The sequence below is a fragment of the Craterilacuibacter sinensis genome (genome assembly GCF_009831765.1).
GTDB classification, from domain to species: domain Bacteria; phylum Pseudomonadota; class Gammaproteobacteria; order Burkholderiales; family Chromobacteriaceae; genus Craterilacuibacter; species Craterilacuibacter sinensis.
Window position 1 is genome coordinate 1 of record NZ_WSSB01000001.1, and the last position, 112,388, is coordinate 112,388.

At 60.3% G+C, this 112,388-nt stretch carries 106 protein-coding genes, 4 tRNA genes, 1 rRNA gene and 1 riboswitch; of the genes, 66 read left to right on the forward strand and 45 right to left on the reverse strand.

Annotated elements, in window-relative coordinates:
* The first annotated feature begins 120 nt into the window (after positions 1–120).
* A 5S ribosomal RNA gene (gene rrf / locus GQF02_RS00005) occupies positions 121–235 on the forward strand.
* A gap of 55 nt (positions 236–290) precedes the next feature.
* On the opposite strand, the gene GQF02_RS00010 is transcribed toward rrf, so the two are convergent.
* Genes GQF02_RS00010 through GQF02_RS00025 form a run of 4 tightly spaced genes read right to left on the reverse strand, consistent with a single transcriptional unit; the run spans position 291 to position 3,511 of the window.
* Positions 291–983, reverse strand: coding sequence for a phosphate ABC transporter ATP-binding protein (locus GQF02_RS00010; protein ID WP_160794020.1), 693 nt, complete (start codon positions 981–983; stop codon positions 291–293).
* Complete coding sequence (locus tag GQF02_RS00015) at positions 980–1,846, reverse strand: PstA family ABC transporter permease (protein ID WP_160794022.1); 867 nt, start codon at positions 1,844–1,846, stop codon at positions 980–982. Before GQF02_RS00015 ends, GQF02_RS00010 begins: the two co-directional genes overlap by 4 nt.
* Complete coding sequence (locus tag GQF02_RS00020; RefSeq protein WP_124734640.1) at positions 1,824–2,678, reverse strand: ABC transporter permease subunit; 855 nt, start codon at positions 2,676–2,678, stop codon at positions 1,824–1,826. Before GQF02_RS00020 ends, GQF02_RS00015 begins: the two co-directional genes overlap by 23 nt.
* Positions 2,678–3,511: a phosphate ABC transporter substrate-binding protein gene (locus GQF02_RS00025; RefSeq protein ID WP_160794024.1), complete on the reverse strand. Its 834-nt coding sequence runs from the start codon at positions 3,509–3,511 to the stop codon at positions 2,678–2,680. The genes GQF02_RS00020 and GQF02_RS00025 overlap by 1 nt, the downstream gene beginning before the upstream one ends.
* Before the next feature lie 419 nt (positions 3,512–3,930).
* On the opposite strand from GQF02_RS00025, the gene GQF02_RS00030 reads away from it, so the two are divergent.
* On the forward strand, positions 3,931–5,370 hold the full coding sequence (locus GQF02_RS00030; protein ID WP_160794026.1) for a hypothetical protein: 1,440 nt from the start codon (positions 3,931–3,933) through the stop codon (positions 5,368–5,370).
* Between the two features lie 168 nt (positions 5,371–5,538).
* On the forward strand, positions 5,539–7,857 hold the full coding sequence (locus GQF02_RS00035) for a diguanylate cyclase domain-containing protein (protein WP_124734643.1): 2,319 nt from the start codon (positions 5,539–5,541) through the stop codon (positions 7,855–7,857).
* Here the strand turns inward: GQF02_RS00035 and GQF02_RS00040 are convergent.
* From GQF02_RS00040 to GQF02_RS00070, 7 genes are all read right to left on the reverse strand, one after another.
* Positions 7,854–9,143 (reverse strand): NAD(P)/FAD-dependent oxidoreductase, encoded by a 1,290-nt coding sequence (locus GQF02_RS00040; protein WP_160794028.1) that lies wholly within the window; start codon positions 9,141–9,143, stop codon positions 7,854–7,856. The two genes, GQF02_RS00035 and GQF02_RS00040, sit on opposite strands and share 4 nt — an antisense overlap.
* Positions 9,144–9,224: 81 nt before the next feature.
* Entirely contained in the window at positions 9,225–10,685 is a 1,461-nt protein-coding gene (gene gabD, locus GQF02_RS00045) for an NADP-dependent succinate-semialdehyde dehydrogenase (protein ID WP_160794030.1), read from the reverse strand.
* Positions 10,686–10,732: 47 nt separating this feature from the next.
* Positions 10,733–12,001, reverse strand: a complete 1,269-nt coding sequence (gene gabT, locus GQF02_RS00050; protein WP_124734646.1) for a 4-aminobutyrate--2-oxoglutarate transaminase — start codon at positions 11,999–12,001, stop codon at positions 10,733–10,735.
* Between the two features lie 277 nt (positions 12,002–12,278).
* On the reverse strand, positions 12,279–13,580 hold the full coding sequence (locus GQF02_RS00055) for a TolC family outer membrane protein (protein WP_160794032.1): 1,302 nt from the start codon (positions 13,578–13,580) through the stop codon (positions 12,279–12,281).
* 69 nt (positions 13,581–13,649) lie between these two features.
* Positions 13,650–16,700, reverse strand: coding sequence for an efflux RND transporter permease subunit (locus GQF02_RS00060; protein WP_124734648.1), 3,051 nt, complete (start codon positions 16,698–16,700; stop codon positions 13,650–13,652).
* A gap of 12 nt (positions 16,701–16,712) precedes the next feature.
* Positions 16,713–17,780 carry an efflux RND transporter periplasmic adaptor subunit gene (locus tag GQF02_RS00065; RefSeq protein ID WP_160794034.1) on the reverse strand — a complete coding sequence of 356 codons (1,068 nt, stop codon included), beginning with the start codon at positions 17,778–17,780 and terminating at the stop codon, positions 16,713–16,715.
* A gap of 30 nt (positions 17,781–17,810) precedes the next feature.
* The gene (locus GQF02_RS00070; protein ID WP_124734650.1) at positions 17,811–18,452 is read right to left on the reverse strand and encodes a TetR/AcrR family transcriptional regulator; all 642 of its coding nucleotides are present in this window, start codon (positions 18,450–18,452) and stop codon (positions 17,811–17,813) included.
* A gap of 135 nt (positions 18,453–18,587) precedes the next feature.
* On the opposite strand from GQF02_RS00070, the gene argB reads away from it, so the two are divergent.
* Both argB and GQF02_RS00080 read left to right on the forward strand, forming a co-directional pair.
* The gene (gene argB / locus GQF02_RS00075; RefSeq protein ID WP_124734651.1) at positions 18,588–19,472 is read left to right on the forward strand and encodes an acetylglutamate kinase; all 885 of its coding nucleotides are present in this window, start codon (positions 18,588–18,590) and stop codon (positions 19,470–19,472) included.
* Positions 19,473–19,551: 79 nt separating this feature from the next.
* A complete protein-coding gene (locus GQF02_RS00080) occupies positions 19,552–20,001 on the forward strand; it encodes a CBS domain-containing protein (RefSeq protein WP_124734652.1) in 450 nt (149 codons plus the stop codon).
* Between the two features lie 52 nt (positions 20,002–20,053).
* On the opposite strand, the gene GQF02_RS00085 is transcribed toward GQF02_RS00080, so the two are convergent.
* A complete protein-coding gene (locus GQF02_RS00085) occupies positions 20,054–20,824 on the reverse strand; it encodes an IclR family transcriptional regulator (RefSeq protein WP_160794036.1) in 771 nt (256 codons plus the stop codon).
* A gap of 137 nt (positions 20,825–20,961) precedes the next feature.
* On the opposite strand from GQF02_RS00085, the gene GQF02_RS00090 reads away from it, so the two are divergent.
* From GQF02_RS00090 to GQF02_RS00130, 9 genes are all read left to right on the forward strand, one after another.
* Positions 20,962–22,149, forward strand: coding sequence for an acyl-CoA dehydrogenase (locus GQF02_RS00090; RefSeq protein WP_160794038.1), 1,188 nt, complete (start codon positions 20,962–20,964; stop codon positions 22,147–22,149).
* 112 nt (positions 22,150–22,261) lie between these two features.
* Positions 22,262–23,452, forward strand: coding sequence for a CaiB/BaiF CoA transferase family protein (locus tag GQF02_RS00095; RefSeq protein ID WP_160794040.1), 1,191 nt, complete (start codon positions 22,262–22,264; stop codon positions 23,450–23,452).
* A gap of 104 nt (positions 23,453–23,556) precedes the next feature.
* Positions 23,557–25,176: an electron transfer flavoprotein-ubiquinone oxidoreductase gene (locus GQF02_RS00100; protein ID WP_160794587.1), complete on the forward strand. Its 1,620-nt coding sequence runs from the start codon at positions 23,557–23,559 to the stop codon at positions 25,174–25,176.
* A gap of 292 nt (positions 25,177–25,468) precedes the next feature.
* Positions 25,469–26,050, forward strand: coding sequence for a hypothetical protein (locus tag GQF02_RS00105; RefSeq protein WP_160794042.1), 582 nt, complete (start codon positions 25,469–25,471; stop codon positions 26,048–26,050).
* Between the two features lie 25 nt (positions 26,051–26,075).
* Positions 26,076–26,417, forward strand: a complete 342-nt coding sequence (locus tag GQF02_RS00110; protein WP_220789252.1) for a DUF4870 family protein — start codon at positions 26,076–26,078, stop codon at positions 26,415–26,417.
* Positions 26,418–26,528: 111 nt separating this feature from the next.
* Complete coding sequence (locus GQF02_RS00115; RefSeq protein WP_160794044.1) at positions 26,529–26,741, forward strand: DUF3820 family protein; 213 nt, start codon at positions 26,529–26,531, stop codon at positions 26,739–26,741.
* A 2-nt stretch (positions 26,742–26,743) separates the two neighbouring features.
* Positions 26,744–27,685 carry a ribosome biogenesis GTPase YlqF gene (gene ylqF, locus GQF02_RS00120; RefSeq protein WP_124734659.1) on the forward strand — a complete coding sequence of 314 codons (942 nt, stop codon included), beginning with the start codon at positions 26,744–26,746 and terminating at the stop codon, positions 27,683–27,685.
* A gap of 4 nt (positions 27,686–27,689) precedes the next feature.
* A complete protein-coding gene (locus GQF02_RS00125; RefSeq protein ID WP_160794046.1) occupies positions 27,690–28,151 on the forward strand; it encodes a DUF3592 domain-containing protein in 462 nt (153 codons plus the stop codon).
* Positions 28,152–28,360: 209 nt separating this feature from the next.
* Positions 28,361–29,686 carry a M20/M25/M40 family metallo-hydrolase gene (locus tag GQF02_RS00130; RefSeq protein ID WP_160794048.1) on the forward strand — a complete coding sequence of 442 codons (1,326 nt, stop codon included), beginning with the start codon at positions 28,361–28,363 and terminating at the stop codon, positions 29,684–29,686.
* A gap of 57 nt (positions 29,687–29,743) precedes the next feature.
* Here the strand turns inward: GQF02_RS00130 and pdxR are convergent, their stop codons facing one another.
* Positions 29,744–31,198, reverse strand: coding sequence for a MocR-like pyridoxine biosynthesis transcription factor PdxR (pdxR, locus tag GQF02_RS00135; RefSeq protein WP_160794050.1), 1,455 nt, complete (start codon positions 31,196–31,198; stop codon positions 29,744–29,746).
* 70 nt (positions 31,199–31,268) lie between these two features.
* Here pdxR and GQF02_RS00140 point away from each other — a divergent pair, with 70 nt between their 5' ends.
* Genes GQF02_RS00140 through GQF02_RS00150 form a run of 3 tightly spaced genes read left to right on the forward strand, consistent with a single transcriptional unit; the run spans position 31,269 to position 33,001 of the window.
* Complete coding sequence (locus GQF02_RS00140) at positions 31,269–31,898, forward strand: FMN-binding negative transcriptional regulator (RefSeq protein WP_160794052.1); 630 nt, start codon at positions 31,269–31,271, stop codon at positions 31,896–31,898.
* A gap of 13 nt (positions 31,899–31,911) precedes the next feature.
* The gene (locus GQF02_RS00145; protein ID WP_160794054.1) at positions 31,912–32,298 is read left to right on the forward strand and encodes a rhodanese-like domain-containing protein; all 387 of its coding nucleotides are present in this window, start codon (positions 31,912–31,914) and stop codon (positions 32,296–32,298) included.
* 1 nt (position 32,299) lies between these two features.
* Positions 32,300–33,001, forward strand: coding sequence for a GNAT family N-acetyltransferase (locus tag GQF02_RS00150; protein WP_220789253.1), 702 nt, complete (start codon positions 32,300–32,302; stop codon positions 32,999–33,001).
* Between the two features lie 21 nt (positions 33,002–33,022).
* Here GQF02_RS00150 and GQF02_RS00155 read toward each other — a convergent pair whose 3' ends face one another.
* From GQF02_RS00155 to smc, 8 genes are all read right to left on the reverse strand, one after another.
* Entirely contained in the window at positions 33,023–33,793 is a 771-nt protein-coding gene (locus GQF02_RS00155) for an alpha/beta fold hydrolase (RefSeq protein ID WP_160794058.1), read from the reverse strand.
* Positions 33,794–33,916: 123 nt separating this feature from the next.
* Positions 33,917–34,459 (reverse strand): hypoxanthine-guanine phosphoribosyltransferase, encoded by a 543-nt coding sequence (locus GQF02_RS00160; protein ID WP_124734667.1) that lies wholly within the window; start codon positions 34,457–34,459, stop codon positions 33,917–33,919.
* A gap of 73 nt (positions 34,460–34,532) precedes the next feature.
* On the reverse strand, positions 34,533–35,402 hold the full coding sequence (gene galU, locus GQF02_RS00165) for a UTP--glucose-1-phosphate uridylyltransferase GalU (protein WP_160794060.1): 870 nt from the start codon (positions 35,400–35,402) through the stop codon (positions 34,533–34,535).
* Between the two features lie 98 nt (positions 35,403–35,500).
* A complete protein-coding gene (gene ligA, locus GQF02_RS00170; RefSeq protein ID WP_220789254.1) occupies positions 35,501–37,966 on the reverse strand; it encodes an NAD-dependent DNA ligase LigA in 2,466 nt (821 codons plus the stop codon).
* Between the two features lie 76 nt (positions 37,967–38,042).
* Positions 38,043–39,209, reverse strand: a complete 1,167-nt coding sequence (locus tag GQF02_RS00175; protein ID WP_160794064.1) for a cell division protein ZipA C-terminal FtsZ-binding domain-containing protein — start codon at positions 39,207–39,209, stop codon at positions 38,043–38,045.
* Between the two features lie 154 nt (positions 39,210–39,363).
* Positions 39,364–40,080, reverse strand: coding sequence for an energy transducer TonB (locus GQF02_RS00180; protein WP_220789255.1), 717 nt, complete (start codon positions 40,078–40,080; stop codon positions 39,364–39,366).
* The gene (locus GQF02_RS00185; RefSeq protein ID WP_160794066.1) at positions 40,074–41,453 is read right to left on the reverse strand and encodes an MFS transporter; all 1,380 of its coding nucleotides are present in this window, start codon (positions 41,451–41,453) and stop codon (positions 40,074–40,076) included. Before GQF02_RS00185 ends, GQF02_RS00180 begins: the two co-directional genes overlap by 7 nt.
* Positions 41,454–41,661: 208 nt before the next feature.
* Complete coding sequence (smc, locus tag GQF02_RS00190) at positions 41,662–45,369, reverse strand: chromosome segregation protein SMC (RefSeq protein ID WP_456236731.1); 3,708 nt, start codon at positions 45,367–45,369, stop codon at positions 41,662–41,664.
* Positions 45,370–45,389: 20 nt separating this feature from the next.
* Between smc and GQF02_RS00195 the strand changes: the two genes are divergently transcribed.
* From GQF02_RS00195 to GQF02_RS00255, 13 genes are all read left to right on the forward strand, one after another.
* Positions 45,390–45,950: a YqgE/AlgH family protein gene (locus tag GQF02_RS00195; protein ID WP_160794070.1), complete on the forward strand. Its 561-nt coding sequence runs from the start codon at positions 45,390–45,392 to the stop codon at positions 45,948–45,950.
* Complete coding sequence (gene ruvX / locus GQF02_RS00200; protein ID WP_124734674.1) at positions 45,943–46,380, forward strand: Holliday junction resolvase RuvX; 438 nt, start codon at positions 45,943–45,945, stop codon at positions 46,378–46,380. Before GQF02_RS00195 ends, ruvX begins: the two co-directional genes overlap by 8 nt.
* A 171-nt stretch (positions 46,381–46,551) precedes the next feature.
* Positions 46,552–47,283, forward strand: coding sequence for an S-methyl-5'-thioinosine phosphorylase (locus GQF02_RS00205; protein WP_160794072.1), 732 nt, complete (start codon positions 46,552–46,554; stop codon positions 47,281–47,283).
* 109 nt (positions 47,284–47,392) lie between these two features.
* Positions 47,393–48,580 (forward strand): flagellin lysine-N-methylase, encoded by a 1,188-nt coding sequence (gene fliB / locus GQF02_RS00210; protein ID WP_160794074.1) that lies wholly within the window; start codon positions 47,393–47,395, stop codon positions 48,578–48,580.
* A 194-nt stretch (positions 48,581–48,774) separates the two neighbouring features.
* Positions 48,775–50,247 (forward strand): flagellin N-terminal helical domain-containing protein, encoded by a 1,473-nt coding sequence (locus GQF02_RS16130; protein WP_160794076.1) that lies wholly within the window; start codon positions 48,775–48,777, stop codon positions 50,245–50,247.
* An 84-nt stretch (positions 50,248–50,331) separates the two neighbouring features.
* A complete protein-coding gene (locus GQF02_RS00220; protein ID WP_160794078.1) occupies positions 50,332–50,742 on the forward strand; it encodes a flagellar protein FlaG in 411 nt (136 codons plus the stop codon).
* 242 nt (positions 50,743–50,984) lie between these two features.
* Positions 50,985–52,961, forward strand: a complete 1,977-nt coding sequence (fliD, locus tag GQF02_RS00225; protein ID WP_160794080.1) for a flagellar filament capping protein FliD — start codon at positions 50,985–50,987, stop codon at positions 52,959–52,961.
* Positions 52,962–52,983: 22 nt separating this feature from the next.
* Positions 52,984–53,418 carry a flagellar export chaperone FliS gene (gene fliS / locus GQF02_RS00230; RefSeq protein ID WP_220789256.1) on the forward strand — a complete coding sequence of 145 codons (435 nt, stop codon included), beginning with the start codon at positions 52,984–52,986 and terminating at the stop codon, positions 53,416–53,418.
* Positions 53,405–53,731: a flagellar protein FliT gene (locus GQF02_RS00235; protein ID WP_160794082.1), complete on the forward strand. Its 327-nt coding sequence runs from the start codon at positions 53,405–53,407 to the stop codon at positions 53,729–53,731. The genes fliS and GQF02_RS00235 overlap by 14 nt, the downstream gene beginning before the upstream one ends.
* Positions 53,732–53,763: 32 nt before the next feature.
* Complete coding sequence (locus tag GQF02_RS00240; protein ID WP_160794084.1) at positions 53,764–54,144, forward strand: DUF2802 domain-containing protein; 381 nt, start codon at positions 53,764–53,766, stop codon at positions 54,142–54,144.
* Entirely contained in the window at positions 54,141–55,136 is a 996-nt protein-coding gene (locus tag GQF02_RS00245) for a flagellar hook-length control protein FliK (protein ID WP_160794086.1), read from the forward strand. Before GQF02_RS00240 ends, GQF02_RS00245 begins: the two co-directional genes overlap by 4 nt.
* Positions 55,137–55,271: 135 nt before the next feature.
* Positions 55,272–55,568, forward strand: coding sequence for an EscU/YscU/HrcU family type III secretion system export apparatus switch protein (locus GQF02_RS00250; protein ID WP_160794088.1), 297 nt, complete (start codon positions 55,272–55,274; stop codon positions 55,566–55,568).
* A gap of 27 nt (positions 55,569–55,595) precedes the next feature.
* Entirely contained in the window at positions 55,596–56,453 is an 858-nt protein-coding gene (locus GQF02_RS00255; protein WP_160794090.1) for an NAD(P)-dependent oxidoreductase, read from the forward strand.
* A 44-nt stretch (positions 56,454–56,497) separates the two neighbouring features.
* Here the strand turns inward: GQF02_RS00255 and GQF02_RS00260 are convergent, their stop codons facing one another.
* Complete coding sequence (locus tag GQF02_RS00260; RefSeq protein WP_160794092.1) at positions 56,498–57,364, reverse strand: YicC/YloC family endoribonuclease; 867 nt, start codon at positions 57,362–57,364, stop codon at positions 56,498–56,500.
* Between the two features lie 84 nt (positions 57,365–57,448).
* Here GQF02_RS00260 and GQF02_RS00265 point away from each other — a divergent pair, with 84 nt between their 5' ends.
* The 11 genes from GQF02_RS00265 (at position 57,449) to recG (ending at position 68,039) form a co-directional block, all read left to right on the forward strand.
* Entirely contained in the window at positions 57,449–58,390 is a 942-nt protein-coding gene (locus GQF02_RS00265) for a serine/threonine protein kinase (protein WP_124734689.1), read from the forward strand.
* A complete protein-coding gene (locus tag GQF02_RS00270; RefSeq protein WP_160794094.1) occupies positions 58,387–59,235 on the forward strand; it encodes a PP2C family protein-serine/threonine phosphatase in 849 nt (282 codons plus the stop codon). Before GQF02_RS00265 ends, GQF02_RS00270 begins: the two co-directional genes overlap by 4 nt.
* Positions 59,236–59,320: 85 nt before the next feature.
* Positions 59,321–60,037 carry a ribonuclease PH gene (rph, locus tag GQF02_RS00275; protein ID WP_160794096.1) on the forward strand — a complete coding sequence of 239 codons (717 nt, stop codon included), beginning with the start codon at positions 59,321–59,323 and terminating at the stop codon, positions 60,035–60,037.
* On the forward strand, positions 60,034–61,029 hold the full coding sequence (gene dusA, locus GQF02_RS00280; RefSeq protein WP_328698580.1) for a tRNA dihydrouridine(20/20a) synthase DusA: 996 nt from the start codon (positions 60,034–60,036) through the stop codon (positions 61,027–61,029). The genes rph and dusA overlap by 4 nt, the downstream gene beginning before the upstream one ends.
* Before the next feature lie 90 nt (positions 61,030–61,119).
* Positions 61,120–62,190: an ABC transporter substrate-binding protein gene (locus GQF02_RS00285; RefSeq protein ID WP_235930006.1), complete on the forward strand. Its 1,071-nt coding sequence runs from the start codon at positions 61,120–61,122 to the stop codon at positions 62,188–62,190.
* Positions 62,191–62,290: 100 nt separating this feature from the next.
* The gene (gene rdgB, locus GQF02_RS00290) at positions 62,291–62,884 is read left to right on the forward strand and encodes an RdgB/HAM1 family non-canonical purine NTP pyrophosphatase (RefSeq protein ID WP_160794100.1); all 594 of its coding nucleotides are present in this window, start codon (positions 62,291–62,293) and stop codon (positions 62,882–62,884) included.
* The gene (hemW, locus tag GQF02_RS00295; protein ID WP_160794102.1) at positions 62,881–64,068 is read left to right on the forward strand and encodes a radical SAM family heme chaperone HemW; all 1,188 of its coding nucleotides are present in this window, start codon (positions 62,881–62,883) and stop codon (positions 64,066–64,068) included. The genes rdgB and hemW overlap by 4 nt, the downstream gene beginning before the upstream one ends.
* Positions 64,069–64,072: 4 nt before the next feature.
* Positions 64,073–64,459: a RidA family protein gene (locus tag GQF02_RS00300; RefSeq protein ID WP_124734695.1), complete on the forward strand. Its 387-nt coding sequence runs from the start codon at positions 64,073–64,075 to the stop codon at positions 64,457–64,459.
* 111 nt (positions 64,460–64,570) lie between these two features.
* Positions 64,571–65,410: a PhzF family phenazine biosynthesis protein gene (locus tag GQF02_RS00305; protein WP_160794104.1), complete on the forward strand. Its 840-nt coding sequence runs from the start codon at positions 64,571–64,573 to the stop codon at positions 65,408–65,410.
* A gap of 67 nt (positions 65,411–65,477) precedes the next feature.
* Entirely contained in the window at positions 65,478–65,909 is a 432-nt protein-coding gene (locus GQF02_RS00310) for a DUF2147 domain-containing protein (protein WP_160794106.1), read from the forward strand.
* 81 nt (positions 65,910–65,990) lie between these two features.
* Positions 65,991–68,039, forward strand: a complete 2,049-nt coding sequence (recG, locus tag GQF02_RS00315) for an ATP-dependent DNA helicase RecG (protein WP_160794108.1) — start codon at positions 65,991–65,993, stop codon at positions 68,037–68,039.
* Positions 68,040–68,245: 206 nt separating this feature from the next.
* Here recG and GQF02_RS00320 read toward each other — a convergent pair whose 3' ends face one another.
* The 6 genes from GQF02_RS00320 to pstS all read right to left on the reverse strand — a co-directional run bounded on the left by GQF02_RS00320 (position 68,246) and on the right by pstS (position 75,484).
* A complete protein-coding gene (locus GQF02_RS00320; RefSeq protein WP_124734699.1) occupies positions 68,246–69,709 on the reverse strand; it encodes an inorganic phosphate transporter in 1,464 nt (487 codons plus the stop codon).
* A gap of 215 nt (positions 69,710–69,924) precedes the next feature.
* Positions 69,925–71,499 (reverse strand): inorganic phosphate transporter, encoded by a 1,575-nt coding sequence (locus GQF02_RS00325; protein WP_160794110.1) that lies wholly within the window; start codon positions 71,497–71,499, stop codon positions 69,925–69,927.
* Positions 71,500–71,705: 206 nt separating this feature from the next.
* A complete protein-coding gene (pstB, locus tag GQF02_RS00330; RefSeq protein WP_160794112.1) occupies positions 71,706–72,470 on the reverse strand; it encodes a phosphate ABC transporter ATP-binding protein PstB in 765 nt (254 codons plus the stop codon).
* Between the two features lie 9 nt (positions 72,471–72,479).
* Positions 72,480–73,316, reverse strand: coding sequence for a phosphate ABC transporter permease PstA (pstA, locus tag GQF02_RS00335; protein WP_160794595.1), 837 nt, complete (start codon positions 73,314–73,316; stop codon positions 72,480–72,482).
* Positions 73,317–73,399: 83 nt separating this feature from the next.
* The gene (gene pstC, locus GQF02_RS00340) at positions 73,400–74,362 is read right to left on the reverse strand and encodes a phosphate ABC transporter permease subunit PstC (protein ID WP_160794114.1); all 963 of its coding nucleotides are present in this window, start codon (positions 74,360–74,362) and stop codon (positions 73,400–73,402) included.
* Between the two features lie 84 nt (positions 74,363–74,446).
* Positions 74,447–75,484, reverse strand: coding sequence for a phosphate ABC transporter substrate-binding protein PstS (pstS, locus tag GQF02_RS00345; protein ID WP_160794116.1), 1,038 nt, complete (start codon positions 75,482–75,484; stop codon positions 74,447–74,449).
* A gap of 162 nt (positions 75,485–75,646) precedes the next feature.
* On the opposite strand from pstS, the gene tpiA reads away from it, so the two are divergent.
* From tpiA to GQF02_RS00435, 18 genes are all read left to right on the forward strand, one after another.
* Positions 75,647–76,387 carry a triose-phosphate isomerase gene (gene tpiA / locus GQF02_RS00350; RefSeq protein ID WP_124734704.1) on the forward strand — a complete coding sequence of 247 codons (741 nt, stop codon included), beginning with the start codon at positions 75,647–75,649 and terminating at the stop codon, positions 76,385–76,387.
* A gap of 5 nt (positions 76,388–76,392) precedes the next feature.
* Positions 76,393–76,743, forward strand: a complete 351-nt coding sequence (secG, locus tag GQF02_RS00355) for a preprotein translocase subunit SecG (RefSeq protein ID WP_124734705.1) — start codon at positions 76,393–76,395, stop codon at positions 76,741–76,743.
* A 17-nt stretch (positions 76,744–76,760) separates the two neighbouring features.
* Positions 76,761–76,846 (forward strand) — tRNA-Leu (locus GQF02_RS00360).
* A gap of 96 nt (positions 76,847–76,942) precedes the next feature.
* The gene (locus tag GQF02_RS00365) at positions 76,943–77,299 is read left to right on the forward strand and encodes an NADH-quinone oxidoreductase subunit A (RefSeq protein WP_124734706.1); all 357 of its coding nucleotides are present in this window, start codon (positions 76,943–76,945) and stop codon (positions 77,297–77,299) included.
* Positions 77,290–77,766: a NuoB/complex I 20 kDa subunit family protein gene (locus tag GQF02_RS00370; protein ID WP_124734707.1), complete on the forward strand. Its 477-nt coding sequence runs from the start codon at positions 77,290–77,292 to the stop codon at positions 77,764–77,766. Before GQF02_RS00365 ends, GQF02_RS00370 begins: the two co-directional genes overlap by 10 nt.
* 10 nt (positions 77,767–77,776) lie before the next feature.
* Complete coding sequence (locus GQF02_RS00375; RefSeq protein ID WP_124734708.1) at positions 77,777–78,370, forward strand: NADH-quinone oxidoreductase subunit C; 594 nt, start codon at positions 77,777–77,779, stop codon at positions 78,368–78,370.
* Positions 78,363–79,616: an NADH-quinone oxidoreductase subunit D gene (locus tag GQF02_RS00380; protein ID WP_124734709.1), complete on the forward strand. Its 1,254-nt coding sequence runs from the start codon at positions 78,363–78,365 to the stop codon at positions 79,614–79,616. Before GQF02_RS00375 ends, GQF02_RS00380 begins: the two co-directional genes overlap by 8 nt.
* On the forward strand, positions 79,616–80,116 hold the full coding sequence (gene nuoE / locus GQF02_RS00385) for an NADH-quinone oxidoreductase subunit NuoE (protein WP_124734710.1): 501 nt from the start codon (positions 79,616–79,618) through the stop codon (positions 80,114–80,116). The genes GQF02_RS00380 and nuoE overlap by 1 nt, the downstream gene beginning before the upstream one ends.
* A complete protein-coding gene (gene nuoF / locus GQF02_RS00390) occupies positions 80,116–81,411 on the forward strand; it encodes an NADH-quinone oxidoreductase subunit NuoF (RefSeq protein WP_124734711.1) in 1,296 nt (431 codons plus the stop codon). The genes nuoE and nuoF overlap by 1 nt, the downstream gene beginning before the upstream one ends.
* A gap of 3 nt (positions 81,412–81,414) precedes the next feature.
* On the forward strand, positions 81,415–83,742 hold the full coding sequence (gene nuoG / locus GQF02_RS00395) for an NADH-quinone oxidoreductase subunit NuoG (RefSeq protein WP_160794118.1): 2,328 nt from the start codon (positions 81,415–81,417) through the stop codon (positions 83,740–83,742).
* Between the two features lie 3 nt (positions 83,743–83,745).
* Complete coding sequence (gene nuoH / locus GQF02_RS00400) at positions 83,746–84,792, forward strand: NADH-quinone oxidoreductase subunit NuoH (RefSeq protein ID WP_124734713.1); 1,047 nt, start codon at positions 83,746–83,748, stop codon at positions 84,790–84,792.
* A 22-nt stretch (positions 84,793–84,814) separates the two neighbouring features.
* Positions 84,815–85,294: an NADH-quinone oxidoreductase subunit NuoI gene (gene nuoI / locus GQF02_RS00405; protein ID WP_124734714.1), complete on the forward strand. Its 480-nt coding sequence runs from the start codon at positions 84,815–84,817 to the stop codon at positions 85,292–85,294.
* 9 nt (positions 85,295–85,303) lie between these two features.
* Positions 85,304–85,942 carry an NADH-quinone oxidoreductase subunit J gene (locus GQF02_RS00410; RefSeq protein ID WP_124734715.1) on the forward strand — a complete coding sequence of 213 codons (639 nt, stop codon included), beginning with the start codon at positions 85,304–85,306 and terminating at the stop codon, positions 85,940–85,942.
* 22 nt (positions 85,943–85,964) lie between these two features.
* Positions 85,965–86,270, forward strand: a complete 306-nt coding sequence (gene nuoK / locus GQF02_RS00415; RefSeq protein ID WP_124734716.1) for an NADH-quinone oxidoreductase subunit NuoK — start codon at positions 85,965–85,967, stop codon at positions 86,268–86,270.
* Between the two features lie 29 nt (positions 86,271–86,299).
* Positions 86,300–88,345 (forward strand): NADH-quinone oxidoreductase subunit L, encoded by a 2,046-nt coding sequence (gene nuoL, locus GQF02_RS00420; RefSeq protein ID WP_160794120.1) that lies wholly within the window; start codon positions 86,300–86,302, stop codon positions 88,343–88,345.
* A 39-nt stretch (positions 88,346–88,384) separates the two neighbouring features.
* Positions 88,385–89,881, forward strand: a complete 1,497-nt coding sequence (locus GQF02_RS00425; RefSeq protein WP_124734718.1) for an NADH-quinone oxidoreductase subunit M — start codon at positions 88,385–88,387, stop codon at positions 89,879–89,881.
* Between the two features lie 18 nt (positions 89,882–89,899).
* Entirely contained in the window at positions 89,900–91,384 is a 1,485-nt protein-coding gene (gene nuoN / locus GQF02_RS00430; protein WP_160794122.1) for an NADH-quinone oxidoreductase subunit NuoN, read from the forward strand.
* Positions 91,385–91,464: 80 nt separating this feature from the next.
* Entirely contained in the window at positions 91,465–91,761 is a 297-nt protein-coding gene (locus GQF02_RS00435; RefSeq protein ID WP_160794124.1) for a DUF2818 family protein, read from the forward strand.
* 178 nt (positions 91,762–91,939) lie between these two features.
* Here GQF02_RS00435 and GQF02_RS00440 read toward each other — a convergent pair whose 3' ends face one another.
* Complete coding sequence (locus tag GQF02_RS00440; RefSeq protein ID WP_160794126.1) at positions 91,940–92,812, reverse strand: lipid A biosynthesis lauroyl acyltransferase; 873 nt, start codon at positions 92,810–92,812, stop codon at positions 91,940–91,942.
* A complete protein-coding gene (locus GQF02_RS00445; RefSeq protein WP_160794128.1) occupies positions 92,809–93,702 on the reverse strand; it encodes a lysophospholipid acyltransferase family protein in 894 nt (297 codons plus the stop codon). The genes GQF02_RS00440 and GQF02_RS00445 overlap by 4 nt, the downstream gene beginning before the upstream one ends.
* A gap of 72 nt (positions 93,703–93,774) precedes the next feature.
* Between GQF02_RS00445 and metK the strand changes: the two genes are divergently transcribed.
* The 4 genes from metK to GQF02_RS00465 all read left to right on the forward strand — a co-directional run bounded on the left by metK (position 93,775) and on the right by GQF02_RS00465 (position 98,087).
* A complete protein-coding gene (gene metK, locus GQF02_RS00450; RefSeq protein ID WP_160794130.1) occupies positions 93,775–94,944 on the forward strand; it encodes a methionine adenosyltransferase in 1,170 nt (389 codons plus the stop codon).
* A 114-nt stretch (positions 94,945–95,058) separates the two neighbouring features.
* A riboswitch (S-adenosyl-L-homocysteine riboswitch) is annotated at positions 95,059–95,123 on the forward strand.
* Positions 95,124–95,192: 69 nt separating this feature from the next.
* Positions 95,193–96,593, forward strand: a complete 1,401-nt coding sequence (ahcY, locus tag GQF02_RS00455; RefSeq protein ID WP_124734724.1) for an adenosylhomocysteinase — start codon at positions 95,193–95,195, stop codon at positions 96,591–96,593.
* A 71-nt stretch (positions 96,594–96,664) separates the two neighbouring features.
* A complete protein-coding gene (gene metF / locus GQF02_RS00460; protein WP_124734725.1) occupies positions 96,665–97,495 on the forward strand; it encodes a methylenetetrahydrofolate reductase [NAD(P)H] in 831 nt (276 codons plus the stop codon).
* 145 nt (positions 97,496–97,640) lie between these two features.
* Positions 97,641–98,087 (forward strand): type IV secretion protein Rhs, encoded by a 447-nt coding sequence (locus GQF02_RS00465; protein WP_160794132.1) that lies wholly within the window; start codon positions 97,641–97,643, stop codon positions 98,085–98,087.
* 23 nt (positions 98,088–98,110) lie between these two features.
* On the opposite strand, the gene plsY is transcribed toward GQF02_RS00465, so the two are convergent.
* Positions 98,111–98,740, reverse strand: a complete 630-nt coding sequence (gene plsY, locus GQF02_RS00470; protein WP_124734727.1) for a glycerol-3-phosphate 1-O-acyltransferase PlsY — start codon at positions 98,738–98,740, stop codon at positions 98,111–98,113.
* Positions 98,741–98,811: 71 nt separating this feature from the next.
* Between plsY and folB the strand changes: the two genes are divergently transcribed.
* Positions 98,812–99,171 (forward strand): dihydroneopterin aldolase, encoded by a 360-nt coding sequence (folB, locus tag GQF02_RS00475; RefSeq protein WP_124734728.1) that lies wholly within the window; start codon positions 98,812–98,814, stop codon positions 99,169–99,171.
* Positions 99,172–99,202: 31 nt separating this feature from the next.
* Here the strand turns inward: folB and GQF02_RS00480 are convergent, their stop codons facing one another.
* The 9 genes from GQF02_RS00480 to mutY form a co-directional block, all read right to left on the reverse strand.
* Positions 99,203–99,589, reverse strand: a complete 387-nt coding sequence (locus GQF02_RS00480; protein ID WP_160794134.1) for a group II truncated hemoglobin — start codon at positions 99,587–99,589, stop codon at positions 99,203–99,205.
* Position 99,590: 1 nt separating this feature from the next.
* Entirely contained in the window at positions 99,591–100,790 is a 1,200-nt protein-coding gene (gene purT, locus GQF02_RS00485; protein WP_328698581.1) for a formate-dependent phosphoribosylglycinamide formyltransferase, read from the reverse strand.
* Between the two features lie 68 nt (positions 100,791–100,858).
* A complete protein-coding gene (locus tag GQF02_RS00490) occupies positions 100,859–101,734 on the reverse strand; it encodes a CheR family methyltransferase (protein ID WP_160794138.1) in 876 nt (291 codons plus the stop codon).
* Positions 101,735–101,799: 65 nt separating this feature from the next.
* Entirely contained in the window at positions 101,800–102,150 is a 351-nt protein-coding gene (erpA, locus tag GQF02_RS00495) for an iron-sulfur cluster insertion protein ErpA (RefSeq protein ID WP_124734732.1), read from the reverse strand.
* Between the two features lie 90 nt (positions 102,151–102,240).
* The gene (argC, locus tag GQF02_RS00500) at positions 102,241–103,269 is read right to left on the reverse strand and encodes an N-acetyl-gamma-glutamyl-phosphate reductase (protein ID WP_160794140.1); all 1,029 of its coding nucleotides are present in this window, start codon (positions 103,267–103,269) and stop codon (positions 102,241–102,243) included.
* Between the two features lie 126 nt (positions 103,270–103,395).
* Complete coding sequence (rpsI, locus tag GQF02_RS00505) at positions 103,396–103,788, reverse strand: 30S ribosomal protein S9 (RefSeq protein WP_124734734.1); 393 nt, start codon at positions 103,786–103,788, stop codon at positions 103,396–103,398.
* A 10-nt stretch (positions 103,789–103,798) separates the two neighbouring features.
* Positions 103,799–104,233 carry a 50S ribosomal protein L13 gene (rplM, locus tag GQF02_RS00510; RefSeq protein WP_124734735.1) on the reverse strand — a complete coding sequence of 145 codons (435 nt, stop codon included), beginning with the start codon at positions 104,231–104,233 and terminating at the stop codon, positions 103,799–103,801.
* 366 nt (positions 104,234–104,599) lie between these two features.
* Positions 104,600–106,801, reverse strand: a complete 2,202-nt coding sequence (locus GQF02_RS00515) for a RelA/SpoT family protein (RefSeq protein WP_160794142.1) — start codon at positions 106,799–106,801, stop codon at positions 104,600–104,602.
* A gap of 20 nt (positions 106,802–106,821) precedes the next feature.
* Positions 106,822–107,889 (reverse strand): A/G-specific adenine glycosylase, encoded by a 1,068-nt coding sequence (gene mutY / locus GQF02_RS00520; RefSeq protein WP_220789257.1) that lies wholly within the window; start codon positions 107,887–107,889, stop codon positions 106,822–106,824.
* Positions 107,890–107,997: 108 nt separating this feature from the next.
* Between mutY and GQF02_RS00525 the strand changes: the two genes are divergently transcribed.
* Positions 107,998–109,338: a THUMP domain-containing class I SAM-dependent RNA methyltransferase gene (locus GQF02_RS00525; RefSeq protein WP_160794144.1), complete on the forward strand. Its 1,341-nt coding sequence runs from the start codon at positions 107,998–108,000 to the stop codon at positions 109,336–109,338.
* 82 nt (positions 109,339–109,420) lie between these two features.
* On the forward strand, positions 109,421–110,023 hold the full coding sequence (locus tag GQF02_RS00530) for a MarC family protein (protein WP_124734738.1): 603 nt from the start codon (positions 109,421–109,423) through the stop codon (positions 110,021–110,023).
* 77 nt (positions 110,024–110,100) lie between these two features.
* Here GQF02_RS00530 and GQF02_RS00535 read toward each other — a convergent pair.
* The 5 genes from GQF02_RS00535 to GQF02_RS00555 all read right to left on the reverse strand — a co-directional run bounded on the left by GQF02_RS00535 (position 110,101) and on the right by GQF02_RS00555 (position 112,324).
* Positions 110,101–110,176, reverse strand: a tRNA-Phe gene (locus GQF02_RS00535).
* Positions 110,172–110,241: transfer RNA gene (locus GQF02_RS00540), tRNA-Phe, on the reverse strand. Before GQF02_RS00540 ends, GQF02_RS00535 begins: the two co-directional genes overlap by 5 nt.
* Before the next feature lie 23 nt (positions 110,242–110,264).
* Positions 110,265–110,340, reverse strand: a tRNA-Phe gene (locus tag GQF02_RS00545).
* Positions 110,341–110,452: 112 nt separating this feature from the next.
* Positions 110,453–111,523 carry a 4-hydroxyphenylpyruvate dioxygenase gene (gene hppD, locus GQF02_RS00550; protein WP_124734739.1) on the reverse strand — a complete coding sequence of 357 codons (1,071 nt, stop codon included), beginning with the start codon at positions 111,521–111,523 and terminating at the stop codon, positions 110,453–110,455.
* A 21-nt stretch (positions 111,524–111,544) separates the two neighbouring features.
* Entirely contained in the window at positions 111,545–112,324 is a 780-nt protein-coding gene (locus GQF02_RS00555) for a phenylalanine 4-monooxygenase (RefSeq protein ID WP_160794146.1), read from the reverse strand.
* Positions 112,325–112,388: the final 64 nt, after the last annotated feature.

Consider the following 112,388-nt stretch of genomic DNA (forward strand, 5'->3'; position numbering starts at 1 on the left):
AGTAGGACACCGCCAGACGCCCCATAGAAAACCCCAGCTCAATGAGCTGGGGTTTTTGCATTAAGGTGAAATACCCAGAATTCGCCGCGTTGCCTGAGGCAGCGCAAGCAGCCGTTTATTTCTGGTAGCCATAGCGAGATGGTCCCACGCCTTCCCATCCCGAACAGGACCGTGAAACATCTTAGCGCCGATGATAGTGTGGCATTCGCCATGTGAAAGTAGGACACTGCCAGAAGCCCATATCAAAAAGCCCGACTCGATGAGTCGGGCTTTTTGCATTTCAGCGCCGGTCAGCTATCGACGAGTGAGCCATCACGGAAGACGATAATCTTGTCTGCCAACCGCTTGGCCTGTACCGGGTTATGGCTGACCATCACCAGCGTATAACGGCATTTAAGTGAGGTGATCAGCGCTTCTATATCGCTGCTGGCCTGGGTGTCCAGCGAGACGGTAGGCTCGTCCAAGAGCAGGATTTCCGGTTGCAGGATAAGCGCACGCGCAAGGCACAAGCGTTGCTGCTGGCCACCGGAAAGCGAGGCGGCCGGCGCATCCAGCCGCATGCAGACTTCGTCCCAGAGTTGTGCTTCGCGTAGCGCCGCCTCGATGCGTTGTGCCAGTTCGGCGCGTGGCGGATTTTTCACCAGTTGCACAGGCAGGCGCAGGTTGTGTCCGATGGAGCCGGGCAGCAGATTCGGGTGCTGGAATACCATGCCGACGCGGCGACGCAGCCAGACGGGATCGGTGCCGTGATGGTAGGGGTGGATGGTCTGGCCGGAGAGGGATAGCGTCAGCTCGCCGCTGACGCGTGCACCCGCCGTGTCATCATGCAGGCGGTTGAGTACGCGCAGAAAGCTGGTCTTGCCCGAGCCTGACGGGCCGAGCAGGACCGATAGCTTGTTTCCTGGCAGTTCAAGCGAAATATTGGACAGCAATTGTCGCTTGCCGATGGCCAGCGAGAGTTGATGGCAGCGGATAGCGCTCATGATAAGGATCTTTTCTGGAGTTGGCGCGCAGTCGCAAACAGCAGTGCAGACAGGCTCATCAGCAGCAGGGCAGCGGCAAAAGCACGTGCCAGCTGCGCTTCATCGCGGTATTCGGCGGCGGTGACCATGATAAAGAAGGGCAGTGCTTCGAACTTGTCGAACAGGCTGCCGGGCAGGCCGGTTTCGGCGACCACGCCAGTCAGCAGGATGACGGCAACATCCTCCAGCGCCCGCCCTATCGCCAGAATGCAGCCCGAGAGTATGCCGGGGCTGGCGGCAGGCAGGTAGACATGGAGGATGGCTTGCGATTGGCTAAGACCGAGCGCCTGAGCGCTGAGCCTGAGTTCTGCCGGCAACTGGTGCAGGCTGACCCGGGTAGCCTGCACCAGATAAGGCAGCACCAGCAGGGCGACACAGCATGCGGCCAGCAGGAGTGAAGTATTGGCTTCGGGCAGGATATTGCGTAGCAGCAGGATCAGCATGAAACCGGTCAGCCCCATCACAATGGAGGGCATGCCGGCTAGCAGATCGACCAGCGTATATGCCAGCCGTCCCCTGCGTCCGCGCGCGTATTCGGCCTGGTGGATGCCGGCAGCAATGCTCAGCGGCAGGGCGATGCCGATGGCGAGCGTAACCAGCATCAGGCTGCCGGCGAGTGCCGGCCATAAGCCGTCCCACACCGGCACCTGGCCGCTGAGTGCCGGCCAGGCAGGTGCATCGCCAAACAGCAGCCTGCCATTTAATGCCGGCCAGGCGCCCATCAGCAAAAAGCCCAGAATCAGTAGCAACAGGCCGGCGAAGGCGGCTGCCAGCAGGGTGCTGAGTGCGACGACGGTGCGTTCAATGACGGTGCGCGGATTCATCGGACAAGCTCGCGGTGAGGAAATGAACCAGTGCGACATAAGCCAGCAATAGCAAGCTGGCAGCGTAGATGGCCGCATAAGCCTGGCTTTGGGTATCGGCAGCCAGCGTGATCGCGATATGTGCGGTCAGGGTACGCAAGGGCTCGGTCGGGTTGGCGGGCAGCCAGATGGCGTTGCCGCTGACCATCAGGGCAATCAGCGTATCGCCGACGGCGCGCCCGGAAGAAAGCAGCAGCGCGGACAGTAGCGCGCGCCGTTCGGCCGGCAACACAACCCACAGCAGCAACTGCACGCGCGACAGACCCAGCGCATCGCCTGCCGCTTGCAGACGGGTAAAGGTCGGCGACAAGGCGCCGCTTAGCAGCAGGGCCACGGTTGGCGTCAGCATGACGCCCAGCGTGAGTGCGGCCGCCAGCCAGGAATAGCCCATGCCCAGCCCCAGGCTGTCGCGCAGCCAGGGTACCAGTAGCCAGACGGAGACAAAGGCGTAGACCACGGTCGGAATGCCGGACAGCAGCGCCAGCAAGGTGCGCATTGCCGCGGCCAGTGGGCGGGGGGCGAGCCCCAGCGTAGAGAGTGCCAGCAGCAGCCCGCACGGGTAGGCGAGCAGCAGGGCCGAGGCGGCGAGCAGCAGCGTGCCGGCTGCCATACTGGCCAGACCTATCTCGCCGGCGGCCGGATTCCAGCTGCTGCCGGCAAGCGAGATAAGCAGGGCTGGGTCGCGCCATAGCGGCAGCCCCAGCCATAACAACAGCGCCAGAATGGCGAACACCGCACACGCTGCAATGCCGCCGGCAAACGCGGCGGCCGTCGCGAGCAGACGTTCAGACATCAGAACGCAGGGATGTAGCCATGGTTGCGGATAATGGCCTGACCTTCATTCGTTTTGAGGTAGCGCAAAAAGGCGGCAGGCAGTGCTGCCGGTTCACCCTTGGTGTTGAAGTACAAGCCGCGCACGATGGGATAGTCACCGGACAGGGCATTTTGCTGAGTCGGTGCATGACCGCCTACGCTCAAGGGCTTAATGCTCTGGTCCAGCATGCCCATGCCAAGGTAGCCGATGGCGCCCTTATCGCGGGCAATGGCCGACTTGGCCGCGCCATTGGAGCTGACCAGTGTGGTTTTCGCCGCGGGTGCGGTGTCCTTGCCCAGCACCTTGCCGACAAAGACTTCGCGCGTGGCGCTGGCCTCGTCGCGGCCATACCGATGGATAGGTGCATCGGCCCCGCCCAGGGCCTTCCAGTTGCTGGTCTTGCCGCTGAAAACATCGCGCAATTGTTCGAGGCTGATGTCCTTGACCGGATTGCTCGGGTGGACTGCGACTGCGACACCGTCAAGGGCAAAGTGGAAGGGCTTGAGCTGGTAACGGGCGATTTCCTCGGCGCTGACTTTGCGCCCGGTGCTGCCGATATCGACCAGGCCTTCGCCCACTTTCTGTACGCCAACGCCGCTGCCACCGCCGGTGACGCTGATGCGGATTGCCGGGTTGGACTTTGACACCTGACGCGCGATGTCTTGTACGACAGGGATATGGGCGGTGCCGCCGGCAATATCCAGCTTACCGGACAAGCCTTTAAAGACGTCGATGTCTGCGGCAAGAACGGGAAGGGAAATAGTAAGAGCTAGCAAGCCGGAAAAGGCGGCTGCGACAGGTTTGCGATGCATGCTTTGTCTTTCATGGGGGGCGCCGGCAAAAGGCGGCGCTTAAGGCGCGGGATTATAGCGGCAGAGCGTGTGCCATTCCGGACAAAAGACATTGTCTTTGACCTGGATCAGTAGTACGCCGCGACGAAGGCTAAGTCTTGTGGCCGCCGTTGCGTTGCACTTTGCAAGGCGGTCTCTTCGACACCGGCATACCCCGATACCTGTGCGCGCTCAGGTCAGGGCACGGGCGCGCGATTGCCGATTCTTGGTCTCGACTCCGGTTCCTGGCGCACGCTGGCACACAAGCTTGATTTGCGTGAAGGATTTGAGATCAGTTTCTTTCACTTCATGCAGGCACTGGCGCCGCCGCATGGCTAACACGCCGGCACTGGGGCGCGGTAGAATGGCAGGCTGAATTTCCGTCTGGTCCCGAGTCACACATGAAACCGCATCCCCGCAACGCACGCATCAAGGGCGATCCTTTTGTTCCCAACCGCTTTATCTTTGGCGATGCCGTCGACGACAAGGGGCTGGAGCCTTATGAGTACATCGTGCACACCGAGGCGCCGGCCTTTATCTGCCGTCTGGTCGGTAACGACAATATGCCGTTTGCCGGGCGTGAAGCGGAGGGTTTTGCCAGTGCCGTGCTATACGACGAAGCTGAAAACATCACCCACTATGTCTGCAATAGCGGCTTGCGCATGTTTGACTTCAATTTTATGGAGGAGCCGCCGACTGCCGCCGCCTTGCAGCGCATCTGCGACGAGGCCATGGCCTTGTACGAGCGGTTGAACAAGGCTTATGCCGAGCGTGAAGCCAATCCGATGCAGCGCGAAATGCGTGTGATTCCGACCGAGCCCTTGCCGCCGGCTGAGCGTCAGGCAGCGATTGTCGGCCTGATGGACAAGGCGCGCGAGGCGCTGGCCGAGCCGATGGCGCGCATGCAGCTGACTGCCGCCGTGCAGCAGGTGCTGATGGGGGGCGATCAGGCGGTGTTTACCGAGGCGCAGCTGGGGCTATTGGCCGAGGCGCCGGTGCGTGAATTATTGGTCGAAACGGCACGTGGTGCGATTGCCCGTCCCGAGGTGGTGCGCCCGGATGGCAGTTTTGCTTCATTTGAATTGTGGGCCTTGCCGCTTGCCTTCTCGCGTGCCAAGGGCGGGGTATGGTGGCATTACCCGCTGATGGAACGGGTGGAAGTGGCGCTGGCCGATGCGCTGGAAGTACCGGAAAAATCCATCTTGTGGGTGTCGCCCACCATTTTCACGCTGGACATGCTGAACGAGCGCGCCTGCCAGAGCCTTGTGCATCTGGCGCCGATTATGGATGCCGGTTGCGACTTCGCCCCGGCCGACCCCGAGGCATCGCGCGCCACTTTTGAGGCCGCCGACCAGACTCCGGATGCCCAGCTGGTGCTGGCCTGGATTCCGTTTCTGGCCGAGCGCGGGGTGCTGGGACACGAGCAGGTGCGCAAGCTCTCGCGCAAGGCGCTGGATGCGGCGATGCCGCTGGTGCAGCAGGCAATCAGCCGCGAGATGGAGTATGGCGAGGCCGAGCTGTTTGCGCCTTTGCCGATTTGGGATGCGCTGGAAGCGGGCGTGCGCGCATGGAACAGAAAACGTTTGGGGCTGACGGTGGCGATTGCCGCCAGCAGTCTTGCCAGCTTGCGTGAGCTGGAGGCGGTGGCCGAGTACCAGCCTGAGTTGCAGGGCTATGATGTGGCGCTGCGCCGTTCGCAAAGCAAAGAGATTATTGCCCGCACGCCATGGCTGGTGGTGCCGGATGTGGCATCCGACAGGCAGGCTTGCTGGCAGGATCTGGTGGACTGCATGCAAGAAGCAGGGATTGCATTATCCGAACAGCAGACGCGCTGGCATTAGTTTTCACGCCATTTATTTGCACCGCCGCCCTGATGGGCGGTTTTTTATTGCGTGCGCATTTAATTCGGCCGCCATGTATTCCTATTTGCATAATTGTGGGGTATTTTAATTGCCATACCAATTAATAAAAATAGGTGATATGTGCGGGGGAAGATCAGACTGAATTCAATGAAATTCAGAGCCGCACTATTTTGTGTGCTGCTGGGGTGGGGGTTGACTCTATTGGTTGCCGGCATTTATTACCTTGATGGCAAGCAACAACTGCGCAGCCTGCAGATGACGCACCTGCAGGGACTGGTCGAGCGTACTGCTACAGATCTGGATGATCGCATCCGTACACGTCAGCAATTGGTCATTCGTGGCGCCGCATCGCTGACGCTGACGCCGGAGGAACTGATCCGTGATGCACCTAATCTGATCTCCCGTTTTCACTACCTGAAGGGTATGTTCAGCACTGCCGTGCTTTATGACCGCAATGGCGTGATTGTGGCTGATTATCCGCACATTCCCGGCCGAGTCGGATTGAGTGTCGCTGAACGCGGATATTTCCAGCGCACGCGTGACACCCTTACACCGCAGATTTCTGAGCCGTTTCGTGCCAAGACGCCTTCGCGGCGCCATGTGGTGGTCTTTAGCGCCCCGATTCTTACGCCTGATGGACGCTTTGCCGGTATGTTGGCAGGCTCGCTTGAGTTGTTCTCGCCTGAGTTTTTCGGCGAGTTATCGCAGCTGGCGATTGGCAAGCAGGGGTATATCGTTCTGGTCGCGCAGCAGAGTCGCCGCTTTCTGTTTCACCCCGATCCGGCATGGGTTGATCATCCTATCCCGTCGCGCACACAGGCGCCGGCGCTATACCGTGCCGTGGTTGAAAACAGGTTTGGGGTGAGTGAAGGGGCATTGTCGCGGGGAGAAGATGGGCTGGCTGCTTTGTTTAAATTGCAAAGTGTGAACTGGGTATTAGGGGCGGCTATCCCGCTACATGAGGCCTATTTACCTCTGCAACGCTTTACCCGCACCCTGTTGTGGATTGGCTTGGCGATGATGCTGCTGTTGCCATTATTGGCCTGGCTTGCTATGCGGAAAATGCTTGCTCCGCTGTCGGTGCTGCAGCAGCAGTTGCAGCACTGGCAGGACCCATCGACTGCCGGGGCATTGAATGTGGTCGGCTCCAGCGAACTGGTCGAGATGGCCAACACGCTGAATGCCTTGCTGGCAGGACGGCAGGCATTCGAGTTGCGTTTGAGTGAGCGCGAGGCTTTTTTTCGGGCATTGAATGATGTTTCTCCATTAGGCGTACTGGTATGTGATCGCCAGGGTGAAATTCGCTATCACAATCAGGTCGCAGCGCAAATGCTCTCGGTGAGCGGCATTGGCTGCAACTGGCTTAAGAATGTCGATGCGGCGGAGTCCAGCCGCCTCATCCAGCTTATGGCTGAAGAGCTCACCATCGGTGGGCTTGTGCAGCGGCGCAGCCACTTATCACCTCAGCAGGGGCTGCGCCTATTGCTCGAATTACGCTTGACCTTATTGGATGATGCGCATTGTCTGGTCATCTTGCTTGATGTGACGCAGCAGGACGCAGAGCAGCAGGCATTGGCTGGCGAGCGGGAACGGGCTCTGGCGATACTGGGGTCCATCTCTGATGCCGTGGTATTGACCAATCAGTGCGATGAAGTTGAATACCTCAATCTGCCTGCGCAAGCGCTGCTTGGGATTAAGGCTGGTGACCCGCTTGGGCGTCGTCTTTGCAATCTGGTCGACTTTCGCCATCCCGAGACGGGCATGCTGTTAGCGGCGTACGAGCTGGATGGTTTAACGGCCGGCACCCATGTCGAGCTGGATATGGAGACTGAGGACGGGGAGGTCAGGGCCGTGGTGTTGGCCCTATCATCCGTCGCAGCACAAGGGGTGATGCAGGGCTACCGGGTGTATGTGCTGCGTGATGATGCCGAGCGGCGGCAACGCGAGCAGGAGCAGCGCTATCAGGCGACGCACGACGCATTGACAGGTCTACTCAACCGGCGTGCCCTGCAGCAGGAGCTTAGCCAGTTGCTGGAGGGCGGGCGTCTGCCCGCCGTCACGGTGGCCATGCTGGATCTGGATTACTTCAAGGAAGTCAATGACAAGGGGGGCCATCAGGCTGGCGATCTGATGCTGCAGGCGGTGGCTGGCCTCCTCTACGAGGGCCTGCGCGACTCGGATAGCATTGCACGTATGGGGGGGGACGAATTCGCCCTGATCCTGCGCCATTGTGATGAGGCCGATGGGCAACAGGTGCTGAATCAGATCCGGCAACGTATTGAATGCTACCGCTTGGCATTCGCCGGCCAGTCTTTTACTTTGAGTGCCAGCATCGGATTGACGCAGATCCAGTCATCCGATGCCACTCCAGAGGAGGTGCTCGCCCGTGCCGACAAGGCATGCTATGCGGCCAAATTTTCCGGCCGCAACCGCATCGCCACCACACAAGGCGAGCTACTTAGCTAGACGCCCATCTTGTCGCGCATTTCATACCACCATGCGCCCAGGGTCAGCATGGGGACGCGGAACAGGCGTCCGCCCGGGAACGGGTAGTGCGGCAAGGAGGCGAAGGCATCGAAGCGCTCGCTCTGGCCGCGAATCGCTTCGGACAGCAGGCGGCCGGCCAGATGGGTGTAGGTCACGCCATGGCCGCTGCAGCCTTGCGAGTAGTAGATATTCTTGCCGATGCGCCCGGCTTGCGGCAAGCGGGTCAGCGTCAGCGAGAAGTTGCCGGTCCAGCTGTAGTCGATCTTGACGCCCTTCAGTTGCGGGAAGGTTTTCTCCAGCTTGGGGCGGACCAGATTCTCGATGGCACCGGGGTCGCGTGCGCCGTAGACGGTACCGCCACCGTACAGCAGGCGGTTGTCGGCGGTCAGCCGGTAGTAGTCGAGCAGGAAGTTGCAGTCTTCGACACAGTTGTTGCCGGGCAGCAAGGCGCGGGCGAGCTTGGCGTCCAGCGGGGCCGTGGTGACGACCTGCGTACCACAGGGCAGCGTTTTTTCCGCCAGTTTGGGAATCAGGTTGCCCAAGTAGGCATTGCCGGCCACCACGACAAAGTCGGCGCGGACTTCGCCATGCGCAGTCTTGACCGAGGGCTTGTCGCCTTCGATGACGGCCGTTACTGGCGACTGCTCGTAAATCACGCCGCCCAGGGATTCGAATGCGGCCGCTTCGCCCAAGGCCAGATTCAGCGGGTGGATATGGCCGCCCCAGTTGTCCAGCAGTGCGCCGACGTAGGCATCGCTCTGTACGATATCTTTCATGCCGGCCTTGTCGATCAGCTTGAGGCCGGTATGGCCATAGGCTTCCCACAAGGCTTTTTTTGCCGCCATTTCGTCCAGCTGTTTCTGGGTGAAGGCGGCAAACACATTGCCATCCTTCAGGTCGCACTGGATGTTGTATTTGGCGATGCGCTCGCGGATGATGCGTCCGCCTTCGAATGCCATGGCACCGATGCGGCGGGCTGCTTCCTTGCCGTGGCGTGCTTCGATCACGTCCATGTCGCGGCTGTAGCTGTTGACGATCTGGCCGCCATTGCGGCCCGATGCGCCCCAGCCGACGCGGGCAGCTTCGAGCACGATCACCTTGTAGCCGGCTTCAGCCAGATGCAAGGCGGTGGAGATGCCGGTGTAACCGGCACCGATCACGCAGACATCGGCGACTTGGCGGCCATCCAGTGCCGGGCGTTTGGGGGTGGGGTTGGCGCTGGCGGCGTAATATGAGCCGGTATGGCGGCTTAGCGTTTCACTCATGGTTTGTCCCTTATTGTCGTTATGTGTGCCGTGCTTGCGAAAACGGGCCGCACAGGCGGCCCGCTTGCCAGCCTGTGCAGCTTAGCGGTCGATGCCGCCCAGCAGCACGTACTTGATTTCCAGATAGTCTTCAATGCCGTACTTGGAGCCTTCGCGACCGAGGCCGGACTGCTTGACCCCGCCAAACGGCGCCGCTTCATTGGACAGGATGCCGCTGTTGACGGCGACCATGCCGTATTCCAGCCCTTCGCTGACGCGGAAGATGCGGCCGATATCGCGCGCGTAGAAGTAGGAGGCCAGACCGAACTCGGTATCGTTGGCCATGGCAATGGCCTCGTCTTCGCTGTGGAAGCGGAACACCGGTGCCAGCGGGCCGAAAGTCTCTTCACGTGCCACCTTCATGGACGGGGTGACATCGGCGATAACGGTCGGCTCGAAGAAGCTGTGGCCCAGCGCATGGCGCTTGCCGCCGGCGAGCAGGCGGCCGCCCTTGGCCAGCGCGTCGGCAATATGTTCTTCAATCTTGGCCACGGCCTTGTCGTCTATCATCGGCCCCTGGGTGACGCCGGCCTCGACGCCGTTGCCGACCTTGAGTGTGGCCACCGCAGCGGAAAACTTGGCGATAAAGGTATCGTAAACGCCATCCTGTACCAGAATGCGGTTGGCGCAGACGCAGGTCTGGCCGGCATTGCGGTACTTGGAAATCATCGCGCCTTCTACTGCCGCATCGAGGTCGGCATCGTCGAACACGATAAACGGCGCGTTTCCGCCCAGCTCCATCGACACCTTTTTCACCGTCTGCGCGCACTGGGCGATCAGCTTGACGCCGACTTCGGTCGAGCCGGTAAAGCTGAATTTCTTCACCGTGTCCGAGCCGGTCAGTACGCCGCCGATTTCGGTGGAGCCGCCGGTGATGACCGAGAACACGCCGGCCGGGATGCCGGCGCGGTGTGCCAGCTCGGCAATCGCCAGCGCCGACAGCGGGGTTTGCGATGCCGGGCGCACCACCATCGGGCAGCCGGCAGCCAGCGCCGGTGCGGCCTTGCGCGTAATCATCGCATTGGGGAAGTTCCACGGCGTAATGGCGGCGGTGACGCCTATCGGCTCCTTGGTGACCAGAATGCGCTTGTCAGCGCCGGTCGACGGGATGGTGTCGCCGTAGATGCGTTTGCCTTCTTCGGCGTACCACTCGATATAGCTGGCGCCGTAGGCGATCTCGCCCTTGGCCTCGGCCAGTGGCTTGCCCTGTTCGGCGGTCAGGATGGCACCCAAGTCATCCTGATTGGCCATCATCAGGTCGAACCAGCGGCGCAGCAGCACAGCACGCTCTTTGGCGCTTTTTTTCTTCCACAGCTTGAATGCGTCAGCGGCGGCGGCGACTGCGCGCTCGGCTTCGGCGCGGCCCATTTTTGGCACTTGGGCAATGATTTCGCCGGTGGCCGGGTTGCTCACCGGAATGGTTTCACCATTGTCGGCATCCAGCCAGTCGCCGTTCAGATAGCACTGCTGCTTGAGCAGGCTCGGGTCTTTCAGGTTCAGCATGTCTTGCTCCGCAAACGGCGCTTGCCGCGCCGTTGCCGTGGGTTGGATCAAGCCTTGATGGCTGCTTCGAGGATGGCCAGTGCTTCGTCGAAGACGGCGTCTTCGATAGTCAGCGGGAACAGGAAGCGCACCACGTTGTAGTTGACGCCGCAGGTCAAGAGCAGCAGGCCGGCTTCCAGCGCCTTGGCCTGAACCTTTTTGGTGAAATCGACATCCGCGCCGCTGCCGTCCGCCTTATTGAATTCGACCGCAATCATGCCGCCCAGACCGCGCACATCGGCAATCTGTGGCACCGATTTTTTCAGGCCGTGCAGCTTTTCCTTCAGTGCATCGCCCAGATGATTGGCGCGCTCCAGCAGTTTTTCTTCGGTGATGGCGCTGATCACCGCCTCGGCTGCGGCCAGTGCCAGCGGGTTGCCGGCGTAAGTGCCGCCCAGACCGCCCGGAGCCGGTGCATCCATGATCTCGGCGCGGCCGATTACGGCAGACAGCGGGAAGCCGCCGGCCAGCGATTTGGCGGTGGTGATCAAGTCCGGAGCCGTGTCGTAGTGTTCGCTGGCAAAGAACTTGCCGGTACGGGCAAAGCCGGCCTGTACTTCGTCGGCGATCATCACAATGCCGTGCGCGTCGCACAGGCGGCGGAGTTCGCGTACCCATTCATTCGGTGCGGCATAGAAGCCGCCTTCGCCTTGTACCGGCTCGTAAATAATGGCGGCGACGCGGCTGGCTTCGATATCGTACTTGAACAGCTTTTCAATGCTGGCAATGGAGTCGGCAACCGACACGCCATACAGCTCATTGGGGAATACGGCGTGGTAGATCTCGGCCGGGAAGGGGCCGAAACCGATCTTGTAAGGGGCAACCTTGCCGGTGAGCGCCATGCCCATCATGGTGCGGCCGTGAAAGCCGCCGCCAAAGGCAATCACGCCGGAGCGGCCGGTGGCGGCACGGGCGATCTTGATGGCGTTCTCTACCGCTTCGGCGCCGGTGGTGAAGAAGGCGCTTTTCTTGGCAAAAGCACCCGGTGCCAGCGTATTGAGCTGCTCGGCCACGCGGATATAGCTCTCGTACGGCACGACCTGGTAGCAGGTGTGGCTGAATTTTTCCAGCTGGGCAGCGACTGCGGCCTGCACCTTGTCGTGCAGATGGCCGGTGTTCAGGACGCCGATGCCGCCGGCAAAGTCGATATAGCGACGGCCTTCGGTATCCCACAGCTCGGCGTTTTTCGCGCGATCGACAAAGAAATTGCACATCACGCCCACGCCGCGTGGGGTGGCATCGGCTTTACGCTGCAGGAGTTGCTGGGTTTCGCTCATGGTTGGCCTCATCTGGTCTGTTGCTTTGAAGGTACGGGCGTGGCGTGTTGTCTCACTGTTTATGCTTAGTGAATATTATGGCGCTACATCGGTCCGCAGTTTGCCCGATTCATTCTAATGAGGTGTTTAGGAAAATGTCACGTGTATGGTGGAAAATTAAACACTCGCTTTGCACGAGTGATGCAGAAATGATCACAACAGGCCATCAGCGCCATAAAAAAGCCGGCCCTGCACTTCGGGGGAAGGGCAGGGCCGGCCTGATTTTGCAGGGGCGCGTCTAGAAGTAGCGGTTGACGCTTCTGAGCGTGGCCTCGGACAACTCGCCGCTGGCCTGGGCCAGTTGCAGGCGGGCAAACAAATAGCCGTAGCGCGATTCGGACAACTGGCGCTCGGCCTCGTAATAGGCTTGCTCTGCCTGCAGCAGGTCGAGAATGGTACGCAGACCCACTTCACGTCCCAGACGTGTGGCATCGACCTTGTTTTTGGCCGACAGCAAGAGCTGCTCATTGGCCTGCACCAGCGCCGCACCGTTGGATACGCCAAGGAAGGCGGCGCGTACCTCTTCGCGCACCTTGCGCTTGCTGGATTCCAGTTGCTCGCCGGCCTGCTCTTGCAGCGCGACCGCTTCGCGTACCTGCGAGTTGATGCCGCCGCCGGCGTAAAGCGGAATGGTCAGGTTAAGCCCGATGCTGCTGCCGCGGTTGTCGGTGAAGCTGGTGCGCGGGTTATTGGTGCTCTGGTCCTGATAACCGGCGGTCAGTGCCAGTTTGGGCAGATGATTGCCGCGGGCGGCAGTGACATTCTGCCGTGCCAGCTGTGTCTGCTGTTCGCTGATGGCAATTGCCGGGTTGTTGTTCAGCGCGCGCGTGATCCAGGCATCGGCCGAGTCGGGATCGGGAGCGGAGAGGGCGATCTTGCCCTTGAGCGGGCTGATGCCTTCATTGACCAGCCCGGTCAGCGTGCCCAGTGCATTGCGTTTGACCTCCAGCTGGTTGATGGCGCTGATTTCGCGCGCGCTGGCGGCGTTGTAGCTGGCTTGTGCTTCATAGCTGTCGAGTATGGTGGCGGTGCCGACTTCAAACGCCTTTTTGGCCTGTGCCAGTTGTTTCTCGAAAGACTTCTTCGCCGCCAGGGTGGACGACAGCGTGTCCTGCGCCAGCAGCACATCAAAGTAGGCGCGGGCAACCGAGAGGATCAGCGCTTGTTCTGCGGCGGTAAAGCGGGTGTCGGCCAGTGCGCTGCTGATCTTGCCTTTCTGGTAGCCGGTCCAGGCGCCGACATCGAATAGCGGCTGCTTGAGTTCGGCACCCCAGCCATGGCTGGAGTAGCTGCCGGAGACGCCCGGCTCGATATCGTTGCTGCGGCTGATACTGCTGGACAGGCCCAGTTGCGGCAACAACAGGGCACGGCCCTGATCGCGTTTTTCCAGTCCGGCATTGCGTTCGGCTTTTTGTGCCGCGAAGCCCGAATCATACTGGCGCGCCGCATACCATGCTTCCAGCAGGTCAAAAGCCTGCGCCGGCATGGCAAGCGAGCTGGCCAGCAGCAAGGTGGCGAGCTTGGGGGCGGATGTCTTCATGCAATCTCTCTAAGTCTTGATGCCTGCGCCGCGGCATGTGTGCCAGCGGCGCAGGCGTTTTTCTTATGCTCAGACCGTCGGGCGTTTGACGCGGAACCACTGTGCGTACAAGGCCGGCAGGAACAGCAGCGTCAATACGGTGGCCACCAGCAGGCCGCCCATGATGGCGACCGCCATCGGTCCCCAGAAGGTGCTGCGCGTCAGCGGTATCATCGCCAGGATGGCGGCCAGCGCCGTCAGCATGATAGGGCGGAAGCGGCGCACGGTGGAGCCGACAATCGCTTCCCACGGCTCTATGCCTTCGGAAATATCCTGCTCGATCTGGTCGACCAGAATCACCGAGTTGCGCATGATCATACCCGACAGCGCGATCACGCCCAGCATGGCGACAAAGCCGAAGGGCGCCGAGAAGGCGATCAGCGTCAGCGTGACCCCTATTATGCCCAAAGGCGCGGTCAGCAGGACCATCAGGCTGCGCTGGAAGCTCTTGAGCTGCAGCATCAGCAAGGTCAGCACGATCACCAGCATCAAGGGGGCAACCTGGTTGATGGCGGCTTGCGACTTCTGGCTGGCTTCCATCGCGCCACCGAGTTCCAGGTGGTAACCCAGCGGCAGGGTTTTTTCCATCTCCTGCAGCTTGGGCCAAAGCGCGCGCGAGATATCCGATGCCTGTGTGCCGTCGCGCGCATCGGCGCGTACGGTGACGGTAGGCAGCCGGCCACGGCGCCAGACTATGCTTTCTTCCGGCACATAATCGATATGGCCGATCTGCGACACCGGCACATAGCGGCCACCGGCTGTTTGTATCATCAAATCGCCCAGTGCGCCGACATCGAGTTGTTCATTTTTGTTAAGGCGTGCCACCACGCCCAGGGTGCGGTCGCCTTCGCGGTAGTCGGTAATGGCCGCCCCCGAGATCAGCAGCTGCAGTTGCTGGGCCAGATTCTGGCTGGAGATGCCCAGCACCCGGGCCTTGTCCTGATCCAGCGTGATGCGCAGCGACTTGAGCTGTTCGCCCCAGTCATTATTGACCTGGCGCGTCCCGGGATGGGCACGCAGCAGTGTCTCGATCTGGCCGGCGATGGCGCGCACCTTGGCATGGTCCGGGCCCATGACGCGGAATTGCACCGGATAGCCGACCGGCGGGCCGTTTTCCAGACGCACCACGCGGCCGCGTACCATGGGGAAGTCGTTGTCCAGCAACTGGAACAGCTTGCTGCGTACCGCCTCGCGGCTTTTCTCGTCATGTGTCATCACCATCAGCTGGGCGTAGTTGAGGTGTTGCTGCTGCTGGTCCAGCGACAGGTAAAAGCGCGGGCTGCCGCCGCCGACATAGCTGGTGACGCTGGCGATATTCTTGTCGCCTTTGAGCAGGGCTTCCAGTTTCTGCGTTTCGCGCTCGGTCGCTTCGAAGCTGGCGCCTTGCGGCAGCCACAAGTCGACCATCAGCTCGACCCGGTTGGACGCCGGGAAGAACTGCTGCTGCACAAACAGTTTGAATGCCACCAGCGACAGGATAAAGGTGGCAAAGGTCGTGGCGATCACCAGCTTGCGGTGCGACAGGCTCCAGTCAACCGCTTTGCGGAATTTGAGATAGAAGGGCTTGTGGTATACGTCCTGATGGCTGCTGCCATGCTTGTGTTCCGGCAGCAGGATAAAGCCCAGATAAGGCGTGAACACTACCGCGACCACCCAGGACAGCAAAAGTGCGATGCCGACCACGGCAAACAGACTGAACACATATTCGCCGGCATTGGATTTGGCCAGTCCCACCGGCAAGAAGGTGGCGGCGGTAATCAGGGTGCCGGTCAGCATGGGGAAGGCGGTGCTGGTGTAGGCAAAGGTCGCCGCCTGAAAGCGGTTCCAGCCTTGCTCCAGCTTCAGCGACATCATCTCGACCGCGATAATGGCGTCGTCGACCAGGAGTCCCAGCGCGATAATCAGCGAGCCTAGCGAGATGCGCTGCAAGTCTATCTTGAGGAAGTACATGCAGATGAAGGTCATCGCCAGCACCAGCGGGATAGACAAGGCCACCACCACACCGGGGCGCCAGCCCAGGCTGAAGAAGCTGACCGCCAGCACGATCACCACGGCTTCCAGCAAGGAGCGCATGAATTCGCCGATGGCGCTTTTGACGACTTTGGGCTGGTCGGAAATCGCATTGACCTCGACTCCCAACGGCAGCTTGCCTTCGATTTCCTGCATGCGTTCGGCCAGCGCCGCGCCGAACTTCAGCACATCGCCACCATCTTTCATACTGACAGCCAGGCCCAGCGCCGGCTGGCCATTAAAGCGCATGCGCATCACCGGCGGGTCGATAAAGCCGCGGCTGACGCGGGCAATATCGCCCAGACGGAATGTCTTGCCATTGGCGATGATGGGGGTGTTGGCCACGGCGGTGACCGAGTCGAAGGCGCCGCTGGGGCGCACCCAGACCCGTTCGCTGGCGGTATGGAACTCGCCGGCCGGCCGCGTGGCATTCTGCTCGGCCAGTGCCGCCCAGATGACGCGGGCGTCCAGCGCCAGCGTTGCCAGCTTGGCGGTGTCCAGATCGACATAGATGCGCTCTTCCTGTGCGCCGACAAACTCGGCCTTGCCGATATCGGGTACGCGCAGGATTTCCTGACGGGCCGTGTCGACATAACGGCGCAGCTCTTCATAGCTGTAGCCGTCGCCGGTAAAGGCGTACAGATTGCCGTAGGTATCGCCGAACTCGTCGTTGAAGAACGGGCCTTTGACATCGCCAGGCAGGGTATGGCGGATATCGCCCAGCTTTTTGCGTACCTGATACCAGTAGTCCTTGACCTTTTTCGGGTCCACGCCTTCGCGCAGATTGAGGATGAACTGGGCTTCACCGGGCTTGGTATAGCTTTTGATGTATTCCAGCTCGCCCATTTCCTGCAGCTTGCGCTCTATCTTGTCGGTAACCTGCTGTTCCATCTCCAGCGTGCCGGCGCCGGGCCAGACCACGCGCACCATCATTGCCTTGAAGGTGAATTCCGGGTCTTCCTTCTGCCCCAGCTGGGCATAGCACCAGACGCCGGCCAGCATCAGCATCACGATCAGGTAGCGCACCAGCGGCTGGTTTTTCAGTGCCCATTCGGAAAGATTGAGTCTCATGCGTATCTTTCCTTATGGCTTAAGCAGCTTGACGGACTGGCCGTCGCGCAACAGATGCACGCCTGCGGTCACCACCTGCTCGCCGGCATTGAGCCCGCCGGACAGGGTCGCGCCATGGCTGTCCAGCGCAGCCACGGTGACGGCGCGCTGCTTGACGGTCAGTTTTTTGCTGTCCACCACCCACACCGAGTGCTTGCCGCCGGTGTCGAGAATGGCGGATAGCGGCAGATAGAGGCCTTGCGCGGGTGCGGACGGCAGCGTGACGCGGGCGGTCTGCCCCAGCTGCAATTGTCCGGCGGGTGCATTGATGCGTACGCGTGCGGCGTAAGTCCGGGTTGCCGGATCGGCATCGCCGGCCAGCTCGCGCAGCTGGCCCGGGTATTGCTGCTGCGTGCTCCACAGTGTGACATTCAGTGTTTTGGCGTTGCGTACCTTGTCCAGCGCGTTTTCCGGCAACTGGATGGCGACTTCGCGTTCGCCGTCGGCCGCAAGACGGGCTACCGGCTGGCCGGCTGCGACCACCAGGCCGGGGTCGGCTGAAATCTCGCTGATGATGCCGTCAGCGTCGGCGCGCAGTAGCGCATAGTCCGCCTGATTACCCGAAACGCTGGCCTGGGCCGCTGCCTGTTTGGCGCGCGCACGAGCCGCTTCCAGTGCGCTGTGCTGGCGATCGAATTGCGCCTGGCTGATGAAAGCCTGCTTGAGCAGTTCGCGCGAACGGGCAAGGTCGGCTTCCTGCTGCGAGAGGTCCGCCTGTGCGGCCGACTGCGCCGCCTGCTTGGCCGACAGATCCAGCGCGTAGTCGCTGCCGTCCAGTCGCGCCAGCGCCTGCCCTTTTTTCACCTGCTGGCCGGCGCTGACATAGCGTTCGACCACCTTGCCCGGCACCCGGAAGGCGAGACGGGTTTCATGGCGGGCGCGCACTTCGCCGGCGTAGCTGTCTGCCGTTTGTGCATGACTCTCGCCGGCAATCATGGTCCTGACCGGACGGATTTCCTGTTGTACTTCGGTTTTTTTGCCGCAGGCGCCAAGCGCACCCAGCATCGTGCCGGCCAGCACCCATTGTTGCCATGTGTTCATTGCGGATTCTCTCGTGTTGATCTGTGCTTGTTATTCGGGTCTGGCGAGTCCGGCCAGTACCAGTTCGATGGCAGCTTGAAGTCTGAGCTTGGGGTCGCCGCGGTAGGTTTCGCAGCCGGGAATGCAGGCAAAGGAGTGACGCCAGATCATGGTCATCAACAGCGGAGCAAGCAGTGCATCGACCGCCGCTTCGGCGTCTCCCTGTGCAAACTCTCCACTATCCATGCCTTGCTGCACCAGGCGCAGGGCAATGGCACGGCTGCGGATAATCACTTCGTCGTGATAAAAGCGTGCCAGTTCGGGAAAGTTGGCCGCTTCGGCCACCATCAGTTTGCACAGGCCGGACAGCGGCGTGGCGCCGACCTCATCCCACCACTTGAGCAGCAGCAGGCGGATCAGTGCGGCCGGCGTACCCGGATGGGCGCGGCTGAGGTTTTCCATATCGGCCACCCGCTCCAGCAGCTTTTCGCGTACCACGGCTTTGAGAATGTCGGCCTTGGACGGGAAGTACAGATAAGGCGTGCCCTTGGTGACGCCGGCGGTGCGGGCGATGTCGTCTATCTTGGTGGCGCTGTAGCCTTTTTCGACAAACAGTGCGAGCGCAGCATCCAGAATTTCGCCCGGGCGCACCTCTTTGCGCCTTTGCCAGCGTACAGCTTGGGTTTCGGTCATGGTGCTTTCTGAATTTAAATTTATTAATGGCCGGACTCTAATCTAGCGCTATGCCCTTTGCAATTAATAAATGCAATTTCACTAAACCATATGGGTAGAATGTGGGTTTTCTTATTGCCCTATGGAGCGATCACCATGAGTACGCCTGCTGCCGACAAGGCATCCATCCTGTCCGAGGCCTTGCCTTATATACGCCGCTTTGCCGGCAAGACCCTGGTTATCAAGTACGGTGGCAATGCCATGACCGACGACAAACTGAAGGAGGATTTTGCCAAGGACGTGGTGCTGTTGAAGCTGGTGGGCATGAACCCGGTAGTGGTGCATGGTGGCGGCCCGCAGATCAACGAGTTGCTCGCGCGCGTGGGCAAACAGGGCGAATTTATCCAGGGCATGCGTGTGACCGATGCCGAAACCATGGATGTGGTCGAGATGGTGTTGGGCGGTCTGGTCAACAAGGAAATCGTGTCGCTGATCAACCAGCATGGCGGCAAGGCGGTGGGACTGACCGGCAAGGACGGGCATTTTATCCGTGCCAAAAAGCTGCTGCTGCCATCGGCCGGCGACGAGGCACCGATCGATATCGGCCAGGTCGGTGAAATCGACAGCATAGATCCGGGTCTGGTCGCCTTGCTCGACAGCCAGGACTTTATTCCGGTGATTGCGCCTATAGGCGTGGGCCGCGCCGGTGAAGCCTACAACATCAATGCCGATCTGGTTGCCGGCAAGCTGGCCGAAACGCTGGGCGCGGAAAAGCTGATCCTGATGACCAATACCCCGGGGGTGCTGGACAAGGAAGGTACGCTTTTGACCAATCTGAGCGCCACACGGGTGGATGAGCTATTTGCTGATGGCACCATACATGGCGGCATGCTGCCCAAAATCGCCTCGGCGCTGGAAGCGGCGAAAAACGGCGTGGGCGCGGTGCATATCATAGACGGGCGGGTACCGCATGCCTTGCTGTTGGAGGTGATGACGGCGGCCGGTGTGGGCACCATGATACGTGCCGGCAACGGTGCCTAGGGCATAGGCCAAATTATCCGTGCATTTGCGTACGCCTTTCTATACTCATGACATGAGCGTCGTGAACGGAGGATGGGCCATGCAGACTGTTCGTCAATTACTGGCCGCCAAGGCCAGCCGCAAGCTGGTGTATGTCGGTCCGGAAGTGTCGGTATTGCAGGCGCTGAAGGTGATGGCCGAGGAAAATGTCGGTGCGGTGCTGGTGATGGGCGGCGGGCAGGTGGTGGGGATTTTTTCCGAACGCGACTACGCCCGGCGCATCATCCTTGAAGGGCGCTCCTCGGCCAGTACACAGGTGCAGGAGATCATGACCAGCAAGGTCATTTGTGTCACGCCGGCACAGACCGTGGCCGATTGTATGGCCTTGATGACGGAGAAGCGCATCCGCCATCTGCCGGTGATGAACGGGAACGAAGTAGAGGGCATTATCTCGATCGGCGATGTGGTGTATGCCACCATTGCCGAGCAGCAGTTCGTGATCGACCAGCTGGTGCACTACATCAATAGCGTGCCGCCACAAGCCGCCTGAATGGCTGAAGGCGCAAGACACAGGGCAGCCGGTGCAGGCTGCCCTTTTTTGTTTACAGCCCCGGTAGCAGGCGGCGGCGCAGTTCGCCTAGTGCCGGGGCGATTTCGTTGCGCATCTTCTCGCGGCTCCAGGCAAAAGCCGGACCGCTGGCGTTCAGGCTGATCCCGCTGGGCTGGCCTGCCAGCGCAGGCAGTGGTAGCGCCACGGCCATCACATCTTTTTCATACTCACCGAAAGACTCACAAAAGCCGGATCGCAGATACTGCGCGCTGGCCGCTTCCAGTGCTTGGCGGATGGCTGGCCAGTCCTGGCCGTAGCGTATGGCCAGCTCTTGCTCCACCACCTTGCGCTCCGCCTCGGACAAGCCTGCATAACAGGCGCGGCCTATCGCGCTGGTGGCCAGCGGTACGCGCGAGCCTATGGTCAGCTGTATGCTGATGCGCGCCTGACTGCGGCAGGTCTCCAGATACACCATATCGGTACCATCACGCAGCGCCAGGCTGACCGAAAGATTGTGCGCCAGCGCAAACTCGCGCATCAGCGGCGCGGCGAGGCTGCGGATGTCGTAGCTGGCTAGCACCGAAGAGCCTAGCGCCAGCACCGCCAGCCCCAGCCGGTAAAAGCCGCTGTCGCCATCTTGCTGCAGATAGCCCTGTTGCAGCAGGGTGTAGCTTAAACGCGACACCGTGGACTTGGGCAGGCCGGTGCGTTTGGCCAGCTCCTGATTGGACAGTGCCGTCTCTCCGGGCTGGAAGGCCGACAATACGGCCAGTCCGCGTGCCAAGGCGGTGACAAATAGCCTGTCCTTGTCCTGTTCTGACATCCGGTTTTCCTTTTTGCTGATGAGGGTTCAGGCCGTGCCGGCAGGCGGCGCTTTACATCCTGAATCCGAGTGGTTAGTCTATTCTGCAATGTAGAACCGAATTCCGCAAGGCGGAATTAAATTCACCGGAGATAATCATGGCCGCCAATACAAGCCGCGCCCCGTTTAGCTGGGACGATCCGCTTCTGCTTGCTTCTTTACTGAGCGACGAGGAGCGCATGGTACAGGAGGCTGCCCGCGCCTACTGCCAGGACAAGTTGCTGCCGCGCGTGTTGCTGGCCAATCGCGAAGAGCGTTTCGATCGCGAGATCATGAACGAAATGGGCGAGCTGGGCCTGCTGGGTTGCACCATAGACGGCTATGGCTGTGCCGGCCTGAACCATGTGGCGTACGGCCTGATTGCCCGCGAAGTCGAGCGTGTCGACTCGGGTTACCGCTCGGCCATGAGTGTGCAGTCATCTCTGGTGATGCATCCGATCTGGGCTTATGGCTCAGATGCACAAAAAGCCAAATACCTGCCCAGGCTTGCCACCGGCGAATGGATAGGCTGCTTTGGTCTGACCGAACCTGATGCTGGTTCGGACCCTGCCGGCATGAAGTCGCGGGCGAAAAAGGTAGACGGCGGCTATCTGCTTAAAGGCAGCAAATTGTGGATCACCAATAGCCCGGTGGCCGATGTGTTTGTGGTGTGGGCCAAGGATGATGCCGGCGAAATTCGTGGTTTTGTGCTGGAGAAGGGCATGGCCGGTTTGTCCGCGCCCAAGATCGAAGGCAAGTTCAGCTTGCGGGCGTCGATTACCGGCGAGATCGTGATGGCGGACGTGTTTGTACCGGAGGAAAACCTGCTGCCGGGCGTGACCGGCCTGAAAGGGCCGTTTGGCTGCCTGAACAAGGCGCGTTACGGCATTGCCTGGGGCGCGATGGGCGCAGCCGAATTCTGTATGCACGCGGCGCGGCAGTATCAGCTTGATCGCCATCAGTTCGGTCGCCCGCTGGCCGCCAACCAGATTCCGCAACTGAAGCTGGCCAATATGCAGACCGAGATCGCGCTGGGCTTGCAGGCCGCCTTGCAGGTTGGCCGTTTGATGGATGATGGCCGCGCCGCGCCGGAGATGATCTCGCTGATCAAGCGCAACAACTGCGGCAAGGCGCTGGAGATTGCCCGCGTGGCGCGCGATATGCACGGCGGTAACGGCATCTCGGACGAATTCCATGTGATCCGCCATGTGATGAATCTCGAAGCGGTGAATACCTACGAGGGCACGCATGATGTGCATGCCCTGATTCTGGGGCGTGCCATCACCGGTATTCAGGCGTTTAGCTGATTTTTTCCGGGCACGCTTTCAGGCTGTCGTGTCCGTCCTGTTTTCTGTCTGTCCTTGACGCCCGGCCTGCCCGGGCGGTTTTTTTGCCCTGTTAAAACCGTAGGAGGTTGCCATGTCTGGTGCGCTGGCCGGTATCAAAGTAGTCGATTTGTCGCGGGTGCTGGCCGGCCCGTGGACCGGCCAGTTACTGGCCGATCTCGGCGCCGAGGTGATCAAAGTGGAGCGCCCCGGCGCCGGGGACGATACCCGGCAATGGGCGCCGCCTAGCTTGCCTGACGGGACGGCGGCGTATTTTCTGGCGGCCAATCGCGGCAAACGCTCGGTGACGGTGGATATCACCCAGCCAGAAGGGCAGGAAGTCGTGCGCCGGCTGGTAGCCGACGCCGATGTGCTGCTGGAAAACTACAAGGTGGGCGGGCTGGCCAAGTATGGTCTCGACTACGCCAGCTTGGCGGCGCTGAATCCGCGGCTGGTGTATTGCTCGATTACCGGTTTTGGTCAGGATGGCCCGTATGCCGAGCGCCCGGGCTACGACTATATCGTGCAGGGCATGAGCGGGCTGATGAGCATTACCGGCCCTGCCGATGGCGAGCCGCACAAGGTCGGGGTAGCGGTCACCGATGTTTTTACCGGGCTGTATGCCGCCAATGCGGTGCAGGCCGCCTTGCTCTCGCGCACCCGTACCGGGCTTGGGCAGCATATCGATATGGCGTTGCTGGATTGCGCTTTGGCCATGCTGGCCAATGTGGGGATGAACTATCTGGTCGGGCGCGAAGTGCCGCCGCGCCTGGGTAATGCCCACCCCAATATCGTGCCTTACCAGGTGTTTGCCTGTGCCGATGGCCATTTTATTCTGGCGTGCGGCAATGACCGCCAGTTCCGTGCCATTTGCGAGTGTATAGAGAAGCCGGAGCTGGCGAGCGATGCGCGCTTTGCCACCAATCCGCAGCGGGTGAAGTACCGCGAACTGCTGGTGGGCGAGCTTGCCAGTGCATTTATGTGCCGCTCACGCGGGCAATGGCTGGATGTGCTGGAGGCGGCCGGTGTGCCATGCGGGCCTATCAATACGGTGGATGAGGCATTTGCCGATCCGCAGGTCCGTCACCGGCAGATGGAAATGCATATGCAGGACAGCATAGGGCAGGACGTGCCACAGGTGGCGTGCCCGATCCGTCTGTCCGGTACGCCGCTGGAGTATGTGCTGGCACCACCCAAACTAGGCGAACACACCGACGCAGTCCTGCTGGGGCTGGGTTATACCCAGGCGCAAATTGACGCCTTGCATGCAAGAAGTATCGTTTAAACGAGTGTTTGATTTTGACGCGATGCACTAAAAATAGCATCATTGCATGCAACATGGAGAAAGCCTGGCGCAAGGCATAAGGAGAAGCGGTGGAACGCGAATATATGGAATACGATGTCGTGGTCGTGGGTGGCGGTCCTTCCGGACTGAGCACTGCGATCCGTCTCAAGCAACTGGCGGCACAAACCGGACAAGAACTGAGCGTTTGCTTGCTGGAAAAAGGTTCGGAAATTGGCGCGCACATTCTGTCTGGCGCGGTGATTGAGCCACGCACGCTGGAAGAGTTGATCCCGGACTGGAAGGAAAAGGGCGCACCGCTCAATACGGCGGCGAAGAAAGACCAGTTCCTGCTGCTGACCGAAACCGAGTCGGTACAGTTGCCGACGCCGCCGCAGATGCATAACGAAGGCAACTATATTGTCAGCCTGGGTAATTTCTGCCGCTGGCTGGGGCAGCAGGCCGAAGAGCTGGGCGTGGAAATCTATCCGGGCTTTGCCGCGGCTGAAGTGCTGTATCACGCCGACGGTTCGGTCAAGGGTGTCGCCACCGGGGACATGGGCATAGGCAAGGATGGTGAAAAAACCGATGCCTGGCAGCCGGGGATGGAGCTGTGGGCAAAACAGACTGTCTTCGCCGAAGGTTGCCGTGGTTCGCTCAGCAAGACCTTGTTCCAGCGCTTCGATCTGCAGCGCGATGCCGATGCACAGACCTACGGTATCGGTATCAAGGAGTTGTGGGAGGTGCCTGCAGCGGCGCACGAAGAAGGCAAGATCGTGCATACCGTGGGCTGGCCGCTGGATGCGTCCACTTATGGTGGCTCTTTCCTTTATCACCTCGAGAATAATCAGGTGGTGGTCGGTTATGTGGTCGGCCTCGATTATAAAAACCCGTATCTGTCGCCGTTCGAAGAGTTCCAGCGCTTCAAGACCCATCCGGCCATCCGCAAGTATTTTGACGGTGCCCGCCGTATTTCCTATGGCGCACGGGCACTGGTCGAAGGCGGATTGCAGAGCCTGCCCAAGCTGACCTTTCCTGGCGGCGTGCTGGTCGGCGACACCGCCGGTTTCCTCAATATGCCCAAGATCAAGGGCACGCATACCGCGATGAAGTCGGGCCTGCTGGCGGCGGATTCGGTATTCGAGTTGCTGACTTCGGACGAAGGCGGCAACGAGGCGCTGGCCTATCCGGCACGCTTCGAGAAGAGCTGGTTGAAGGACGAACTGTATCGTGCGCGCAACATCCGCCCATCCTTCCGCTGGGGCATGTGGGGCGCGATGCTGTACTCGGCCATCGATACCTATATTTTCGCCGGCAAAGCGCCATGGACCTTGCGTCACAAGCATCGCGACCATGAGTGCCTGCGCCCGGCCGATGAATATTCGCCGATTGCCTACCCCAAGCCGGACGGCAAGCTGACTTTCGACCGCTTAAGCTCGGTGTTTATTTCCAACACCAACCACAGCGAAGACCAGCCACCGCATTTGAAGCTGAAAAATGCCGATGTGCCGATTCAGATCAATCTGGCCAAGTACGATGCGCCCGAGCAGCGCTATTGCCCGGCCGGCGTGTATGAAATCATGGGCCGGGAAGAAGGCAAGCCGCGCTTGCAGATCAATGCGCAAAACTGTGTGCACTGCAAGACCTGCGACATCAAGGATCCGACCCAGAACATCAACTGGACGGTGCCGGAAGGCGGTGGCGGGCCTAACTACCCGAATATGTAAGCTAAGAACTCAACCCGACCTCGTGTCGGGTTTTTGCATCAGGGCGGATAGTGAATTTGGCCGCGCCTTGACAAGTCACGGCCACCTTGGCAGGATGGAACACATGAATACCCACCACGCAATCGCTCACGCTTATTATTGGTACCGCTCCTCATATGGCGGCGCCGGTGGGTTTGCGTGAATTGAATTCGCAATGAATCCCGAACGAATGCCGCCGCGATCAGGCGGCATTTGTGCATCTAGTACCCAGCACAGCAGGCTCCGGATTGCGGCACCCCAGGAGCACTCGAGCATGGCAGACAGTAGAGACACTATCACGATACCCCAGAGAGCCTTGCCCTTGCAGCGCGCTGCCGTGCTGTGGCCGGTCTATCTGCTGACCGATGCCGAAGCCATGGTTGCCGGCGAGCCGGTTTCACTGGCACCCTTGTCGGCACTGGAAACGGGGGACGCCGGCCTGATCGAGTCGCTGCTGCCGGAAATACGTCAGCTGGCCATGGTGCTGGCGTCCCGCCGCTATCAGGAAACCAGCCCGGCAACTGTGCGCTTGAGCGATGCGGCCGACTGGCTGGCCGCGCGCATCCTGCTGCTGGGTTTGACCCATATCGCCTTGTCCGAGTCCGGCTTGGGGCAACTGGCTATGGCCAACCAGCGGCTGGCGGCTTTAGCGCAGGAATTGGGGCTCAAGGCACCACGGGCTGAGGCCTTGCTGCTGGTGCCATCGCCGGGGGCTGCTTCTGGCCTGATGCAGGGCTGGAGCGGGATTGCTTTTGAAAACATGATGAATGCTTCGAGCGCCATCGAGCGCACCCGCGTGATGCGCGTGCAACTGCGCTTGCGTGCCGGGATATGGCTGACACGGTTGGGTCTGTAAATTGGCAGGATTAAAGAGGTGAATGATGGATTATGAAGTCGTAGGAACCGGCGATCGCCGTTTGAACAATCTGGCATTACTGGTCTACGCGATCCAGGCGATCAGCCTGTTTACTGGCCTGCCCATGCTGGTGGGGCTGGTCATCAACTACCTGAAAATGCCCGATGTGCGTGGCACCTTGTATGAAAGCCATTTTCGCTGGCAGATCCGCACCTTCTGGTGGATGCTGCTGTGGACGATTGTCGGCGGAGCGCTGACCTGGATTCTGGTCGGTTTCGCGATTCTGGGCATCGCCTGGCTATGGTTTGTCTATCGTATCGTGCGCGGTTTTATCACGCTGAACGACGGCAAGGCCATTCTGCTGTAAAGCGGCATAAACGGGCGCTATTGCCTTGTTTTTCCGCATTTTTATGGCCTGTCGCGTGACAGGCCATCTTGCTATGGGCACAATGCCTTCCTTTTCTCGTCAGAGCGTCCCATGGACCCCGAGCTGCTCACCCTGATCGCCACCCGCCGCATGCCTTACGGCAAGTATAAAGGGGTGCTGATTGCCGATCTGCCGCAGGCTTATCTGGTGTGGTTTGCGCACAAGGGCTTTCCGCCCGGTGAAATCGGCCGCGTACTGGCGCTGACGCTTGAACTCAAACATAACGGCTTGATCCATCTGATCGACCCTTTAAGAAAGCAGTAAACATGGCTATCCAATGGTTCCCCGGCCATATGAACAAGGCCAAGAAGGATGTGGCTGAGCGCCTGCGCGGCATCGATGTAGTCATCGAGATGCTGGACGCCCGCCTGCCTGCCTCCAGTGCCAACCCGATGATCGCGCAACTGGCGCGGCGCAAGCCCACGCTCAAGATCCTCAACAAGCAGGATCTGGCCGATCCGTCCGTCACCCAACAGTGGCTGAGCTGGTATCGCAGCCAGCCCGGCACCCAGGCCATCGGCCTTGACGCCGGCGAGCGTGCGCCCAGCCAGAAGCTGATCGCGGCCTGCCGCGAGCTGGTGCCTAATCGTGGCGGGCTGGACAAGCCTTTGCGCGTGATGATCTGCGGTATTCCCAACGTCGGCAAATCCACGCTGATCAATACCATGACCGGGCGCAAGATCGCCAAGACCGGCAATATGCCGGGTGTGACCAAGGGTGAGCAGCGCATCATGCTGGCCGACGACTTCGAACTCTTCGATACGCCGGGCATGCTGTGGCCCAAGATCGAAGTGGAAGAAGGTGGCTACAATCTCGCCGCCAGCGGTGCGGTCGGCCGTAATGCGATGGACGAAGAAGAGGTTGTGCTGGAACTGCTCAAGTACCTGCTGCAGCACTACGCGGCCGAATTGAGCGCCCGCTACAAGCTGGACGACATCAGCGGCATGCAGGACTGGCAGGTGCTGGAAATGATAGGCAAGAAGCGCGGCGCGGTGCTGGGCGGTGGCCGCATCAATATCCAGAAAGCATCCGAAATCGTGCTGACCGAGTTCCGTGACGGCCTGATCGGCCGCCTGACGCTGGAGCGTCCGGACGAGTGGGCGGTGTGGAAAAAGCGCGCCAAGGAACTGATCGCCGAGCGCGCCGCCGCCAAGCAGGCGCGCGAGCAGGAATACGCCAAGCGCGCCAACGGCAAACGCAATAGCTAACCTGATGGAAAAGTTTCTGCCTTTGCTGCTGATTGCGGTCGGTCTGTCGGGTTTCGCCTATCTGTGGCGGCTGGGAGAAACCGGGCGGGCGGCCGAAGCCTGGCCGACGGCCATCGGTGAAATTACCGCCAGCGGCGTCGACAGCCGCCTGCGCCGCGGTGGTGGCGATGCCAGCAACCGCGAGGAATACAAGGCATTGGTGACTTACCGCTATAGCTACAACGGTGTGGACTACACCGGCTCCACCGTATCCTTTCCCGATGCCGGCTACCAGCAAAGTGCTTCCGGTGCCGAGGCCAGAGTGGCCAAGTATCCGGCGGGCAGCCAGGTCCGGGTTTACGTCAATCCGGCACAGCCCGCACAAGCCTGCCTCGAGGCCGGGCGGCACTGGACGGTATGGATAGGGTTGGCGCTGACCTTGCTGTTTGTAGCGGCAGGGGCGGGTTTGTTGCTGGGCATCATTTGAAACCGGCGTATCGGCAAGGCGGCGCACTTTAGAGTGCGCCGCTTTTTTATGTCCCAGACAGATGTGCAGGTCTGTGTGCTGCGCGATATTTCTATTTGATATTAATCAATCAATCGCCAATATCAATAATAAATTATTAGATAAGTATTTAATTATTGGTGGTGCCGGCGTAAAGTAAGCGCTCCCTAAATGGCTGGATGGAGTGCTTCATGTCGTTTCGCCGTATTGCCCCGCTTACCGCTGCTTGCCTCGCTGCTTTCTCGATGTCTGCCTTTGCTGCTCCGCTCGACCCTGCCAAGGTGAAGTCGGTGGTCGATGGACAGATCCCGGCTTACCTGCAGGACCATAAGGCCATTACCGAGATCGAATCGCCTACCGGCGACAAGGCGGGTAGCCGGCAGATGGCCGATTGGCTCAAAGCCCGCTTCGAGCCTCTGGGTTACAAGGCCGAGTACCGCGAAAACGACGCCGGCACCCATGTCATCCTGCGCAAGAAGGGTGAAGGCCAGCAGCGCGTGCTGATCCTGGGTCACACCGATACCGTGCAGCCCAAGGGCAGCCTGGCCAAGAAACCATACAGCTATGATGCCAAGACCGGTTTGTCGCAAGGTCCGGGCGCAGGCGACAGCAAGGCTTCGGTCGCCCAGTTGCTGCACTTCGCACAAGCGATGGAAAAGCTGGGTTACAAGAACTACGGCGAGATGATTTTCTACTTTGATGCCGAAGAAGAAGTCGGTTCCGATCTGGAAGAGCAGATCCTTGACGAGTTGGCCAAGCAGGCCGATCTGACCCTGTCGGTGGATACCGCCCGTCCGGGCTGGGGTCTGACCACGCAGCGCAAGTGGGCGGCCAACTTCGATATCAGCGTCAAGGGCACGACCGGCCATGCCGGCAACTCGCCACAGTCCTCGGCCAGCGCCACGGTCGAACTGGCCAACCAGATTACCCGCATCATGAAGCTGGCCAGCCCGCTGCCGAAAGATCCGTCCCAGTTCACGCCGCAAGGCCTGGCCAAGCGCGGCCTGAGCGACCATGGCCAGTTCATTCCTGAGCTGACTATCAATGTAGGCGTGATCGAAACCCCGAACACCAAGCGCAATAGCGTACCGGCTGCCGCCAGCGCCAAGCTGGATATTCGTGGCTATAAGGCGGAAGACCTGAAGAAGATTCAGGCTGCCATCGCCAAGATCGCGGCCACCCCTGCTGTGGGTGGCACCAAGGTCGAAGTGAAGGGCCCGTTCTCCTATCTGCCTGCCATGGAAAAAACCCCGGCAGCCGCGGCTCTGGTCGATTCGTACAAGAAAATCGTCAAGCAGCAATACGGTGCCAATGTGGTTGAATGGTCCGGTGGCGGCGTGACCATTGGCAACTTTACTTCCAAACACATTCCGACCATTGATGGTCTGGGCGTAGAGACCGACTACGAGCACGATCTGGACAAGGAAACGGTTGATCTCAAGACCTTCGCGCCGCGCACGGTCAGCATGATTCTGCTGCTGGATGAAGTCGCGAACAAGGGCCTGAAAACCAAGTAAGGCTGGTTTTGGCATGTGTCGCACAGGGCGCCCGCGTGGCGCCCTTTTTGCGCCGGTTTATAAGCGCTGTTCCAGTAGCTGGCTCAGGCGCAGTGCACCCTGCTGCAAGGCGCTATCCTCTACGCCGGCATAGCCCAGCACCAGCCCGCTGGCCGTTGGTGCAGCCAGATAGTGGCGAGCCAGTGGCCGCAGCCACAGGCCTTCGCTTGCGGCAGTGCTGCTGAGCGCCAATTCGTCAAATCCATCCGGCAAGCTGGCCACCAGATGCATGCCGGCTTCTCCGCGCGACAGCGGCAGCGCATCGCCCAGCGTGTGCTGCAAGATGCTGCGCAGCAGCAACTGGCGGTGCGCGTATAGCTCGCGCATGCGGCGGATGTGGCGGGCAAACTGGCCGCTGCCGATGAATTCTGCCAGTGCCGCCTGCAGCGGGTAATGGCCTTCACGGTAGAGGCGGGCGTTGGCACAGCGAAAGGCATCGACCAGTGCGCCAGGCACGACCATATAGCCCAGGCGTAAACCGGGGTACATGACCTTGCTGAAGGTGCCGACATAGATCACATGCTCGTGTTCGGCCATGCCCTGCAAGGCCGGAATCGGCGCGCTGCTGTAGCGGAACTCGCTGTCGTAGTCATCCTCCACGATCCAGCTTCCCATCCGTTTTGCGCGGGCAAGGAGTTCCAGCCGCCGCGTCAGCGGCATCACGGCCCCTTGCGGATACTGGTGCGAGGGCGTCAGGTAGATCAGTTTGGGTATGGCGCCGGCTGGCGCACGCTCGGGCACCAGGCCCGCCTCATCGACGGGTACCGGCAGCAAGGAAAGCCCTGCGGCCTGCAAGGCTGACTGGGCACCGGAGTAGCCCGGCTCCTCCATCCATGCATAGTCTCCCGGATCGCACAGCAGGCGCGCACTGAGTTCCAGTGCACTTTGCGCGCCCTGGGTTACGATGATCTGGTCGGCATCGCAGCGCACGCCACGTGCCAGATTGAGATAATCGGCCAGGGCTTCGCGCAAGGGGCGGTAGCCGCCATCATTGCGGTAATGCAGCATCTCGGGCGAGGCCAGACGTTGATAGCGGTTTTGCAGCGCCTGCCAGCTGGCATGCGGAAAGCGGCGTATCTCCGGTACGCCCGGCGCAAAGGCACCGATCAATCCGACCGGCAAGCGGCTGTCGGCCACCAGTTGTGTGCCTCGTGCCGACAGCCCGGCGCCTGGCTGCAGTGCAATTGCCGGGGCGCTGCTAAATACCAGCGAGGCTACGTAGGTGCCGCTGCCTTGGCGGCTTTCCAGATAGCCTTCAGCAACCAGCTGTTCATAGGCCGCTACTACCGTATTTCGGGCGATGCCCAGACTGCTTGCCAGCGTACGGCTGGCCGGCAGGCGGCTGCCACTACTCAGGCGGCCGCTGGCTATCCAGTTGCGCAGCAATACATCCAGTCGCGGGCGCGGAGCCGGTATCGCCGCCAGTGCTTCGCTTATCCAGTCGGCACTCAAAGTGGTTCTCCCTGTGGGCATGCAATTGGCTCTTTCGCTAGGCCAGTTCCGCTTTTACCATGATGTCATTGAAAAGTCATGGGTGCTCCCGATGTACATTCCTTCTGCTTTTTCCGTGGCGGACAGCGACGCCATGCATGCTTTGATGCGGGCTTTTCCCCTGGCGACGCTGGTCAGGTATACGCCGCAAGGGCTGGTCGCCGATGCCGTGCCCTTGTGGCTGGATGCCGAAGCGGGTGTGCTGCAAGGCCATGTCGCCCGCAGCAATCCCTTGAGTCAGGAGGGTATTAGCGAAGCACTGGCGATTTTTCACGGGCCGCAGGCTTATGTGTCGCCTTCCTTTCTGGCCAGCAAGCAGGTGGACGGCAAGGTAGTGCCGACCTGGAACTATATGGAAGTGCAGGTGAAAGGACGCTTGCGCCTGATTGATGACGAGAGCTGGCTGCTGCGGCAAATGGCGTCGCTTACCCATGCGCAGGAGGCGGCCTTGGCGCAGCCCTGGACACTTGAGGATGCGCCGGCCGGATTTATCCGCAAGCTCAGTGCTGCCGTGATCGGGATAGAACTGGAAATCGGGCAGCTCGAGGGTAAATTCAAGCTTAGCCAGAACCAGAGTGCTGAAAACCGTGCCAGTATCCGTGCCGCGCTGGCGCAGAGCCCGCTGCCACAGGCGCCGGCCGTGGCAAGAGTGATGAGCGATGATGAATTCGAAGCAGAATAATAAGGAGAGCCAGATGCAGCAAAGCGATTTCTATGCGGCAAAACTCGAGTTCGAGACCGACAGTTACGACGTGTTCACCCAGTTGCAAAATGGCGAGGCGGTGCTGCTGATAGACGGGCGCTCGCCTGTTGCGTTTGCTGCCGAGACGCTGCCGGGGGCCATCAACCTGCCACACCGCAGTATTGATAGCGAGAGTACGCGTGATCTGCCGCGCGATGTGCTGCTGGTGAGCTTCTGTGACGGCATAGGCTGCAATGCCTCGACCAAAACCGCACTGGCCCTGTCGCGACTGGGTTTCAGGGTCAAGGAGCTATTGGGCGGCATCGACTGGTGGAAGCGCGACGGCTACGCGACCACCGCGACAGCAGGGCAGGGTATCGACTGTGGCTGCGGAGGCTGAGATGGACAATTTCGAGCTCAATGCACTGGGGCAGCCGCTGGGGCTGCCGGTTCCCGGCTGGCAGGGCGCACCATTGCCACAAAAAATCACGCTTAACGGGCGTTATTGCCGGGTCGAGGCGCTGGATGCCGCACGCCACGGCGAGGCGCTGTATGCGGCGCTGGCCGGCGATGCGGCGGGCTGGACCTATCTTGGCGGCCGGCCGGACAGCCTGACGGATTTCATGGAAAAAATGCTCGCCGACGAAAGCAGTACTGACCCGCTGTTTTTTGCCATTGTCGACGACAGCGGCCAGGCGCAGGGCATCGTCAGTTATCTGCGCATCGATGCGCCCAATGGCGTGATCGAAATGGGCTGGATACATTTTTCGCCGCGCCTGCAGCGCAGCCGCGTGGCGAGCGAGGCGCTGTTCTTGCTGCTGCAGCACGCTTTTGCGCTGGGCTACCGCCGCTGTGAATGGAAGTGTGATGCGCTGAATGTGCCTTCGCGTGAGGCTGCCTTGCGTCTGGGCTTCAGCTATGAGGGCACCTTCCGTCAGGCGCGGGTCAGGCCGGACGGCCGCAATCGCGATACGGCTTGGTTCTCGCTGCTGGATGGCGAGTGGCCGGCGGTGCAACAGGCATTCAACGACTATCTGCTGCCGGAGAATTTCGATGCAAAGGGCCGACAGCGGCGGGCTCTGGCGGCGCGGCGCATGTCCTGATGTGGCGCATGGCCTTGTGTGTCAGATGATGGCCGGTCTGGCAAACGAGGCGATCACCTCGTGGCAGATCCATGCGCTGTCCGGCATCAGGTCGAAATGCGTGCGCCCGCTGCGTTGCAGATAGCGGCTATTCGGGAAGGCCTCGGCCATCGCGGCCGTTGCCGCACGATAAAAGCAATGCTCACCCGCATATAGCAGGCAGGGCATCGCCAGCCTGGCGGGTGCATCCGATAGATCCGGCCAGCGTGCTTCGGCTTGCCTGAGCGCGAGCAGGCTGGCGGTGTCGGCTTGTTGCAGCCGTGCAGCAAGCGGGGTCGGCACGTCAAACATCTGTTGCCATAGGCTGCACCAGGCCTGTCCGCCCTGAGCCAGTGCCTGGCTGACCACATCGTTGTCCAAATCGACTTTTGCATGCATTTCGCAACCGCCCAGTACCAGCGCAGCTACTCTGTCAGGCTGTGCGGCGGCATAGGCGAGCACCATCTTGGCCCCCAGCGAATAGCCCCACAGTGTGGCGCGTGCGATGGTTAGCTGATCCAGCACTGCGGCGATATCGGAGGCCATCGCGGGCAGTGCATAGTCGCCGGGATGGTGTGGGGCGCTACTGTCGCCATGGCCGCGCACTTCGATGGCGATCAGGTAAAAATGTGTTTGCAGCGCGGCGATATAACCAAAATCAAGCCAGTCCCGTGCCGACATGCCAAAACCGAATACGAGTGCCAGCGCAGGCCGCTCGGGTTGGCCCCAGACCTGATAGTGGATGGCGAGCGTATCGTGGTGGACATAGGGCATGGTAAGGCGTCTTGCTGAAGAAGTGGCGGCGCTGTGTTTAAACCGCACAAAAAGACACAAGGCCGTCACGGCAGGACGGCCTTGTGCTGACAGCCGCGCGCTTGATCAAGCGCGCATTGTGTCTTACTTGAGCGCGTGGATGGCCGGCAGGTTGCGCCAGATGCCGCGCACGTCCATGCCGTAGCCGAATACATAGCGGTCAGGCACGTCGATGCCGACGAAATCGGCGGCGATAGGCTTTTCCTTGGCGATCAGCTTGTTGGCAAAGACGCCGCTGTAGCAGGCCTTGGCGCCCATTTCCATCACCTTGTCGCGGATGGCGGCCATGGTGTGGCCTTCATCCAGGATGTCGTCCAGTACCAGCACCACGCGGTCGCGCACATCTTCCTTGGGGGCGGTGCGCCACACCAGTTCGCCGCCATGGGTCTTGTCGCCGTAGCGGGAAACATGGACGTAGTCGAAATCCAGCGGGAACACCAGGCGTGGCAAGAGCTGGCCGGTAAACACCACGGCGCCGCCCATGACGGACAGTACCAGCGGATAGTCGCTGCCCAGTTTGGCGGTGATGTCGGCCGCCATGCGGTCGACGGCGGCATCGACTTCGGCTGCGGTAAACAGGATGTCGGAACTGTTGAGTATGCCTTGGGCTTCGGCAAAGTTTGGCATGAGGCGGCCTTTATTTTATGGACAAAGAAAAATGCGCTGCACCGTGTGGGCGCAGCGCACGGGACTCAATGGTTTAGCGTGCTTGCGACTTGAGGTAATCGGCAAATTCAGCGCCGACCTCATGGTGTTTCAAGGCGTAATTGACGGTGGCCTTGAGGTAACCGAGTTTGGAGCCGCAGTCGTAACGGGTGCCGCGTAGCGGTAGTGCCAGCACGGTCTCGTCTTTCATCAGCGCCGCGATGCCGTCGGTGAGCTGGATCTCGCCCCCCGCGCCGGCCTGGGTGTTGACCAGCTTGTCGAAGATGCGCGGCGTGAGTATGTAGCGGCCGACCACGGCGAGATTGGATGGCGCCACGTCGGGGTGCGGCTTTTCCACGATGCTGGTCACCTGCTGCTGGCCGCGCACATTTTCTGTGACTTCGACAATACCGTAGGAACCGGTCTGCTCGTGCGGCACGGTTTCAACGCCGAGGATGGACGAGTGGGTCTGGTTGAATACCTTGACCATCTGCTCCATCGCGCCGGGCTCGCCGTCGATCAGATCGTCGGCCAGGATCACGGCAAAGGGCTCGTCGCCAACGGCAGGGCGGGCACACAGTACGGCATGACCCAGACCCAGCGCCTGGGTCTGGCGGATATAAATGCAGCTGACGGTAGGCGGGATAATGCCCTGCACCATGTCCAAGAGCTTTTGCTTGTTCTTGTTTTCCAGCTCGGTTTCCAGCTCGTAGGCCTTGTCGAAATGATCCTCGATCGAGCGCTTGTTGCGGCCGGTAATGAAAATCAGCTCGGTGATGCCGGCGGCGACGGCTTCTTCCACCGCATACTGGATCAGCGGCTTGTCGACCACCGGCAGCATCTCTTTCGGGCTGGCCTTGGTGGCGGGCAAAAAGCGGGTGCCCATGCCGGCAACCGGAAACACGGCCTTGGTAATTTTTTGCATTACTTCTCCAAAATCGCAGACAGGTGTATCAGTTGGGCGCCATTGTATTGGCTTTGCCTGCGCGGCTCCAGTCTTAGCCGGTATGGCGCCCGCGCTTTTTAATCCGCAGCCAGCAAGGCCAGCAGTGCCGCCTCATCCAGCACCGTCACACCCAGTGCCGTGGCTTTTTCCAGCTTGCTGCCGGCAGCTTCGCCGGCCACCACATAGTGCGTTTTTTTCGAGACGCTGCCGGACACCTTGCCGCCGGCCGCTTCAATCAGGGCCTTGGCTTCGTCGCGCGACAGGGTGGGCAGGGTGCCGGTGAGCACAAAAGTCTGGCCGGCCAGTGCGCGGGCACTGGCGCTGTGTTGCGGTACGGCGGCCAGCAGGGCCTGGGTCTGGCTAGCTAGCTGGCGCAGTTGCTCGCGGTGGTCGTCTGCATCCAGATAATCGGCCAGTGCATTGATGACTTCGGCCGGCAGTGCAAGGGCGATCACGCTACGCCGCTCCATGGCCGCCAGTGTCATGAGATCGGGCACCTGTTCCAGCAACTGTGCGGCGCGAATCTCGGTCAGGCGCGGGATGGCGAGGCGCGCCAGCAGGCGCTGCGGGCTGAGCAGTTCGGCTAGTTCGACCGATGGGGCATGCTCGTCGGCCGGGGCGACGCCGGCGGCCAGCAAATCATCGATGGCGTGTTCGTTATTGGCCTCGGCAAAAAAGTCGGCAATCGAGGCGGCCACTACGGCGCCGATGTCGGGCAGGGCAGCCAGGAGTGCCGCCGGTGCATGGCGTACCGTTTCCAGCGTGCCCAGATAGTCGGCCAGCGTCTTGGCGGTGGACTCGCCGACATGGCGGATGCCCAGCGCGAACAACAGCCGGGAGAGCGGCGGATTCTTGCTGGCGGCGATGCCGGACAGCAGGTTTTCCGCCCAGCGGGTCGGGGTTTTGTCTGCAGCTGCAGCCAGCAGGTCGCCGCTTTCGCCTATGGCCAGTTGTACGACTGCGCTATCTGTCTCGTCTGGCGTATTGTCGCGCGCATCGGCACGGCGCTTCATTTCCAGCAGGTCGGCCAGCGTCAGCCGGTAAAGGTCGGCCACCCGGTGTACATAGCCCAGATCGACCAGATTATCGATATGCTTTTCACCCAGCCCTTCGATATCCATCATGCGCCGGCCGGCAAAATGGCGGATGGCCTGCATGCGCTGTGCCTGGCAGGCAAAACCGCCGGCGCAGCGGGCAATGGTTTCGCCTTCTTCGCGCACCACATGCGAGCCGCACACCGGGCACTGTGCCGGCAGCGACCATGGCGGATAGCACGGCTCGCTTGCCGGGCTAAACAGATCGGCGGCCGGCACTTCGCGCAGCGGACGCTTGGCCAGCACCACCGATACCACTTCCGGAATCACGTCGCCGGCACGGCGCACATAAACGGTGTCGCCCACGCGTACATCCTTGCGCCGCACCTCGTCTTCATTGTGCAAGGTCGCGTTGGTGACGGTGACGCCGCCGACAAATACCGGCGCCAGGCGCGCAACCGGTGTGAGCGCACCGGTGCGCCCGACTTGCACATCGATGGCTTCGACCGTGGTCAGCGCTTCTTCGGCCGGAAACTTGTGTGCGACGGCAAAGCGCGGTGCGCGCGAAACAAAGCCCAGTGCATCCTGCTGCGAGCGGCTGTCGACCTTGTACACCACGCCGTCTATGTCGTAGGGCAGGCTGGCACGGCGTGCAATCATCGCCTCGTAATAGCCGGCCAGAGCCTCGACGCCGCTTAGCACCGGGCGTAGCTCGGGCGGCACCGCCGGTATGCCCAGGCTGACCAGATAGTCGATCTCGTGCTGGTGGCTGTCCGGCCACGCTGCACCGTCAAGCTGTGCGATGGCGTAGGCGAAGAAGGACAAATGGCGGCGCGCGGTGATGCGCGCATCCAGCTGGCGCAAGCTGCCGGCGGCGGCATTGCGCGGATTGACAAAGGCCTTGTCGCCGCGCGCCAGCTGCTCGGTATTTAACCGTTCAAAGTCCTGCTTGAACATCAGCACCTCGCCGCGTACTTCCAGCAAGGCAGGCGGGGTGGGGGTATTCAGGCGTAAGGGAATGCTGCGTATGGTACGGATGTTTTCGCTGACGTTTTCACCGCTGCTGCCATCGCCGCGCGTGGCACCCTGTACCAGCAGACCGTCGCGGTAAATCAGGCTCACTGCCAGGCCGTCGAACTTGGGCATGACGGCGTAGCTGGCCGTGCTGATGCTAAGTTCGCGCCGGATGCGCTCGTCAAAGGCGATCAGCTCGGCGTGGCGCGCGGCGAAGGCAGGCGCTTCCATCTCGGAAAACAGATTGGACAGCGACAGCATGGGCGTGTCGTGGCGCACGCTGTCAAAAGCCGCCAGTGGCGCGGCACCCACGCGCAAGGTTGGCGAATCGGGGGCTTTCAGTTCGGGGTGGGCGGCTTCCAGCGCTTCGAGCTCGCGCAGCAGGCGGTCGTATTCGGCATCGGGCACGCTGGGGGTATCCAGCTGGTAATACTCGCAGTTGTAGCGGTTCAGCAAGGCGGCAAGTTCGGCTGCGCGGTGGGCAAGCTCGGTCATCATTGCGCTCCAAAGCAAACAGCCGGCATTCGCGCCGGCTGCGGGTGTTGATATCGGTTGTTTACGTCTGGGCGCGTCAGGCAAACAGGCGCAGGGCGGCGAAGCTGCCCGGTGCGATGCCCCTATCGTCCATATTGCCGTAGATCTGCACCAGTTGTTCGCGGATGCGGGCCAGCCCCTGTGCGCTAAGTGCGCGGCGGTTGTCGTCGACCAGCTGGGCGTCGAACTCGGTCGCCAGCTCGCGGGCAAACTCGACGGCACGATCGAATACCTCGACCGCACCGGCGACACGCGGCACATCAAACAATAGCGTCAGGCCGGGCAGGCGCCGGCTGGACAGGCTGGCATCGGACAACGGAGTCTGGTCGGCACTGGTCAGCGAAAACAGGGTATTGCCCGAGTCGGACAGGCAGTGGAAGGCCCCGTCGTGTTCCAGTTGCAGGCCGCAGGCTTCGGCAAAGCTGCGCAATTCGCCACCATTGATCGGCGCGCGCGGCAGGATATTGATGCCGATCAGCATGTCGACATCGGCGCAGAAATGATCCAGCTCGCGTGCGGCAACCAGTTTTTGTGCGCGTTGCGGAAAGCTGACTGCCGCTTCGTTTTCTTCGGCAAAGCGTGCCACTTGCTGGCAGAAGCTGGCGATTTCCTGCTCATTGACCGCGCCGCTGCGGTCCACCAGCTGCAGCGCGATATTCAGTTGCTTGTAACGTACGCCGGGCAGAGCCTCCGCCTGTTTCCACAGGCCATGCTCGGTGCGGCCGATTTGCTGCACGCGCTTGGCCACGGCAAAGCGCGGCAGGGCGTTCAGCTGGAAAGGCTGACGGAAAACCACTTCGGCAATAAAGTCCAGCGACGGATCCAGCATGGCGACCACCAGTGCCTGATGGTCGTCGGCATCCATGGGGGCCGGCATATCCAGACGAATAGCCTCCGGTTCGGGCAGCGGCTCGGCCGGCAGCTCAAACGCGGGCTCCTCGGTGCTCAGGGACGCCGTATTGCCGGATGGCTCGGGAAAGTCCGGCAGGTCCAGCGCTGTGGCCAGCACCGGCTCGAGACGATCGTTGGCTACGCCGTCGCGCACCTGATTTTTCGGCACGTCCAGCAAAACGTCGGAGTGCTCGCGGGCAAAAGCCTGGCGGGTCTTCGTTTTGAAGCGCCATTCCTGATACCAGTTAATGCCGAGTACCAGCGCGATAAATGCGCCGCCCAGCACCAGCAAGCCGATCTGTAATTCGCTCATTCAGCTTTATCCACAATACGGCTAATAGACGGGACAATATTATATCAAAGCCAGTCATGCAAACGGCTTTGGTTTTTAATGATTTTGTGCGCTCGCAAAGCAGGGCGAATAAGCGGACCATGCTGCCTGTTTCTCGCCCGCCAGCGGGGCCCTGTTAATCGGTCTGGCGGAAGCGGATGGGCACATCGACGCGGTCGGCCACTGCGCTATTGCCGCGTCTGGCCGGAGTAAAGCGCCAGCGCTCGACGGCATCGCGCGCCGCGCGATCCAGCCGTGGAAAACCGCTGCTATGCAAGACAGCGATATCGCGTACGCGGCCATCGGCTCCGACCTCAACCCGCAACACCACCCGTCCTTCTTCGCCACGGGCGCGCGAGCGTTCAGGGTAGGGCGGGGCGGGATTGTCCAGCGCGCCCGCGCGCCAGTCGGCGCCGCTAAAGCCGGCACCCGAACCGGAGCCCGAGCCCGAGCCTGCATCTGCAGTCTGGGCAGCGCCCGCTCCCGTCGCTGCTGGCTGTGTGCCGTTTATGGATGTGCTTGCTGGCGGGGGACTTGCCGGTGCCGCCGTTGTGGGCAGGGCGGGCAGGGCGAGGTCGGATCTGGCAGCGGAAGGGGCGGCTTCAGGCAAGGACTTGGTTGGGGCTGTCCTGGGCCGGGTCCGGCCTGGGGCCCTGGCCGGCAAAGGCGCGGCTTTGGCCGTCGCTGCCGGGGCGGCATTGCCCGGGCCTGGGCTTGGCAAGGCCAGCAGATCTAGCTGCAAGGGCGGGCGTGTTTGCTGTGCCTGCATGGATGGCAAAAACGCAACAAACAGCGCATGCAGCAGCAGCGACAGGGCCAGCGGCAGCAGAACCCGGTTTTTTTTGATCAGCACCGGAGCGTCGCGCCTGCGCGCGCATAGCAGCGCCAGGCAATGGCGGCGCAGAGCAGATAAAACAGCAGGAACAGCACAAAGGCCGGCACGAAGCTGCCAGCGGTTTCCAGCGAATAGCCGAAGGTTTCGGGAATCACAAAGCCGCCGAAGGCTGCCATCACCGAGCTGACCCCCATGGCCGCCGTGCCGCGGCGCGTGCCGCGCAGATAGGTTTGTGCCACGGTTTCACCTCGGGCGTGGGCTTCGCGTCCGGCCTGCAGCATAAAGACCTTGGGTGCGAGCTGGTAGGCGGCCCCGTTGCCGATGCCGGCGGCGAGAAACAAGAGCTGGCACATGGCCAGAAACAGCCAGAACGAGCCGCGACTTTGTGCGTCCGGCAGGCTGGCGATCACGCCTATTGTCCCGATGACCAGTACGGCGTAGCAGGCAATCACGCTGATGCCGCCGCCGATGCGGTCGCCGCACCAGCCGCCAAACGGGCGCGACAAGGCCGCCAGCATGGGCCCGATAAACAGATAGGGCGTCGCATCATGCAGCGGAAACAGCGTGCGCGACAGCAAAGGAAAGGCTGCCGCCATGCCAAGGAAAGTGCCGTAAGTGCCCATATACAAAAGGCAGACATACCAGGTGTGGCGTTCTTGCATCATCTGCCATTGATCGCGCGGCGTCAGCCTGAGCTTGGGCAGGTCATGGGCGTAGACAAAGCACAGCACCGACACCAGCAAAACAGGCGCTATCCACAGATAGCCGGCGTTTTGCAGCCAGACCGGATAAACCTCGCTGCCATGCCCCCAGATTTGCGGTGTGCCGGCCAGCGCGCCGAACAAGGGGACCGAGATGGCAAGCGGGATCAGCAGTTGCGCCATCGACACCCCCAGATTGCCGATGCCGGCATTCAGCCCCATGGCCAGACCCTTTTGTGCCTTGGGAAAAAACAGGCTGGTGTTGGACAGATGCGAGCTGGAGGCGCCGCCGCCTATGCCGCAGCAGGCGCTGATCAGCAGCAACAGGGGAAAGGGAGTGCTGATGTCCTGCACCACATGGCCGACGCCGAAAGCGGGTATCAGCAGCAATAAGGTGGAAACTGCCAGCCAGGTTCCGCCGCCGGTCCAGCTCCACAGCGAGGAATAAATGATGCGCATGAGGGCACCGGTCAGCGGCGGAATGGACACCAGCAAAAACTGTTGCTGGTGGGTAATGGAAAAGCCGACCGCCGGCAGGTTGACCACGACCATGCTCCACATCATCCAGATATTGAAGTTCAGGTGCAGGGCCAGGATGGACAGCAGCAGATTGCGCCTGGCAATCGGCTTGCCGCGTGCCAGCCAGAAAATCAGGTTTTCCGGTTCCCAGCGTTGGATACTGATGGTCATGCTGCGAGTGTTGTTCCTGTGATGATCGGTCATGGCCGGCCAAGCGGCACTTGTCTATTGCTAACGGGCGCGGCGCGTCGTCAGTCCGGGCCTTTTCCCTATTCCTTCTCCCCTTGGGGAGAAGGTGGCGCAAAGCGCCGGATGAGGGGGAGGTGCGGCTGAGGCTGCGGATTATCGGCTGCGGGGCGCACAAGCCATTTGCGCCAGATCAACCATGCTCGCGCAGCTTCAGCGCCTCGACGATATCGACCGCCACGATGCGGCTCACCCCTTGCTCCTGCATGGTCACCCCTACCAGTTGTTCGGCCATTTCCATGGTCAGGCGGTTGTGGCTGATATAGAGGAACTGCGTCGCATCCGACATTTTCTTCACCAGCTCGCAGAAGCGGCCAGTGTTGGCGTCGTCCAGCGGCGCATCCACTTCGTCCAGCAGGCAAAATGGTGCCGGGTTGAGCGAGAACAGTGCAAACACCAGGCTCATCGCGGTCAGCGCCTTTTCGCCGCCGGACAAGAGATGGATGGTGCTGTTTTTCTTGCCTGGCGGCTGGGCAATGATCTGGATGCCGGCATCCAGCAAATCCTCGCCGGTCAGCACCAGTTCGGCATGGCCACCGCCAAACAGGGTGGGGAAAAACTCGCTCATCTTGCTGTTGACCGCATCGTATGTAGTCTTGAGCATGTCGCGCGTTTCGCCGTCGATGCGGCTGATGGCGTCTTCCAGCGTGGCCATCGCTTCGTTCAGGTCATTGCATTGCGCGGCCAGATAGTCACCGCGCTTTTGCGCCTCGGCCAGCTCTTCCAGTGCGGCGAGGTTGACGGCACCCAAGCCTTCCAGCGCGCGTGCCAGACGCGCGATTTCGGCGGCCAGCGCGTTCGGCTTGACCGCATCGGTCAGGGCTTCCAGCAGCGGCGCCTCGTCGGCACCGGCTTCCAGCAGCTCTTCGGCAAAGCGCGCCATATTCAGGCGTGCCTCCTGATGCTTGAGCAGCCAGTCGCTGCGCGCCTCGCGTAGCGCCGGCAAGCTGGTGCCCACCGCCTGTTGCCGTTGCGCCAGCTGGCGCAATTCTTCGGTGAAGCCCGCAAGCGCGTCGCGTGCGCCCGACAATGCCAGCTCCTGCGTTTCGCGCGCCATGATGGCTTCTTGCAACATGTCCTCGGGGATGGCCTCGATCACCGTTTCGGCTTCCAGTGCCAGCGTTTCCAGTCGCTCGGCCAGCGCCTCTTCGCGTTCGGCCAGCTCGCGTGCGCGGCGGCCGGCCTCGGCGGTTTTCTGCTCGGCAGTGCTCATATTCAGTTTGGCTTCGTGCACGCGACGTTCGGCGTCACGCGTGCGGTTGCGCGCCAGCTCCAGCCCGGTTTCGGCATTCAGGCGCGCCAGACGGGCGTCTTCCAGCGTATAGGTCAGCTCTTCCAGCGTCAGCGCCGCCTCTTCGGCCTGCATGCCCATTTCGGCCATGTCCTGCTCGGCCTGGGTGCGTGTTTCCTGCAGCCGTGCGCGTTCGGTATTGATGGCGGACAGGCGCGCCGCGCCTTGGCGCGCGGCCTGATCCAGCCGCACATGCTCCAGCGTCACTGCCGAGAGTTCCTGCTCCAGCCGGCTGATCGCGCCTTTTTGCGCGCGCACCGCCTCGGACAGCATGCCGGCCATGCTGGCGCTGGCTTCGCGCTTTTTCTCTGCGCTGTCTATTTGGGGCGCCAGCTCGGCGCTGCGTGCGCGGGCCGCATCCAGCGCGCCTTTGCGCGCCATCAGGCCGGCGCCCGAGGCTTCGGCGTAATAGGCGACACTGAGTGCATCGACCCGGTGGCCTTCGGGTGTGATCCAGGCTTCGCCGCCGGCCAGCTCGCTGCGGCGCTCAAGCGCTTCGTCTAGCGTGCCGGCGCAATACAGGCCGGCCAGCCATAGATTCAGCGCTGCATCAAAAGGCGCGGCCGCGCGTGCATGCGCCGCCAGCGGCGTGGCATGGTGTGCCCGGCTGGGCGCGTGGGGCGCAGCCTTGCCGTCGATCAGCTGCAGCGCCGCCGGCGGCAGGCTGTCAGGCAAGTCGGCGGCACGCGCCGACAAGCGTTTGTCCAGCACCGCCTCGATGGCAATGCGCCATGGCTCGGGCACTTGCAGCGTCTGCCACAGCTGCGGCGCGTCGCTTAACTGCTGGCTGTCCAGATAGTCGCCCAGTGCTTCGCCGGCGGCTTCGCGCTGCAGCATATTGTCCAGCGCCTCGGCTTCGGCTTCGGCGCGGGCCTGCTCGGTGCGCAGCCTGGCGAGCGCCGCATCGGCGTGTTCGCGCTCGCTGGCCATATCGGCGAGTTTGGCCTCGTCCGCCGCCACGCGTGCGCGCACCGCATCCAGTGCGGCGCGTGCCTGCGCAACCTTGTCTTCCGCGCCTTGCAGCGCCGCTGCTTCGGGCAGCGCCAAAGCCTGCAGTTCGCGCGTGAGCGCGTCTTCGCGCTCGGCCACTTGCTGCAAGGCATGCTGGCGGTGCTGGATGCCCTGGCGTGCCAGCTCGTGTTCGCGGCTGAGCTGGGCCTGGCTGGCGGTGAGGCTGGCCAGCGTGGCATCGCAGCCGCGAAACTCGCCTTCGGCTTCGGGCAGACTGGTCGCACCGTCTTCCAGCGCCATCTGCGCCTCTTCCTGCACCATCTGCGCTTCTTCCAGTCGCGGCAGCCATTCATCCAGTTCGGCTTCCATCTGGGCACGGCTGCCGGCCAATGTCTGGCGCTCGTTTTGCAAAACGCCCATTTCGCGCGCAATGCGGCTCTGGTTTTCGCTTTGGTGGCGCTGCTGTTCTTCCAGCCGGGTGAGCTGGCTGCTGGCGTCAAACAGCGCCTGCTGCGCCGTCTGCACCTGGTCGCTGGCGCTAAAGTGCGCCTCGCGCACCGTCTCCAGCCGGGTGTCCAGCTCGGTCAAGAGTGCCGCCTGTGCGGCTTCTTCGGTTTCGATGCGGGCAAGCTCGCTGCGCGCCGCTGCTTCCAGCCGCGCCGCTTCTTCGCGCCGCGCCAGCGCCAGCAGGTTCTGCTTGAAGGTGAGGGCGCCGCGCAAATCGTTGTACTGGACGGCGACTTCGGCCTGCTCGGACAAGCGTTCGACCTGGCGCGTCAGCTCCTGCTGCAAGTCGGCGATGCGTTCTAGGTTGTCGCGGGTGTCGCGCAGACGGTTTTCGGTCTCGCGCCGGCGCTCCTTGTATTTGGACACGCCGGCGGCTTCTTCCAGATAGGCGCGCAGCTCTTCCGGCCGCGCCTCGATAATGCGCGAGATCATGCCCTGCTCGATCACCGCATAGCCGCGTGCGCCGACGCCGGTGCCGAGGAACAGGTCGGTAATGTCGCGCCGGCGCACCTGCTGGTTATTGATGTAGTAGCTGGACTCGCCCTGGCGCGTCAGCACGCGCTTGATCGCCACCTCGACATACTGGCCCCAGCTGCCGGCCAGGGTGGCGTCGCTATTGTCGAATACCAGCTCGACCGAGGCGCGGCTGACCGGCTTGCGCGTGGTCGAGCCGTTGAAAATCACGTCCTGCATCGACTCGCCGCGCAACTGCTTGGCCGAAGACTCGCCCAACACCCAGCGCACTGCATCGATCACATTGGATTTGCCGCAGCCATTGGGGCCGATCACCGCCACCAGTTGCCCGGGCACCGGGATATTGGTCGGATCGACAAAAGACTTGAAGCCGGAGAGCTTGATATGGGTAAGGCGCAAGACGTGGTTCCCGCAAATCGGAGCAAAGGAGGCGATTCTACCGCAGGGGGAGGCGTAGGGGGATTGGGGAATAGGGAGTCGGGGCGGCTGGCGGGTTTCGTTTTTCGGGATCTGGGAGCCGGGAACCGGGGTCTGCGGTGTTGATGTGAGTGTACCTGGCCGAAACCACGAGTCCCGAGTCCCGCCTTCATCGCCTTTCGTGCTTGCCCCGTCGCGCATTGCCTACCCATAATGTCGGCATGAGCGACCTGACCCTTTCCCACCATTTCCTTATCGCCATGCCCAATATGGCCGACCCGCTATTTGCCAAATCGCTGGTGTATCTGTGCGACCACGGTGAGCACGGTGCGATGGGGATGATCATCAACAAGCCCTCTGGCATCAGCATGGGCAAGCTGTTTAGCCAGATTGAGCTGACACTGGACTCGGGCGCGCTGGCTGATGCCCCGGTGCTGTTTGGCGGGCCGGTACAGCCGGAGCGCGGCTTCGTGCTGCACGAGCCATTGGGCGACTGGCAGTCCAGCCTGCATATCAGCGAGACGCTGGCGCTGACGACCTCACGCGATGTGCTGCAGGCGGTATCCGAGGGGACGGGCCCTCTGCGCCTGACCATGTCGCTAGGCTACGCCGGCTGGGAAGCCGGCCAACTGGAGCAGGAGATCGCCCAGAATGCCTGGCTGACGGTTGCCGCCGACAGCAAAATCATCTTCGATCTGCCGCCCGAGGCGCGTTACGCCGCCGCCATCGCCTTGCTGGGCTTCGACCCTGCGCTGTTGTCGGGGGATGTCGGTCATGCGTGAAGAACTCGCAGGTACCGTGCTGGGCTTTGATTTTGGCGAGCGGCGCATCGGGGTGGCGCTGGGCGAAACCCTGCTTGGCATCGCCCACCCGCTCATCACCATCGACACGCTGGTCACTGACGAGCGCTTTGCCGCCATCGCAAACTTGCTGGCCGAATGGAAGCCGGTAGCGCTGATTGTCGGCCTGCCCACCCATGCTGACGGCACTCCGCATAATATGACCCGTCTGGCCACCAAGTTCTCCAACCGGCTCAAAGCGCGCTACGGCCTGCCGGTGTTTTTGGTGGATGAGCGTTATACCTCGGAAGTGGCCGAGAGCATGCTCAACGACGCAGGCTTACGCGGGCGCAAGCAAAAGCCCGCGCTGGATCAGGTCGCGGCACAGGCGATTTTGCAGTCGTGGTTCGAGGGCGTGGGCGAGCGGGCGTGATGCCGGCTCCGGCGCAGCTTTAGCTTGCCGGTCGTGATGAAAAGCGCAGCGTCACATCGTGGGGCTGCGTATCTTTTAGAGCACCTTCCTCCGTTTGACTTGGCGGCTATACCGTCAAATGCATCTGTGTTTCAATACCAAAAAATTTAATATTCCGTCAGGGGTGACCGTATGCTCGCCATTATCGGAGGCCGTGGTCTGGCCAGCCTGCCAAGCCTGGAAGTGACACACCGCCAGCTGATCCGCACCCCGTATGGCGAGCCGTCCTGCCCGCTGACCTATGGCCGCATCGGCACGCAAGGTGTGGTTTTTATGGCACGCCATGGTTATGGCCACTCGTTTGCCCCGCACGAAATCAATTACCGCGCCAATTTGTGGGCGCTGCATAGCCAGGGCGTACGCTGCATTATCGCGGTCGGCGCGGTTGGCGGCATACGCGCCGATATGGTGCCGGGTTCGCTGGTGTTGCCGCACGACATCATCGACTACAGCTGGGGGCGCAAGCACACCTTCTTCGAAGGTCCGGACCACCCGGTGGTGCATGCCGACTTCACCCGTCCGTACTGCCCGCAGATGCGCGCCCGCCTGCTGGCGAGTGCCGCGCAAAGCGGCATCGCTCTGATGGATGGTGGGGTTTACGCCTGCACCCAGGGGCCGAGACTGGAGAGCAGCGCCGAAATCCGCCGGTTGGAAGGTGATGGTTGCGACATGGTCGGCCAGACAGGCATGCCCGAAGCGGCGCTGGCGCGCGAGCTGGATATTCCCTATGCCCATCTGTGCTTGGTGGTGAACTGGGCGGCGGGCAAGGGCGAGTCGGCCGAGCAGGTTGCATTCGAACCTGCCGCGCTGGGGCAGGGCGTGGCGAGCGTGGGGGCGGTGATCGAGACCTTGTGCCGGATGTGAGTATTAGCGATGGCGTAGAGGATTTAAGTCGCCATGCGCAGGTAGAAACCGGCCTTAAAAGTAGTCAATCAAGCCGCCAGCCGGCTGCTGGCGGTGAGCGGAGTTTCTGATGAAAACAACAACGAGCGATATGCTGGTGCCCGCCTATCTGGGCAAATTTTCCTGTCTCGGGCCGACTTGCCCGGATACCTGTTGCTACGGCTGGAATGTGCCGGTCGAGCACGATAGCTATAAGCGCCTGAAAAATCTGGGCGACCCCGAGCTTAAGCCGCTGATCGCACAGGCACTCAAACGCGGCCAGGGCAAGAGCGGCAGCGGCGACTTCGGCCTGCTGGATGTGGGCGGCGCCGACGGTCGTTGTCCGCTGCTGAGTAGCGAGGGGCTGTGCCGGCTGCACGCCCGTTGCGGCGAAGCGGTGCTGCCCGATATCTGCGCGACCTACCCGCGCATCACAATCGAAGCGGCGGGGCAATATGTGCAGACTGCGTCGCCGTCGTGTCCCGAGGTGGCGCGCCTGCTGGTCGAGGACGCCGGCGCGGTGGAGTTGACCATCATGCAGCGCACGGTGCGGCAGCGTATGGTGCGTACCACGGCGGAAAGTGTGCTCAATGAAAATATACGGGTTCTTTACCTTGGCGTGCTGGGTAGCCAGGACATCCCGCTATGGCAGCGGCTGGGCTTGCTGCTGCTGATCGCCGAGTCGGTCGACGCTGCGCGGGGCGGCCCTGTAGCCACGGGTATCGTGCGTGATTTAGAGATTCAGCGGGTACTAGATGAATGGCAGCGACTGCTGGCGTCGGGCGATGCTATGCAGGCAGTTGTCTTGTGGCAGCGTGACGACGATCTGCATTTGCAGCTGCTGGCGGCGCTCAGCCGTCTGCGTACGCGCTGGCCACTGACGCGGCGCCGCTACTGCGAGCTGGTTGACGAAGCCGCCGCCGGCTGGGATAGCGGCACACCTGCCACGGCCGCGCTGGCGGATACGGACATGGACGCGGTACTGGGGCGGGTGCTGTACAACCATGCGCTGGGCAGCTATGCGCCGCTGGCACCGGAATCGACCCTGGTTGCCAATACCGTGCTGTTGTGTACGCAATACCTGAGCTTGCGTTTCTGGTGGGCGGGGCTCGCGTTGGCGCGAGGCCGTGCGCTGACCGCGCCAGAACAGGCCGAGCTGCTGGCCAACTACTATCGCGAGGTGATGCATAACCCGCCCTATCTGTCCGAAAGTGTCCGGGTGTTGAACGAGACCGGCTTTACCAAAGCCGAGCACTGGCTGCGGGTGCTGCCGGCGTGAGCCTTGCCGCTGCCGGGGCTCTTTCCTGGGGGGCAGCTGGCGTCTGTCGTTGCTGGCTGGATGATGTCCGGTAAAAAATATAAAAAAGTCCTAAAGGTTTGATAGGGGGGGACGATAAAACGGGTGAAGGCTACACACCGGCATGGGGTCGGGGTGGCGGGCCTGATGGATAACCCAGTACAAGGAACATCATCATGTCGATGAGCATCAATACCAACGTCGCCTCGCTCAACGCCCAGCGCAACTTGTCCGGTTCGCAGTCCGCCCTGTCGACCTCGCTGCAGCGCCTGTCTTCTGGTGCCCGTATCAACAGCGCCAAGGACGACGCCGCTGGCCTCGCCATTTCGGAGCGCATGAGCAGCCAGATTAATGGTTTGGATCAGGCTCGCCGCAATGCCAACGACGGCATTTCGCTGGCGCAGACCGCCGAAGGCGGCATAACTTCCGCGTCCGACATGCTGCAGCGCATGCGCACGCTGGCGGTGCAGTCGGCCAACGACACCAACTCGGCGTCCGACCGCAAGGCGATCCAGTCCGAAGTGAACCAGTTGAAGGAAGAACTGAACCGTCTGGTCGACACCACCCAGTTTAACGGTAAGAATATCCTCGACGGGACGCTCTCCAACGCACAGTTTCAAGTCGGGGCCAACGCCAACCAGACCATTAACGTATCGATTGGTAGCGTTCGTGGTACGGCGATTGGTAGTTATCAGGTTGCGATGGGGGGGACTGCAACCGGTAAGGCCATTCAGGGCACCGCAGCCGGGACTGTTCCTGCGAACGGGGTTACTGGTGATACGCTGAGCATCTCCGGGAACGGTGCAACCAAGGCGGTTGCGGTGACTGCTGGCGATAGCGCCAAAACGATTGCTGCGAATATCAACAAGGAAACCGGCTCTACTGGGGTGACCGCTACCGCAGAATCGAAAGCGACTCTCTCCGCGATAAAAGACGGTACAGTTACCTTCAAGCTGGCGGGGGACAATAGCACTGCTGTTGCGATCTCTGCCTCGGTTGCCGGCAGTGACTACAAGGCGCTGGCCGAAGCGATCAACTCTCAGACTTCGACTACCGGTATTTCCGCCACCCTTGACAAGAGCGGGAACGTCGAGCTGACCAATAAAACTGGTGCGGATATCAAGATCGCTGGTTTTGACACAACAAACGCAACAAAGACCATGACGGTCACAGGTGCAGATACTGCTGCTACGGCGGTTACCGTGACTGGCGGCGCAGCTACCGATAGTGCGACGATTGCCGGCACGATCAAGCTTGACTCGAATAGTGGATTTAACGTTACTGGCGATGCGTCCAAGGGGGTCGTTTCGGCCGCTTCGCTTAACGGTGGTTTGCAGTCTGTCGATAAAATCGATATCAGCACAACAACCGGTGCCAATGATGCGCTGAAGGTGATAGATGCCGCGTTGTCGACCGTGAACGCCCGCCGTGCCGACCTCGGCGCCGTGCAGAACCGCTTCAGCAACACCATCTCCAACTTGCAGTCGAGCGCGGAGAACCTGAACGCGTCGCGCGGCCGTATCCTGGACACCGACTTTGCTGCGGAAACCGCACGCATGAGCCGTAACCAGGTGTTGCAGCAAGCCGGTACCGCCATGCTGGCGCAGGCCAACCAGCTGCCGCAGCAAGTGCTGCAGCTGCTGCGCTAAGCTTCGCCGGTTTCAGCTTCTGAACGATAGACACGCAACCCGGCGGGGCCTCCTCGCCGGGTTTTTTCTTGCAGGAGACAGATCATGACAAGCTTGGGTCCGATGACGCCAGTCGGTGGCGGCTATGCCGCACCGATACAGAACGAGCCGGGCAGCCGGTCGCAGCCGCTGTCCTCGCAGCAAAGCAGCGCGCCGACCGTGGCGGTGGCCAGTACTGCAGTGCAGGCGTTGGGTAGTAGTGAGGCCGGGCGTCAGATGAAGGGCGGTGCCGACGAGCAGGCGCTCAAGGGCGCGCTGGAAAAGGTAAACAAACTGGTGTCGGCGTATTCGAGCGAGCTGAAGTTCAGTGTCGATGAGGATACCGGCATTGATGTGGTGAAGGTGATCGATAAGGAAACCGATCAGGTGATCCGTCAGATGCCTTCAGAAGAAATGCTGAAAATCGCGCAGAGCCTGGACAAGATCGTGGGTGTCCTGTTCAAGGACAAGGCTTAAGCCTAAGCCTAAGCCTAAGAGCTGGTTCACGATCTGCCGGGCGCAGGCTGCGGCGTTAAAATCGGCTTATAAATGCGTATGTACCGTATGGTTATTCCGCTCTCCCAGCCGTTTTCGTCTTGTTTCGCGCTAGCTCGCGAGATTGTGAGTCGGTTCTAAGCGCGCCGTGTTTGTGTTGTGACAAGGCAGGGTGGCGTAGTGGATGGGATGATGTGGGTCGTTGAAAGGGAAGGGGACGCAAGATGGCGCTGAGTGTGGGTGGTCTGGGCTCGGGTATGGACATTGACGGGCTGATCAAGAACCTGATGGCGGTTGAATCGCGTCCTCTGTACCAGTTGCAACAAAAAGAAGCGCTGCTGCAGCAGAAAGTATCTGCAGTGGGGCAGGTCAAGAGTGCGGTGTCGGAGTTTCAGAGTGCGGTCAAGGCGCTGCAGGATTCTGGCAAGTTCGTGTCGTACAAGGGCAGCACCAGTTCGGAAGACCATGTCGGCATTTCCGCTTCAAGCAAGGCGCCGACCGGTTCGTTCTCGGTGAAGGTGCAGCAGTTGGCGCAGGAGCAGAAACTGGCGTCGGGCAACTTTACCAGCGCCAAGTCGGCGATTACCGGCGCCGCGGAAAGCAAGCTGACCTTTTCGTCTGCGGCCGACCCCAGCAAGCCGCCCAAGAGCGTGACGATCCCGGCCAATGCGACGCTGGAGGATATCCGCGACGCGGTGAACAAGGCCGATGTCGGCGTGAACGCCAGCATCGTCAACGATGGCTCGGGCTACAAGCTGGTGTATTCATCGAAAAATACCGGTACGCAGAACACGATCAAGGTGCAGGCGAGCGACGACGCGCTCAACCAGGTTGCGACGCACGGCAAGGACGGCAACCCCCTGCTCGCTGCCGACGGCAAGCCGATGCTGACCGAGGTACAGGCGGCCAAGGATGCCAAGTTCCTGCTCGACGGTATCGAGGTGATCAAGCAGAGCAACACGGTGACAGACGCCATCGATGGCGTGACGCTGACCCTCAAGAAGCTGCACAAGGATGAGGAGCCTGCGCGCCTGAGCGTGAGCAAGGATACCTCGGGCATCAAGACGTCGCTTGAGGGCTTGGTTGAAGGCTACAACAAGCTGATGAAGGCGCTGAAGGATGTGTCGTCTGTCAACCTGGAGGCGACGCCCAAGCCGGGCGAGCAGCGCCCGGCCGGCGTCCTCAACGGTGCCAGCATCATTCGCACCATCCAGAGCCAGATCCGCTCGGCGTTCAACGAAGGCGGCGACAATGGTGGTATCTATACCATGGCATCGCAGTTCGGCTTGAGCTTCAATCAGGACGGCACCATGAAGCTGGACGACAAGGTGCTGGACAAGGCGCTGGAGAAAAACGCCGACGATATCGCCAAGTTCTTCGCTACCGATGCCATCACCTCGGATTCGGGCATCTCCTATGTCGGCGGCTCCAGCAAGACGCAGGCGGGCGAGTACGAGATCGTGATCACCCAATTGCTCAACGGCACCAAGGAGGCGGGTAAAGCCCCTGTGTCGCTGGATCAACAGGCGGATGAGACATTTACTCTTAAGGTCGATGGCAAGGGAGTGGATGTCACCCTGCCCAAGAAAACCTACGCGTCAGCCGCCGAGCTTGCGCATGCGATCGAGTCCGGCGTGAATGAAAAGCTGGGCAAGGACGGCAAGGTATCGGTGACGGTAGATCCGGATAGCGGCAAGCTGGCGATACAGTCGGGCAAGACCGGCAAGGAGTCGTCGGTTGAGCTGGTGTCCGGCCTCGAGTTTGCCGGTTTTACTGCCGGTGCCGGTATCCCCGGTGGCGACAGCGTGGCCGGTACCATAGGTGGTCATCCGGCCAAGGGCGATGGCAACAAGCTGGTCGGCGCGGTCGGTTCGCCGGTGGAAGGGCTGACCATCGCGGTGAATGGCGGGGTCACCGGCAATCGCGGTACGGTGTCGTTTACCAAAGGCTTTGCCTTTGACCTGGACCAGAAGCTGGAAGGTCTGGTAAAAAAGGACGGTGCGATTGATGCCTTCAGTACCGGCCTGAGCGAGTCGGCCAAGGGGCTGACCAAGCAGCAAGAGGCAATGGAGCTCCGGCTGGTGGAAACCGAAAAGCGTTACAAGCAGCAGTTTTCGGCCATGGATGCCCTGCTGGCGCAGTACAACAATATGAGCAATTTTCTGACACAGCAGTTGGCCGGATTGTCCGGCAGCCGATAATCATAGTGAAGAGGATACCGGTGTGAATGTCCGCAGAATGCAGCAGGCGTATGGCAGTTCGGCGCTGCAAACCGAAGTCGAGGTGGCCAGCCCGCACAAGCTGGTGCTGATGCTGTTTGATGGCGCTTTGCAGGCGATCCGTCTGGCCAAGGTGCAGATGGCACAGGGAAAGGTTGCGGAAAAGGGGCAGCTGATCGGCAAGGCGGTGTCGATTGTCGATGAGGGGCTGCGCAATTCGCTGGATATTGCGCAAGGTGGCGAGCTGGCGGTGAATCTGTCCGGTTTGTACGAGTATTGCACCCGCCGTCTGTTACAGGCCAATCTGGACAATGACGCGGCGGCGCTGGATGAAGTCAGTGCATTGCTGGACGAGGTGCGCTCGGCCTGGGTCGAAATCGGCCGCAAGCCGAATCCCGCCGAAGCACAGATGCAGGCGACCGCTGATGCCGGCATCTGACGCACTGCTGCGCTGGCAGGCGTTTTCCGCATTGGCCGAGGCGGCACGAGAAGCCGCTGAACGCGAGGACTGGGCGCTGGCGATTTCGCTGGGGGAACAACTGGCTGCGCTGCAGCAGGATTTGCCCGCAGTGGACACGCTGAAGCTGGACGACGCGCAGCACGCAACGCTGCGCCTGACGCTGCTGGCCATTCAGGCTAATATCGAACAGTCGCGTGCATTGATGGGATGGGAGCGCGACACGCTTTCCGAAGAAATGCATCATCTGCGAACCAGCAGCCGTGTACTGGACGCCTACAGCAAGGGCGCCTGACGCAGCCGCGCTGGGCGCGTCAGGAGGTTGAAGTGGAAATATGGCTGCTGCTTGCATGTTTGTCTGTTGCCGTGGCCGCGCTGGGCTGGCAGGTGTACCGCTTGCGTAGTGCGGTGCGGGTGGCGGACGCGCACCAGATCGAGTTGCAGGCGCAAATTACCCGCCTGCAAAAAGACCTCCACGGCCTGAGCGCGCGTGCGCCGCAGGTGCTTGTCGAGCCGCCGCGGCTCGTCGAGCCGCTGAAGCGGCGCAGCGATCCGCCGCCGTCATCCGAACTTTCTTCTCCCTACAATCAGGCGATCGAGCTGGCGCGCCATGGCCTGTCGGCCGGCGAAGTGGCCGAGCGCTGCGGCATCTCGCGCAGCGAGGCCGAGCTGATTGTTTCCCTTTACCGCAATAGTTCGACTTCATGATTCCTTCTCTGGGTAATGCGCCAGGCCAGAGTCTGCCGGCGCAGGGGCAGGCGCGGGTGGATAACGCCCGTTTCCTTAAAGATGCCGGCCGCGGCCTGATTGCGGTAGACAAGGTGCCGGGCAAAGTCCCGGCCTTGTTATTGGGTGAGGCGGTCAATGCTCGTGTGGTCGAGCGCCTGCCGGACAACAAGCTGGTCGCGCTGATCAAAAATGGCCTGTTTACCCTGCAACTGCCGCCGGGCGTCTCTGTCAAGGGCGAGTCGATTGCGCTCAAGGTGGCCGCGCTTGCGCCGGCGCTGACGTTTGCGCTGGCGGCCGATGCCGGCGAGCCGGAACAAAACAATTCGGTCGCCGTACGCCTGAGCAGTGCCACGCGCTATCTGTCCGACCTGCTGCGCGCCGCGCCACAAGCCACCGGCAAGGCGGCCACGCTGCTCGACCCGCAGGCGCCGCTGTCGGCGCGCGCCGAAAGCCTCACTCAGGCTGTCAGGCAAAGCGGCGTGTTTTACGAGTCGCAGCAAAAAGCCTGGGTCGAGGGACGCTTGCCGCTGGAAAAGCTGCAAAGCCAGCCGCAGGCGCAAGCCGGCGAACTGTTGAAGCAGGAGCCGCAAGCGCGTACGCAGGTGATGGCCGAGCTGGGCAGCGTATTGCAAAAGCAGCTGGATACGCTGGAAAGCCGCGTGCTCAATGTCAACGCCCAAGCTTGGCCTGGGCAGGCGGCGCAATGGCAGATCGAACGCGAAGCGGCAGGCGAGCGCGATGCCGATGGTGGCGGCGAGATACCGGTGTGGGCCACGCGGCTGAATCTGGATTTACCGGCGCTGGGCAGTCTGGGCGCGCGCGTGCGTCTGGTCGGCCACCAGATCCAGCTGACGCTGGACGCGGATGACACCACTGCCGCCCTGATCGAAACCCACCGCACACGGCTGGAGGATGGTCTGGCCGCTGCCGGCCTGGCGCTGGTGGCGCTGAATATCAAGCAGCATGGGTAAACAGCATCCACCATTGATGGGTTGCGCTGTGTGGCACCTGTCATTGATGGGTTACGCTTTGCTCCACCCATCCTACGACCAGTGGCACTGGTTTACCGCGTTTCTCCTGTTTCACCCTGATTACGAAACCCTGCCATGAAAAAAAACACCCCCCGCACTTCCGCCGTGGCGCTCTCTTACCAGGAGGGCAAGAGCGCGCCGCAGGTGGTGGCCAAGGGCTATGGCCAGATGGCCGAGCGCATCATCGAGCGCGCGCGTGAGTCGGGTGTGTTCGTACACGATTCGCCCGAACTGGTGAACCTGTTGATGCAGGTCAATCTGGATGACCATATCCCGTCCGAGCTGTATCGCGCCGTGGCCGAGCTATTGGCCTTTGTCTATTTCCTGGAACAGCAGGCAGCAGGCACAGCAACGCCCAAAGCGGTATCATGACAATTCATAATTTCAAGGGGAATTAAAATGAAAATAGGGTATATCGGTCTGGGCATCATGGGCAGGCCCTGTGTGTTGAACCTGCTGGGAGCGGGGTTCGACGTGACGGTGTGGGCGCGCCGCCCCGAGTCGGCCAAGGCGTTACTGGATGCTGGTGCCTCTTGGGCCGATAGCGTCGCGGCGCTGGCCGCTGAAGTCGATGTGCTGGTGAGCAATGTCTCCGACACGCCGGATGTGGCGGCGCTGATGGCCGAAGTCGCGGTGGCTGCCCGCCCGGGGCTGGTGTGTGTGGATATGAGCACCATCTCGCCGATAGGCGCGCGTGAGATTGCCGCCGCGCTGGCGGAAAAGGGCGTGGATTTTCTTGATTGCCCGGTGTCGGGCGGTGAAGCCGGTGCCATTGCCGGCACGCTGACCATTATGGTGGGGGGCAAGGCCGGCGCGCTGGAAACTGCGCGTCCGGTGCTCTTGGCGATGGGCAAGACCATCACCCATATCGGGGAGAGTGGTGCCGGCCAGGTGGCCAAGGCCTGTAACCAGATTGCGGTGGGCGCCGGCATTGCCGCGGTGGCCGAAATCATGAAGCTGACCCGCGCCTGCGGCGTCGACCCGGTGCCGGTGCGTGCGGCGTTAATGGGCGGCTTTGCCCAGAGCAAGGTGCTGGATGTGCATGGCCAGCGCATGATAGACGACAACTACGCGCCCGGCTTCAAAGCCGTGTTGCATCAAAAAGACATGGGCATCGTGCTCGACACCGCCGCCGAACTGGGCATCGCCTTGCCTGCTGCTGCGCGGGTGCGTGCGCTGATCGATGAACTGGTCGCAGGCGGCGATGGCGAACTGGATTCGTCGGCCATCGCGCGCCTGGTGTGGGACAAAAACTGATGGTGGGGGCAGCGGGATAGCGCTATTTCGCTGCCGGTGCGAGCTTATTCGATGTTCTGGATCTGCTCGCGCATCTGCTCGATCAGCACCTTGAGTTCGACCGAGGCCTGGGTGGTTTCGGTCGAGACCGATTTGGAACCCAGGGTGTTGGCTTCGCGGTTGAGTTCCTGCATCAGGAAGTCGAGGCGCTTGCCGGCCTGGCCGCCGGCTTTGAGGATGCGGCGCACTTCGCTGATATGCGCGCCCAGACGGCCGAGTTCTTCGTCTACATCCATTTTTTGGGCGAACAGGGCGAATTCCTGCTTGATGCGGTCGTCGTCCACGCTGCCCAGTGCATCTTGCAGCCGGTGGGAGAGTCTGGCCATATAGCCATCGAGGATTTGTGGCAGGCGCGGCTTGATCTCGCGTACGATGGTTTCCATGCCGTCCAGCCGGTCCAGCAAGATTTGCTTGAGTTTTTCGCCTTCGCGCGCACGGCTGGCGTTAAAGTCGGTCAGCAGTTCGGCCAGGCAGTCGACGCACAGCTGTTGCAGCACTTCGGGTGCCAGTTCATTGGAGCGCAGCACGCCCTGCCAGCGCATCAGCTCGCCAACAGACAGGCCGCGGGCATCGGGTGCCAGCGTACGGATGTCGGCGGCGACATCGAGCAGGCTTTGCAGGTAGTCGCGGTTCAGCTCCAGGGTCGGCACTTGCGAGTCGACCTGATTGAGCGAGACGCGGCACTCTATCTTGCCGCGGCTGGCTTTGGCCGAGATGCGTTCGCGCAAGGCCGGGTCGACGATGCGCAGTTCTTCCGGCAGGCGCAACTGGACATCAAGGTAGCGGTGGTTGACGGCGCGTAGTTCCATCGCCAGCATTCCGCCGGTAAATTCGCGGGTAATGGCGGCAAAGCCGGTCATGCTGAGTATCATGGTTTTCTTCCGGTAGGTTTTGATTCAGGAACCGGGCCCGGATGGTGTAGTTTCATCAAGGCCCACAACACTATAACAACAGCGATGACGCAAACCAAGCAAGGCGGCTTGCCGCCAGGGTTCCAGCTGGACGAGTACACCATTGTGCGCGAACTGAGCACCGGCGGTTTTAGCCGGGTGTATCTGGCGCTGGATCGCCACGATAACAAGTTCGCCATCAAGGAATATCTGCCGCAGGCATTGGCCAGCCACTCTGCCGAATATCGGGTCGTGGTCGATAACGAATTGGATCGCGATACCTTCCGCATCGGTCTGAAATGCTTTTTCGAGGAGGCGCGGGTGCTGGTGGGTATTAATCACCCCAATGTGGTGCGGGTGAGCAATATCTTTCCGGCCAACCAGACCGTCTATATGGTGATGAGCTATAAGTCCGGGCGCTCGCTGGCGCGCGAGATCGAACTCTTGGGCGGCAGCTTGCCCGAGCCCAGGCTGCGCCAGTTGTTTGCCGAACTGATTTCCGGCGTGCGCGAGGTGCATCGCCACCACTTGCTGCATCTGGACATCAAGCCGGCCAATATCTATCTGCGCCGTAGCGGCTCGCCTATCCTGCTCGATTTTGGCTCTGCCAGGCAGAATGCCTTGCAGCAGGATAAGCGCTTTGTATCCATGTATACCCCGGGCTTTGCGGCTCCCGAGCAGCATCAGGCCAAGGGCAAGTTGGGTCCATGGTCCGATATTTACAGTCTGGGGGCTTGTCTTTATGCCTGTCTGGGTATTGGTGCGCCCATGGCCGCAACCGTCCGCACTAGCGATGCGCTGCCGGCGCTGGCTAAGGCGCGCACGCGCTATTCCGCCGAGCTGTGTACTTTGGTGGCACAGTGTATGGCGCTGAATGTCGATGATCGGCCTGGCAGCCTGATGCAGCTGCAAAAAAGCCTGAACAGCCCGTATACCGAGCCACCGCCACCGGCCAGGGGCTTGTGGCAAAAAATGAGTGCCTGGCTGCACCCGGAGGTGGATGCATGAAGTTTCTCTGGAGTGGTGGCAGCAGTCTGGGGGGACGCCGGTATAACGAAGACCGGGTGCTGATGCTGCATTCGCGCGAGGCGGTATTGCTGGCGGTCGCCGACGGCATGGGGGGCCATCTGCATGGCGAACTGGCATCGCAAATGGTGATCGATACGCTGTCCCATCTGTTTGCGCTGGCTGCGCGTCCGCGTCTGGCCGACCCCGCCCGTTTTTTGCAGGATGCCTTGCATGAGGTGCAGCATGCGCTGGTGCGTCTGGCCTTGTCGCGGCGCTTTCCCGAAGTGCCGTCCACCACGGTGGTGGCGGCGCTGGTTCAGGACGAGAAGCTGTATTGCGCCTGGGCCGGAGACTCGCGCCTGTATCTGCTGGAGCACGGGGCGGTGAGCTGGCGCACGCAGGACCATTCGACCGTGCAGCGCTTGCTGGACAGGGGGCTGATTAGCGAGGACGAGGCGCTGGTCCACCCCGAGCGCAACCGCATTTATAGCTGTCTGGGCGGGACAGATAGCCCGCTGATCGGGCAGGCCGGCCCCTTGTCCTTGTCGGCGGGATCCACCTTGCTTCTGTGTTCGGATGGCGTATGGTCGCAGATGCGCGAGCACGAGCTGGTACGGGCACTGAGTGCGCGCGCCTTGACGCAGGTGGTGCCGGCCTTGCTGCAGGTGGCCGAGCGCCGGGGCGGTGCCAGTAGCGACAATCTCAGTGTCGCCGCCATGACCTTGCTGCCGGCGTCGCGTAGCGGTGCCGGGGTCGTCGATAGTCAGGATGCGCCGGAAATCCCCGACGCCATGATGGCGGCACTGGAGAGCGAGATGATGGCATCAGGGCGCAGCCTGCTGTAATCCGTTGTTCTTTTGCGGCCGGCCATGCTTACGGCCGTGCCGCAAGTTGCTGTACAATCTCGCGTTTTTCCCAGCGAGCTGCCTTATGCGACCCTCCGAGCGAAGTGCCGACACCCTGCGCCCCGTGCGTCTGACGCGCCACTATACCCGCCATGCCGAAGGCTCGGTGCTGGTCGAGTTCGGCGATACCAAAGTGATCTGTACAGCCAGCGTCGAAGAGAATGTGCCGTCTTTTCTCAAGGGCAAGGGGCAGGGCTGGGTGACCGCCGAATACGGCATGCTGCCGCGCTCGACCAATAGCCGTATGCGCCGCGAAGCGGCCAGCGGCAAGCAGTCCGGCCGCACCCAGGAAATCCAGCGCCTGATCGGGCGCAGCCTGCGCGCGGTGGTCGATTTGAAAAAGCTGGGCGAGCGTCAGATCGTGATCGATTGTGACGTAATCCAGGCCGATGGCGGTACCCGCACCGCCAGTATTACCGGCGCCTTTGTCGCGCTGTCCGACGCCATCGCCGGCCTGATCGCCGCCGGCAAACTCACTGAAAGCCCGATTACCGACCATATTGCTGCTGTTTCGGTCGGTGTATTCGAGGGGCAGGCGGTGCTGGATCTGGATTATCCGGAAGATTCGGCCTGCGAGACCGATATGAATGTGGTGATGACGGGGGCCGGCCATTTTGTCGAAGTGCAGGGCACGGCCGAGGGCGTGCCGTTCAGCCGCAGCGAGCTGAATGCGCTGCTTGATCTGGCGGAAAAAGGCATACGCGAGCTGATTGCCTTGCAGCAGGAGGCCTTGCAGTCGTGAGCCGCAAAGTTCTTCCCCCGCGCACCCTGTCCATTGCCCCGATGCTGGACTGGACCGACCGTCACTACCGTTATTTCGCCCGCCATATCACGCGCAATACCTGGCTTTATACCGAGATGGTGACCACCGGCGCGCTGATTCATGGCGATGTAGCGCGCCATCTGCGCTTTGACGAGGCCGAGCATCCGCTGGCCTTGCAACTGGGCGGCTCCGACCCGGCCGATCTGGCCAAATGCGCGCGTCTGGCTCAAGAGTGGGGCTACGACGAGGTCAACCTTAATGTCGGCTGCCCGTCCGAGCGCGTGCAAAAGGGCGCGTTCGGCGCCTGCCTGATGGCCGAGCCGCATCTGGTGGCCGATTGCGTCAAGGCCATGCGTGACGCTTGCGATATCGATGTGACCGTCAAGCACCGCATCGGTATCGACGATGTCGAGCACTATGACTTTTTGCGCGAGTTTGTCGATATCGTGGCCGGGGCTGGTTGCCAGACTTTTATCGTGCATGCGCGCAACGCCATCCTCAAGGGTCTCAGTCCCAAGGAAAACCGCGATATTCCGCCCCTGAAATACGATTACGCCTATCGCCTCAAGCGCGAGCGTCCCGATCTGGAGATCCTGCTTAATGGTGGCATCAAGACCCAGGCCGAAATCGACCTGCATCTTGAGCATGTGGACGGGGTGATGGTCGGGCGCGAGGCTTACCATAATCCGTGGATCATGGCCGATTGGGATGCGCGTTACTATGGTGATACCGGCCCTGCGCCCGAGCGCGAGGCGGTGGTGGCGGCGATGCTGGACTACACCCGGCGCGAACTGGCCGAAGGCAATAAGCTGCGCAATATCACGCGCCATATTCTCGGCCTGTATCAGGGCGTGCCCGGTGCGCGCCAGTGGCGGCGCATGCTGTCGGATGCCGCCCTGCTTGCCGGTGCCGACGAAAAGCTGCTGCTGCAGGCGATTCCGCCGGCCAACTATGGCCTGTTGACCGATTGAGCAAGCTGCCGCAGCGCGTCGATGCGGCCCGATTTTTTTGGCGGCAAACGTGTTGTTTGCCGTCGTGTACTTTGTGGAGGTGGACCTGAATTGAACAAGCTGACTGTGACTCTGTTGTCTGCGCTGGCGTCTGCCAGCGTGCTGGCTGGCCCGAACGACGTGCTCCATTTGTATAACTGGAGCGGTTCCCTGTCGGATGCAATCGTTAAACGCTTCGAGAAAAGCTGTGATTGCAAGGTGGTACAGGATTACTACGGTGACAATGAGGAAATGCTGGCCAAGCTGGCGGCAGGTGCCAAGGGCTACGATGTGGTGTTTCCGTCGTCCTTTGTGATCCAGCCCATGGTCAAGCAAAAATTGTTGCAACCGCTGAATAAACAGTTGCTTCCCAATTTCAGGAATGTCGACCCGGTTTACCTCAACCAGAGCTACGACCCGGGCAATCGATATGAAATCCCGACCGTATTGAGCCTGACCAGTGTCGGCTACAACCAGACCAAGCTTAAGGCGCTGGGGGTGGATCCGACGAGCTGGTCGGTGATTTTCGATCCCAAGGTGCTGGCCAAGATCAAGGGCAAGGTGACGGTGCTGGATAGCCCGCGCGAAGTATTCACCGCCGCGCTGTTTTATTTGGGCAAGAACCCGAATCAGGCGACCGAGGCAGACTATCGCGCCGCCAAGAAGGTGATTGCCCAAGCCAAGCCTTACTGGGCTGCCTTTTCCAACGCGAGCTACTTGAAAGAACTGGCGGTGGGCAATATCTGGGCGTCGCTGGGTTATTCGACCGAGTTTTACCAGGCGATAGAAGACGCCAGGCAGGCCAAGCGCCCGTTTGTGCTGGCGATGACGCCACAGCGCCAGGGTAACGAGCTGGGGGTGGACACCATGGCCATCCTGTCCAGTGCCAAGCGCCCGGATCTGGCACACCAGTTCATCAACTTCATGCTGGACGGCAAGAATGCGGCCGAGCTGACCAATCTCAATGGCGCGACCAATCCGGTCAAAACCGCGCTGCCATATTTCCGTAGCGACCTCAAGGCCAATGCGGTGATCAATCCAAGCCCGCAAACCGTGGCCAAGTGGACGGTGCTCAAGGAGCAAAGCCCGCGCGAGCGCCGCCTGATGAACCGCCTGTGGACCGAGGTCAAGGCGGGGAAATAAAGGGTAGGGTGGGTTAGGCCGCAGGCCGTAACCCACCTTGCTGTGATGGCGGGATACGCTGCCTTCGGCATCTAACCCACCCTACAAGTAAGGAAAAACCATGTTCGACAAACTGGTTCTTGCCAGCAATAACGCCGGCAAGCTGCGCGAGTTTTCCGCTTTGTTTGCGCCGCTGGGCATCACTCTGGTCCCGCAGCGCGAACTGGGCGTGGACGAGTGCGCCGAGCCGTATCACAGCTTTGTGGAAAATGCGCTGGAAAAAGCGCGTCACGCCAGTCGTGTGACCGGCCTGCCGGCGCTGGCCGACGACTCCGGCATCTGTGTGGCGGCGCTGGGTGGCGCTCCGGGCGTGCTGTCGGCGCGCTTTGCCGGCGAGCCCAAGTCGGATGCACGCAATAATGCGCTCTTGGTCGAGAAGCTGCAGGGCGAGAGCAACCGCCGCTGCTGGTATACCTGCGTGCTGGTGCTGGTGCGCCATGCCGATGACCCGCAACCCCTGATTGCCGACGCGGTGTGGATGGGCGAGGTGGTGGATACGGCGGCAGGCGAGGGCGGCTTCGGTTACGACCCTTATGTCTGGCTGGCCGACTATGGCTGTACCGTGGCCGAATTGCCGTCCGACGAGAAGAACCGCGTCAGCCACCGCGCGCAGGCGATGCAGGCGCTGCTGGCCAAACTCAAGGCCTTTGCATGAGCGTGATCGATATTTCGGCGCTTAGCGGTGGCCTGAAAGAGCTGCCGCCCTTGTCGCTTTACATCCATTTTCCGTGGTGTGTGCGCAAGTGTCCGTATTGCGACTTCAATTCGCACGAGGCTAAAAACGGCTTCGACGAAATGGGCTATGTCGCGGCCTTGCTGGCTGATCTGGAAAGCAGCCTGCCGCAGATCTGGGGACGGCCGGTGACGACCATCTTTATGGGCGGCGGTACACCCAGCCTGTTTTCGGCGGCGGCGATGGATGCCTTGCTGTGCGGCATACGCGCGCGGGTACGCCTGCATCCGGATGCAGAAATTACCATGGAAGCCAACCCCGGCACCTTTGAAAGCGACAAGTTCAAGGGCTATCGTGCGGCCGGCATCAACCGCCTGTCCATCGGCGTGCAAAGCTTTGATCCGGCTTTTTTGCAAGGACTGGGGCGGATACATAATGGCGACGAGGCGCGCCGGGCGGTCGACATCGCGCTGACGCATTTCGACAACGTCAACCTCGACCTGATGTATGCCCTGCCTGGGCAGACGCCGGAACAGGCGCTGTCCGACATCGATACCGCGCTTGGCTACGGCATCACCCATCTGTCGGCCTATCACCTGACCATCGAGCCCAATACCCTGTTCGCGCGTTATACGCCGGCCAATCTGCCGGACGACGAGCGCTCGGCTGATATGCAAGAAGCGATCGAAGCGCGGCTGGCCGCCGCCGGGTTCGAGCATTACGAGACCTCGGCCTTTGCCAGAGCCGGATACCAATGCCGGCATAACCGTAATTACTGGACCTTTGGTGATTATGTCGGCATCGGTGCCGGCGCCCATGGCAAAATCAGCTCGCACGCCGGCGTATTGCGCGAGGCGCGCTACAAGCAACCGGCTGCCTATCTGAAGGCGGTCGCAGCCGGCAAGCCGGTGCAGGAAGCACACAAGGTCGGGCGGCAGGACCTGCCGTTCGAGTTCATGTTAAATGCGCTGCGCCTGACCGGCGGCTTTGAAGAAGAACTGTTTGCCGCCCGCACCGGCTTGCCGCTGGTGTTGATTGCGCGCGAACTGAAGCAGGCCGGGCAAGACGGCCTGCTGGAACGCACGGGCGGCCTGATTCGCCCAAGCCTGAAGGGGCAGCGTTTTTTGAATGATCTGCTCACCCTGTTTTTGAACGATGGAGACTGACAGCATGGCAAAAGAAATCATCCACACCGACAAGGCGCCTGCCGCAATCGGCGCTTACTCGCAGGCCGTCAAGGCCGGCAATACCGTTTACCTGTCGGGCCAGATCCCGCTCGACCCGGCTACCATGGCCGTAGTCGAAGGCGGTTTCGAAGCAGAAACCCGTCAGGTGTTCACCAATCTCAAGGCCGTGTGCGAAGCCGCCGGCGGTTCGCTGTCCGATATCGTCAAGCTCAATGCCTATCTGACCGACCTGTCCAATTTCGCCACCTTCAATAAAGTGATGGCCGAATTCATGGCCGAGCCTTATCCGGCACGCGCTGCCGTTGGTGTTGCCTCGCTGCCGCGCGGCGTGCTGGTGGAAGCCGAAGGCGTGATGGTGCTGGGCGAATAAGCCTGCATCTGTTGCAAGATTGATTAAACGCCGCCGGGCCAAATCCGGCGGCGTTTTGCATGCTGCGGCTTCTGTGTTGCAATGCGTATTTCATTTTTCCGGAGGCCTGCGATGACGGCGTTTTCCTATCAGCTTGTGAATGTCTTTGCCGAAAGTCGCTGGGGTGGCAATCCGCTGGCCGTATTTACCGATGCTTCGGGACTAAGCGACGCCGATATGCAGGCGATTGCCCGGCAGTTCAATTTGTCGGAAACCGTATTTGTCTTGCCGGGTACGGATGGCTGCGCCGCTGCCTTGCGCATTTTTACGCCGGCGCTTGAGCTGCCCTTTGCCGGCCATCCGCTGCTGGGCAGTGCCGCCGTGCTGCAAAAACTGCTGGGTTTACCCGCGCACTTTAGCCTGAGTACCCGTGCCGGCGAGATCGCCATTCGCGAGCATGAGGGCATCTACCGTTTGTGTGCCCGTCCTGCGACGAGCCGTGCGGCGGATTTGGATTCTGCTACAGCCGCGGCGATGCTGGGTCTGGATGTGTCGGCCATGGCCGCCGCGCCGGTCTGGGTCAATGCCGGCTCCGAGCAGCTGCTTTTGCGTGCCGCCAGCCGCGATGCGGTGCTGGCGGCCAAACCCGATCCGCTGCTGTTTGCCGCTGGCGCGACCCTGTTTCCCGGGCGCTCGGTGGCTTATCTGTGGCATGCCGAAGATGGCGTGGCTACGGTGCGCTTGTTTTACGGTCAGGGCGGTGCGGTGCTGGAAGACCCGGGCACCGGTTCGGCCTGCGCCAATCTGGGTGCCTGGTGTGTCGAAGCCGGTATGGCACCCTTGTCGTGGCGGGTGGTGCAGGGCGAGGCCATCGGCCGGCCCAATATCCTGTATCTGGATGTCGATGCAGCAGGGCGGGTCGAGGTGGGCGGCCGGGTGCAGATGATGGGGCAGGGCGTTTTCTGCGCTTGACGCCATCTGCATAGATTGGCATTCTGGAGTCTTCACTCAAACACACGTTTGAAGACGAGGGGGGATAATGAAAGCAATGTGGAAAAATGCCGCGCTGGTACTGCTGGCAACACTGGTTTCCGGCTCTGCACTGGCCGCCGGCGTGGTGGGCACCTGGAAAACGATAGACGACGAAACCAAGCAGCCCAAGGCGCTGGTGCAGATCTCGGAATCGGCTGGCGGCGAGCTCTCCGGCAAGATCATCAAGCTGTTCAACAAGCCGGAAGCGGTATGTGACAAGTGCGAAGGGGCCAATAAGGATAAGCCGGTGGTTGGCATGAATATCCTGTGGGGGCTGAAAAAAGACGGCAATAGCTGGACCGGTGGCAAGATTCTCGACCCGAAATCGGGCAAGGTCTACAGCGCCAAGATGAAGCTGGAAGGCGACAACAAGCTGGAAGTACGCGGCTTTATCGGCATGGCTTTGCTGGGCCGCACCCAGGTCTGGGAGCGCAATTAAGCGCGGCTTTGTCTGTGGGGGATGCGCAACGGCGGAAAGCGACAGCTTTCCGCTTTTTGTTTTTGGGTACAATCGTCGACTATGCCTAGCCCTATCGATATCGCCAGCCAAGTGCCGCTGGCCGCACCTGCCACTCTCAAGAAACTCGAAAAGCTGGGTATCCGCCGCCGCTTCGACTTTATCCTGCATCTGCCACTGCGCTATGAAGATGAAACCCATGTCTACCCGATCGCCAGTGCGCCTTATGGCAAGGCGGTGCTGGTGGAGGGCGAGGTGATTTCTTCCGAAGTGCAGTTCAAGCCGCGCCGCCAACTGGTGGTGCAGATAGAAGACAGCAGCGGCACGCTGATATTGCGCTTTATCCACTTTTATCCCAGCCAGCAAAAGGCGCTGGCCAAGGGCAAGCGGGTGCGGGCGCTGGCCGAAGTCAGGCGCGGTTTTTTCGGCGACGAGATGGTGCACCCCAAGCTGCGCGAAGTGGCCGCGGACGAGGCCCTGGCCGACAGTCTGACCCCCATCTATCCGACCTTGAGCGGGCTGACCCAGCCGGTGCTGCGGCGCATGATACAGGGCGAACTCAAGGCGCAACAGCTGGACGAGACCTTGCCGGCGGCGCTGATCGCAAGGCTGGGTCTGGTGCCGTTTGCCGATGCGGTACGCTTGCTGCATGCGCCGCCGCCCGAACTCTCGGCCGAGGCCTTGAGCAATCCCTTATTGCCGGCCTGGCAAAGGCTGAAATTCGATGAATTGCTGGCGCAACAGCTGTCGATGCGTCTGGCCTACCGCGCGCGGCGCTCGGGCAAGGCGCCGGTCATCGTGGGAGACCAGTCGCTGCGCCAGCAACTGATTAGCCGGCTGCCGTTTGCCTTGACCGGTGCCCAGCAAAAAGTACTGGCCGAGATTACGGCGGATCTTGCGCTGGCGCATCCGATGAACCGCCTGTTGCAGGGCGATGTCGGCAGCGGCAAGACGGTGGTGGCAGCGATGGCAGCCCTGAGTGCGATCGAAGCCGGTTTTCAGGTGGCCTTGATGGCACCGACCGAAATTTTGGCCGAGCAGCATTACGCCAAGCTGTCGGCCTGGCTGGAACCTCTGGGAGTGAAGGTCGCCTGGCTGTCCGGCAGCTTGCGCAAAAAAGCGCGTAGCGAAATGAATGCGCTGATTGCCTCGGGCGAGGCGCGTCTGGCGGTGGGCACGCATGCCCTGTTTCAGGACGAGGTGAGCTTCGAGAAGCTGGGGCTGGTGATTGTCGACGAGCAACACCGCTTTGGCGTGGGGCAGCGCCTGGCCTTGCAGGGCAAAGGCGCCGAGCCGCACCAGCTGATGATGACGGCGACGCCGATTCCGCGCACGCTGGCGATGAGCTTTTATGCCGATCTGGATGTCTCGGTGATAGACGAACTGCCGCCGGGGCGCACGCCGATCGTCACCAAGCTGATCAGTGCTGCCCGCCGCGACGAGGTAGTGGCCTATGTCAACAAGACCTGTAGCGAGGGGCAGCAGGTGTACTGGGTATGCCCGCTGATCGAGGAGAGCGAGACGCTGGAGCTGCAAACCGCAGTCGATACCCATCTCGGCCTGAGCGAGGATTTGCCGCATTGGCAGGTAGGCCTGGTGCATGGCCGCATGAAAGCGGCGGAAAAGGCTGAGGCGATGGCGGCGTTTTCCCGCAACGAGACGCAGGTGCTGGTGGCTACGACGGTGATCGAGGTCGGGGTCGATGTGCCCAATGCCAGCCTGATGGTGATCGAACACGCCGAGCGCATGGGGCTGGCGCAGTTGCACCAGTTGCGTGGCCGGGTTGGGCGGGGGGCCGCCAAAAGCACGTGCGTGCTGCTGTTCGAATCGAAGTTGTCGGATCTGGCCAAGGCGCGTTTGCGGGTTATTTTCGAACATACCGACGGCTTCGAGATTGCGCGTCAGGATTTGCTGATCCGTGGCCCGGGCGAATTTCTGGGTGCGCGCCAGAGCGGTCTGCCCATGCTGCGCTTTGCCAATCTGGAGGAGGATGTGGCCTTGCTGGAGTCGGCGCGCGAGATGGCTCCGGTCTTGCTGGAAAAATCGCCCGCGTCTGCGTCAGCCCATTTGGCGCGCTGGCTGGCCGGGCGCGAGCATTTCCTTAAGGCGTAAGCGGGGATGGATCCTGGCAGGCAAAAAAAAGGCCCCGGCTGAGGAGCCGGAGCGAATGGGATATTGCTGCAAACAACAAAGGAGAAACCATATGAAGCGGTATTTATATTAGTATTTAACCGTTTACGCGTCAACAGTATAGATAGTAATTGCTATTGATCTGTATCAAGTTTTTATCGGTTTCTGCCTCTGCTGCCGCTTTTTTATCAGGCAAACAAGCGTGTACCCAGGATATACAGGCCGGCCGACAGTCCCATCGACACCGGCAGGGTAAATACCCAGGCCAGCAGGATATTGCGTATGGTCGACATCTGCAGGCCGGACTTGTTGGCGACCATGGTGCCGGCAACCGCGCTGGACAGGATTTGCGTCGTTGATACCGGAAAGCCGAATACGCTGGCCAGACCGATCGAGGTCGCGGCCGTGACCTGCGCCGACACGCCTTGGGCATAGGTCATGTCTTTCTTGCCTATGCCTTCACCTACCGTCTTCACCACCCGCTTCCAGCCCACCATCGTGCCCAGACCCAGCGCCAGTGCAATGGCGACAATCACCCAGGTCGGCGCATATTCGGTGGTAGCTGTCAGGTCTTTACGCAAGCCGGTCAGGTGCTGCTTTTCGGTGCTGCTAAGGCCGGGCAGCTTGAGTGCGGTCTTGGCTGCATTGTCCAGGCACAACAGGTCGGCACGAATATTCCAGCGCTGCTCGGCATTCAAAAGGTGATAGTCATTGGTGCCAAGCGTCGCCAGCAGCGAGTCGGCCGTGCCGGCGGTGTTCAGCGGCTTGCAGTCGAACTTGCCGGTCGTGGTCTTGACCGGTTGTTTGGCCAGCAGTACCTGCATTTCTGGCGCCTTGCGCGCATAGAACTGTTGCAGATGCAGGGCCGCATCGCGGGTGCGTTCAATCTGGTAAGGCGTGCTGTCCAGGTTCAAAACGAACTTGGCGGGTACGATGCCGATCAGTACCAGCATGATCAGGCCTACGCCTTTTTGCCCATCGTTGGAGCCATGGGCAAAGCTGACGCCCATGGACGACAGGATCAGCATAAAACGGGTCCAGAACGGCGGGTGCTTGCGGCCTTCAACCTGCTGGCGCTGGAACGGGGTGCGGTGGATATTGCTTTGCGGGCGAAAGTGCGCCAGCAGCAATAGCATGACGGCTGCCACGACACCGCCGATAAGCGGGGATAACAAAAGCGAAGAGCCGACATCAATGGCCTTGCTCCAGTTGACGCCCTGGGTCAGCGGCGCATTATTCATCCAGGCATTGGCTACGCCGACGCCGAGGATGGCGCCGATCAGTGTATGGCTGCTGGAGGCGGGCAGGCCGAAGTACCAGGTGCCGAGGTTCCAGCTGATGGCCGCCACTAGCAGGGCGAATACCATGGCCATGCCGCGTGCGCTATTGACCGAAACCAGCAAATCGACCGGCAGCAGGTGCACGATGGAGTAGGCGACCGCCAGTCCGCCTGTCATCACGCCGATGAAGTTGAAAAAGCCCGAGGCGACAACGGCCAGTTGCGGCTTCATCGACTGGGTGTAGATCACCGTGGCGACCGCATTGGCGGTGTCGTGGAAACCGTTAATAAATTCGAAGGCGAGAACCAGTCCCAAAGACAGGACCAGGGTGAGAATAACGACGGGCGCGAGGCCGGTAAAAAGGTCAAACATGACGGTTATTTGTTGTCATAAAGGCGCGATTGTTGGGGGCAAAACAATGCGCGTCAAGCGTAGATGACAATTATATTGCGCAGCATCATGCGGCGTTCTTGCCGATGCTTGATTGGCGCGGTTTTGCGTTGTGACGGGCGCAAAAAAACGGGCAGCATCCTGAGTCTGGATGCTGCCCGTTTTGTCTGATTTGCGGTTTAAACCACGCGCTGCGCTTAGAAGCTGAGGTCGCGTACCAGATAGAAAATACCGGCCGACAAAACGGCAGAGGCCGGTACGGTAATGACCCAGGCTGCGGCAATGCGCATGATCAGTGAGCGCTTGACCAGTTCGGTGCGGTAAACCTGACGCAGTTCCTTGCGCTCGCGCTTGGAGAAGTGCGCCGGGTCTTGCAGCGTTTTCATGCGCAGCTTGAGGTCTTGCAACAGCTGGCCTTTTTCTGCGACGCTGGCTTGGGAGAATTTGGCAATAAAGGCATCGATCGCCGGCTGGTCGTCTTCGGGATGATGTGCCTTGATCTGCGCAATCATGATGGCATAGCGGTTTTTCAGGTGTTCACGCAAGAAGCCGATGCCGAAGACACCGCCGACCGCGATATGGGTCGAGCTGACCGGCAGGCCCAGCTGGCTGGCGAAAATCACGGTCATGGTGGCCGACATCGCGATCGAGTAGGCACGCATCTGGTCCAGTTCGGTAATCTCGTTACCTACTGTACGGATGACCTTGGGGCCGAATAGTGCAAGGCCGATCGAAATGCCCAGTGCGCCGACCATCATCACCCAGAGCGGAATGCCGGCCGAACTGCCTATGCTGTCACCGCTCGTTTGCAGGGCGTCGACAATCGCAGCCAAGGGGCCGATGGCATTGGCCACATCGTTGGAGCCATGGGCAAAGCTGAGCAAGGCGGCGGCAAAAATAAGCGGCACGGTAAAGAGCCGGTTGATGGCTTGCTTATTGTTTTCAGAGGCAGCTGCGCGACGGGCAATCAGCGGGCGTAGTACCAGATAGCTCAGAATGCCTGCCGCGACGCCGCCGCCCATGGCGTTGGCAAAGCTCATGGGCCAGATGCGTGCCAGACCCTTGAGCAGCAGATAGCTGGTAAACACCCAGGCCATCAGCGCGATCAGAATGGGTACGATACGCGCAGCCGCGCTTTTCATATCGGTCTGGTAGGTAATGGTGCGCTTGATGAAATAGAGGAAGGCCGCGGCAATGATGCCACCTAAAAGTGGCGAAATGACCCAGCTGGCCGCGATGGTCGCGACCTTGCTCCAGTTGGCGATGCCGAAACCGGCCGCCATCACGCCCGAGCCCAGCAGGGCACCGACGATGGAGTGGGTCGTCGACACCGGAGCGCCAACAACGGTGGCGATATTCAGCCACAAGGCCCCTGCCAGCAGGGCCGACATCATGATCCAGATAAAGGCGGCTTTGTCCGGAATCAGACTGGGGTCAATGATGCCGCTACGAATGGTGGAGACCACTTCACCGCCGGCAATCAGGGCGCCGGCGGCTTCGAAAATGGCGGCGATGATCAGTGCGCCGCCCATGGTCAGCGCCTTGGAGCCGACCGCCGGGCCTACGTTGTTGGCCACGTCGTTGGCACCGATATTCATCGCCATATAGGCGCCGATACCGGCAGCCACCATCATCGGCAGGCTGACGTGACCCAGGGTGGTGCTGTAGATCACGGCACCCACGATAAAGAGCAGCGCCAGACCGAGACGCATAAAGTCATTGCGGCCTTTGTCGGCTGCTTTGGTGATATCACTGAAGTCTTGTAAGTCCACGACTTGATCCTGTTTGATGCAAAAGCAAAAAAAGCCTGACGGTGTCTAGCTCAGGCTGGTATCGGGCGCTCGCATAATAACATTCATTGTAGGGACGAAAAACCCGTAGCAAGGCACTGATAAAAAAGAAAAACCCCGATCGAGACAGACCGGGGTTACTTTGTTGCTATTGGTATTTGTTGTTTGTGTTTTTAACCCTATATGGGTTAGCCGAACTTGCCGGTAATGTAGTCTTCGGTGGCTTTTTTCTTGGGCGCAGTAAAAATGCCGTCGGTTTCGCCGAACTCGACCAGATCCCCCAGATACATATAGGCGGTGTAGTCCGATACGCGGGCTGCCTGCTGCATATTGTGGGTCACGATGGCGATGGTGTAGTCCGCCTTCAATTCATGTATCAGTTCTTCGATATGGGCAGTAGAAATCGGATCCAGCGCCGATGTCGGTTCATCCAGCAGCACGACCTCGGGACGGGTGGCAACGGCGCGGGCGATGCACAGGCGCTGTTGCTGGCCGCCGGACAGCGAGTTGCCGGACTGCTTGAGCTTGTCCTTGACCTCGTTCCATAGCGCGGCCTTCTTCAGTGCCCATTCCACCCGCTCGTCCATATCGACGCGCGACAGGTTTTCATACAGCTTTACACCGAATGTGATGTTGTCGTAGATCGACATCGGGAACGGCGTCGGCTTCTGGAATACCATGCCTATCTTGGCGCGCAGCAGGTTGATGTCTACATCGCGGGCCAGGATATTTTCGCCGTCCAGCAGAATTTCACCTTCGGCGCGCATGCCCGGATACAGTTCGAACATGCGGTTGAACACGCGCAGCAGCGTGGATTTGCCGCAGCCGGACGGGCCGATAAAGGCCGTCACCTGATTGGCCGGGATCTCCAGATTGATGCCCTTGAGTGCCTGATAGTTGCCGTAGTAGAAGTTCAGGTCTTTGACTTGCAGTTTGCTTGCGTTTTCAGTCATGGTGCTGCCTTAGTGCGATTGTGTTTTTTGGCGACCCATCCAGCGGGCCACGATATTCAGGGTCAGTACGCTTAGCGTGATCAGCAAGGCGCCGGCCCAGGCCAGGCGATGCCAGTCTTCATACGGGCTCATGGCGAACTGGAAGATCACGATGGGCAGGTTGGCCATAGGCTGGTTCATGTCGCTCCAGAACTGGTTGTTCAGTGCGGTAAACAGCAGTGGCGCAGTCTCGCCCGAGATGCGGGCTACAGCCAGCAAAATGCCGGTGATCACGCCTGCCTTGGCCGAGCGCAAGGTGACATACATGGTCACTTTCCATTGTGGTGCGCCCAGCGCAATGGCCGCTTCGCGCAGGCTGTTCGGAACCAGACGCAGCATGTTTTCGGTAGTACGTACCACGACCGGTATCACCAGCAATGACAGCGCCAGCGAGCCGGCCCAGCCGGAGAAGTGCCCGACCGAGATCACATAGACCTCATAGATAAACAGGCCGATCACAATGGAGGGCGCCGATAGCAGGATGTCGTTGATAAAGCGCGTCGCCGGTGCCAGCCAGCCCCGGTTGCCGTATTCGGCCAGATAAACGCCGGCCAGAATGCCGATAGGCGTGCCGATCAGGGTGCCGAAAAAGGTCATCTGCAAGGAGCCGACGATGGCATTGGCCAGACCGCCTTGCGAGCCCGGCGGCGGCGTGATCTGGGTGAATACCTCGGTCGACATGCCTTCGATGCCAAAGCGCAGCAGCGTCCACAATATCCAGAACAGCCAGAACAGGCCGAACACCATGGCCAGCGTGGATGCCCCCATATTGAAGATATTGATCAGCCGCCGCTTGCGGTAGACCATATTGTTGCGGGAGAAGCTTTTATCTTTCACTGCATTAGCCTTGCCGGTGCGGGTCAATGATTGTTCCATGCGGGGGGCGCTCATCAGGAGTGGCGGCCTTCCTGCTTCTTGAGCTGTAGCAATAGCAGCTTGGAGCAGGCGAGCACGACAAAAGTAATGAAGAACAGAATGAGGCCTAGCGAGATCAGCGCCGACAAGTGCAGTTCGCTGGTCGCTTCGGCAAATTCGTTGGCCAGTGAAGACGCAATCGAGTTGCCGGCATCAAACAGGCCGGAAGCAAAGATGGTGGAGTTGCCGATCACAAAAGTCACCGCCATGGTTTCGCCCAGTGCGCGTCCCAGTCCCAGCATAATGCCGCCGATTACACCGGTTTTGGTGTAGGGCAGCACGACATTGCGTACCACTTCCCAGGTGGTAGCGCCCAGACCATAGGCCGACTCCTTGAGCATGGGGGGCACGACTTCGAATACGTCGCGCATCACCGATGCAATAAATGGAATTACCATAATGGCCAGAATCAGGCCGGCGGTGAAGATGCCGATGCCCATCGGTGCGCCCTGAAACAGGAAGCCGATCAGCGGCAACTCGCCCATATTGTCGATGATCCACGGCTGGATATGGTCGCCAAACCAGGGGGCGAAAACAAACAGGCCCCACATGCCGTAGATAATGGATGGAATGCCGGCCAGAAGCTCGACGGCGATGCCCAGCGGGCGCTTGAGCCACGGCGGGGACAGTTCGGTCAGAAATAGTGCAATGCCGAAGCTGACCGGCACGCCGATCAGCAGGGCAATAAAGGAAGTCATCAGGGTGCCGTAGATAGGCACGAGCGCGCCAAAGTTTTCGGCAACGGGATCCCACTCGGTACTGGTCAAAAACCCCCAGCCGAAGTGTTTGAGCGCCGGCAGCGAGCCGACCAGCAGTGAAAACAGAATGCCCAGCAGCATCGCCAGCACAAAGAAGGCGAAAAAGCGCGTGCTGATGCGGAACAGGGCATCTATCTGCATCTGGCGTTTCAGGTGCGAGGTGTTCTTATATTTTTCCATACTCAATCTACTCGGGCTTAGTCAGGCAAAAAGCCGGGGAGAGACTCCCCGGCCATCTGCCGCACAGATCCGTGGTGGCCGGGCTTATTTCCAGAGCGCCTGGCCATTGCTGGCGGCAATCTGTTTCCACGAGTTGCGCACCTGGTTTTGTACGACGGCAGGCAGAGGCACATAGTCCAGATCCAGCGCCATCTTGCCGCCATCCTGATAGGCCCAGTTGAAGAACTTCAGCGCTTCGCTGCTGCCTTCGGCCTTGTCGGTCTTTTGCTGCATCAGGATAAAGGTCGCGCTGGAGATCGGCCAGCTCTCCTTGCCCTGGGCATTGGTCAGGATCAGGTAAAAGCCGGGGGCGTTTTTCCAGTCTGCACCAGCTGCTGCCGCGGCAAAGCTCTTGTCGTCCGGCTGGATAAAGCTGCCGGATGCATTTTGTACGGCGGCATGTGGGATATTGTTGACCTTGGCGTAGGCGTATTCAACATAGCCGACCGATCCTTTGATACGGTTAACGTAGTTGGCTACGCCTTCGTTACCTTTGCCGCCTACACCGACTTTCCATGCCACCGAAGTGTTGGCGCCGATGGCGGATTTCCAGGCAGGAGAAACCTTGGACAGATAATCGGTAAAGACAAAGGTCGTGCCCGAACCGTCGGAGCGGCGTACCGGGGTGATTTTCTGGTCAGGCAGTGCCACGCCCGGGTTGAGCTTGACGATCACCGGGTCATTCCACTTGCTGATAGTTCCCATGTAAATGTCGGCCAGTACCGGGCCTGTCAGCTTGAGCTGGCCTGGCTTGATGCCGGGCAGGTTGACGACCGGTACGACACCACCGATCACGGTCGGAAACTGTACCAGACCTTTTTTAGCCAGGTCTTCCGGCTTGAGCGGCATGTCGGATGCGCCAAAGTCTACGGTTTTGGATTCGATTTGCTTGATGCCGCCGCCGGAGCCTATCGACTGATAGTTGACGCGGTTGCCGGTCTTGGCTTTGTAAGCCTCTGCCCACTTGGCGTACAAGGGGTAAGGGAAGGTTGCGCCGGCGCCGGTAATGTCGGCGGCAAAGGCTGGGGCAATAAAGGCACCCGTCAGGGTCAGTGTGGCAGCGAGGCGTACGGTGTGTTTCATGCTGACTCCGGTTTGTGCATCAAGAAAGTTTCGATGGGCGCATCCTAGCCTGCTTTCTTTTCAGAAATATTACATTCACTGTCATCAATCGTCTTTGCGGGTTGACGCTCGCCCGTGACCCTCTGAATAATGCGGCACTTGCAAGAAATACTGGAGTCGGAAATGGGTGCCAAGCTGGTAATCGGTAACTGGAAGATGAACGGGCGGCTGGCCGCTAATGAACAACTGCTGCGTGCCATGCTGGCCATGCCGGCTATTGCGCGCAGCGGCGCAGGTATCGCTGCTCCCGCCGCTTATATCGCGCAGATTGCCGCGCTGTGTGAAGGCTCCGGCATTCAGGTTTGTGCCCAGGATGTGAGCCGGTTTGCCGCGGACGGCGCATATACCGGTGAAGTTTCTGCCTCCATGCTGGCCGATCTGGGGTGCCGCTATGTTTTGATCGGCCACTCCGAGCGGCGCCAGTATTTTGCCGAGGCCGGGGCATGTCTGGTTGATAAGCTGCAGGCTGCGCTGGATGCGGGCATGGTGCCGGTGTTCTGTGTGGGCGAGACGCTGGCCGAGCGCGAGGCGGGTGAGTATTTGTCGGTGATTTTTTCCCAGCTTGAAGTTTTACGCGGCTTTGCCGGGCGCGAACTGGTCGTGGCTTATGAGCCGGTTTGGGCGATAGGTACGGGAAAAGTAGCGAATATTGAACAAATTAGCGAAATCCACGCGGAAATAAAAAAATGGCTATTGCAAACGCTGGGGGGCACTGATAATATTCGCGTCCTCTACGGCGGCAGCGTCAAGGCAGACAACGCTGAGGTCATCATGGCAGTGCCTGGTGTTGATGGTGCGCTTGTTGGTGGGGCTTCGCTGGATGCTAGTACGTTTGAATTAATTTGCCAGACCGTTGAAAAGTAGATAAAATGGAACTCCTGAAAACACTGATCTGGATTGTAAACCTGCTTTCCGCAGTCTCTATTATCGTTCTTGTGCTGATGCAGCACGGTAAGGGCGCAGATATGGGGGCGGCATTTGGCGGTGGTGGCGGTTCTTCCGGAAGTTTGTTTGGTGCATCGGGTTCATCGAATTTTATGAGCAGAGCGACGGCTTTTTCGGCTGTTGTATTCTTCTCTACCTGTCTGGTCTTGTCCTATCTGTCCACTGAGAGACAGAGCGATTTGGGCGTGATGGGTCATAGTGTTGAACAGCCTGTCTCGCAAGTCCCGAGCGGTGCGGCTGATAATAATAAAACCGGTCCAGTAGTACCGGAGTAAACCAAGGTTTGTTCAGTGCCGACATGGTGAAATTGGTAGACACGCTATCTTGAGGGGGTAGTGGCCATAGGCTGTGTGAGTTCGAGTCTCACTGTCGGCACCACAATATCTAAAAAACAGGTCACCGGGATTCCGGTGACCTGTTTTTTTTTGGAGCGATAGAAAGGCTTGCCTTTCTTTTTTAGGGGTGTTCGGGAAAATGCTGCAGAATTACTTCCCTATCTTGCTGTTTGTCATTGTCGGCCTTATGGTCGGTGTCGGGCCTATCGTTCTTGGTAAGCTCGTCTCCCCCAATCGGCCCGACCCTGAGAAACTGTCACCATACGAGTGTGGCTTCGAAGCCTTCGAAGACACGCGCATGCGTTTTGATGTGCGTTACTACCTCGTTGCAATTCTCTTTATCTTGTTCGATCTCGAAATCGCTTTCCTGTTCCCTTGGGCTGTCGTGCTCAAGGAAATCGGCATGTTCGGTTTTGGCGCCATGCTGGTTTTCCTGGCCATTCTGACGATCGGCTTTATCTATGAATGGAAAAAAGGGGCGCTGGAATGGGAATAGAAGGGATTCTCGAGAAGGGTTTTGTCACCACTACGGCTGACACCCTGATCAACTGGACGCGCACGGGTTCCATGTGGCCGATGACTTTCGGTCTGGCCTGCTGTGCGGTGGAAATGATGCATGCCGGTGCGGCGCGTTACGATCTGGATCGCTTCGGCATCGTATTCCGCCCCAGTCCGCGTCAGTCCGACCTGATGATTGTTGCCGGTACCTTGTGCAACAAGATGGCTCCGGCCCTCAGGAAGGTCTACGACCAGATGGCTGAACCGCGCTGGGTGATTTCCATGGGTTCGTGTGCCAACGGAGGCGGGTATTACCATTACTCGTATTCTGTGGTGCGCGGCTGTGACCGCATCGTGCCTGTCGATGTCTACGTGCCGGGCTGCCCGCCAACGGCTGAAGCCTTGCTGTACGGCATCATTCAGCTGCAGAACAAGATCAAACGCACCAATACTATCGCCCGCTGAGGGAGAAGCCATGGCCTCCAAAATGGAAGCGCTCAAATCGAGCGTCGAGAGTCTGCTCGCGCCACATATTGTGCATAGCACAATTGCGTTGGACGAGCTAACTGTCGTATGCAAGTCTGATTGCTTGGTCGAAGTCGCGACAAAGTTGCGCGATTCGGCCGAGCTTTCGTTTGAACAATGCATAGACATGTGCGGCATGGATTACAGCACGTACCGGGATAGTCCCTGGGACGGCCCGCGCTTTGCCGCCGTGTATCAGTTGTTGTCGCTCAAGCACAACCAGCGCATCCGTTTGCGTTGTTTTGCCGAGGATGACGACTTTCCTGTCCTGCCTACCTTGACCGGTGTCTGGAGCTGCCTGAACTGGTACGAGCGCGAAGCATTCGACCTGTTCGGGCTGATGTTCGACCAGCACCCGGATTTGCGCCGCATCCTGACAGATTACGGCTTTGTCGGTCATCCGTTCCGCAAGGATTTCCCGGTTTCTGGTTTTGTGGAAATGCGTTACGACGCAAGCCAGCAGCGCGTGATCTACCAGCCGGTCAGCATCGAACCGCGCGAGATCACCCCGCGCATTATTCGCGAGGAGAACTACGGTGGCTGATATCCGCAATTACACGCTGAACTTCGGCCCGCAGCACCCGGCTGCACACGGCGTATTGCGCCTGGTGCTGGAGCTGGATGGCGAGGTGGTGCAGCGTGCCGACCCGCATATCGGTCTGCTGCATCGCGGCACCGAGAAGCTGGCCGAATCCAAGACCTATCTCCAGTCGTTGCCTTATATGGACCGTCTGGATTATGTGTCGATGATGTGCAACGAGCACGCCTATTGCCTGGCTATCGAGAAGCTGACCGGGGTCGACGTGCCGCTGCGCGCGCAGTATATCCGCGTGATGTTTGCCGAGATTACCCGCATTCTGAACCACTTGTTGTGGATCGGTGCGCACTCGATCGACATCGGCGCGATGACTATGTTCCTGTACGCGTTCCGCGAGCGCGAGGATCTGATGGACCTGTACGAGGCGGTGTCCGGTGCGCGTCTGCACGCGGCCTACTTCCGCCCGGGCGGTGTGTATCGCGATCTGCCGGACACCATGCCGCAGTACACCGCCTCCAAGATCAAGAATGCCCGTGAAGTCGCGCGCCTGAACGAAAACCGTCAGGGCACGATGCTCGATTTTATCGAGGACTTCACCCGCCGCTTCCCGGCCTGCATCGACGAGTATGAAACCCTGCTTACCGATAACCGCATCTGGAAGCAGCGTACCGTCGGTATCGGCGTGGTCAGCCCCGAGCGCGCTTTGCAGCTGGGCTTTACCGGCCCGATGCTGCGCGGCTCCGGCGTGGCGTGGGACTTGCGCAAGACTCAGCCTTACGACGTGTATGCCGAGATGGATTTCGACATTCCTGTCGGCAAGACCGGTGACTGTTACGACCGTTATCTGGTGCGGATGGAAGAGTTCCGCCAGTCCAACCGCATCATTGCCCAGTGCGTAAAGTGGCTGAAAGCCAATCCGGGTCCGGTGATTACCGAGAACCACAAGGTGGCGCCGCCATCGCGCGAAGGCATGAAAACCAATATGGAAGAGCTGATCCACCACTTCAAGCTCTTTACCGAAGGCATGCATGTACCCGAGGGCGAAGTCTATGTCGGTACCGAACACCCGAAAGGCGAGTTCGGTATCTATATGGTGTCCGACGGTGCCAACAAGCCGTACCGCCTGAAAATCCGTGCCCCAGGTTACGCGCATATCGCGGGCCTGGACGAAATGGCACGCGGTCACATGATTGCCGACGTGGTCGCGATCATCGGTACGCAGGATATCGTGTTTGGGGAGATTGACCGCTGATGTTGTCCGCAGAATCGCTTGCAAGTATTGACCGCGAGGTTGCCAAGTACCCTGCCGACCAGAAGCGGTCGGCGGTAATGGCCGCGCTGAGGATCGCGCTGACCGAACGTCGCGAACAGGGCCAGACGCCGGAGGCGCGCTGTCTGACGCCCGAGGTGATCGAGTATGTGGCGAATTATCTGGAGATTGCTCCGGTTGCCGCGTACGAAGTAGCCACTTTCTACAACATGTACGACATGAAGCCGGTGGGCAAGTACAAGATCACCGTCTGCACCAATTTGCCGTGCGCACTGTCCGGTGGTGTGTCTGCCGCCAAATACCTGTCGGAAAAGCTGGGCATCGCCATCGGCGAAACCACGGCCGACGGCAAGTACACCCTGCTGGAAGGGGAGTGCATGGGCGCATGCGGTGATGCACCGGTCTTGCTGGTGAACAACCACAAGATGTGCAGCCATATGTCGCCGGCAGCGATAGACCAGAAACTGGCGGAGCTCGAATAATGGCGATCTTCAAAAGTGGTGTGATTTTCGAAGGCGTGGACACCCAGGACGAAAATGCCTGGCGTCTGGCCGCCTACGAGGCGCGTGGCGGCTATGTTGCCCTGCGTAAAATCCTTGCGGCGCAGATGCCGCAGGACGAGGTGATTGCCGAAGTGAAAAACTCCGGCTTGCGCGGGCGTGGTGGTGCGGGCTTTCCTACCGGCCTGAAGTGGAGCTTCATGCCGCGCAGCTTCCCTGGCGACAAATACGTGGTGTGCAATACCGACGAGGGCGAGCCGGGTACGTTCAAGGATAGAGATATCCTGCGCTACAACCCGCATGCGCTGATCGAAGGCATGATCATCGCCGGTTACGCCATGGGCACCCGCGCCGGTTACAACTACATCCACGGCGAAATCTTCGAAGCCTACGAGCAGTTCGAAGCCGCACTGGATGAAGCGCGTGCCGCCGGCTTGCTGGGGCAGAATATTCTCGGTACCGGTTTCAATTTCGAGCTGTATGCGGCGCATGGTTATGGCGCCTATATCTGCGGCGAAGAAACGGCCTTGCTGGAGTCGCTGGAAGGCAAAAAAGGCCAGCCGCGCTTCAAGCCGCCGTTCCCTGCGTCGTATGGCCTGTATGGCAAACCGACCACCATCAACAACACCGAATCCTTCGCTTCGGTGCCGTTCATTATCAAGGACGGCGCGCAGAAGTTTCTGGAAGCGGGCAAGCCGAACAACGGCGGCACCAAGCTGTTCTCGGTGTCCGGCCATGTGAACCGTCCGGGCAACTACGAAGTGCCGCTGGGCACCCCGTTTACCGAGCTGCTGGAAATGGCCGGCGGCATGCGTGACGGCAAAAAGCTCAAGGCGGTGATTCCGGGCGGCTCGTCCGCACCGGTACTGCCGGCCGAGATCATGCTGGGCGTGACCATGGATTACGACAGTATTTCCAAGGCCGGCTCCATGCTGGGTTCGGGCGCCGTTATCGTGATGAACGAAGACGTGTGCATGGTGCGTGCGCTGGAGCGTCTGGCCTACTTCTATCACGAGGAATCGTGCGGACAGTGCACGCCGTGCCGCGAAGGCACCGGCTGGCTGTACCGCATCATCCATCGCATCCTGAACGGCGAAGGCCGTCCGGGAGATCTCGAATTGCTGGATTCCGTCGGCAACAATATGGCTGGCCGCACCATCTGTGCGCTGGCCGATGCCGCCGTTTTCCCGGTCCGCAGCTTCACCAAGCACTTCCGTCATGAGTTCGAGTACCTGATCGAACACGGTAAGCCGCTGGTGGATCACAAATGGTGTTGAGCGATGCTTGAAATCGAAATCGACGGTAAAAAACTGACGGCCCCGCAAGGCAGCACCGTAATGGAAGCTGCCCATTCGATCGGGACGTATATTCCGCACTTCTGCTACCACAAGAAACTGTCCATCGCGGCCAACTGCCGCATGTGTCTGGTCGAGGTGGAAAAGGCGCCCAAGCCGCTGCCGGCTTGCGCTACGCCAGTGACGGACGGCATGAAGATCCATACCCACTCCGATCTGGCGAAAAAAGCCCAGGCCGGGGTGATGGAGTTCCTGCTGATCAACCACCCGCTGGATTGCCCGATCTGCGACCAGGGCGGCGAATGCCAGTTGCAGGACATCGCGGTGGGTTATGGCAACGGTGCTTCGCGCTATCAGGAAGAAAAGCGCGCCGTGCCGGGCAAGGATATGGGTCCGCTGGTCTCGGCCGAAGAAATGAGCCGCTGCATCCACTGCACGCGCTGCGTACGCTTCACCGAGGAAATCGGCGGCTTCCAGGAAATCGGCATGGCCCATCGCGGCGAGTTCTCCGAGATCCTGCCTTTCCTTGGCAAGACGGTGAATTCGGAAATCTCCGGCAACGTGATCGATCTGTGCCCGGTGGGCGCGCTGACTTCCAAGCCTTACCGCTACAGCACCCGTGCCTGGGAGCTGTCGCGTCGCAAGTCGGTCAGCCCGCATGATGGTCTGGGTGCCAACCTGATTGTCCAGGTCAAGCACAATGAAGTGATGCGCGTGCTGCCGCTGGAAAACGAAGAGATCAACGAGTGCTGGCTCGCCGACCGCGACCGCTTCTCCTATCAGGGCCTGAACAGCGATGCGCGCCTGAAGACCCCGAAGATCAAGTTTGACGGGCGCTGGCACGATACCGACTGGGAAACCGCACTGGCCTATGTGGTCAAGGGTCTGAACGGCGTATCGGCCGATCATGGCAAGGACGCCATCGGCTTCCTGACCAGCCCGCACTCGACCACCGAAGAGCTGTATCTGGCGCAGAAGCTGGCGCGTGCTTTCGGCATCAACAATATCGACTACCGCAGCGCGCGCAGCGATTTCCGTGCCGATGCGGCCAAGCAGGGCGCCGAGTGGCTGGGTTCCTCCATCGTCGAACTGGCTGCGGCCAAGTCGGTGCTGGTGATCGGTTCGAGCTTGCGCAGCGAGCAGCCTTTGCTGGCTTCGCGCATTCGCCAGGCCAGCAAGAAGGGCATGGCGCTCAATATCATCCATGTCGCCGACGACGAGCTGTTGATGAACGTCCACGCCAAGCTGATTGCCTCGCCTCTGGCGCTGGTCAATGCCGTGGCGCAGGTGCTCAAGGCAGTGGTGGCGATCAAGGGTGGCGACAGCACGCTGGATCTGGCTCAGGTGGACGTGTCGGCTCAGGCGCAAGCCATCGCCGACAGCCTGTGCGCAGGCGAAACCGCACGCATCGTGCTGGGCGCCGTTGCCCAGCATCACCCGGCTTACAGCGAGCTGCTGGCGCTGACGCAGGAAATCGCCCGCATCAGCGGCGCCGGTTTCGGTGTCTTGTCCGAAGCGGCCAATAGCGTGGGTGCGGAACTGGTTGGCGCATGGGCGCAAGGCGGCATGAGCGCCGGCGAGATGATCGCCTCGCCACGCAAGGCTTATGTCCTGCTGAACACCGAGCCCGAGTTCGACGGCTACAACAGCGCAGCCAGCGTGGCGGCCATGAAGCAGGCGGCGACCGTGATCGCACTGACGGCCTACCAGAGTGAAGGCTTGCTCGATTACGCCGACGTGCTGCTGCCGATCGCACCGTTCTCCGAAACGGCCGGCTCTTTCATCAATATGGAAGGCCGTCTGCAGGCATTCAACGGCGTGACCAAGCCGCAAGGCGAAGCGCGTCCGGCGTGGAAGGTGCTGCGCGTGCTGGGCAATATGCTGAGCCTGGACGGTTTCGGCTTTAACAGTGCCGAAGAAGTCCGTAGCGAACTGTTGGCCAAGGGCGATATCGCCCAGCGTCTGAACAACAGCCTGAGCAGCATCGCAGCCAACACCGCCGCCAAGGCCGGGGTGGTGCGGGTGGGTGAAGTGCCGGTTTACAGCACCGATGCCATCTGCCGCCATGCGCCTGCCTTGCAGGCGACCGCACTGGCCGCTGCGCCGGTTGCACGCATCGCTGCTGATGTGTTTGCCGCAGCAGGTCTGGCCGAGGGCGAGCTTGCGCTGGTGAAGCAGGGCGGCGCGACGCTGCGTGTGCCTGCGCATCTGGATGCAAGCTTGCCGGCCGGTGTGGTTCGTCTGGCGGTGGCGCGTGCCGAAACAGCGATGCTGGGCGGCATGTTCGACACCATTGAAATCGAGCGGGGGTAAGCCATGGAATTCATTCAAGGATTGCTGGGTGAGCAAGCCGGGCTGGTGGTCTGGACCCTGCTCAAAATCGTTGCCATTGTGGCGCCGATGATGCTGGCTGTTGCGTATCTCACGCTGGCCGAGCGCAAGGTGATCGGTTATATGCAGCTGCGTATCGGCCCTAACCGGGTCGGTCCTTATGGCCTGCTGCAACCGATTGCCGACGGCGTGAAGCTCTTGCTGAAAGAGATCATCCTGCCGGCCAAGTCGAACAAGGCGCTGTTCATTATCGGCCCCATCCTGTCGATCGCGCCGGCTCTGGCTGCGTGGGCAGTGGTGCCGTTTACCGACACGCTGGTGCTGGCCAATATCGATGCCTCGCTGCTGTACATCATGGCGGTGACGTCGATGGGTGTGTACGGCGTGATCATCGCCGGCTGGGCGGCCAACTCCAAGTACTCCTTCCTTGGCGCCATGCGCTCGGCGGCACAGATCGTGTCCTACGAGATCGCCATGGGCTTTGCCTTGGTAACGGTACTGATGGTGTCGGGCAGCCTCAACCTGGTCGAGATCGTCAACCAGCAAGGGCGGGGCATGGGCGGCGGTTCCATTTTGTCGTGGAATTTGATTCCGCTGTTTCCGATGTTCATCGTCTACCTGATTGCCGGTGTCGCGGAAACCAACCGTGCACCGTTTGACGTGGCCGAAGGTGAATCGGAAATCGTGGCCGGCTTCCATGTCGAGTACTCGGGCATGGCCTTCGCGGTGTTCTTCCTGGCCGAATACGCCAACATGATCCTGATTGCAGCGCTGACTTCGCTGATGTTCCTGGGTGGCTGGCTGTCGCCGTTCCCTGCGTCGTGGGGCTTGCTGGGTGCATCCGGCTTTATCTGGCTTGCGCTGAAGATCAGTCTGGTGCTGTTCTGCTTCTTGTGGTTCCGCGCGACCTTCCCGCGCTACCGCTACGACCAGATCATGCGCCTGGGCTGGAAAGTCTTCATTCCGGTGACGCTGGTATGGGTGGTCGTGGTCGGTGCGTGGATGATGAGCCCGCTGTCCTTGTGGCAATAAGGTCGGGGACCGGAGAAACAATATGAATAAATTTTTCAAGACCTTCTTCCTGCTGGAGCTGCTCAAGGGCCTGTCGGTGACGCTGCGCTATTTCTTTGCGCGCAAGATCACCGTGCAGTTCCCGGAAGAGAAAACGCCGATGTCGCCGCGTTTTCGCGGCCTGCACGCCCAGCGCCGCTACGCCAATGGCGAAGAGCGCTGCATCGCGTGCAAGCTGTGCGAGGCGGTGTGCCCGGCCATGGCGATCACCATCGAGTCGGAACAGCGCGATGACGGCACCCGCCGCACCAGCCGTTACGATATCGATCTGACCAAGTGCATCTTCTGCGGTTTTTGTGAAGAAGCGTGCCCGGTCGACGCCATCGTCGAGACGCATATCTTCGAATACCACGGAGAGAAGCGCGGCGACCTGTATTACACCAAGCCGATGTTGCTGGCAGTAGGCGATAAGTACGAAGCCGAAATTGCCAAGAACAAGGCCGCCGACGCCAAGTATCGCTAAGGGGGGAACATGAGCTTTCCATTGATAGTTTTTTACGTACTCTCGGCGATCCTGCTGTTCTCGGCCTTCAAGGTCGTGACCGCCAAGAACCCGGTGCATGCCGCACTGTGGCTGGTGCTGGCTTTCTTTACCTCGTCCGGTCACTGGTTGCTGCTGCAGGCCGAGTTTCTGGCCATCGCGCTGGTGCTGGTTTACGTCGGCGCGGTGATGGTCTTGTTCCTGTTCGTGGTGATGATGCTGGACATCAATATCGAGAAGATGCGTGCCGGTTTCTGGCAGCATTTCCCGCTGGCTGCGACCGTGGGGCTGATTATGGTGGCCGAGATGGTGCTGATTCTGGCCAGCCCGCAAGCGCATCTGGCCGGCTATGAAGCGGCCGCACCGCTGGCGGCCGATGCCAGCAACGTCAAGGTGCTGGGCCTGCAGATCTACACCACCTATCTGATGCCGTTTGAACTGGCTGCCGTGCTGTTGCTGCTGGCGATTGTGGCCGCGATTGCGCTGACCCAGCGCGAGCGCAAGGACGGCAAGTATGTCGACCCTGCCATGCAGGTCGAGGTGAAGGCTGCTGACCGCCTGAGCATTGTAAAAATGGCCGCCGTACGCGACGAGCCGGTGATTAACGAAACCAACGAGCCGCAGGCTTGAGCCCGCAAGAAAGGAAAGCAAAGTGCTGACTCTGACACACTTTCTCGTGCTGGCTGCCGTGCTGTTTTCCATCAGCGTGATGGGGATTTTCCTCAACCGCAAGAACGTGATCGTTCTTTTGATGGCAATCGAGCTGATGCTGCTGGCCGTGAATTTCAACTTCATCGCCTTTTCGCACTACCTCTCCGATACGGCGGGGCAGATCTTCGTGTTCTTCATCCTGACGGTGGCCGCAGCCGAGTCTGCTATCGGTCTTGCCATTCTGGTGGTGCTGTTCCGCAACCAGAGCACCATCAATATTGAAGACCTGGATAGCCTCAAAGGCTAAGCAGATACCAACAAACGAGAAGCCAGAAAATGGATATGAAGAGCTTATACCTGCTGATTGCCCTCTCGCCGCTGGCGGGGGCCATCATTGCAGGCTTGTTTGGCTGGGCGATAGGACGCCGCGCCGCACACGTCGTGACCATCGCGGGTGTGGCGGTTTCGGCCGTCCTCTCGCTCAAGGTGCTCTACGGTTTTCTTAACGGTGGAGCAGTCTTTAACGAAACGGTTTACACCTGGCTGACTGTCGGCGGCATGGAGTTCTCCGTCGGCTTCCTGGTCGACAGCCTGACCGCGCTGATGCTGGTGGTGGTGACTTCGGTATCGCTGATGGTGCATATCTACACCATCGGCTATATGTCCGAAGATCCGGGCTACCAGCGTTTCTTCAGCTACATCTCCTTGTTTACCTTCTCCATGCTGATGCTGGTGATGAGTAACAACTTCGTGCAGCTGTTCTTCGGCTGGGAAGCGGTGGGCCTGGTGTCCTACCTGCTGATCGGTTTCTGGTTCAAGCGCCCGACGGCGACTTACGCCAACCTCAAGGCATTCCTGGTCAACCGCGTGGGTGACTTCGGTTTCCTCTTGGGTATCGGCCTGGTGCTGGCGCATTTCGGCGGCTCGCTCAACTACGCCGACGTGTTTGCCGCCTTGCCGCAGGTGAAAGACCAGACCATCCAGATCATCCCGGGTGTTGATTGGTCGTTGATGACCGTCACCTGCATCTTGCTGTTTGTCGGCGCGATGGGTAAGTCGGCGCAGTTCCCGCTGCATGTCTGGCTGCCGGACTCGATGGAAGGCCCGACCCCGATTTCGGCGCTGATCCACGCGGCGACCATGGTGACGGCCGGTATCTTTATGGTGTCGCGCATGAGCCCGATGTTCGAGCTGTCGGACACCGCGCTGAACTTCGTGATGATCACCGGTTCGATCACTGCGCTGTTCATGGGCTTTTTGGGAATCGTGCAGAACGACATCAAGCGCGTGGTGGCTTACTCCACGCTGTCGCAGCTGGGTTACATGACCGTGGCGCTGGGCGCTTCGGCCTACTCGGTGGCCATGTTCCATGTGATGACCCATGCCTTCTTCAAGGCGCTGCTGTTCCTTGCCGCCGGTTCGGTCATTATCGGCATGCACCACGAACAGGACATGCGCAAGATGGGCGGCCTGCGCAAATACATGCCTATCACCTGGATCACCAGCTTGCTGGGTTCGCTGGCGCTGATCGGTACCCCGTTCTTCTCCGGCTTCTACTCCAAGGATTCCATCATCCTGGCAGTCGAGCACAGCAATCTGGCGGCTTCCGGCTTTGCGACCTTTGCGGTGCTGGCAGGCGTATTCGTCACGGCGTTCTACAGCTTCCGCATGTATTTCCTGGTGTTCCACGGCAAGGAGCGCTGGATGGATGCGGCGCACCCGGCCAGCCATCATGGTGACCATGCCGACGAAGAGCCGGATCATGACCATCACCACGGTCTGGGTCCGAACGACAAGCCGCACGAAAGCCCATGGGTGGTGACCCTGCCGCTGGTGCTGCTGGCGATTCCTTCGGTGATCATCGGTTACTTTGCGGTGGGTCCGCTGGTTGGCGGCGACTTTTTCAATGGCGTGATCTTCACCAATCTGGCCGCACATCCGGGTCTGGCTGCCGTGATGCCGCATGCCGAGCACGCTTTTGAAATGGGCATGCACGCCTTTGTGACGCTGCCGTTCTGGCTGGCGCTGGCTGGTGTGGTCACTGCCTGGGTGTTCTATATGAAGGCGCCACAGATTCCGGCTGCCATCAAGAAGACTTTCGCTCCGGTGAATACCCTGCTGGAAAACAAGTACTACCTGGACGAGATCTACTTTGCCGTGTTTGCCAAGGGCAGCCGTGCTTTGGGGACCTTCTTCTGGAAGATCTGCGACATGCTCCTGATCGACGGCCTGATCGTCAATGGTTCGGCCAAGCTGGTGGGTTCGTTCTCGCGTGTGGTACGCCGCCTGCAGACCGGTTTTATCTACAGCTACGCCACCACCATGATTGTCGGTGTACTGGCCCTGATCACCATCTGGTTCTCGCAGCTCATCTTCGGTTGAGCGCGGTATCGGGATTGAAATAACAAATAGGTTTTGACTATGTTATCTAATCTGTTAAGTCTGGTGATCTGGGTGCCTATCGCCGCCGGCTTGCTGGTACTGGCTACCGGGGGGGATCAGCGTGCTGTTCTCGCCCGCTGGCTGGCGCTGGCGGGCGCGGCGCTGGGTTTCCTGGTGTCACTGCCGCTGTTCCTGAATTTTGACGTGCTCAATGCGGGCATGCAGTTCGAAGAGATGCGTCCGTGGATTGCGGCGCTCAATATCAACTACCACCTGGGCGTGGACGGCATCTCGATGCTGTTTATCGTGCTCAACAGCTTCATCACCCTGATGGTGGTGCTGGCTGGCTGGGAAGTGATCCAGAAACGCGTGGCGCAGTATATGGCCGCCTTTTTGATCATGTCCGGCCTGATCAACGGTGCTTTCGCCGCGCTGGACGCGATCCTGTTTTACGTGTTCTTCGAGGCGATGCTGATCCCGATGTATCTGATCATCGGTGTCTGGGGTGGCCCGCGCCGCGTGTATGCGTCGATCAAGTTCTTCCTGTACACGCTGCTGGGTTCGCTCCTGATGCTGGTGGCTTTCATCTACCTGTATTTCGCTGCCGGCAAGACCTTCTCCATCCTGGCCTTCCAGGATCTGATGGCCATCCCGCTGAATGTGCAGATTCTGCTGTTTATCGCCTTCTTCATGTCGTTCGCGGTGAAGGTGCCAATGTGGCCGGTGCATACCTGGCTGCCGGATGCGCACGTCGAGGCGCCAACCGGCGGCTCCATGGTGCTGGCGGCGATCACGCTGAAGATCGGTGCCTACGGCTTCCTGCGATTCGCCCTGCCCATCCTGCCGGATGCCTCGCGTGAACTGGCGCCCATCATCGTCGGCCTGTCGCTGGTGGCGGTGGTGTATATCGGCCTGGTCGCACTGGTGCAGACCGATATGAAGAAACTGGTGGCGTACTCGTCGATCTCGCATATGGGTTTTGTCACGCTGGGCTTCTTCCTGTTTGCCGGCAACGAGCTGAATGTGTGGGCGGTTGAAGGCGCCATCGTACAGATGGTCAGCCACGGCTTTGTTTCCGCCGCGATGTTCTTCTGCATCGGCGTAATGTACGACCGCGTACACAGCCGCAATATCGCCGACTACGGTGGTGTCGCCAACAAGATGCCGATCTTCGCCGCCTTTATGGTGCTGTTCGCCATGGCCAACTCCGGCCTGCCGGCGACTTCGGGCTTTGTCGGTGAATTCATGGTGATCATGGGTGCGGTGCAGGTGAACTTCTGGGTGGCGGCACTGGCCGCGCTGACGCTGATCTTCGGTGCGGCGTACACGCTGTGGATGGTCAAGCGCGTGATCTTCGGCGAGGTGGGCAACCACCATGTGGAAGAGCTCAAGGACGTGAACAAGCGCGAGTTCCTGGTGCTGGCGGTGCTGGCGCTGACCGTGCTGGGCATGGGCCTGTACCCGCAAGCCTTCGTCGACAAGATGCATCTGTCGGTGAATGACCTGATCGCGCATGTTGCGCAAAGCAAGCTGTAAGGCCACAAGGAAAACGTAATGAATTGGGCTGATCTTAATCTGATGCCGGCATTGCCCGAGATCTTCCTGCTCGCGGCGCTGTCGTTCATCCTCGTACTCGATCTTTTCATCCCTGATGAAAAGCGCGATGTTACCTATGGCTTGTCGCTGCTGACGCTGGCGGCTTGTGCGGCGCTGCAGCTGGCGACTTTCGAGCCGTTTGCTACCACCACCTTCTCCGGCATGTTTGTCGATGACCCGATGGCCGACATCATCAAGGTCGCGATGTATGGCGTGACGGCAGCGGTGCTGGTGTATACCCGCCAGTATGTGGCCGATCGCGGCATGTTCCGCGGCGAGTACTACACCCTGTCGCTGTTCGCGCTGCTGGGCATGAACGTCATGGTGTCGTCTTCGCACTTCCTGACGCTGTATATCGGTCTGGAACTGCTGTCGCTGGCACTGTATGCGCTGATCGCGCTGCGCCGTGACTCGGCTGCCGGCACGGAAGCGGCGATGAAGTACTTTGTGCTGGGCGCGCTGGCTTCGGGCATGCTGCTGTACGGCATGTCCATGGTGTACGGTGCTACCGGCTCGCTGGCGATCAGCGAAATCGCGGCGGCGATTGCCTCCGGCCACAGCAATGCGGTGCTCTTGGTGTTCGGTCTGGTGTTCCTGGTGGCTGGCCTGGCGTTCAAACTGGGTGCCGTACCGTTCCATATGTGGGTGCCTGACGTCTATCAGGGCTCGCCCACTGCCGTGACGCTGATGCTGGGTGCTGCACCCAAGCTGGCGGCTTTCGTGTTCATTATCCGCATCCTGGTGCAGGGCATGGGCGAGCTGTCGGGTGACTGGCAGGGCATGCTGGTGCTGATCGCCGCGCTGTCGATGATGATCGGTAACGTTGCCGCCATTGCGCAAACCAATATCAAGCGCATGCTGGCCTACTCGACCATCTCGCACATGGGCTTTTTGCTGCTGGGCTTGCTGGCAGCCAACGAGCAGGGCTACGCCTCGGCCATGTTCTACGCCATGGTCTATGTCCTGACCACGCTGGCCGGCTTCGGTGTATTGCTGGCGCTGTCGCATGCCGGTTTTGAATGCGAGAAGCTGGAAGACCTGAAAGGCCTGAACCAGCGCAATAGCTGGTATGCCTTCCTGATGCTGCTGGTGATGTTCTCCATGGCGGGCATTCCGCCACTGGCCGGCTTCTATGCCAAGTTTGCCGTGATCAAGTCGGTTGTCGATCTGGGGGCCGTCAATATGGGCTTCGGCATGGTGAGCGCGCTCTATCTGGCGGTGTTCGCGGTGATGATGTCGCTGGTTGGTGCCTTCTACTATCTGCGCGTCGTGAAAAATATGTACTTTGACGACAAACAGAGCGATGCACCGATTGTGGTACGCGGCGAAATGAAGGTTTTGCTGTCGGTGAATGCGCTGGCCTTGCTGGTGCTGGGGGTGTTGCCGCAGGGTTTGATTGAACTTTGTATCGAAGCCATGCGTCAATCACTGGCCGTTCTGTAAAAGCAACGTCTTAAAAACCGGACGGGCGTGTTGCGAAGCTGCGCAACACGCCCGTTTTTATTGAAGTGACAGGAAATAAAATGGAATCCAGCGTCATCGTCCTGCTATTGCTCGCCCTGGTTGCGGCCAACCTGCCGTTTATTCTGCCGCGCGTCGCCGGTGTCTTTGCCGTCAAGCGCAAACACTTCGGCTGGCAGTTTCTGGAGTTTCTGGTCTTGTATCTGCTGGTCGGCCTGCTGGCGCGGCTTTTGGAGGCGCAGCAGATGCCGGTGCATGCACAGAACTGGCAGTTTTACGTCACCACGCTGGCCCTGTTTGCGGTATTCGCCTTCCCCGGCTTTGTCGCCTGCTACTTCTGGCGCGGCACACGCCGATAAAGTTATTTATTCACTTTTCCTTCTCCCGCGTACGGGAGAAGGTGGCGCGTAGCGCCGGATGAGGGCGTGCCGCACCACCTTCACCCAGCCCCCCCGTCAGCAGGCGAGGGGTATCAATCGCCCGCTTGGCGGGCTCCCACAGGACAGCCACCGTAGGCGAGCGCGCAGCGGGCGATTCTCAGCGTTGGTAGAACGATGCCTCGCCCTCGGGGCGGGTTTTGAAGCGCTTGTGCAGCCAGAAATACTGTTCGGGCGCTTCGAGTATGCGCTGTTCGAGAAATTCGTTCATGCGCCGGGTGTCGGCCTCAATATCGTCGCTGGGAAAGTTGTCCCAGGCAGGATAAAAGGTCAGCGTGACGCCATGCTGGGTGCGCACAGGAATCGCCGGCACGATCTTCGCCTTGGCAAGCCCTGCAATCCGCGACAGGCCCGGCACGGTGGCGGTCTGTACGCCGAAAAAGGGCACAAAGATGGAGTCGCGCCGGCCGAAGTCCTGATCAGGCAGGTAGAGGAAGGGGGCGTGTTGCTTGCGCATGGCCTTGATAATGGCGCGCAGGCTCTCCTGGCGTGACATGATAAAGGCGTTGTCGAAGCGGTTGCGCCCGGCGTACATCTTTGCATCCATCGCCTTGTTCTTCTGGTGCGAGTAGACGCTGACCAGCGGGACTTCCAGATTCAGCCTTAATGCGGCCAGTTCGAAGCCGACAAAGTGCGGGTAGAACAGGATCACGTCTTCGCCGGCATCCCTGAGGTCGGTCAGGTGATGCAGATCCTTGAGTTCAACCAGTTGCCTGATGCGTGCCGGACTGCTCCACCAGCAAATGCCGTATTCCAGCATCAGTTGCAGCATATGGCCGAAATGGCGGCGCAGGATGCGCACGCGCTCGGCCTGTTTCATGGCGGGAAAACACAGGCGCAAATTGGTGAGGCCTATGCGGCGGCGCTCGCCGGCCAAAAGATAGGTAACTGCACCCAGTCCCTGTGCCAGTCGTGAAATCAGGCAAACAGGCAACAGGCGAATCAGCCAGAGCAGGGCAAAAGCAATCTTCATTGAGTCGGGTTTTCCGCGTGTGGCCCGCTGGCGCCGGCCGGTGTTTTGTAACGGTTATAGCTCCACAGATACTGGGTGGGGCAGTGGCGTATCAAGGTTTCTACGGCACGATTCATCCGTGCTGCATCTTCCGCCTTGTCGCCGTCAAATGCTTCTTCTAGCGGGCTGATATGCACGGCAAAGCCTTGTCCTTTGGGCAGACGCTTGCCGTAAAACATCAGGGTCGTGACTTTGGCCATCCGCGCCAGGCGCGGCACCAGTGTCATGGTATAGGCCGGGCGGCCGAAAAAGGGCGCCCAGACACCATCGCCGCTGCCGGGCACCTGATCCGGCAAAATAATGGTCGCTTCGCCGTTTTTCAATGCCTTCATCACCAGGCGCACCCCGGCAGGGGTTGCCGGTGCGGTTTTGGCATTGTCGCGCATGCGTCCGCCCTGCATCACCGGCTCCAGCCAGGCAAGCTTGGGCGGACGGTACATGGCGGTCAGCGGAAAAGGCAGGCGCGAGCTGATGTAGCGCCCGGCAATATCGTAGGCACCCAGATGCGGGGTGACAAAGATAATGCCGTGGCCGGCAGCCAATGCGGCTTCCACATGCTCCCAGCCGTCGCAGGACTTGATCAGCGCGCAGATTTCAGCAGAATCGCGTGTCCAGGCAATGGCCAGTTCCAGCGTGCCTTTCCCCGTTTCGGAAACACTTTTTTTGACATATTCTTGATAAACCTGATAATTGGCGCAAACTCCACTTTTTTTCAGGTTTTCTTCGATCCTCGCAGCATATTGCGGGGAGGTTTGGTAGACAATCCGGCCCAGTAACGCCCCGAGTGCCTGTAGCCAGCGTAGCGGCAGACGGGCAAGGGCGGCGAGCAGGATTTGAGCGAGTCGGGACATGGCAGTCCTAGCGTTCGGGTCAAAACGGGTCATTCTACCACCAACGTGAAGCCTTCTCTTTGGGAACCATCCATGAGCGAATATCTCTTTACTTCCGAATCCGTATCCGAAGGCCATCCAGACAAGGTTGCCGACCAGATCTCCGATGCCATCCTCGATGCGATTTTCCGTGAAGATCCCAAGGCACGCGTTGCTGCCGAAACACTGGTCAACACCGGCCTTGTGGTGCTGGCCGGTGAAATCACGACCCACGCCAACGTCGACTACATCAAGGTCGCGCGTGAGACCATCAAACGCATCGGTTACGACGACTCTGAGCTGGGCTTCGATCATCGCGGCTGTGCGGTGCTGGTGGCTTACGACAAGCAGTCCCCCGACATCGCCCAGGGCGTGAATGAAGGCGAGGGCATGGATCTGGATCAGGGCGCCGGTGACCAGGGCCTGATGTTCGGCTATGCCTGCGACGAAACCCCGACCCTGATGCCGTTCCCTATCTACTACGCCCACCGTCTGGTGCAGCGTCAGGCCGAACTGCGCAAGGATGGCCGCCTGCCATGGCTGCGTCCGGATGCGAAATCGCAGATTACCTGCGTGTATGACTCCGCCACCGGTCTGCCAAAATCTATCGACACCGTGGTGCTGTCCACCCAGCATAGCCCCGATATCGACCACAAGACATTGACCGAAGCCATTATCGAAGACGTGATCAAGCCGGTGCTGCCGCCGGAAATGATCACCTCCGCCACCCGCTATCTGGTCAACCCTACCGGTCGCTTCGTGATTGGCGGCCCGATGGGCGACTGTGGCCTGACCGGTCGCAAGATCATCGTCGACACCTATGGCGGTGCTGCGCCGCATGGCGGCGGCGCCTTCTCCGGCAAGGACCCGTCCAAGGTTGACCGTTCGGCCGCCTACGCCGGCCGTTATGTGGCGAAGAACATCGTCGCCGCCGGTCTCGCGCGCCAGTGCCAGATCCAGGTTTCCTACGCCATCGGCGTGGCGCAGCCGACCTCGATTTCGGTCGACACCTTCGGCACCAACACCATTCCGAACGAACGCATCGTGGAACTGGTCAAGCGCCATTTCGACCTGCGCCCGAAGGGCATCGTGCAGATGCTGGACCTGCTGCGCCCGATCTACACCAAGACCGCCGCCTACGGCCACTTCGGCCGCGAAGAGCCCGAGTTCACTTGGGAGCGCACCGACAAGGTCGAAGCGCTGCGCGCCGACGCCGGGCTGTAAATACTACTGTCTTGCACTCTCAGTGCAGTTGTTTAAAACGGATCGCAATGCGGTCCGTTTTTTATTGCACGCCATGTGATGCCATTAGTTTATTTTTGTGGCTATAATCGTCCCAATTCCGGGGAGTGCTGCAAGGCTTGCGCCCCAGGCCCGGACCGCTTCAACTGCACTCACCTATGCAACCCGTGCCGGGCACGGGATGTCGGGTGAGCCGCATCCCTCCCGGCCTTCGTGACAGGAATAACACGATGGCTGAATTCAACGATTACCTCGTCGCCGACATCAATCTTGCTGCCTGGGGCCGCAAGGAACTGGCGATTGCCGAGACCGAGATGCCGGGCCTGATGGCGCTGCGCGAAGAGTACAAGCACAGCCAGCCGCTGCGTGGCGCGCGTATCGCCGGCAGCCTGCACATGACCATCCAGACCGGCGTGCTGATCGAGACGCTGGTGGCACTGGGTGCCGATGTGCGCTGGGCCTCGTGCAATATCTTCTCGACCCAGGATCACGCCGCTGCTGCCATTGCTGCAGCCGCTATTCCGGTATTCGCGTTCAAGGGCGAGAGCCTCGACGAGTACTGGGAGTACTCGCACCGCATTTTCGAATGGCCGGAAGGCGAGCCTGCCAACATGATTCTGGACGACGGCGGTGACGCGACCCTGCTGTTGATGCTGGGTAGCCGTGCCGAGAGCGATATCGGCGTGGTGGGCCATCCGTCCAATGAAGAAGAAACTGCGCTGTTCGCGTCGATCAAGCAGCATCTGGCGCTCGACCCGCACTGGTACTCCAAGCGTCTGGCGCATATCAAGGGCGTGACCGAGGAGACCACTACCGGTGTGCATCGTCTGTATCAGATGCAGAAGGATGGCCAGCTGCCATTCCCGGCGTTCAACGTCAACGACTCGGTGACCAAGAGCAAGTTCGACAATCTGTATGGCTGCCGCGAAAGTCTGGTTGACGGTATCAAGCGCGCGACCGACGTGATGATTGCCGGCAAGGTGGCGGTGGTGCTGGGCTATGGCGATGTGGGCAAGGGCTGTGCGCAATCCTTGCGCGGCCTGGGTGCCACGGTATGGGTGACCGAGATCGACCCGATCTGCGCGCTGCAGGCGGCGATGGAAGGCTATCGCGTGGTGCGTATGAACGAGGTGGCCGGCGAGGCCGACATCTTCGTGACCACCACCGGCAACGTCGGTGTGATCACGCACGCGCATATGCAGAAAATGCGCAATAACGCCATTGTGTGCAATATCGGCCACTTCGACTCCGAAATCGAAGTCGCCAGCCTGCGCCAGTACCAGTGGGACAACATCAAGCCGCAGGTCGACCACATCATCTTCCCGGACGGCAAGCGCATCATCCTGCTGGCCGAAGGCCGGCTGGTGAATCTGGGCTGCGGTACCGGCCACCCGTCGTTTGTGATGTCCAACAGCTTCACCAACCAGGTGCTGGCGCAGATTGAAATCTTCTGCAATGGTGCGAAGTACGGTCGCGAAGTGTATGTGCTGCCCAAGCATCTGGACGAGAAAGTCGCCCGTCTGCATCTGGCACGCATCGGGGCGCATCTGACCGAGCTGTCCGACGAGCAGGCTGCGTATATCAGTGTGCCTAAGGATGGCCCGTACAAGCCTGCGCACTACCGTTACTAAGCGTTAAGCGGTAGCCCGTCATGCCGCCAAGAGCAGCCGGGCTACCACCTTGCAATCGACAAGGGGGAACCATGAACAAGCGCAATTTCAGTTTCGAGTTTTTTCCGCCCAAGACGGATGAGGGTATGGCCAAGCTGCGCAATACCCGCGCCCAACTGGCCCAGTTCAAGCCCGAATTTTTTTCGGTAACCTTTGGTGCCGGTGGCACCACGCGCGAGGGTACGCTGGCTGCGGTGCAGGATATCCGTAACGCCGGCCTGGCCGCGGCGCCGCACCTGTCGTGCATCGGTTCGACCCGCGACAATATTCGCGCGGTGCTGAACGAGTACCGCGAACATGGTATCCGCCATATTGTGGCACTGCGTGGCGATATGCCTTCGGGTATGGTCGAGGCCGGCGAGTTCCGCTACGCCAACGAACTGGTCAGCTTCATCCGCGCGGAGCATGGCGAGCATTTCCATATCGAAGTGGCGGCCTATCCCGAGTTCCATCCGCAGGCACGCTCGGCCGAAGAGGATATGGCCAACTTTGTGCGCAAGGTCGAGGCCGGCGCCAATTCGGCGATGACCCAGTATTTCTTCAATGCCGATGCCTATTTCCGCTTCGTGGATGAGGTGCAGGCACGCGGTGTGACCATTCCGGTGGTGCCGGGCATTATGCCTATCTCCAATTTCGGCCAGCTGGTGCGTTTCTCCGATATGTGCGGCGCGGAAGTGCCGCGCTGGTTGCGTCTTCGGATGCAGGCGTATATGGACGACAGCGCTTCGATCCGCGCGCTGGGGCTGGATGTGGTGACCGAGCTGTGCGACCGGCTGCTGAGCAATGGCGCGCCGGGCCTGCATTTCTATACGCTGAATCAGGCGGGGCTGGTGTCCACCATCTGGCAGCGCCTGGGTTTGTAGCGCGACCATGCCATAGTAAAAGGCGCACCGGCTTTGGCCGCTGCGCCTTTTTTAGTCAGGGGGCAGGATGCGGAGCTTGTGCGCAGGGGAGGTGCGGTTGTGCCGGCGTTTGTTTGGTGATGCGCTTAATTATCATAAGGTGCGCGTGCATGATCGCGCTTATCTTCCATGGCTGGGCCCGCGTGCGATGGCGCCGAACGGCAGCCTCTATTTTCCCGGGCGCGGCGGCCTGTATGCGGACGATTTCTCGCAGGCATCGCCACGCCTGCAGCTGTTGTTCGTGCACGAGATGACGCATGTCTGGCAGTACCAGCGCGGTTATCGCCTGCGTCTGGCCGCCTTGTGTCTGTTGGCGCAAGGTGGCTATGGTTGGCGCGATGCTTATGCCTATCCGCAGCAGCCGGGTGCCGAATTCAAAGACTTTAATTTCGAGCAGCAAGCCGAACTGGTGTCGCATTACTATGGTGCGGCGGTGCTGGGCTTGCCCGCCTTGCAGCCTAGCTTGCCATGGCTGCAGGCGGTGTTGCAGGGCTTTCTTGCTGACCCGGGCGATAAGCGTTTATTGCCTGTTTCCCGACGCCTGGCGACGTAAAAAAGGGGCCATCGGCCCCTTGGTCAGGATTTGTCTTCGGGCGAGGATTTTTCGCCTATTTTGCCTTCCTGTCCGGTCAGTAGGTTGACCAGGTTGGACTTGTGGCGGTGGACCACCAGAATGGCGATGATGATGCAGGTGCCGAAAAACGGGCTTTGCGGACCAATGATGAAGTAGGCGAACACCGGTGCCAGTACGCAGGCGGTCAGCGCAGACAGCGACGAAATCTTGACTACCAGCGCCATAAACAGCCAGGTCGCAATCGCGGCCAGCGCCAGCCACAGGTTGAAGCCGAACAGTACCCCCACCGCGGTGGCAACGCCCTTGCCGCCCTTAAAACCGAAAAATATCGGCCACATATGGCCAACCAGCACCGCCAGCGCGACCATGGAAACTTCGCGCGCTCCCAGACCATAGCGGGGTGCCAGCCATGCGGCCAACGCAACGGCCAGCCAGCCTTTGATGCCGTCGCCCAGCAGGGTCAGGACGGCGGCCAGTTTTTTGCCCGAGCGCAGTACATTGGTGGCGCCAGGGTTGCCCGAGCCGTAGCTTCTGGGGTCGGCCATGCCCATGGCGCGGCTGACGATCACGGCAAACGAAAGCGAGCCTATCAGATAGGCGACGGCGATGAAGGCAAAGGCTGTCGTGGTCATGGTTAATACACTAGAATGCGGGGTTTGGATTTTACGGTATCGAGCGGCATTTCCCAACGCCGTCAGCACAGATGGACATTATTTTTCTGCGAGAAGTGCGCGCGGCGACCCTGATCGGCGTGTATGACTGGGAGCGCGAAGCGCCCCAGACCCTTGAGATCGATCTGGATATCGGCATTCCGAGCGAAGTGCCGTGCCATAGCGACGATATTGTCGATACCATTCATTACGGTGAAGTGGTGGAGCGTGTGCGTGCGTCGCTGGCCGAGCAGCATTTTCTGCTGATCGAGGCACTGGCCGAGCATATCGCCCATCTGGTCCGCACCGAGTTCGGCGCGGCCTGGGTGCGGGTGTCGATTACCAAGCCCGGCATCCTGCCCGAGGTCGCCAAGGTCGGCGTGACCATAGAGCGCGGTCAGCGTCCGCGCTGAAACAATACAGCCCCGCATGCGGGGCTGTTGTTCATTCTGGCTGGTTGCGCATGAAATCGGCGGTATTGTAAAACGCCTCGATCAGCTTGGCTTTCAGCCAGTCCTCCAGCACCAGTTCATCCACCGCAAGCTGCATGCAGGCCATCCATTGGTCGCGCGCGCGGCTGTCTACCGCAAACGGCATGTGCCGCAGGCGCAGGCGCGGGTGACCGTAGGCTTCCATATAGAGCGCAGGTCCGCCCAGCCAGCCGGACAAAAACATATACAGCTTTTCGGTCGAGCCGGCCAGATCTGCAGGGTGCATGGCTCTGAGTTCGGCCACCGAGGGGTCGGTGTCCATAATGGTGTAGAAGCGCTCGCACAGGTGGCGCACCACCCCCGCGCCGCCCATCAGCTCATAAGGCGTCATTTCTGCCATTTCATTCCCCCCTGACCGGCTTGACCAGGCATGCTGCCGTGCGTGCACGCTCCCGTGCTGCATCTACATGGTCGGCGCAGGTTACGGCAACCCCCATACGGCGGCGCATAAAGCTCTCTGGCTTGCCGAAAAGACGCAGATCGGTGCCTGGGGTAGCTAGTGCGGCCTCAATGCCCTCAAAAGCGATCCCTGTCGCTTCCATGCCGCCGTAGATCACGGCCGATGCACCCGGGCTGGACAGACTGGTATCTACCGGAAGGCCCAGAATTGCGCGGGCATGCAGTTCAAACTCGGAATAGCGCTGGGTCGTCAGGGTTACCAGGCCGGTGTCGTGCGGGCGTGGGCTGACTTCGGAGAACCATACCTCGTCCCCCTTGACGAAGAGTTCCACTCCAAATAATCCCCAGCCCCCCAGTGCCTCGGTAACCTTGCCGGCGATCTCGCGGGCGCGCACGAGTGCCTTGTGGCTCATCGCCTGCGGCTGCCAGCTCTCGACGTAGTCGCCGTTCTGCTGGCTGTGGCCTATGGGTTCGCAATAGTGGGTCGCTGTGCCGCCCATGCTATCGCTGGCGCGTACCGTGAGCAGGGTGATCTCGTAATCGAAATCGACCAGGCCTTCGACGATGACGCGGCCCCTGGCGACGCGCCCGGCGCTGGCGGCATAGTCCCAGGCCGCTTCGACTTCAGCCGCACTCTTGATAAAAGACTGGCCTTTGCCGCTGGAGGACATCACTGGCTTGATAAAGCAGGGGAAACCGATGGCGGCAGTCGCCGCCTGCATTTCTTCCAGCGAGCCGGCAAAGGCATAACGCGAAGTCGGCAGGCCCAGTTCTTCCGCTGCCAGCGTGCGTATGCCTTCGCGGTTCATGGTGAGATTGACGGCACGCGCGCTTGGCACCACGGTAGCCAGGCCTTCATGCTCTATCTTCAGCAGCTCCTCGGTGGCAATGGCTTCGATCTCCGGCACGATGTAATGCGGACGGACAGCCTCGATCAGGGCGCGCAGGGCGACCGGGTCATGCATGTTTATCACATGACTGCTATGCGCGACCTGCATGGCCGGTGCATTCGGGTAGCGGTCTACGGCAATGGTCTCGACGCCAAGGCGTTGCAGGGCAATGACAACCTCTTTGCCCAGTTCGCCGCTGCCCAGCAGCATGACTCTTGTTGCGCTAGGGGTGTGGGGTGTTCCGATACGCACGCTGTTTCTCCTCGCTGTAAGAAATCGCGCGCATCTTAACATGCCATGCTGATGGCCGGATGTGGACTTTATCCATGTATGGTTTTGGCTGGGGCGTGTGTCGCGTGTTCGTATACCGTTTTTCCGCGCAAATGGAACAGGTCCGCCGCGAAGTAGAAGTTTTCCGAATGACCGACAAATAGCAGGCCATCGGCTTTGAGTAAGGGAGAGAAACGTTTGAGGATGCGCGCCTGCGTGTCGCGGTCGAAGTAGATCATGACGTTGCGGCAGAAGATGGCATCAAAGGTTTTGTGTATGGGCCAGCTATTGTCGATCAGGTTCAGGCGCTGGAAGCTGATCATATTGCGCAACTGTGCCTTGGCCTGATACTGGCCGTCGGCGAGCTTGTCGAAGTATTTGGCCGCCATGCCGGCAGGCAGACGGGCAATCTTGTCGGCTGCGTAGATGCCGCGTCTGGCGGTTTCCAGTACGCTGGTGTCAAGGTCGGTGGCCAGAATGCTGATGGCGGGGCGCGTATTGCCGGAGAGGGCCTCCAGAACCGTGATGGCAATGGAGTAGGCTTCTTCTCCGGTGGAGGAGGCGGCGCACCAGATGCTTATTTCATTGTGCCCGGATTGCTTGAGGTGGCTGGCCAATAGCGGGAAGTGGTGCTCTTCGCGAAAAAAGAAGGTGAGGTTTGTGGTGAGCGCATTGACGAATTGTTCAAACTCGCCGCGCCCCGCGCTGGACTCGACCAGATTCAGATAGGGGGTAAAGCCGCTCAGTTTCAATTCCCGTATCCGGCGCACAAGACGGCCGTAAACCATATCCTTCTTGGTTGGATTCAGGGCGATGCCGGCATTTTGGTAAATCAACTTGCGCACCCGTTCGAAGTCCGCGTCGCTGAAATTGAACTCCCGGTTAAAGTCGATTTTTGGCAGGACAACAGGCGGTAGTGTGGTCATTAATAAGGCTCGGCAAAAAAAAGGCCCGGGTATCAACCCGAGCCTTTCATATTAACCGTTCAGCCTTAAACCGTGAAGGAAGAGCCGCAGCCGCAGGTGGTGGTCGCATTCGGGTTGCGGATCACAAACTGGGAGCCTTCAAGGTTGTCCTGATAGTCGATCTCTGCGCCAACCAGGTACTGATAGCTCATCGGATCGACCAGGAAGGTCACGCCGTCGCGCTCGATGGCGGTGTCGTCGTCGTTGACGATCTCATCAAAGGTAAAGCCGTACTGGAAGCCCGAGCAGCCGCCGCCGGTAACAAATACGCGCAGCTTGAGTTCCGGGTTGCCTTCTTCGGCCACCAGATCCCGTACCTTGGCGCAGGCGCTATCGGTGAAGTTGATCGGGGACGGCATTTCGGTAGTCGCAGTCATGGTTTCTAGCCTCGTCAAACAGTGTGCCAAAAGCGGCATTCATCCTAGTATTTTACTCAGGATTGGGGCGCTATGGCGAGTGTTCAAGTGTCAGGGCAGTAGCGGCACCTGATTCAGCCCCGATTTCTCGTCCAGACCGAACATCAGATTCATATTCTGTATGGCTTGCCCCGCGGCACCTTTGACCAGATTGTCTATCACCGAGAGCACGACAACAGTGTCGGAGCCTTGCGGGCGGTGCACTGCAAGACGGCAGGTGTTGGCTCCGCGCACCGAGCGCGTTTCCGGATGACTACCGGCCGGCAGTACATCGACAAATTGCTCTTGCGCGTAACGTGTTTCGAACAAGCCCTGCAAGTCGCAGTCTTTGGTCAGGCGGGCATACAGTGTGGCGTGAATGCCGCGTATCAGGGGGGTCAGATGGGGAACGAAGGTGAGGCCAACAGCTTCGCCTGCCATGCTGCGCAGCCCCTGACGGATTTCAGGCAAGTGGCGGTGCCCTGCGACGCCGTAAGCCTTGAAGTTGTCGCCCGCTTCGGCAAGCAGGCTGCCTAGCTCAGCTTTGCGCCCGGCACCGGAGACACCAGACTTGCAGTCGGCAATGATATGGCTGCAATCAATGACACCGGCTTCCAGTAGCGGCAGCAGCCCCAGTTGGACTGCGGTCGGATAACAGCCTGGGTTGGCAACCAGCTTTGCATCGCGTATGCGTGCGCGGTTGAGTTCGGGCAGGCCATAGACGGCGTCTTCCAGCAGTTCGGGCGCGGCATGTTGCATGGCGTACCATTTTTCCCACTCGGCCACATCGCGGATACGGAAGTCGGCCGCCAGGTCTATTACCCGGACGCCTGCCTGAAGCAGTTCGCGCGCCTCATGCATGGCAATACCGTTGGGAGTGGCGAAGAATACGATATCGCAAGCGCTGAGCTTGGCCTGCTCCGGCGTCGAGAAGGCAAGGTCGATGTGGCCGCGCAGGCTGGGGAACATCTCGGCAACCTGCATGCCGGCTTCCTTGCGCGAGGTAACGGCGGTGACCCGTGCTTGCGGATGGCTGGCCAGCAAGCGTAGCAATTCAACACCGGTATACCCTGTTCCGCCAACAATCCCAACCTTGATCATGTTCTTGCCTTTATGTAAAAAAATGTCGCAAGAATGAATATACGGCAGGGTGCTATTGCAATGCAATAAGTTGCGGCCAAGAAAAAAGCCACCCGAGGGTGGCCTTTCCGATAGCAGGGCAGCGAATTAACGCTTGGAGAACTGCTTGGCGCGACGTGCTTTACGCAGGCCGACTTTCTTACGTTCAACTTCACGAGCATCGCGAGTCACGAAGCCTGCTGCGGACAGCGCTGGCTTCAGTTCTGCGCTGAAGTCGATCAGTGCACGGGTGATACCGTGACGGATTGCACCAGCTTGGCCAGTTTCGCCGCCGCCGATAACGTTGACTTTGATATCGAACGATTCCGTGTGCTCGGTCAGAGCCAGTGGCTGGCGGATGACCATGCGGCCGGTTTCGCGAGCAAAGTATTCGTCAACAGGCTTGCCGTTAACGATGATCTGGCCGGAACCCTTTTGCATGAACACACGAGCAACCGAGCTCTTGCGGCGGCCGGTACCGTAGTAATATTTACCGTTCATCTATCTTGCCTCAAAAATCAGTTTCCAGCACTTTCGGCTGTTGGGCTTCGTGCGGATGTTCGCTACCAGCGTATACCTTGAGCTTCTTGATCATTGCGTAACCAAGTGGGCCTTTAGGCAGCATACCCTTGACAGCTTTTTCCAGAACACGTTCAGGGAACTGCTGTTGCAGTTCGGTGAAGTTGCGTTCCTTGATGCCGCCCGGATAGCCGGTGTGACGGTAGTATTTCTTGTCTAGGGCCTTGGCACCGGTGACGCGCAGCTTGTCAACGTTAACGACTACGATGTAGTCGCCAGTGTCAACGTGCGGGGTGTATTCCGGCTTGTGCTTGCCACGCAGACGGTGAGCGATTGCAGCCGCTACACGACCCAGCACTTTGTCGGAGGCGTCGACCACGTACCACTCGCGCTTTACTTCATGCGGCTTGGCAGAAAAGGTCTTCATGGAGCTCTTCCATCGTAAATTCTTGAAAGTTCCGGATTCTATTGTAGGGAAGCCCCGCTGTCAAACCATTGTGCGATAACAATAAATGGACTCGCCCCTGTGTGTGCAAAACAGGCGCTGTTACGGCCGCAAAACAGGCAAATTCAGGTAAAAAAAAGCGCAATCACGTGAATGATCGCGCCAAGTTCCACCTAAATAAGGAGGATGGAGGAGACAACACCAAAACGCACATAGTAATGCAACGTCATGATGCGATTCGAATTATCCGCAGTGAAACCTGACTTGGCAAGGTTTTTTTGTGCAGGGCACAAAAAATGTTGCAACGCCGCATCTTTTCTTGCCGGGGCGTTGTTGTATGTATGCCCGTCAGGCGCGCCTGACATCCTGTACACCATTGATTTCATTTACATGATTAATGACCCGGCTGATCTCCTGTACGCTGCGGACTTCCACGGTAAAACACATCCTGGCCTTGTGGTCGCGGGTTTGTGTGTTCACGGCAATCACATTGAGCTTTTCGCGCGATAAAACATCCGAGATGTCGCGCAACAAACCGGGCCGGTCACGCGCACTGACTTCAAGGTCGATCGGGAACACGCTGTTTTTCTGCTCGCCCCAGTCAGCGCTAATTAGGCGTTCGGGGGCATCGGCCGACAGGCGTTTCAGTGTCAGGCAGTTGCTGCGGTGAATCGAAATGCCGCGGCCCTTGGTGACGAAGCCCGCGACGGAGTCAGGAGGGGCCGGCTTGCAGCACTTGGCCAGTACCGTCATCAGGTTGTTGACCCCTTCGATCAGAATGCCGCCTGCGTCGTGGCCGCCCTTGCTGCGCTTGACGAGGTCGTCTGCGGTAATGTCCTGCACCGGAGGCGGGGCAAAGCTTGCTATGGCCGTGCTGACCGCCCTGAGTGACAGTTCTCCGTGCCCCAGTGCGCCGAAAACGTCTTCCAGTTTGGCGTAGCCCAGCTTTTCCGTCAGCGTGCCCAGATTGGGGTGGATGTGATGACGCGCCAGTTCGCGTTCGAATAACTGGCGACCGCTCTCGCGCACCGAATCGGCATTTTGCTGGCGAATGTACTGGCGGATCTTGGTGATGGCTTTATTGCTTTTGACCCAGCCTTCATGCAGCCAGTTGACGCTGGGGCCGCCTTCCTTGGCGGCCAGAATTTCGACACGCTGGCCGTTTTGCAGCGGAGTAGACAGCGGGACAATGTGTCCTTCGACCTTTGCGCCACGGCAGCGGTCTCCCAGGCTGCTGTGGATGGCGTAAGCGAAGTCGATGGGGGTCGCCCCTGTCGGCAGGGATAGAACGCGTCCTTGCGGGGTTAGAACGTACAGGGTATCGGCAAACAGTTCGGTCTTGAATGCGTCGGCCAGGCCTTCTTTGTCGGAAATTTCTTCCCGCCAGTCGAGCAGCTGCCGGAGCCAGGAAATTTTTTCCTCGTACGCCGCATCACCTTTGCCGCCCTCTTTGTAGCGCCAGTGTGCCGCCACGCCGAATTCGGCATGCTCATGCATGTCGAAGGTGCGGATCTGGACCTCGATCGCCTTGTCTTCCGGGCCGATGACGGCCGTGTGCAGGCTGCGGTAGTTGTTCGGCTTGGGGTGCGAGATATAGTCGTCAAACTCCCCCGGAATCGGCTGCCAGATATTGTGCATCAGGCCCAGTACCGTGTAGCAGTCCGGCATGCGCTCGACCAGTACGCGTACGGCGCGGATATCGTACAGCTCGGAGAAGTCGAGTTTTTTCTTGCGCATCTTTTTCCAGATGGAATAGATATGCTTGGGGCGGCCGGCAACTTCGCCCTTGATGCCGGCCTTGGCCAGTTCGTCGCGCAAGACTTGCAGGATGCGCTCGATATAGTCGAGCCGCTCCAGCCGCCTTTCGTCCAGCAGCTTGGCTATTTTTTTGTAGCTTTCCGGCTCCTGATGGCGAAAGCCCAGATCCTCGAGCTCCCATTTGATCTGCCATACGCCCAGGCGGTTGGCCAGTGGCGCGAAGACCTCCATGGTTTCATTGGCGAGCTGGCGACGCAGGCTCTCGTCCGGAACCTCGCCCAGATAGTGCATGGTCTGGGTGCGCCAGGCCAGTTTGATCAGTACCACGCGAATATCGGTCACCATGGCCAGCAACATCTTGCGCATGGTTTCGGCCTGACGTGCACGCTCTTCGGGCGTATCGAGCTGGTCGATGCGTGCCAGTTCGGTCAGGCGCCGCACCTTGCCTACGCCTTCCACCAGCATGGCGACGGTCGGATTGAACGTGCGTGTCAGCCAGTCATGTGCATCTTCCTGGTAGTCAGGGGCGGCAAACAGCAGCGTGGCGGCGATGGCGTCCGGTAGCAGGTCAAGGTCGGCGACGATGGCCGCTGCCGCAACTGCATGGCTGAATACCTCTTCGCCGGTGAGTGGCAGGCAGTGCCCTTGGTAAAGTGCGTGCGCCTCGGCAAAGGCGCGCGCCAGCATGCCGCTTTCTTCGGGCGTGAACGCGGCAGAGAGTTGCTCAAGCCAGAGTGCCGGGTCGGCAGCATTGGCAAGAGTATCGGCAACGGGGCGGACAACGGAAACCATACGGCGTTTTCAGCTAGCTTTTAAAGGGGTGAGGGGAGTTTACCGGAACTCTCCGCCAAGTGCTTTAGCATGCGCTTGACTGGCGCGGGTACGCCGGCATCGGCCGCACCGGCTAAGGGTAGCCAGCGTGCCGCACTGTCTTGTGCCTGCGTGTGCAGCATGCTCAGGCTGACGGGCAGCGGTGTGATGATCAGGCGAAAGTGGGTGAAGACATGTTCGATCTCCGGCCAGGCCGGCAGGATGTCGCCTTCGCCGGCCTGTTCCAGCCAGTCTTGCGCGCTGTGGGTCGCGCCCAGCTCAGGTAGGGAGAGCAGGCCGCCCCAAACCCCGGTGGGTGGGCGGCGCTCCAGCAATACCTGCCCGTCGTGCATGGCCATCAGCAAGGTGGCGTAGCGGGTGGGGATGGCTTTTTTCGGGCGCGCAGTGGGGAGTTCGCTGGTACGCGCCTCCAGATATGCCATGCAGCCCTGCCGCATCGGGCAGTGTTCGCAAGAGGGTTTGCCGCGGGAGCATAGTGTCGCCCCCAGATCCATAATGCCCTGGGTGTACGCGGGCATATCGTCTGCGGATGCCGGGAGCAGGCTCTCGGCCAGCTGCCACATGCTGTTTTCTATTTTTTTTTCGCCCGGCCAGCCGGCAATGCCGAATACGCGTGCCAGTACCCGTTTGACGTTGCCGTCTAGAATGGCGTGGCGGCGCGAGAAGGCAAAGGCCGAGATGGCTGCCGCAGTCGAGCGCCCTACGCCGGGTAGGCGTATGAGCTGAGCCGGCTGTTCGGGGAAAGTGCCACCGAATTCTTCGCACACCATTATGGCGGCTTTATGCAGGTTACGGGCCCGGCTGTAATAGCCCAAGCCGCTCCACAGGGTAAGGACTTCGTCGACCGAGGCTTGGGCGAGTGTGCGTACATCGGGAAAGCGTTCGATAAAGCGGGCGTAATAAACCAGCACGCTGCTGACCTGAGTTTGCTGCAGCATAATCTCGGATAGCCAGACGCGGTACGGATCGCTGACTTGCCAAGGCAGGTTGTGGCGACCGTGTTGGCGTTGCCAGTCGAGCAATTTTTCCGCAAATTCACGCGCTATCATGCCGTTTTCCTTCCATCAAGCCGGCGATGGTAGCCCAAAGCATGGTTGCTCACCAAGAACGCAGACACAAAATCCGCTAAGATGCGGGATTGCTAATAAGGAGTGGGCATGTCCAGTTTCCGATCCCGCCAGCGCTCGCAATCGAGTCGTCATTTTATACGTCCGCTTGACGAGGCTGGGACCGAGCCTCAAGCACCGGCCGCCGTGCCTGCTGCTGCGCCTTCCCGTGCGCCGGCGGCACCCGAAGCACGGCCGCACGGGCGCGCGCCGGTTGCCATACGCGCCGAGCGTGTCAGCGCCATGTTTGCGCCTTGCCCGCGTGGCCTGGAAGGCGTGCTGGCCGAAGAGCTGGCCGCGCTTGGGGCAACGTCCATTGATAAGCGTAACAACGGCGTGGCTTTTTGCGGTGATAACGCCGTGATGATGCGCGCCAATCTGGAGTCGCGTACGGCCAGCCGTATCCTGATCCAGCTGGCACAGGGCTCTTACCGTAGCGAGCAGGATGTGTACAAGCTGGCGCTGACCATAGACTGGCCGCGCTGGTTTGCCGTGGGCAAGACCATCAAGGTCAAAACCGATGGCGTCGGTTCGGCCTTGCGTAGCCTGGATTTTATTTCGCTCAAGGTTAAGGATGCGGTGTGCGACCGTTTCCGTCAGGCCGATCTGGGGCGTCCTAGCGTGGACACCCGTTATCCCGATGTGCGTATCCATGTGTTTTTATCCGCCGATCAGGCAACGGTGTATATCGACAGCAGTGGCGAGCCGTTATTCAAGCGCGGATGGCGCGAGGACACCGGCGAGGCACCGCTGCGCGAAAATCTGGCTGCGGGCATTTTGCTCCTGGCCGGCTATGACGGTTCGCAGGCTTTGCTTGACCCGATGATGGGCAGCGGGACTTTTCTGGTTGAGGCTGCCGATATTGCGTTGAACCGGGCGCCGGGGCGTTTGCGCGATTTTGCCTTCCGCGATTTGCGCAGTTTTGATGCGGTCGAGTGGGAAAGCGTGCAGGCACGGGCGCGTCAGGCCGAGAAGCCGCTGACGGCCTTGCCTATCCGTGGCTCGGACGTGTCTGTGCAGATGCTGGTGAAGACGCGGCATAATCTTAAACAGGCCGGTCTGCATGGTTTGGTGCAGATTGCGCAAAGCGATGTGCTGGATACTCGTCCGCATGCCGAAACGGGCCTGATCGTCACCAACCCGCCTTATGGCGTGCGTCTGGATGAGCAGGAAGATCTGGCCTTGCTGTATCCGCAGCTGGGTGGCTGGCTCAAGCAGCACTTTTCCGGCTGGACGGCCAATTTCTTTACCGGAGATTTACGTCTGGCCAAACTGATCCGGCTGAGCCCCAAGCAGCGCATGCCGCTGTTTAACGGCGCGCTGGATTGCCGGCTGTTTGTCATTCCTATGGTGGCCGGTTCCAATCGTGCCAAGGAGGGTGCGGGCGGATAAAGCTCGGTTTTGTCCTGTTTGTGATAAAGGCGTGCGATAATTCGTACGCCTTTATCATTTTATTGCCGGGGATGGTTCTGCCATGGAATCGACTTTTATCTCAGCTACCATTCTGCTGATCCTGATTACCGACCCGCTGGGTAATATTCCCTTGTTTATTTCCGCGCTCAAACAGGTCAAGCCTGAGCGGCGGCGGCGCGTGGTCTATCGCGAATGTCTGATCGCGTTTTGCGTCTTGCTGGCTTTTATGTTTGGCGGGCAGACTTTTCTTAAGGTGATGCACCTGAGTGACGAGTCTTTAAGCGTGGCGGGTGGCGTGATTTTGTTCCTGATTGCCATCAAGATGATCTTCCCCGGCGAGGGTGGGGCGTTGGGGGGCGATAAAGTGAGCGGAGAGCCGTTTATCGTTCCGATTGCCATTCCGCTGATTGCCGGGCCTTCGGCCATGGCGACGGTGTTATTAATGGCAACTCGCGAGCCTGACCGCATGCTGGAGTGGGTTGGTGCCTTGCTGATTTCCATTCTGGTGACCACCGTGGTGTTTCTGTTTTCCAACCGTTTGCAAAAATGGCTGGGCGAGCAGGCGATTACGGCGCTGGAGCGGCTGATGGGGCTGGTGTTGACCGCCATTTCGATCGAGATGCTGTTGGGCGGGGTTGCGGCATATATCCGCCAGTTTTCCTGAGCGGGTTTTCGCCCGGAGCGTAGTCGGGCGCTGAAATAGAAAAAGCCCGAATCATGGATTCGGGCTTTTTCGGTATCTGGTGGCCTGTCTCGGAATCGAACCAAGGACACGCGGATTTTCAATCCGCTGCTCTACCAACTGAGCTAACAGGCCTCNGGAATCGAACCAAGGACACGCGGATTTTCAATCCGCTGCTCTACCAACTGAGCTAACAGGCCTCTGCCGGGGTGCAATAAAGTGCTGGTGGCCTGTCTCGGAATCGAACCAAGGACACGCGGATTTTCAATCCGCTGCTCTACCAACTGAGCTAACAGGCCTTCACGCTGTGCTGCATCGCGTTCAGAGGCGTGCATTTAACCAGACGAAAGCGCGTGAGTCAAGGGTGAATTTCCATAAAAGCCGATTTTGACAAATTGGCCGCGACTTTCATCATGCTTGCAGCACGCCGCGGCGTAGTTGATCTTCCTCTATGGATTCAAACAAGGCCTTGAAATTGCCTTCGCCAAAGCCCTCGTCACCCTTGCGCTGGATGATCTCGAAAAAGATCGGGCCAATGACAGTTTCGGTGAAAATCTGCAGCAGGATGCCGCCACCTTCACCTGGTGCTCCGTCAATCAGAATGTGATTGCGTTGCAGGCGCGACAAGTCCTCGCCGTGCCCGGGCAAGCGCTGGTTCACGCGTGCGTAATAGGTGTCTGGTGTGTCCAGAAAGCGCAGGCCGGCTGCGAGTTGTTCCACGCTGGCGTAAATATCCTCGCTGGACAGGGCGATGTGCTGAATGCCTTCGCCGTGATACTCCGCCAGAAATTCCTCAATCTGGCTTTTGTCATCGGAAGATTCATTGATGGGAATGCGGATTTTGCCGCAGGGGCTGGTCATGGCCATGGATTTGAGGCCGGTCAGCTTGCCCTCGATATCGAAGTAACGAATCTCGCGGAAGTTGCCGATGTTGCGGTAAAAATCGGCCCAGTGTTTCATCTGGCCGCGCCGGACATTATGAGTGAGGTGGTCGATGGTCTTGAGGCCTGCGCCTTGAGGGTGCTGCTCTATGCCGGCAAGCGGAATGAAGTCGACGTCGTAGATGTCGTGCTTGGGGCCGTAGCGGTCGACGAAATAGAGGGCGGAGCCGCCTATGCCTTCAATTGCCGGAATATTCAGTTCCATATAGCCGATGGGGCGGGTGTAGGGCTTGGCACCTTGTGCCAGTGCGTAGGCATAGGCGGCGGCTGCATCCTTGACCCGCCATGCCATGGCGCAGGCAGAGGGGCCATGTTGCTCGCCAAACAGCCGGGCAGGGTGTTGTTGCTCGGCGTTGAGGATAAAGTTGATATCCCCTTGACGATAGAGACTGACGGCCTTATGGCGATGGCGTGCCACTTCGCTGAAGCCCAGGGTGGCAAAGAGTTGTTTCAGTTGCTCGATCCCGGCTGCATCGGGGGCGGTGTATTCGACAAATTCAAAGCCGTCGCAGCCTAGCGGGTTGATGTTGTCTGTCTCCATCTTGGTTCTCCTTTTTTGTTATCAAGCCAAACCGTGGTGGGCGGTCCAGCGGGCAAACTCATTTTCCAACTGGTCAAAGCTATCGATGACGAACAAGGTGTCTTGCATGTGCCAGACGTCGTAAGGCGTTTGCGCCATGTGATCCAGGTCGAAGCGGTGTTTGGTCGTGGCATCCGACAGGCTGTAGCTCACTTCCTGGTGCGAGGACAGAATGCCGGCGCCGTAGATACGCAGCCCTTGCCGGCTGCGTATCAGGCCGAACTCGACGCTATACCAGTAAATCCGCGCCAGCCACACGCGGGCAGGGTGGTTCTGGGCAAAGGCGGCGCTGCCGGCTTCGCCGAAGCGCTGGAAAAAGTTACTGAAGCGCGGGTGGGTGAGTAGCGGGGCATGGCCGACCAGATCGTGGAACATATCGGGTGCCGGGGTGTAGTCGATATCTTCCGGCTTGCGGATAAAGTCGGTCGACGGGAATACGCGCGCGGCCAGCATGGCGAAGAAAATCTGGTCGGGCACGATGCCGTCGACCCGCTCAATGGTCCAGCCTGTCTGGTGCTGGATGCTGTCGCTGATGTCGGCAAGTTGCGGAATGCTTGCCGGGGATAGGCCGGTGGCTTCCAGTGCTTCCAGATACTCGTCACAGGCGCGATCCGGCCATTGTGTTTGTTGACGCGAGAGCAGGTATCGCCATGTTTCGCACTCGCATGCGCTGTATGCCGGTATCGGTGTGTGATGAATATCAGTTTTTACATGCGGTAAGCTGGTTTTGCTTGTTGAGGCCGGAAAGTCGGTGCTTTGCATCGTAGTTCCTCTCTTACAACACTCAAACGGGCAATCTGACGCTAATTTCTGGACTGATTTTGGC

Bases quoted from the DNA above. Each gene is read 5' to 3' on its own strand.
- GQF02_RS00010 (WP_160794020.1), bottom strand. From the start codon at position 983: ATGAGCGCTATCCGCTGCCATCAACTCTCGCTGGCCATCGGCAAGCGA.
- GQF02_RS00015 (WP_160794022.1), bottom strand. From the start codon at position 1,846: ATGAATCCGCGCACCGTCATTGAACGCACCGTCGTCGCACTCAGCACC.
- GQF02_RS00020 (WP_124734640.1), bottom strand. From the start codon at position 2,678: ATGTCTGAACGTCTGCTCGCGACGGCCGCCGCGTTTGCCGGCGGCATT.
- GQF02_RS00025 (WP_160794024.1), bottom strand. From the start codon at position 3,511: ATGCATCGCAAACCTGTCGCAGCCGCCTTTTCCGGCTTGCTAGCTCTT.
- GQF02_RS00030 (WP_160794026.1), top strand. From the start codon at position 3,931: ATGAAACCGCATCCCCGCAACGCACGCATCAAGGGCGATCCTTTTGTT.
- GQF02_RS00035 (WP_124734643.1), top strand. From the start codon at position 5,539: ATGAAATTCAGAGCCGCACTATTTTGTGTGCTGCTGGGGTGGGGGTTG.
- GQF02_RS00040 (WP_160794028.1), bottom strand. From the start codon at position 9,143: ATGAGTGAAACGCTAAGCCGCCATACCGGCTCATATTACGCCGCCAGC.
- gabD (WP_160794030.1), bottom strand. From the start codon at position 10,685: ATGCTGAACCTGAAAGACCCGAGCCTGCTCAAGCAGCAGTGCTATCTG.
- gabT (WP_124734646.1), bottom strand. From the start codon at position 12,001: ATGAGCGAAACCCAGCAACTCCTGCAGCGTAAAGCCGATGCCACCCCA.
- GQF02_RS00055 (WP_160794032.1), bottom strand. From the start codon at position 13,580: ATGAAGACATCCGCCCCCAAGCTCGCCACCTTGCTGCTGGCCAGCTCG.
- GQF02_RS00060 (WP_124734648.1), bottom strand. From the start codon at position 16,700: ATGAGACTCAATCTTTCCGAATGGGCACTGAAAAACCAGCCGCTGGTG.
- GQF02_RS00065 (WP_160794034.1), bottom strand. From the start codon at position 17,780: ATGAACACATGGCAACAATGGGTGCTGGCCGGCACGATGCTGGGTGCG.
- GQF02_RS00070 (WP_124734650.1), bottom strand. From the start codon at position 18,452: ATGACCGAAACCCAAGCTGTACGCTGGCAAAGGCGCAAAGAGGTGCGC.
- argB (WP_124734651.1), top strand. From the start codon at position 18,588: ATGAGTACGCCTGCTGCCGACAAGGCATCCATCCTGTCCGAGGCCTTG.
- GQF02_RS00080 (WP_124734652.1), top strand. From the start codon at position 19,552: ATGCAGACTGTTCGTCAATTACTGGCCGCCAAGGCCAGCCGCAAGCTG.
- GQF02_RS00085 (WP_160794036.1), bottom strand. From the start codon at position 20,824: ATGTCAGAACAGGACAAGGACAGGCTATTTGTCACCGCCTTGGCACGC.
- GQF02_RS00090 (WP_160794038.1), top strand. From the start codon at position 20,962: ATGGCCGCCAATACAAGCCGCGCCCCGTTTAGCTGGGACGATCCGCTT.
- GQF02_RS00095 (WP_160794040.1), top strand. From the start codon at position 22,262: ATGTCTGGTGCGCTGGCCGGTATCAAAGTAGTCGATTTGTCGCGGGTG.
- GQF02_RS00100 (WP_160794587.1), top strand. From the start codon at position 23,557: ATGGAATACGATGTCGTGGTCGTGGGTGGCGGTCCTTCCGGACTGAGC.
- GQF02_RS00105 (WP_160794042.1), top strand. From the start codon at position 25,469: ATGGCAGACAGTAGAGACACTATCACGATACCCCAGAGAGCCTTGCCC.
- GQF02_RS00110 (WP_220789252.1), top strand. From the start codon at position 26,076: ATGGATTATGAAGTCGTAGGAACCGGCGATCGCCGTTTGAACAATCTG.
- GQF02_RS00115 (WP_160794044.1), top strand. From the start codon at position 26,529: ATGGACCCCGAGCTGCTCACCCTGATCGCCACCCGCCGCATGCCTTAC.
- ylqF (WP_124734659.1), top strand. From the start codon at position 26,744: ATGGCTATCCAATGGTTCCCCGGCCATATGAACAAGGCCAAGAAGGAT.
- GQF02_RS00125 (WP_160794046.1), top strand. From the start codon at position 27,690: ATGGAAAAGTTTCTGCCTTTGCTGCTGATTGCGGTCGGTCTGTCGGGT.
- GQF02_RS00130 (WP_160794048.1), top strand. From the start codon at position 28,361: ATGTCGTTTCGCCGTATTGCCCCGCTTACCGCTGCTTGCCTCGCTGCT.
- pdxR (WP_160794050.1), bottom strand. From the start codon at position 31,198: ATGCCCACAGGGAGAACCACTTTGAGTGCCGACTGGATAAGCGAAGCA.
- GQF02_RS00140 (WP_160794052.1), top strand. From the start codon at position 31,269: ATGTACATTCCTTCTGCTTTTTCCGTGGCGGACAGCGACGCCATGCAT.
- GQF02_RS00145 (WP_160794054.1), top strand. From the start codon at position 31,912: ATGCAGCAAAGCGATTTCTATGCGGCAAAACTCGAGTTCGAGACCGAC.
- GQF02_RS00150 (WP_220789253.1), top strand. From the start codon at position 32,300: ATGGACAATTTCGAGCTCAATGCACTGGGGCAGCCGCTGGGGCTGCCG.
- GQF02_RS00155 (WP_160794058.1), bottom strand. From the start codon at position 33,793: ATGCCCTATGTCCACCACGATACGCTCGCCATCCACTATCAGGTCTGG.
- GQF02_RS00160 (WP_124734667.1), bottom strand. From the start codon at position 34,459: ATGCCAAACTTTGCCGAAGCCCAAGGCATACTCAACAGTTCCGACATC.
- galU (WP_160794060.1), bottom strand. From the start codon at position 35,402: ATGCAAAAAATTACCAAGGCCGTGTTTCCGGTTGCCGGCATGGGCACC.
- ligA (WP_220789254.1), bottom strand. From the start codon at position 37,966: ATGACCGAGCTTGCCCACCGCGCAGCCGAACTTGCCGCCTTGCTGAAC.
- GQF02_RS00175 (WP_160794064.1), bottom strand. From the start codon at position 39,209: ATGAGCGAATTACAGATCGGCTTGCTGGTGCTGGGCGGCGCATTTATC.
- GQF02_RS00185 (WP_160794066.1), bottom strand. From the start codon at position 41,453: ATGACCATCAGTATCCAACGCTGGGAACCGGAAAACCTGATTTTCTGG.
- smc (WP_456236731.1), bottom strand. From the start codon at position 45,369: ATGCGCGACGGGGCAAGCACGAAAGGCGATGAAGGCGGGACTCGGGAC.
- GQF02_RS00195 (WP_160794070.1), top strand. From the start codon at position 45,390: ATGAGCGACCTGACCCTTTCCCACCATTTCCTTATCGCCATGCCCAAT.
- ruvX (WP_124734674.1), top strand. From the start codon at position 45,943: ATGCGTGAAGAACTCGCAGGTACCGTGCTGGGCTTTGATTTTGGCGAG.
- GQF02_RS00205 (WP_160794072.1), top strand. From the start codon at position 46,552: ATGCTCGCCATTATCGGAGGCCGTGGTCTGGCCAGCCTGCCAAGCCTG.
- fliB (WP_160794074.1), top strand. From the start codon at position 47,393: ATGAAAACAACAACGAGCGATATGCTGGTGCCCGCCTATCTGGGCAAA.
- GQF02_RS16130 (WP_160794076.1), top strand. From the start codon at position 48,775: ATGTCGATGAGCATCAATACCAACGTCGCCTCGCTCAACGCCCAGCGC.
- GQF02_RS00220 (WP_160794078.1), top strand. From the start codon at position 50,332: ATGACAAGCTTGGGTCCGATGACGCCAGTCGGTGGCGGCTATGCCGCA.
- fliD (WP_160794080.1), top strand. From the start codon at position 50,985: ATGGCGCTGAGTGTGGGTGGTCTGGGCTCGGGTATGGACATTGACGGG.
- GQF02_RS00235 (WP_160794082.1), top strand. From the start codon at position 53,405: ATGCCGGCATCTGACGCACTGCTGCGCTGGCAGGCGTTTTCCGCATTG.
- GQF02_RS00245 (WP_160794086.1), top strand. From the start codon at position 54,141: ATGATTCCTTCTCTGGGTAATGCGCCAGGCCAGAGTCTGCCGGCGCAG.
- GQF02_RS00250 (WP_160794088.1), top strand. From the start codon at position 55,272: ATGAAAAAAAACACCCCCCGCACTTCCGCCGTGGCGCTCTCTTACCAG.
- GQF02_RS00255 (WP_160794090.1), top strand. From the start codon at position 55,596: ATGAAAATAGGGTATATCGGTCTGGGCATCATGGGCAGGCCCTGTGTG.
- GQF02_RS00260 (WP_160794092.1), bottom strand. From the start codon at position 57,364: ATGATACTCAGCATGACCGGCTTTGCCGCCATTACCCGCGAATTTACC.
- GQF02_RS00265 (WP_124734689.1), top strand. From the start codon at position 57,449: ATGACGCAAACCAAGCAAGGCGGCTTGCCGCCAGGGTTCCAGCTGGAC.
- GQF02_RS00270 (WP_160794094.1), top strand. From the start codon at position 58,387: ATGAAGTTTCTCTGGAGTGGTGGCAGCAGTCTGGGGGGACGCCGGTAT.
- rph (WP_160794096.1), top strand. From the start codon at position 59,321: ATGCGACCCTCCGAGCGAAGTGCCGACACCCTGCGCCCCGTGCGTCTG.
- rdgB (WP_160794100.1), top strand. From the start codon at position 62,291: ATGTTCGACAAACTGGTTCTTGCCAGCAATAACGCCGGCAAGCTGCGC.
- hemW (WP_160794102.1), top strand. From the start codon at position 62,881: ATGAGCGTGATCGATATTTCGGCGCTTAGCGGTGGCCTGAAAGAGCTG.
- GQF02_RS00300 (WP_124734695.1), top strand. From the start codon at position 64,073: ATGGCAAAAGAAATCATCCACACCGACAAGGCGCCTGCCGCAATCGGC.
- GQF02_RS00305 (WP_160794104.1), top strand. From the start codon at position 64,571: ATGACGGCGTTTTCCTATCAGCTTGTGAATGTCTTTGCCGAAAGTCGC.
- GQF02_RS00310 (WP_160794106.1), top strand. From the start codon at position 65,478: ATGAAAGCAATGTGGAAAAATGCCGCGCTGGTACTGCTGGCAACACTG.
- recG (WP_160794108.1), top strand. From the start codon at position 65,991: ATGCCTAGCCCTATCGATATCGCCAGCCAAGTGCCGCTGGCCGCACCT.
- GQF02_RS00320 (WP_124734699.1), bottom strand. From the start codon at position 69,709: ATGTTTGACCTTTTTACCGGCCTCGCGCCCGTCGTTATTCTCACCCTG.
- pstB (WP_160794112.1), bottom strand. From the start codon at position 72,470: ATGACTGAAAACGCAAGCAAACTGCAAGTCAAAGACCTGAACTTCTAC.
- pstA (WP_160794595.1), bottom strand. From the start codon at position 73,316: ATGGTCTACCGCAAGCGGCGGCTGATCAATATCTTCAATATGGGGGCA.
- pstC (WP_160794114.1), bottom strand. From the start codon at position 74,362: ATGGAAAAATATAAGAACACCTCGCACCTGAAACGCCAGATGCAGATA.
- pstS (WP_160794116.1), bottom strand. From the start codon at position 75,484: ATGAAACACACCGTACGCCTCGCTGCCACACTGACCCTGACGGGTGCC.
- tpiA (WP_124734704.1), top strand. From the start codon at position 75,647: ATGGGTGCCAAGCTGGTAATCGGTAACTGGAAGATGAACGGGCGGCTG.
- secG (WP_124734705.1), top strand. From the start codon at position 76,393: ATGGAACTCCTGAAAACACTGATCTGGATTGTAAACCTGCTTTCCGCA.
- GQF02_RS00365 (WP_124734706.1), top strand. From the start codon at position 76,943: ATGCTGCAGAATTACTTCCCTATCTTGCTGTTTGTCATTGTCGGCCTT.
- GQF02_RS00370 (WP_124734707.1), top strand. From the start codon at position 77,290: ATGGGAATAGAAGGGATTCTCGAGAAGGGTTTTGTCACCACTACGGCT.
- GQF02_RS00375 (WP_124734708.1), top strand. From the start codon at position 77,777: ATGGCCTCCAAAATGGAAGCGCTCAAATCGAGCGTCGAGAGTCTGCTC.
- nuoE (WP_124734710.1), top strand. From the start codon at position 79,616: ATGTTGTCCGCAGAATCGCTTGCAAGTATTGACCGCGAGGTTGCCAAG.
- nuoF (WP_124734711.1), top strand. From the start codon at position 80,116: ATGGCGATCTTCAAAAGTGGTGTGATTTTCGAAGGCGTGGACACCCAG.
- nuoG (WP_160794118.1), top strand. From the start codon at position 81,415: ATGCTTGAAATCGAAATCGACGGTAAAAAACTGACGGCCCCGCAAGGC.
- nuoH (WP_124734713.1), top strand. From the start codon at position 83,746: ATGGAATTCATTCAAGGATTGCTGGGTGAGCAAGCCGGGCTGGTGGTC.
- nuoI (WP_124734714.1), top strand. From the start codon at position 84,815: ATGAATAAATTTTTCAAGACCTTCTTCCTGCTGGAGCTGCTCAAGGGC.
- GQF02_RS00410 (WP_124734715.1), top strand. From the start codon at position 85,304: ATGAGCTTTCCATTGATAGTTTTTTACGTACTCTCGGCGATCCTGCTG.
- nuoL (WP_160794120.1), top strand. From the start codon at position 86,300: ATGGATATGAAGAGCTTATACCTGCTGATTGCCCTCTCGCCGCTGGCG.
- GQF02_RS00425 (WP_124734718.1), top strand. From the start codon at position 88,385: ATGTTATCTAATCTGTTAAGTCTGGTGATCTGGGTGCCTATCGCCGCC.
- nuoN (WP_160794122.1), top strand. From the start codon at position 89,900: ATGAATTGGGCTGATCTTAATCTGATGCCGGCATTGCCCGAGATCTTC.
- GQF02_RS00435 (WP_160794124.1), top strand. From the start codon at position 91,465: ATGGAATCCAGCGTCATCGTCCTGCTATTGCTCGCCCTGGTTGCGGCC.
- GQF02_RS00440 (WP_160794126.1), bottom strand. From the start codon at position 92,812: ATGAAGATTGCTTTTGCCCTGCTCTGGCTGATTCGCCTGTTGCCTGTT.
- GQF02_RS00445 (WP_160794128.1), bottom strand. From the start codon at position 93,702: ATGTCCCGACTCGCTCAAATCCTGCTCGCCGCCCTTGCCCGTCTGCCG.
- metK (WP_160794130.1), top strand. From the start codon at position 93,775: ATGAGCGAATATCTCTTTACTTCCGAATCCGTATCCGAAGGCCATCCA.
- ahcY (WP_124734724.1), top strand. From the start codon at position 95,193: ATGGCTGAATTCAACGATTACCTCGTCGCCGACATCAATCTTGCTGCC.
- metF (WP_124734725.1), top strand. From the start codon at position 96,665: ATGAACAAGCGCAATTTCAGTTTCGAGTTTTTTCCGCCCAAGACGGAT.
- plsY (WP_124734727.1), bottom strand. From the start codon at position 98,740: ATGACCACGACAGCCTTTGCCTTCATCGCCGTCGCCTATCTGATAGGC.
- folB (WP_124734728.1), top strand. From the start codon at position 98,812: ATGGACATTATTTTTCTGCGAGAAGTGCGCGCGGCGACCCTGATCGGC.
- GQF02_RS00480 (WP_160794134.1), bottom strand. From the start codon at position 99,589: ATGGCAGAAATGACGCCTTATGAGCTGATGGGCGGCGCGGGGGTGGTG.
- GQF02_RS00490 (WP_160794138.1), bottom strand. From the start codon at position 101,734: ATGACCACACTACCGCCTGTTGTCCTGCCAAAAATCGACTTTAACCGG.
- erpA (WP_124734732.1), bottom strand. From the start codon at position 102,150: ATGACTGCGACTACCGAAATGCCGTCCCCGATCAACTTCACCGATAGC.
- argC (WP_160794140.1), bottom strand. From the start codon at position 103,269: ATGATCAAGGTTGGGATTGTTGGCGGAACAGGGTATACCGGTGTTGAA.
- rpsI (WP_124734734.1), bottom strand. From the start codon at position 103,788: ATGAACGGTAAATATTACTACGGTACCGGCCGCCGCAAGAGCTCGGTT.
- rplM (WP_124734735.1), bottom strand. From the start codon at position 104,233: ATGAAGACCTTTTCTGCCAAGCCGCATGAAGTAAAGCGCGAGTGGTAC.
- GQF02_RS00515 (WP_160794142.1), bottom strand. From the start codon at position 106,801: ATGGTTTCCGTTGTCCGCCCCGTTGCCGATACTCTTGCCAATGCTGCC.
- mutY (WP_220789257.1), bottom strand. From the start codon at position 107,889: ATGATAGCGCGTGAATTTGCGGAAAAATTGCTCGACTGGCAACGCCAA.
- GQF02_RS00525 (WP_160794144.1), top strand. From the start codon at position 107,998: ATGTCCAGTTTCCGATCCCGCCAGCGCTCGCAATCGAGTCGTCATTTT.
- GQF02_RS00530 (WP_124734738.1), top strand. From the start codon at position 109,421: ATGGAATCGACTTTTATCTCAGCTACCATTCTGCTGATCCTGATTACC.
- hppD (WP_124734739.1), bottom strand. From the start codon at position 111,523: ATGGAGACAGACAACATCAACCCGCTAGGCTGCGACGGCTTTGAATTT.
- GQF02_RS00555 (WP_160794146.1), bottom strand. From the start codon at position 112,324: ATGCAAAGCACCGACTTTCCGGCCTCAACAAGCAAAACCAGCTTACCG.